At 64.3% G+C, this 114,415-nt stretch carries 103 protein-coding genes and 1 pseudogene (2 of these 104 cut by a window edge); 54 read left to right on the top strand and 50 right to left on the bottom strand.

Going from position 1 to position 114,415, the window contains the following annotated elements; translation table 11 throughout:
- Positions 1–673, bottom strand: the 5' portion of a protein-coding gene (nagB, locus tag AB7008_RS35840; protein WP_304490843.1) for a glucosamine-6-phosphate deaminase. It extends 104 nt beyond the left edge of the window; the window shows 673 of its 777 coding nt (coding positions 1–673); the start codon lies at positions 671–673; its stop codon lies off the left edge, out of view.
- On the bottom strand, positions 670–1,878 hold the full coding sequence (locus AB7008_RS35835; protein ID WP_304490842.1) for an ROK family transcriptional regulator: 1,209 nt from the start codon (positions 1,876–1,878) through the stop codon (positions 670–672). Before AB7008_RS35835 ends, nagB begins: the two co-directional genes overlap by 4 nt.
- 231 nt (positions 1,879–2,109) lie before the next feature.
- On the opposite strand from AB7008_RS35835, the gene AB7008_RS35830 reads away from it, so the two are divergent.
- The 6 genes from AB7008_RS35830 to AB7008_RS35805 all read left to right on the top strand — a co-directional run bounded on the left by AB7008_RS35830 (position 2,110) and on the right by AB7008_RS35805 (position 8,592).
- Positions 2,110–3,621, top strand: a complete 1,512-nt coding sequence (locus AB7008_RS35830; RefSeq protein WP_304490841.1) for an ABC transporter substrate-binding protein — start codon at positions 2,110–2,112, stop codon at positions 3,619–3,621.
- Between the two features lie 54 nt (positions 3,622–3,675).
- A complete protein-coding gene (locus AB7008_RS35825) occupies positions 3,676–4,617 on the top strand; it encodes an ABC transporter permease (RefSeq protein ID WP_028156810.1) in 942 nt (313 codons plus the stop codon).
- Entirely contained in the window at positions 4,614–5,486 is an 873-nt protein-coding gene (locus tag AB7008_RS35820; protein WP_304490840.1) for an ABC transporter permease, read from the top strand. Before AB7008_RS35825 ends, AB7008_RS35820 begins: the two co-directional genes overlap by 4 nt.
- 251 nt (positions 5,487–5,737) lie before the next feature.
- Positions 5,738–6,826, top strand: coding sequence for an AI-2E family transporter (locus tag AB7008_RS35815; protein WP_304490839.1), 1,089 nt, complete (start codon positions 5,738–5,740; stop codon positions 6,824–6,826).
- 169 nt (positions 6,827–6,995) lie between these two features.
- Entirely contained in the window at positions 6,996–8,108 is a 1,113-nt protein-coding gene (locus tag AB7008_RS35810) for an acetate kinase (protein ID WP_304490838.1), read from the top strand.
- A gap of 40 nt (positions 8,109–8,148) precedes the next feature.
- The gene (locus AB7008_RS35805) at positions 8,149–8,592 is read left to right on the top strand and encodes a potassium channel family protein (protein WP_441260316.1); all 444 of its coding nucleotides are present in this window, start codon (positions 8,149–8,151) and stop codon (positions 8,590–8,592) included.
- A 195-nt stretch (positions 8,593–8,787) separates the two neighbouring features.
- Here the strand turns inward: AB7008_RS35805 and AB7008_RS35800 are convergent, their stop codons facing one another.
- The gene (locus tag AB7008_RS35800; protein WP_248879118.1) at positions 8,788–9,471 is read right to left on the bottom strand and encodes a helix-turn-helix domain-containing protein; all 684 of its coding nucleotides are present in this window, start codon (positions 9,469–9,471) and stop codon (positions 8,788–8,790) included.
- 233 nt (positions 9,472–9,704) lie between these two features.
- On the opposite strand from AB7008_RS35800, the gene AB7008_RS35795 reads away from it, so the two are divergent.
- Positions 9,705–10,328 carry a response regulator transcription factor gene (locus tag AB7008_RS35795; protein WP_248879116.1) on the top strand — a complete coding sequence of 208 codons (624 nt, stop codon included), beginning with the start codon at positions 9,705–9,707 and terminating at the stop codon, positions 10,326–10,328.
- A 127-nt stretch (positions 10,329–10,455) separates the two neighbouring features.
- Complete coding sequence (locus tag AB7008_RS35790; RefSeq protein WP_441260315.1) at positions 10,456–10,872, top strand: response regulator transcription factor; 417 nt, start codon at positions 10,456–10,458, stop codon at positions 10,870–10,872.
- A gap of 14 nt (positions 10,873–10,886) precedes the next feature.
- On the opposite strand, the gene AB7008_RS35785 is transcribed toward AB7008_RS35790, so the two are convergent.
- From AB7008_RS35785 to AB7008_RS35775, 3 genes and pseudogenes are all read right to left on the bottom strand, one after another.
- Positions 10,887–11,471 (bottom strand): invasion associated locus B family protein, encoded by a 585-nt coding sequence (locus AB7008_RS35785; protein WP_441260314.1) that lies wholly within the window; start codon positions 11,469–11,471, stop codon positions 10,887–10,889.
- 22 nt (positions 11,472–11,493) lie between these two features.
- The gene (locus AB7008_RS35780) at positions 11,494–12,381 is read right to left on the bottom strand and encodes an alpha/beta hydrolase family protein (protein WP_441260313.1); all 888 of its coding nucleotides are present in this window, start codon (positions 12,379–12,381) and stop codon (positions 11,494–11,496) included.
- Between the two features lie 11 nt (positions 12,382–12,392).
- Positions 12,393–12,608: pseudogene (locus tag AB7008_RS35775) on the bottom strand (transporter); the annotation flags it as partial.
- A gap of 255 nt (positions 12,609–12,863) precedes the next feature.
- On the opposite strand from AB7008_RS35775, the gene AB7008_RS35770 reads away from it, so the two are divergent.
- The 3 genes from AB7008_RS35770 to AB7008_RS35760 all read left to right on the top strand — a co-directional run bounded on the left by AB7008_RS35770 (position 12,864) and on the right by AB7008_RS35760 (position 17,595).
- A complete protein-coding gene (locus AB7008_RS35770; RefSeq protein ID WP_441260312.1) occupies positions 12,864–12,998 on the top strand; it encodes a hypothetical protein in 135 nt (44 codons plus the stop codon).
- Positions 12,995–14,698, top strand: coding sequence for a SulP family inorganic anion transporter (locus AB7008_RS35765; protein WP_441260311.1), 1,704 nt, complete (start codon positions 12,995–12,997; stop codon positions 14,696–14,698). Before AB7008_RS35770 ends, AB7008_RS35765 begins: the two co-directional genes overlap by 4 nt.
- 143 nt (positions 14,699–14,841) lie before the next feature.
- Positions 14,842–17,595 carry a decarboxylase gene (locus AB7008_RS35760; protein WP_441260310.1) on the top strand — a complete coding sequence of 918 codons (2,754 nt, stop codon included), beginning with the start codon at positions 14,842–14,844 and terminating at the stop codon, positions 17,593–17,595.
- 1 nt (position 17,596) lies between these two features.
- Here the strand turns inward: AB7008_RS35760 and aspT (AB7008_RS35755) are convergent, their stop codons facing one another.
- Both aspT (AB7008_RS35755) and aspT (AB7008_RS35750) read right to left on the bottom strand, forming a co-directional pair.
- On the bottom strand, positions 17,597–19,288 hold the full coding sequence (gene aspT / locus AB7008_RS35755) for an aspartate-alanine antiporter (protein ID WP_441260309.1): 1,692 nt from the start codon (positions 19,286–19,288) through the stop codon (positions 17,597–17,599).
- 14 nt (positions 19,289–19,302) lie between these two features.
- Positions 19,303–20,994, bottom strand: coding sequence for an aspartate-alanine antiporter (gene aspT / locus AB7008_RS35750; protein ID WP_028156797.1), 1,692 nt, complete (start codon positions 20,992–20,994; stop codon positions 19,303–19,305).
- A gap of 332 nt (positions 20,995–21,326) precedes the next feature.
- Here aspT (AB7008_RS35750) and aspD point away from each other — a divergent pair, with 332 nt between their 5' ends.
- Together aspD and AB7008_RS35740 are read left to right on the top strand one after the other, a co-directional pair.
- Positions 21,327–22,946 (top strand): aspartate 4-decarboxylase, encoded by a 1,620-nt coding sequence (gene aspD / locus AB7008_RS35745; protein ID WP_441260308.1) that lies wholly within the window; start codon positions 21,327–21,329, stop codon positions 22,944–22,946.
- Positions 22,947–23,013: 67 nt separating this feature from the next.
- The gene (locus tag AB7008_RS35740) at positions 23,014–23,448 is read left to right on the top strand and encodes a hypothetical protein (protein WP_441260307.1); all 435 of its coding nucleotides are present in this window, start codon (positions 23,014–23,016) and stop codon (positions 23,446–23,448) included.
- Between the two features lie 54 nt (positions 23,449–23,502).
- Here AB7008_RS35740 and ppk2 read toward each other — a convergent pair whose 3' ends face one another.
- Both ppk2 and AB7008_RS35730 read right to left on the bottom strand, forming a co-directional pair.
- Positions 23,503–24,303, bottom strand: coding sequence for a polyphosphate kinase 2 (gene ppk2, locus AB7008_RS35735; protein ID WP_441260306.1), 801 nt, complete (start codon positions 24,301–24,303; stop codon positions 23,503–23,505).
- Positions 24,304–24,305: 2 nt separating this feature from the next.
- Positions 24,306–24,758: a hypothetical protein gene (locus AB7008_RS35730; RefSeq protein ID WP_028149181.1), complete on the bottom strand. Its 453-nt coding sequence runs from the start codon at positions 24,756–24,758 to the stop codon at positions 24,306–24,308.
- A gap of 174 nt (positions 24,759–24,932) precedes the next feature.
- Here AB7008_RS35730 and AB7008_RS35725 point away from each other — a divergent pair, with 174 nt between their 5' ends.
- The 6 genes from AB7008_RS35725 to AB7008_RS35700 all read left to right on the top strand — a co-directional run bounded on the left by AB7008_RS35725 (position 24,933) and on the right by AB7008_RS35700 (position 31,833).
- The gene (locus AB7008_RS35725; RefSeq protein ID WP_248883468.1) at positions 24,933–25,367 is read left to right on the top strand and encodes a hypothetical protein; all 435 of its coding nucleotides are present in this window, start codon (positions 24,933–24,935) and stop codon (positions 25,365–25,367) included.
- Complete coding sequence (locus tag AB7008_RS35720) at positions 25,360–26,592, top strand: HlyD family secretion protein (RefSeq protein WP_304490827.1); 1,233 nt, start codon at positions 25,360–25,362, stop codon at positions 26,590–26,592. The genes AB7008_RS35725 and AB7008_RS35720 overlap by 8 nt, the downstream gene beginning before the upstream one ends.
- Before the next feature lie 137 nt (positions 26,593–26,729).
- A complete protein-coding gene (locus AB7008_RS35715) occupies positions 26,730–28,619 on the top strand; it encodes a sensor histidine kinase (RefSeq protein WP_304490826.1) in 1,890 nt (629 codons plus the stop codon).
- A gap of 136 nt (positions 28,620–28,755) precedes the next feature.
- A complete protein-coding gene (locus tag AB7008_RS35710) occupies positions 28,756–30,474 on the top strand; it encodes a DUF3300 domain-containing protein (RefSeq protein ID WP_028156789.1) in 1,719 nt (572 codons plus the stop codon).
- Positions 30,471–31,385, top strand: a complete 915-nt coding sequence (locus tag AB7008_RS35705) for a DUF2950 domain-containing protein (protein ID WP_304490825.1) — start codon at positions 30,471–30,473, stop codon at positions 31,383–31,385. The genes AB7008_RS35710 and AB7008_RS35705 overlap by 4 nt, the downstream gene beginning before the upstream one ends.
- Complete coding sequence (locus tag AB7008_RS35700) at positions 31,369–31,833, top strand: hypothetical protein (protein ID WP_304490824.1); 465 nt, start codon at positions 31,369–31,371, stop codon at positions 31,831–31,833. The genes AB7008_RS35705 and AB7008_RS35700 overlap by 17 nt, the downstream gene beginning before the upstream one ends.
- Before the next feature lie 6 nt (positions 31,834–31,839).
- Here the strand turns inward: AB7008_RS35700 and AB7008_RS35695 are convergent, their stop codons facing one another.
- Positions 31,840–32,196, bottom strand: a complete 357-nt coding sequence (locus tag AB7008_RS35695; RefSeq protein ID WP_028156786.1) for a RidA family protein — start codon at positions 32,194–32,196, stop codon at positions 31,840–31,842.
- A gap of 304 nt (positions 32,197–32,500) precedes the next feature.
- On the opposite strand from AB7008_RS35695, the gene AB7008_RS35690 reads away from it, so the two are divergent.
- On the top strand, positions 32,501–34,822 hold the full coding sequence (locus AB7008_RS35690) for a molybdopterin guanine dinucleotide-containing S/N-oxide reductase (protein WP_304494732.1): 2,322 nt from the start codon (positions 32,501–32,503) through the stop codon (positions 34,820–34,822).
- A 387-nt stretch (positions 34,823–35,209) separates the two neighbouring features.
- On the opposite strand, the gene AB7008_RS35685 is transcribed toward AB7008_RS35690, so the two are convergent.
- Positions 35,210–36,187, bottom strand: a complete 978-nt coding sequence (locus AB7008_RS35685; protein WP_304490822.1) for a helix-turn-helix domain-containing protein — start codon at positions 36,185–36,187, stop codon at positions 35,210–35,212.
- Positions 36,188–36,535: 348 nt separating this feature from the next.
- Between AB7008_RS35685 and AB7008_RS35680 the strand changes: the two genes are divergently transcribed.
- A complete protein-coding gene (locus AB7008_RS35680) occupies positions 36,536–39,418 on the top strand; it encodes an ATP-binding protein (RefSeq protein WP_304490821.1) in 2,883 nt (960 codons plus the stop codon).
- Between the two features lie 6 nt (positions 39,419–39,424).
- On the opposite strand, the gene AB7008_RS35675 is transcribed toward AB7008_RS35680, so the two are convergent.
- The 7 genes from AB7008_RS35675 to AB7008_RS35645 all read right to left on the bottom strand — a co-directional run bounded on the left by AB7008_RS35675 (position 39,425) and on the right by AB7008_RS35645 (position 48,048).
- On the bottom strand, positions 39,425–40,144 hold the full coding sequence (locus tag AB7008_RS35675) for a hypothetical protein (RefSeq protein WP_304490820.1): 720 nt from the start codon (positions 40,142–40,144) through the stop codon (positions 39,425–39,427).
- A gap of 105 nt (positions 40,145–40,249) precedes the next feature.
- On the bottom strand, positions 40,250–41,293 hold the full coding sequence (locus tag AB7008_RS35670; protein WP_028156781.1) for an alpha/beta fold hydrolase: 1,044 nt from the start codon (positions 41,291–41,293) through the stop codon (positions 40,250–40,252).
- Between the two features lie 39 nt (positions 41,294–41,332).
- A complete protein-coding gene (locus AB7008_RS35665) occupies positions 41,333–42,289 on the bottom strand; it encodes an alpha/beta fold hydrolase (RefSeq protein WP_304490819.1) in 957 nt (318 codons plus the stop codon).
- A 46-nt stretch (positions 42,290–42,335) separates the two neighbouring features.
- Positions 42,336–43,316, bottom strand: coding sequence for a heme-binding protein (locus AB7008_RS35660; protein ID WP_441260305.1), 981 nt, complete (start codon positions 43,314–43,316; stop codon positions 42,336–42,338).
- A 166-nt stretch (positions 43,317–43,482) separates the two neighbouring features.
- On the bottom strand, positions 43,483–44,181 hold the full coding sequence (locus AB7008_RS35655; protein ID WP_304490818.1) for a type 1 glutamine amidotransferase domain-containing protein: 699 nt from the start codon (positions 44,179–44,181) through the stop codon (positions 43,483–43,485).
- A 197-nt stretch (positions 44,182–44,378) separates the two neighbouring features.
- Entirely contained in the window at positions 44,379–45,086 is a 708-nt protein-coding gene (locus AB7008_RS35650) for a hypothetical protein (RefSeq protein WP_369525464.1), read from the bottom strand.
- A gap of 118 nt (positions 45,087–45,204) precedes the next feature.
- Positions 45,205–48,048, bottom strand: coding sequence for an ATP-binding protein (locus AB7008_RS35645; protein WP_304490816.1), 2,844 nt, complete (start codon positions 48,046–48,048; stop codon positions 45,205–45,207).
- A 329-nt stretch (positions 48,049–48,377) separates the two neighbouring features.
- On the opposite strand from AB7008_RS35645, the gene AB7008_RS35640 reads away from it, so the two are divergent.
- The 7 genes from AB7008_RS35640 (at position 48,378) to msrA (ending at position 53,835) form a co-directional block, all read left to right on the top strand.
- On the top strand, positions 48,378–49,046 hold the full coding sequence (locus tag AB7008_RS35640) for a sensor histidine kinase (RefSeq protein ID WP_304490815.1): 669 nt from the start codon (positions 48,378–48,380) through the stop codon (positions 49,044–49,046).
- 33 nt (positions 49,047–49,079) lie between these two features.
- Positions 49,080–49,781 (top strand): VOC family protein, encoded by a 702-nt coding sequence (locus AB7008_RS35635; RefSeq protein ID WP_304490814.1) that lies wholly within the window; start codon positions 49,080–49,082, stop codon positions 49,779–49,781.
- Between the two features lie 258 nt (positions 49,782–50,039).
- Positions 50,040–51,353 carry an epoxide hydrolase family protein gene (locus AB7008_RS35630; protein ID WP_441260304.1) on the top strand — a complete coding sequence of 438 codons (1,314 nt, stop codon included), beginning with the start codon at positions 50,040–50,042 and terminating at the stop codon, positions 51,351–51,353.
- 65 nt (positions 51,354–51,418) lie between these two features.
- Positions 51,419–52,267 carry an enoyl-CoA hydratase/isomerase family protein gene (locus AB7008_RS35625; protein WP_028156773.1) on the top strand — a complete coding sequence of 283 codons (849 nt, stop codon included), beginning with the start codon at positions 51,419–51,421 and terminating at the stop codon, positions 52,265–52,267.
- Positions 52,268–52,389: 122 nt separating this feature from the next.
- Positions 52,390–52,812, top strand: a complete 423-nt coding sequence (locus AB7008_RS35620) for an OsmC family protein (protein WP_014493564.1) — start codon at positions 52,390–52,392, stop codon at positions 52,810–52,812.
- Positions 52,813–52,834: 22 nt separating this feature from the next.
- Positions 52,835–53,290, top strand: a complete 456-nt coding sequence (locus AB7008_RS35615; RefSeq protein WP_304490812.1) for a cupin domain-containing protein — start codon at positions 52,835–52,837, stop codon at positions 53,288–53,290.
- Positions 53,291–53,319: 29 nt separating this feature from the next.
- Complete coding sequence (gene msrA, locus AB7008_RS35610) at positions 53,320–53,835, top strand: peptide-methionine (S)-S-oxide reductase MsrA (RefSeq protein ID WP_304490811.1); 516 nt, start codon at positions 53,320–53,322, stop codon at positions 53,833–53,835.
- Between the two features lie 94 nt (positions 53,836–53,929).
- Here the strand turns inward: msrA and AB7008_RS35605 are convergent, their stop codons facing one another.
- On the bottom strand, positions 53,930–54,571 hold the full coding sequence (locus AB7008_RS35605) for a TetR/AcrR family transcriptional regulator (protein WP_304490810.1): 642 nt from the start codon (positions 54,569–54,571) through the stop codon (positions 53,930–53,932).
- Between the two features lie 139 nt (positions 54,572–54,710).
- Here AB7008_RS35605 and AB7008_RS35600 point away from each other — a divergent pair, with 139 nt between their 5' ends.
- From AB7008_RS35600 to AB7008_RS35590, 3 genes are all read left to right on the top strand, one after another.
- Positions 54,711–55,853, top strand: coding sequence for an HlyD family secretion protein (locus tag AB7008_RS35600; protein WP_304490809.1), 1,143 nt, complete (start codon positions 54,711–54,713; stop codon positions 55,851–55,853).
- Entirely contained in the window at positions 55,850–57,343 is a 1,494-nt protein-coding gene (locus AB7008_RS35595) for an MDR family MFS transporter (protein WP_304490808.1), read from the top strand. The genes AB7008_RS35600 and AB7008_RS35595 overlap by 4 nt, the downstream gene beginning before the upstream one ends.
- Positions 57,344–57,431: 88 nt before the next feature.
- Positions 57,432–58,370 carry an aldo/keto reductase gene (locus tag AB7008_RS35590; RefSeq protein ID WP_304490807.1) on the top strand — a complete coding sequence of 313 codons (939 nt, stop codon included), beginning with the start codon at positions 57,432–57,434 and terminating at the stop codon, positions 58,368–58,370.
- Between the two features lie 45 nt (positions 58,371–58,415).
- On the opposite strand, the gene AB7008_RS35585 is transcribed toward AB7008_RS35590, so the two are convergent.
- Complete coding sequence (locus tag AB7008_RS35585; protein ID WP_441260303.1) at positions 58,416–61,256, bottom strand: ATP-binding protein; 2,841 nt, start codon at positions 61,254–61,256, stop codon at positions 58,416–58,418.
- Between the two features lie 298 nt (positions 61,257–61,554).
- Here AB7008_RS35585 and AB7008_RS35580 point away from each other — a divergent pair, with 298 nt between their 5' ends.
- Positions 61,555–62,544, top strand: a complete 990-nt coding sequence (locus AB7008_RS35580) for a Bug family tripartite tricarboxylate transporter substrate binding protein (protein ID WP_028156764.1) — start codon at positions 61,555–61,557, stop codon at positions 62,542–62,544.
- A 6-nt stretch (positions 62,545–62,550) separates the two neighbouring features.
- Here AB7008_RS35580 and AB7008_RS35575 read toward each other — a convergent pair whose 3' ends face one another.
- Entirely contained in the window at positions 62,551–63,711 is a 1,161-nt protein-coding gene (locus AB7008_RS35575) for an MFS transporter (protein WP_441260302.1), read from the bottom strand.
- An 899-nt stretch (positions 63,712–64,610) separates the two neighbouring features.
- Here AB7008_RS35575 and AB7008_RS35570 point away from each other — a divergent pair.
- On the top strand, positions 64,611–65,021 hold the full coding sequence (locus AB7008_RS35570) for a GFA family protein (RefSeq protein ID WP_028156762.1): 411 nt from the start codon (positions 64,611–64,613) through the stop codon (positions 65,019–65,021).
- Positions 65,022–65,360: 339 nt separating this feature from the next.
- Here AB7008_RS35570 and AB7008_RS35565 read toward each other — a convergent pair whose 3' ends face one another.
- Complete coding sequence (locus tag AB7008_RS35565) at positions 65,361–66,392, bottom strand: IS110 family transposase (protein ID WP_441260301.1); 1,032 nt, start codon at positions 66,390–66,392, stop codon at positions 65,361–65,363.
- Positions 66,393–67,269: 877 nt separating this feature from the next.
- On the opposite strand from AB7008_RS35565, the gene AB7008_RS35560 reads away from it, so the two are divergent.
- The gene (locus AB7008_RS35560) at positions 67,270–68,751 is read left to right on the top strand and encodes a DUF1214 domain-containing protein (RefSeq protein ID WP_441260300.1); all 1,482 of its coding nucleotides are present in this window, start codon (positions 67,270–67,272) and stop codon (positions 68,749–68,751) included.
- Between the two features lie 91 nt (positions 68,752–68,842).
- Positions 68,843–69,409: a hypothetical protein gene (locus AB7008_RS35555; RefSeq protein WP_441260299.1), complete on the top strand. Its 567-nt coding sequence runs from the start codon at positions 68,843–68,845 to the stop codon at positions 69,407–69,409.
- Positions 69,410–69,489: 80 nt separating this feature from the next.
- Here the strand turns inward: AB7008_RS35555 and AB7008_RS35550 are convergent, their stop codons facing one another.
- On the bottom strand, positions 69,490–69,654 hold the full coding sequence (locus AB7008_RS35550) for a hypothetical protein (protein ID WP_196236532.1): 165 nt from the start codon (positions 69,652–69,654) through the stop codon (positions 69,490–69,492).
- 268 nt (positions 69,655–69,922) lie between these two features.
- Between AB7008_RS35550 and AB7008_RS35545 the strand changes: the two genes are divergently transcribed.
- Positions 69,923–70,189: a hypothetical protein gene (locus AB7008_RS35545; protein WP_304490797.1), complete on the top strand. Its 267-nt coding sequence runs from the start codon at positions 69,923–69,925 to the stop codon at positions 70,187–70,189.
- 84 nt (positions 70,190–70,273) lie between these two features.
- Here the strand turns inward: AB7008_RS35545 and AB7008_RS35540 are convergent, their stop codons facing one another.
- The 7 genes from AB7008_RS35540 to AB7008_RS35510 form a co-directional block, all read right to left on the bottom strand.
- Positions 70,274–70,423 (bottom strand): AlpA family phage regulatory protein, encoded by a 150-nt coding sequence (locus tag AB7008_RS35540; RefSeq protein WP_304490796.1) that lies wholly within the window; start codon positions 70,421–70,423, stop codon positions 70,274–70,276.
- Positions 70,424–70,682: 259 nt separating this feature from the next.
- Positions 70,683–71,915, bottom strand: a complete 1,233-nt coding sequence (locus AB7008_RS35535) for a Zn-dependent hydrolase (RefSeq protein ID WP_441260298.1) — start codon at positions 71,913–71,915, stop codon at positions 70,683–70,685.
- Complete coding sequence (locus AB7008_RS35530) at positions 71,908–72,693, bottom strand: ABC transporter ATP-binding protein (protein ID WP_014493575.1); 786 nt, start codon at positions 72,691–72,693, stop codon at positions 71,908–71,910. Before AB7008_RS35530 ends, AB7008_RS35535 begins: the two co-directional genes overlap by 8 nt.
- Positions 72,690–73,463: an ABC transporter permease gene (locus AB7008_RS35525; RefSeq protein ID WP_028156759.1), complete on the bottom strand. Its 774-nt coding sequence runs from the start codon at positions 73,461–73,463 to the stop codon at positions 72,690–72,692. Before AB7008_RS35525 ends, AB7008_RS35530 begins: the two co-directional genes overlap by 4 nt.
- A gap of 72 nt (positions 73,464–73,535) precedes the next feature.
- Entirely contained in the window at positions 73,536–74,480 is a 945-nt protein-coding gene (locus tag AB7008_RS35520) for an ABC transporter substrate-binding protein (RefSeq protein WP_041959165.1), read from the bottom strand.
- A gap of 106 nt (positions 74,481–74,586) precedes the next feature.
- Positions 74,587–75,315, bottom strand: a complete 729-nt coding sequence (gene hutC, locus AB7008_RS35515) for a histidine utilization repressor (protein WP_041958987.1) — start codon at positions 75,313–75,315, stop codon at positions 74,587–74,589.
- Positions 75,312–76,670 (bottom strand): formimidoylglutamate deiminase, encoded by a 1,359-nt coding sequence (locus AB7008_RS35510; RefSeq protein ID WP_248879056.1) that lies wholly within the window; start codon positions 76,668–76,670, stop codon positions 75,312–75,314. Before AB7008_RS35510 ends, hutC begins: the two co-directional genes overlap by 4 nt.
- An 82-nt stretch (positions 76,671–76,752) precedes the next feature.
- On the opposite strand from AB7008_RS35510, the gene hutI reads away from it, so the two are divergent.
- From hutI to hutU, 3 genes are read left to right on the top strand one after another with little or no spacing between them, the layout of a single operon-like run.
- Positions 76,753–77,967 carry an imidazolonepropionase gene (gene hutI / locus AB7008_RS35505; RefSeq protein WP_441260297.1) on the top strand — a complete coding sequence of 405 codons (1,215 nt, stop codon included), beginning with the start codon at positions 76,753–76,755 and terminating at the stop codon, positions 77,965–77,967.
- Positions 77,964–79,523, top strand: a complete 1,560-nt coding sequence (gene hutH / locus AB7008_RS35500; RefSeq protein WP_441260296.1) for a histidine ammonia-lyase — start codon at positions 77,964–77,966, stop codon at positions 79,521–79,523. Before hutI ends, hutH begins: the two co-directional genes overlap by 4 nt.
- A 13-nt stretch (positions 79,524–79,536) precedes the next feature.
- A complete protein-coding gene (hutU, locus tag AB7008_RS35495) occupies positions 79,537–81,207 on the top strand; it encodes a urocanate hydratase (protein WP_441260295.1) in 1,671 nt (556 codons plus the stop codon).
- On the opposite strand, the gene AB7008_RS35490 is transcribed toward hutU, so the two are convergent.
- Positions 81,208–81,828: a TetR/AcrR family transcriptional regulator gene (locus tag AB7008_RS35490; RefSeq protein WP_304490791.1), complete on the bottom strand. Its 621-nt coding sequence runs from the start codon at positions 81,826–81,828 to the stop codon at positions 81,208–81,210. It lies immediately after the preceding gene.
- Between the two features lie 257 nt (positions 81,829–82,085).
- Here AB7008_RS35490 and AB7008_RS35485 point away from each other — a divergent pair, with 257 nt between their 5' ends.
- From AB7008_RS35485 to AB7008_RS35450, 8 genes are read left to right on the top strand one after another with little or no spacing between them, the layout of a single operon-like run.
- Positions 82,086–82,946, top strand: coding sequence for an FAD binding domain-containing protein (locus AB7008_RS35485; protein WP_441260294.1), 861 nt, complete (start codon positions 82,086–82,088; stop codon positions 82,944–82,946).
- Positions 82,943–83,467: a (2Fe-2S)-binding protein gene (locus AB7008_RS35480; protein ID WP_304490789.1), complete on the top strand. Its 525-nt coding sequence runs from the start codon at positions 82,943–82,945 to the stop codon at positions 83,465–83,467. Before AB7008_RS35485 ends, AB7008_RS35480 begins: the two co-directional genes overlap by 4 nt.
- On the top strand, positions 83,464–85,839 hold the full coding sequence (locus tag AB7008_RS35475) for a xanthine dehydrogenase family protein molybdopterin-binding subunit (RefSeq protein ID WP_441260293.1): 2,376 nt from the start codon (positions 83,464–83,466) through the stop codon (positions 85,837–85,839). The genes AB7008_RS35480 and AB7008_RS35475 overlap by 4 nt, the downstream gene beginning before the upstream one ends.
- Positions 85,840–85,861: 22 nt before the next feature.
- Positions 85,862–87,103 (top strand): ABC transporter substrate-binding protein, encoded by a 1,242-nt coding sequence (locus AB7008_RS35470; protein WP_304490787.1) that lies wholly within the window; start codon positions 85,862–85,864, stop codon positions 87,101–87,103.
- 10 nt (positions 87,104–87,113) lie between these two features.
- Positions 87,114–87,989, top strand: coding sequence for a branched-chain amino acid ABC transporter permease (locus tag AB7008_RS35465; RefSeq protein WP_041959000.1), 876 nt, complete (start codon positions 87,114–87,116; stop codon positions 87,987–87,989).
- Positions 87,986–88,984, top strand: a complete 999-nt coding sequence (locus AB7008_RS35460) for a branched-chain amino acid ABC transporter permease (protein WP_304490786.1) — start codon at positions 87,986–87,988, stop codon at positions 88,982–88,984. Before AB7008_RS35465 ends, AB7008_RS35460 begins: the two co-directional genes overlap by 4 nt.
- Positions 88,981–89,736 (top strand): ABC transporter ATP-binding protein, encoded by a 756-nt coding sequence (locus tag AB7008_RS35455; protein WP_063981944.1) that lies wholly within the window; start codon positions 88,981–88,983, stop codon positions 89,734–89,736. The genes AB7008_RS35460 and AB7008_RS35455 overlap by 4 nt, the downstream gene beginning before the upstream one ends.
- Positions 89,729–90,448 (top strand): ABC transporter ATP-binding protein, encoded by a 720-nt coding sequence (locus AB7008_RS35450; RefSeq protein ID WP_248879047.1) that lies wholly within the window; start codon positions 89,729–89,731, stop codon positions 90,446–90,448. The genes AB7008_RS35455 and AB7008_RS35450 overlap by 8 nt, the downstream gene beginning before the upstream one ends.
- A 93-nt stretch (positions 90,449–90,541) precedes the next feature.
- On the opposite strand, the gene AB7008_RS35445 is transcribed toward AB7008_RS35450, so the two are convergent.
- The 3 genes from AB7008_RS35445 to AB7008_RS35435 all read right to left on the bottom strand — a co-directional run bounded on the left by AB7008_RS35445 (position 90,542) and on the right by AB7008_RS35435 (position 93,926).
- On the bottom strand, positions 90,542–92,551 hold the full coding sequence (locus tag AB7008_RS35445) for a putative bifunctional diguanylate cyclase/phosphodiesterase (protein ID WP_441260292.1): 2,010 nt from the start codon (positions 92,549–92,551) through the stop codon (positions 90,542–90,544).
- Positions 92,552–92,886: 335 nt separating this feature from the next.
- Positions 92,887–93,771, bottom strand: coding sequence for a BJP family subclass B3 metallo-beta-lactamase (gene blaBJP, locus AB7008_RS35440; protein ID WP_304490783.1), 885 nt, complete (start codon positions 93,769–93,771; stop codon positions 92,887–92,889).
- Positions 93,768–93,926: a hypothetical protein gene (locus tag AB7008_RS35435; RefSeq protein ID WP_160300692.1), complete on the bottom strand. Its 159-nt coding sequence runs from the start codon at positions 93,924–93,926 to the stop codon at positions 93,768–93,770. Before AB7008_RS35435 ends, blaBJP begins: the two co-directional genes overlap by 4 nt.
- A 106-nt stretch (positions 93,927–94,032) precedes the next feature.
- Between AB7008_RS35435 and AB7008_RS35430 the strand changes: the two genes are divergently transcribed.
- A complete protein-coding gene (locus tag AB7008_RS35430) occupies positions 94,033–95,349 on the top strand; it encodes an alpha/beta hydrolase (RefSeq protein WP_304490782.1) in 1,317 nt (438 codons plus the stop codon).
- Between the two features lie 19 nt (positions 95,350–95,368).
- Here AB7008_RS35430 and AB7008_RS35425 read toward each other — a convergent pair whose 3' ends face one another.
- Together AB7008_RS35425 and AB7008_RS35420 are read right to left on the bottom strand one after the other, a co-directional pair.
- Entirely contained in the window at positions 95,369–95,647 is a 279-nt protein-coding gene (locus AB7008_RS35425) for a Plug domain-containing protein (protein WP_304490781.1), read from the bottom strand.
- Positions 95,648–95,710: 63 nt separating this feature from the next.
- On the bottom strand, positions 95,711–97,081 hold the full coding sequence (locus AB7008_RS35420; RefSeq protein WP_304494240.1) for a hypothetical protein: 1,371 nt from the start codon (positions 97,079–97,081) through the stop codon (positions 95,711–95,713).
- A gap of 125 nt (positions 97,082–97,206) precedes the next feature.
- Between AB7008_RS35420 and AB7008_RS35415 the strand changes: the two genes are divergently transcribed.
- Positions 97,207–97,614, top strand: a complete 408-nt coding sequence (locus AB7008_RS35415; protein WP_441260291.1) for a hypothetical protein — start codon at positions 97,207–97,209, stop codon at positions 97,612–97,614.
- Between the two features lie 176 nt (positions 97,615–97,790).
- Positions 97,791–98,600, top strand: a complete 810-nt coding sequence (locus AB7008_RS35410) for an extracellular solute-binding protein (RefSeq protein WP_441260290.1) — start codon at positions 97,791–97,793, stop codon at positions 98,598–98,600.
- Here the strand turns inward: AB7008_RS35410 and AB7008_RS35405 are convergent.
- The 6 genes from AB7008_RS35405 to pstS all read right to left on the bottom strand — a co-directional run bounded on the left by AB7008_RS35405 (position 98,574) and on the right by pstS (position 102,444).
- Positions 98,574–99,272 (bottom strand): ABC transporter permease, encoded by a 699-nt coding sequence (locus AB7008_RS35405; protein WP_041959018.1) that lies wholly within the window; start codon positions 99,270–99,272, stop codon positions 98,574–98,576. The two genes, AB7008_RS35410 and AB7008_RS35405, sit on opposite strands and share 27 nt — an antisense overlap.
- 165 nt (positions 99,273–99,437) lie before the next feature.
- A complete protein-coding gene (locus AB7008_RS35400) occupies positions 99,438–100,142 on the bottom strand; it encodes an aquaporin (RefSeq protein WP_441260289.1) in 705 nt (234 codons plus the stop codon).
- On the bottom strand, positions 100,142–100,552 hold the full coding sequence (gene arsC / locus AB7008_RS35395) for an arsenate reductase (glutaredoxin) (RefSeq protein ID WP_304490777.1): 411 nt from the start codon (positions 100,550–100,552) through the stop codon (positions 100,142–100,144). Before arsC ends, AB7008_RS35400 begins: the two co-directional genes overlap by 1 nt.
- A gap of 17 nt (positions 100,553–100,569) precedes the next feature.
- Positions 100,570–101,049, bottom strand: a complete 480-nt coding sequence (locus tag AB7008_RS35390; protein ID WP_441260288.1) for an ArsI/CadI family heavy metal resistance metalloenzyme — start codon at positions 101,047–101,049, stop codon at positions 100,570–100,572.
- An 11-nt stretch (positions 101,050–101,060) separates the two neighbouring features.
- The gene (locus AB7008_RS35385) at positions 101,061–101,405 is read right to left on the bottom strand and encodes an ArsR/SmtB family transcription factor (RefSeq protein ID WP_304490776.1); all 345 of its coding nucleotides are present in this window, start codon (positions 101,403–101,405) and stop codon (positions 101,061–101,063) included.
- 91 nt (positions 101,406–101,496) lie between these two features.
- Positions 101,497–102,444, bottom strand: a complete 948-nt coding sequence (pstS, locus tag AB7008_RS35380) for a phosphate ABC transporter substrate-binding protein PstS (protein WP_441260287.1) — start codon at positions 102,442–102,444, stop codon at positions 101,497–101,499.
- 447 nt (positions 102,445–102,891) lie between these two features.
- Between pstS and AB7008_RS35375 the strand changes: the two genes are divergently transcribed.
- From AB7008_RS35375 to AB7008_RS35360, 4 genes are all read left to right on the top strand, one after another.
- On the top strand, positions 102,892–103,803 hold the full coding sequence (locus AB7008_RS35375) for a 3-hydroxybutyryl-CoA dehydrogenase (RefSeq protein ID WP_441260286.1): 912 nt from the start codon (positions 102,892–102,894) through the stop codon (positions 103,801–103,803).
- A 227-nt stretch (positions 103,804–104,030) separates the two neighbouring features.
- Complete coding sequence (locus AB7008_RS35370; protein WP_304490774.1) at positions 104,031–104,495, top strand: group III truncated hemoglobin; 465 nt, start codon at positions 104,031–104,033, stop codon at positions 104,493–104,495.
- A 264-nt stretch (positions 104,496–104,759) separates the two neighbouring features.
- Positions 104,760–105,413, top strand: a complete 654-nt coding sequence (locus AB7008_RS35365) for a ubiquinol-cytochrome c reductase iron-sulfur subunit (RefSeq protein ID WP_304490773.1) — start codon at positions 104,760–104,762, stop codon at positions 105,411–105,413.
- Positions 105,414–105,542: 129 nt separating this feature from the next.
- Positions 105,543–107,270, top strand: coding sequence for a methanol/ethanol family PQQ-dependent dehydrogenase (locus tag AB7008_RS35360; protein WP_014493609.1), 1,728 nt, complete (start codon positions 105,543–105,545; stop codon positions 107,268–107,270).
- Between the two features lie 260 nt (positions 107,271–107,530).
- Here AB7008_RS35360 and AB7008_RS35355 read toward each other — a convergent pair whose 3' ends face one another.
- The 7 genes from AB7008_RS35355 to xoxF5 form a co-directional block, all read right to left on the bottom strand.
- A complete protein-coding gene (locus tag AB7008_RS35355) occupies positions 107,531–107,791 on the bottom strand; it encodes a hypothetical protein (RefSeq protein WP_028151274.1) in 261 nt (86 codons plus the stop codon).
- Between the two features lie 55 nt (positions 107,792–107,846).
- Complete coding sequence (locus AB7008_RS35350; RefSeq protein WP_441260285.1) at positions 107,847–110,159, bottom strand: molybdopterin cofactor-binding domain-containing protein; 2,313 nt, start codon at positions 110,157–110,159, stop codon at positions 107,847–107,849.
- Position 110,160: 1 nt separating this feature from the next.
- A complete protein-coding gene (locus AB7008_RS35345; protein WP_014493612.1) occupies positions 110,161–110,613 on the bottom strand; it encodes a (2Fe-2S)-binding protein in 453 nt (150 codons plus the stop codon).
- A gap of 653 nt (positions 110,614–111,266) precedes the next feature.
- Entirely contained in the window at positions 111,267–111,830 is a 564-nt protein-coding gene (gene gfa / locus AB7008_RS35340; protein ID WP_014493613.1) for an S-(hydroxymethyl)glutathione synthase, read from the bottom strand.
- 33 nt (positions 111,831–111,863) lie between these two features.
- Positions 111,864–112,973 carry an S-(hydroxymethyl)glutathione dehydrogenase/class III alcohol dehydrogenase gene (locus AB7008_RS35335; protein WP_014493614.1) on the bottom strand — a complete coding sequence of 370 codons (1,110 nt, stop codon included), beginning with the start codon at positions 112,971–112,973 and terminating at the stop codon, positions 111,864–111,866.
- A gap of 57 nt (positions 112,974–113,030) precedes the next feature.
- Positions 113,031–113,552, bottom strand: a complete 522-nt coding sequence (locus AB7008_RS35330) for a c-type cytochrome, methanol metabolism-related (RefSeq protein WP_080669521.1) — start codon at positions 113,550–113,552, stop codon at positions 113,031–113,033.
- 81 nt (positions 113,553–113,633) lie between these two features.
- Positions 113,634–114,415, bottom strand: partial view of a lanthanide-dependent methanol dehydrogenase XoxF5 gene (gene xoxF5, locus AB7008_RS35325; protein WP_028156726.1) — the end only. Its footprint extends 1,030 nt past the window's final position; 782 of the gene's 1,812 nt are visible here — the last part of the coding sequence; its start codon lies off the right edge, out of view — the gene reads right to left on this strand; its stop codon occupies positions 113,634–113,636.

Raw genomic sequence — 114,415 nt, 5'->3', positions numbered from 1 at the left:
CAGGACAAGCTGCTGTGATCGGACCCTCGATCGCGGCTGCGACTGCGGCTGCTTTCTCCGGCCCCCTGGCGATAAGGAGGATGCTCCGAGCCTCCAGGATCGTTGCTATGCCCATTGTGATCGCACGTTCGGGAACCGACGCCGGATCAGGAAAATTGATGGCATTCGCGATGCGGGTGGCTTCATCGAGTCTGACCTCGCGGGTACGCGAAGCGAAATCCGAACCTGGCTCATTGAAGCCGATATGGCCGTTGGCGCCGATGCCGAGGAGCAGGAGGTCGATGCCCCCGGCCGCCGCAATCTGCGCCTCATAGCGCGCGGCCTCGGCGGCGACGTCGTCGGCCGTGCCATCGGGGATTTCTGCCCGACCGGCTTCCATATCCACATGCCCAAAGAAATGCTGCTGCATATAGGCATGGAAGCTTCCGGGCGATTGGGGGGCGACGCCCACATATTCATCGAGATTGAAGCTCGACACCGTTCGGAATGAGATGACGCCGGCGCGGGTCGCGGCGACAAGGCGGGCATAGAGCGGCGCCATTGTCGCTCCGGTCGCAAGACCGAGGGTCATCGGCCGTCGATCGTGCAGCCGCGCAATGACGAGCGTAGCTGCGCGTTCCGCGACGGCGGCGGCATTGCCGACAACCTCGATTCTCGGCGCCTGCTCCTTCATGCTGCGACATCTGCTGCCGTGAAAGGAAGAGCCAGCGGGCCCGCATCCTTGCCGATGCCAAACAGCGAGCGATGCACGAGGTCGATCGCGCTGCCGATCGCGCCGATCAGCGTAGCGCGATTGCCGAGCGCGCTGAGCTCGATACGAACAGGCTCGCGCATGCAGCGTCCCAGGTGTTCATCGATCCGGACCTTCAACTCGGGCCGCGCGCCGATGCTGCCGCCCATGATGATGATTTCCGAATCGAGGATGCTGTGCACCGCCAGGATCGCGGTCGTCAGGATCCGGCCGACCTCGTCGATCGTAACTCGTGCCGTCTCCTCGACCGCGAGCCGATCGAAGACATCGCGCACGGTACTGCCGGGTGCGCCGCCGAGCGCGATATAGCGTTCGACAATGCCGGCGCTGCCGATCGCGGTTTCCAGGGTGCCGAACCGAAGGCCGCGCGCATCGTAGGGATCGCCCCCAAGCGGCAGGTAGGCTATCTCGCCGGCCGCCCCGCGTGCGCCGCGCACGAGATAGCCGTTCGAAAAGATGCCCATGCCAATGCCGGTGCCGACTGCGATGAAGGCGAAACTGCGCGCCTTGCGGCTGTTGCCGCGCCAATGCTCCCCGATTGCGGCGAGATTGACGTCATTTTCGATGGCGACGTCGATTCCGAGCCGTTCGCGCAGCGCGGCCCTCACGTCCAGGCTATCCAGTCCGGGGATATTGGGCGCGATGACGATGCTGCCCGACGCTGGGTCGACCATCCCCGGACTTCCCATCACGCCGCCGCGCAAACGTTGCGCCGATACGGACGCACGCTGAAGCAGGGCATCCTTCATGCGATCGATCTGTGCGACCACGGCAGCGCCGCCGTCGCCGGATGTCGGTTCGATGCTCTCGGCGGCGATCTCACCGTGCAGATCGGCAAGTGCGACATGCAGTTTCGTGCCGCCAAGGTCGATACCCAACACGAAGGCGGCGTCCGGCCGGAGCGCGTAGGTGACGGCGCTTCTCCCCACGCTGCCCTGAATTTGACCGTCCTCATGGACCCAGCCGTCGCGTTCGAGATCACGCATCACTTCGGAGATGGTCTGCTTGGACAGGCCCGTGCTGCGGGCGATTTCGGCGCGCGATACCGAGCGATCGCGCAGCAGGCGCTCAACCACAAGGCGCACGGATTGCTGTCGCGCGACGGGCGATGAGGGGGCGTCTGGCATGGGCCTCAATCCAATTAGTCAATATACCGAACTAATACCTTGCATGATCTGTCGTCAAGGGGTGCAGTGCGAGGATTTTTCGCTTTAGAGAGCGTCGTATTGTAATTTAGTTCCTTGTCGCGAGATGATTTGTTCGAGACGTTTACAAATAGGTTCAGTCATGCTTGTCTTGACTCTCAAAAGCAGAGCCTTGGAAGCCTTGGGATAGGCGTGCGACGAAAGGAATTCCGTATGAAGCGGACGGGCACGGCGTTGGCGGCGATTCTGATGATCGCATCGGGTCTGGTCTCGGCGAGTGCCGCGACATTGCGGGTCGGCATTCAGGACGATCCCGATGCGCTCGACCCGGCCCTCAGCGGCACATACTCCGGCCGCTTCGTGTTTGCGGCGCTGTGCGACAAGCTTGTCGATATCTCCCCTGACCTCAAGATCGTGCCGCAGCTGGCTGAGGCATGGGAGTGGTCCGCGGACGGCAAGTCGATCACGTTCACGCTGCGCAAGAACGTCACGTTCCACGATGGCACTGCGTTCGATGCAGCGGCGGTTAAGTTCAATATCGAGCGCATGAAGACGATGCCGGATTCCAAGCGCAAGGCCGAGCTGGCGCCGGTCGCGAGCGTCGAAGCGCTTGCCGCGGACAAGGTGAAGTTCAACCTGTCGGAGCCGTTCGTGCCGCTGCTTGCCAATCTCAGCGATCGTGCCGGCATGATGGTCTCGCCCAAGGCCGCCACGGAGAAGGCCGGGGAATTTGCAGCCGCGCCGGTCTGTGCCGGTCCGTATCAATTTGCCGAGCGCAAGTCGCGCGACCTCATTCGCGTCAAGAAATATCCCGGCTACTGGGACGCTGCACGGGTCGGCTATGACGAGGTCGTCTACTACTACGTTCCCGACTCGACCGTGCGGCTGTCGCGTGTCCGGGCGGGCGATCTCGATCTCGCGGAGCGTATCGCGCCGACCGATCTCAAGACCGTGCGCGACGATCCCAACCTCGCCCTGCATTCCGGCCAGGGACTTGCCGTCTCGCATCTGATGTTCAATGTCGGCGCCGGCGCGAAGGCCGATACGCCACTCGGCAAGAACTCGACGCTGCGTCAGGCCTTTGAGCTGGCGATCGATCGCAATGTCATCAACCGCGTCGCCTTCAACGGCGAGTTCCTGGCGGATAACCAGATGATCCCGCCGTCATCTCCGTTCTACGATAGCGCGCGCAAGGCGCCGGCTCGCGATGTTGCCAAGGCAAAGGCAATGATTGCCGCTGCCGGAATGACTCGCGTGCCGGTCGAGATCCAGTACGAGAATACGGCCGGCGATTCCCGGGTCGCACAGATCATACAGTCGATGGCGGGCGAGGCCGGTTTCGACGTCAAGCTGCTGCCCATGGAAACGACCACTGCCATCGAGCGCTACATGAACGGCAATTTCGAAGCCTATATCGGCAACTGGAGCGGCCGCGCTGACCCGGACCCGACGCTGGTCGCCTTTTTCAGTTGCGCGGGCTCCCAGAACGTCAACAAGTACTGCAACAAGGATCTCGATGCGATCCTGAACCAGGCCCGCGGCGAGGCTGACGAAGCCAAGCGCAAGGCACTCTACGCCAAAGCGACGGACATTTACCTGACGGCGCTCTCGTCGATTCCCCTCCATCACCCGAACTGGTTCTTTGCGGCCCGCAAATCGGTCGGCGGTATCGTCATGGTGCCGGACGGTCTGTTGCGTCTGGTCGGTGTCAAGCCTGTAAATTGATGCGCAACTCGCGCCCGCCGATGCGCTCGCCCTGGTGAGGACCAGTCTGCCCCGATGAAGAGCTTGCTTCTGCGCCGGCTTGCCGTCCTGCTGCCGACCCTGTTGTTGGTGTCGATGATGGTGTTCGGTCTGCAGAAACTGCTGCCCGGCGATCCTGCGCTGGCGCTCGCCGGAGAAGAGCGTAATCCCGAAGTCGTTGAATATCTTCGGCAGAAGTATCGCTTCAATGATCCGATCCCGGTGCAATACGCCGTCTGGCTGAAAGCCCTGGTGCACGGTGACTTCGGCACTTCGGTACGCACCCGATTGCCGATCGGCACCATGCTGGCGGAAAAATTGCCGGTGACCGTTGAGCTCGCGATGCTGTCGATGCTGGTCGCGCTGCTCGTCGGGTTGCCGATCGGGATCTTCGCGGCGCTGGGGCGCGGGACGCCTTTCGACTACGGTGCCAGTCTGTTCGGGCTTGCCGGACTGTCGATCCCGCATTTCTGGCTGGGGATCATGCTGATCCTTCTGTTCTCGGTGAATCTCGGCTGGCTTCCGGCCGGAGGTTTCGTTCCGCCGTCCGAAAGCGTGGGAGGCAACCTGCTTTCGATGCTGATGCCCGCCTTGGTGCTCGGCACGGGCACTGCTGCGATCATGATGCGTCATGTCCGCGGCGCGATGATCGAGGCGATGAAGCAGGACTATGTGCGCACCGCCCGCGCGAAGGGCGTCCGCGAAAGCACCATCGTGCTGCGTCATGCGCTGCCGAACGCGCTGATTCCCGTCGTCACGCTGGGGACACTGCAATTTGGCGAACTGCTGGCCGGCGCGGTGTTGACGGAGCAGGTCTTTTCCATCCCGGGGTTCGGCAAGATGGTCGTCGACGGCGTGTTCAGCCGCGATTATGCCGTGGTTCAGGCGGTCGTGCTCTGCACAGCAGCCGTATTCCTCCTGATGAGCCTGATTGCCGACGTGGCCTATGTGCTGCTCAATCCGAGGCTCAGGTCATGAGCTCGATTGAGACGGTGCCGGTCGCAAGTCAGGCACGCGCCGCCGCTCCCTCGGAAATTCGTCGCCTGTTGCGCGAACCATCCGCCGTCATCGGGGCCACGATCATCCTGTTCTTCGTGGTGCTGGCGGTGTTTGCCTCTTGGATTGCGCCCTACGATCCAAACTCGCCGGACTGGATGGCGATTCGCGCGGCACCCAGTGCGGCACACTGGTTCGGCACCGACGATCTCGGTCGGGACGTGCTCTCGCGCGTGATCTTCGGCACGCAAGCCTCGCTTGCCGCCGGCATGGTCTCCGTGACGGTCGCCGTGCTGATCGGCCTCCCGTTTGGTCTCATGGCCGGCTATTTCGGCGGCCTCACCGACATGGTGATCTCGCGCCTCGCCGATGCGCTGCTCGCTTGCCCTTTTCTGGTGCTGGCGATTGCGCTAGCCGCGTTCCTGGGCCCCAGCCTGCAAAATGCGATGATTGCCATCGGCATTTCCGCCGTGCCGGTGTTCGTTCGTGTTGCGCGTGGCGAGACGCTGGTTGTCTGCACCGAGGATTACATCGCGGCGGCCCGGTCCCAAGGCCTCGGCCATCTCGCCATCCTGACCGGACAGGTGCTGCCGAACGTGCTTGCGCCGACGATCGTGCAGGCGACGCTGACCATGGCGATTGCAGTTCTCGCCGAGGCGAGCCTGGCCTTTCTGGGGCTTGGCCAGCTTCCTCCGGCCCCCTCATGGGGCGCCATGCTTGACGTTGCCAGGCAATTTCTCGGCGAGGCGCCATGGATGGCCTTCTGGCCGGGGCTCGCGATCATTGCGCTCGTCATCGGCTTCAACCTGATGGGGGACGGCCTGAATGATGCCCTCAATCCCAGGCAATAGATGGAAGACGAGCCCGTTCCGCTGAGGGGCTCCGCAGCGGGGCCTAGGGCTGTTAGATTTCAGGCGGCAGAGCAAAGCCTGTCTCGTCCGAGCGTTGCAGCGCGCAGATCCGATGACACAGGTCGATGACGTGCTCGTCGTAGACTAGCGTGTATTGACGCGAGCATTTGGCGCGCCGTTGATCTGTATCAAGCCCGCCGCGGAATAGGGGCCGCTAGGCTTCCAGCAGGAACGCTGCCCGGACACAGGCCTTGAACACGCTTCGCCAGCATCGGTCTATCGACGGAGTCATCCAGCTCGTGATCCGGCTCGGATTGCTGGCGCTGCTGATCGTGTGGACTTTCCTCATCATCCGCCCCTTCGTGCCAATCCTGGCCTGGAGTGCGGTGCTCGCGGTGGCGTTCTATCCAGTCTTCGGCTGGCTCGCCAAGCGCCTCGGGGGCCGCCCGCGCACCGCCGCTTTCATTCTTACGCTGGTTACGCTGGGCATCGTCATTGGTCCCGCGGCCTGGCTCGGCATGAGCGCAGTCGACGGGATCAGGGATCTCGCGGGCCAGATCAGCAGCGGCGATCTCAGGCTTACGGAGGCGCCCGAACAGATCAAGAGCTGGCCGCTGATCGGCACCCAGCTCTACGATCTCTGGACCCAGGCCAACAGCAATATTCGCGCGGTGCTGAGCGAGGTGATGCCGTATCTGAAACCGCTTGCCGGGCTGATGCTGTCGTTGGCCGGTGATGCCGGTGTCGGCACGCTCCAGTTCCTGCTGTCGGTATTCGTCGCCGGCTTCCTCTTTCCCTACGGTCCGCAGCTCGTCGACGCGGTGCGCGGCTTCCTGTTCCGGGTCGTACCGGAGCAGAGCGAGCATTTTCTGGAGCTCGCCGGCGCGACCATCCGCGCGGTGTCGCAGGGCATCATCGGTGTCGCAATCGTGCAGTCGCTACTGGCCGGCATCGGCTTCAAGCTCGCAGGCACCCCGAGTGCCGGCCTGCTGGCATTCCTCGTCCTGTTGCTGTCGATCGTGCAGATCGGCCCCTTCCTCGTTCTCTTCCCGGTGGTCGTCTGGATCTGGATGGACAAGGACGTGACCACGGCGGTGCTCCTGACCATCTTCCTCGGCGCCGTCGGCCTCCTCGACAACATCCTGAAACCCATCGTCATGGGGCGCGGCCTGACCACGCCGACGATCGTGATCCTGATCGGGGTGATCGGTGGAACGCTCGCGCACGGAATCATCGGCCTCTTCATCGGGCCGATCATCCTGTCGGTCGCCTGGGAACTCGCGGCGGCCTGGATCCGGAACGACCGCGCCGCTGCGCCGAAAGGGCCGGAAGCGACCTGAATCTCCGCACGCATCACCTTTGACCTAAGTCAATCCTCTCGACTCCCGATGGCCTTGATTGGGCGTAGGCAGATCTGACCTCAGGCATGTCGATGGCCCATCGAACGTTGCAGCGGGATTGCGCATTCGGGCAAACGTCCCCGGCGATGACGGCTGTCGACTGACCGCCATGGATGCGATCCTTGCCATCGATGCGAATGCAGGAGGGGTGAACTTCCAGCTCTTCTCCGTGCGAGGCGAGGGGAGGCTGGAACGGCAAATCAAGGGACGGCTTGACGGGCTCGGCAGCCATCCGCGCCTCAGGGCGAGCGGAGCGAACGGCGATCCGCTGGCGCACCGCACCTATCAGAACGACGACGTCGACGACATTCCGGCGGCATGCGCGGTGGTCGATAGCTGGCTGCGGGACGAATTGGGAATCCAACCGTTGGCCGTGGGACATCGCGTCGCGCAGGGAGGACCGGATGACGCCCGGCCGGCCCTGATCGATGACGCCGTGATGGCGCGTCTGGAACGGCTGATTGCACTCGCGCCGCTGCTTCAACCGTACAATCTTGCGCCAATCCGTATCATGCAGGCCAATCATCCGGCGCTACCGCAAGTCGCCTGCTTCGATACTGCGTTCCATCTCGGCACGGTGGTGAAGAACGGCAGCTATCCTATTGCGCATCAACTCTACGCAGGTGACGCAAGGCGTTACGGGGCTCACGGTCTTTGCTACGAGTCGATCGCTCGAGCTTTGACGCTCGAGGCCCCCGAGATTGCCGCGCGCCGCGTGATCGTTGCGTGCCTCGGCGACACCAGCTCGATGTGTGCGCTGAAGGAAGGCCGCAGCGTCGAAAGCACGAATGGATTCTATGCTCTTGGCGCATCGCCGTCGGACTATTCCGCAGGCGAAATCGATCCCGGCGACGCATTTCTGCTCACCAGTCCGCGTGACGACGGTGCAGCGGCTCGTTTTCTGCGAGCAGAACAGGCCGTCGAGCACCTCGCCTACTGCGCCGGCCTCAACGCCGGCCTGCTTGCGGCCGCGCTGGAGGGGCTTGACGCCTTTGTTTTCACCGGCGCGATCGGCCAAGGCTCGACCACGATCCGCGCGCGCATTGCCGAAAGGCTGGGCTGGCTCGGTGCTATACTGGATGCGAAGGCCAACGCCCATAACGCAAGGCTGATCTCGCGCCGCGATAGTCGCATCCCTCTCTACGTGCTCCCCTCCGACGACGAATTGACCATCGCGCGGCACACATTGGCGCTCTTGCTGAACGGGCCGTCGCCACGTTGAGGCAGCTTCCAGGAAAGCTGAAAAGGATTGGCGGCGCACGATGCTTCTTCAATTCCTCGTCGGTACGCTGGTCAGCGTGATCAATATCGGCATCCATGCGCTGGTGACCATCGTCGCCGTCGGGATCGCCCGCGGCGCGGGCTTGCGACAAACCAGGAGATCAAGAGTGCACCTGATGGGTGTCATGGTCGCGACAGCCGTGGTGTTGCAGGTCGCGCATACGCTGGAGGTTCTGGTGTGGGCTCTGATGTATGAAGTCGTTCAGGCCGCCGCACCGGGCAGTGATGCGCTCTATTTCGCCTTCGTCAACTACACCACGCTCGGCTACGGCGATATCACGCCCGTGCGCGAATGGCGCCTCATCGGCCCGTTGACGGCCATGAATGGTGTCCTGCTGTTCGGCTGGTCGGCCGCCATCCTGTTCGAGGTCTTGCGCAAGACTCTCGAGCACCTCGGCGTAACCCAGGCGTCCGGTCTCAAATGATCCTGATACCGATGGAGGCTTCGGCGAGAGCCGAGCTCACCCCAGGAAAAGGATCATGGCCGTGAACGCCACCGGCAGCGTCCCGAACAAAACGACTGCGATCCGAAATGCGGTCTCGTTCCACATCGGAAGAGGCTAGCATCGGACGGTACCGGTGTGATGTGCAGTTTGTGCCATTCGGCGGTGTCGGCCCGCTCAAGGCTGCAGGTCGAGGCTTGCAAGCTGGTGCCGATCCAGCAGCACGATCTGACGCTGGGTATTGCCGACGAAGCCGAGGGCCCCGAGCTCATGGAGCCGCGACAGCGCGCGGGATACGGTCTCCAGAGTCAGGCCGAGGTAATCGGCGATATCGCGCCGCGACATCGGCAGCGCCATGACGCCGGACGCCGTCAACCGCCCGTCCATCTCGAGCAGGAACGCCGCGACCCGCTCCAGCGAGGTCTTGCGGCCCAGCAGCAGCATGTGGTCCTCCGCATGCTGGAGGTTGTTGGTGGTCATGCTGAGGAGGTTTCTGGCGACCATCGCATCGCTTTCGGCCACCATTTCGAGGCTTTGCCGTCTGACCAGGCGCACCGTGGTGTCGACGATCGCTTCCGTGGTGAAGCGGTGCTCGTTGCCGTTCTCCAGGCCAAAAATGTCGCCGGCGAGGTGAAAGGCGCCAATCTGCCTGCGGCCGTCCGACAGCAGCTTGTAGCTTCGCACCGCACCAGATGTCACCTGATAGACATAATCGGCGGGCTCTCTCTCCCCGTAGATTTCGCTGCCCTTTTTATAGGTAAATTGGCTTAAACTGACGAGCGCATTTGAATCGCTGGTCATGCCGAGGTCACGAAGGGAGTTGGGACGCGGCGTCGAATCCGCTGTGATGCGAACGAACATAGGCCAACTCCTCAGCTCATCGCCGAATTGGTCCGTCGGACGAAAAGTCTCGCCGCTGGGAATGCGCCGCGCCGTCCCATTCCCGCCGAAGTTGATTTACGACTAAGGCGGCATTCTCATCCATTGTCCCAAGGTTCATTGTACCAAGGGACAGCGTTGAGGCCTGTTGGGAGGTTGTTGCGCGGATTGAGAAGTTGCCGGTGGTGGTTGACGAATTCAGCAAGAGGTGACGAGTGCCCGGCCTAGTTCACGTGGTGGATGACGACGATTCCTTCCGGACGGCAATCGCGCGCCGGCTGAAGCTCGCCGGTTACGACGTTGCGACCTACGCGTCGGCGCAGGATTTGTTGGATGCGGCGCCTGACGACGCGCAGCCGGGATGCATCCTGCTCGACGTGTGGATACCGGGGCTGAGCGGCCCCGACTTGCAGACCCGATTGGTCGCGTCGGGCTCGACGCTGCCAATCATATTCCTGACCGGACACGCCGACACGCCAACCACGGTGCAGGCCATCAAGGCCGGCGCGGAGGATTTCCTGACCAAGCCGGTATCCTCCGAGCAGTTGATCGCTGCGATCGAGCGCGCGATGGCGCGCCAGCACGCCGCGCAGGCGCATCGCGGAAGGCTCGAGACTTTCCGCATTCACGTCGCCTCGTTGACGCATCGCGAGCGTCAGGTGTTCGATCTCATCGTCCGCGGCAGGATCAACAAGCAGATCGCGCATGAGCTTGGAACGACCGAGCGCACCGTGAAGGCACACCGTCACCAGGTGATGGAGAAGATGCAGGTTCATTCGCTGGCGGAGCTCGTTTCGATCGCGGAACGGCTTGGAATGCTCGATACGAGCGACGATTAGCTGATTTGTCGTCACGGACAGTTCCCGCGGTGTGACTTCCCCAAGAGACAATATGAAATTCGTTGGTGCGGTGCCATGCAGGGCGACGGTTTGCCCGACACGCAAGTGGCAACCAGGCGAATTCAATATGGCCAGAGCCGCCGCAATCAGTCGTTCGGCTCGAAGGGGCACTTCCTTGTCAGAGCGTGGCTCTGTTTTTATCGTCGATGACGATCCGTCCGTCCGGACCAGCTTGAACAGGCTGCTCCGCGAGCATGGCTTTGCCGCGACGCTCTTCGACTCCGCTGGAGCCTTGCTCCATCACGGCAGCTTCGACAAGGCGATCTGCATCGTCCTCGATATCGACCTGAACGGACGGTCCGGCATCGACCTGCGCCGGCAACTGGCAGAGGAGGGCGTCACTGCGCCGGTGATCTACATCACCGGAAACGACAGCTCGGCGAACCGCGCCGCCGCAGTCGCGTCCGGATGCATTGCCTATCTGGTCAAGCCGTTCACCGCGCAGTCCCTGATCGAGTCGGTGGCGCGCGCGTCGGCTGCGTAACGCGGCACGGCCGCTCATTCATCGACATATTGCTCCAGCGTCCTGGCCGGCGCGCCCTTGTGGACGGACGCGAACTGCGCCAGCGGCACCGAGGTCGTCAATGCCAGAAGGTTTGAATCGACGACCTCGAGGGCAAGTGTCTTCCCTGACTCCATCTCCTTGATGATCGCGGGAGGCGCGACGTCGGCCGCAATGCAGGCGTTGGTCAGGCACCAGTTGTAGGGGATGCGGAGGGGGCTGCCCTGGTCGACGGTCAGCTTCGCCGGCTGTTGCAGGTACATGCCGACGGGGACGAAGAGTTGCAGCCGTGCCGAGGGAGTGCCTTCGCGCTCGATCAGGTCCACGCGTATTGCCGTCTGGCCAGTTGGAAACTTGCCGGTGATTGACGTCCGGCACAGCGTCGGCGCACCGCCTGCCTTGAAGCAGAGCTTCTGCCAGTCTCCGTAGACGATGTCCTTTGCCTCGCGCTGGCCGCGCGTCGCGACCTCGGCGGGTTTGTCGGCCTGCGCGGATTTCGGCGCGGCGATGCCGGCACATGTCGCGCTTCCGGCGACCGCGACGACCAGCAGGCCAGCGAGACAATTGCGGGGACTTGGCATGATGTGCCTCCGAGCCTGAACTCTATTTCTGCGCGTCGAGGAACTTCGCCACCAGCGGCGACCACAGCGGGATCGCGTCCGGCGAGCCGATGAAGAAATGGCCCTCGTTGCCGAAGGGCGGCATCAGATGATATTCGGCGCGGCCGCCGGCCGCCGTGAATGCTGCGTGCATGCGCTTCGACAGATCGGGACCGAAAAACGTGTCGTTCTCGATATAGATCCACAGCATCGGCACCCGCGACGTGCTGCCGAAATCCGCGGTCGCCTCGACCAGCTTGTCGGGTGCGCAATTGTTGTTCGGCTTGCCGCCGACCCGCCCGCCGCGGCCGGCGGCGAAGGTGATGATGGCCTTCACCTGTGGTGGGTTCACGCTGGACAAGGCGATGGAAGCCCAGCCTCCGGCGGACTGGCCGACCACGATCACGTCCTTTGGAATGATGCGTTTCTCGGCGGCCATGTAGTCGATGATCCAGAGATCGACCTTGGCGACTGCGAGGCCCGCATCATGGAAGTTGGGGTTCGTGCACTTTCCGACCTTGGAAAAGAATGGCCCATAGAGCGCGCGCTCGGGAATGTCGATGGCGGCGGCGCCATAACCGCTGCCGACCGGTGCGACCACGAGATAGCCGCGCTTGGCGAACCACTTTGCAGCGTCGCGGAATTCCACCAGCGGGAAGAAGCTCCGGTCGGTCGGATTGAGAGAGACGCCGTGGTTCATGATCACCAGAGGGAAAGGGCCGTCGCCGACCGGGCGCACCAGATAGGCGAACATCGGCAACGGCAGCGGCAAGGCCCAGATCTCCTCCTGGATTCGGATCTCGTCCTCAGCCCGCATTGGGGTGGAGAGCGAGGCCAGAACGAGCAGGGTGGTCGCCAGGGATCGAAGCGTTACAGCCAGAAGCGAGCGCATCGCGATCTCCCTCAGCCCGTATGCGTAGCGGCAACGACGATCGGGCCCAGCACCGTCAGCAACACGTTGCCGACCGCGTAGGGCACGGCGACACCGAGCACTGGCGTCTTGCTCTCGGCGACGTCGCACGCGCCTGTCACGGCGGCGTCGACCGTCATGGCGCCGGCGAGCGCGCCGCAGGTCACGACCGGGTTCATGCGGAGCAGGACGGCGACGATCAGCACACAGGCGGTCGTTCCGATCGAGAAGCCCCGAATCCTGATGCGGCCGAGGAGGGTGCCGATCGCAATGGCCAGCAGCAGGAAGATTTCCGGAGCGGTGGAGATGATCCACCTGACGGTTTCCATGGTCGCAATTCCCCCGGCGCTTTGGTCGATTTGATTTGCGGGGAAGGGAGATTGCTTGATCCAGATCAAGCCTTGCCGGCGGCAGGGCGCCGCCTATGCGCGCATGCAGAACCTGCGACGGCCCGCATTGTCAGCATGAGCACTCTGGATGTCGTAGCCGATGCGGCGCGCCGCGCCTTTGCCACCAAAGGCGTCCCGGATCTCGCGCTCGGCGTTCCCGTGATCGTGCTGCTGCGATGCGAGGTGCCGCATCACGAGTTGGTGCGGTGAGCGCGTCGTCCGAACGCGGATGGATCCGGTTCTTTCCGCCGGTCTCCTGGCTTGCCGGCTACCGGCGCGAATGGTTGCCCTTCGACGCCGTCGCCGGTGTGACGCTCGCCGCTTACGCCATCCCGGTCTCGCTGGCTTATGCGGCGCTCGCCGGTCTCGAGCCGCAGGTCGGTGTCTACGGCTACATGCTCGGCGGCATCGGCTACGCTCTGCTCGGGTCGTCGCGCCAGCTCGCGATCGGCCCGACCTCGGCGATCTCGCTGATGATCGCCGGCACCGTCGGCGCGTTGGCTGGCGGGGATGCGGTGCGCTACGCGCAGATCGCAAGTCTGGCGGCCTTCGCGGTGGCGGTGCTGTGCCTCATCGCGTGGCTGTTCAAGCTCAGCGTGCTCGTCCGCCTTGTCAGCGACAGCATTCTGGTTGGCTTCAAGGCTGGTGCCGGGCTCACCATCATCATGAGCCAGTTGCCGAGTCTGTTCGGGGTCGCCGGCGGCGGCCACAACTTTTTCGACCGCGCGATCAAGCTGGCAGGGCAACTTGGGCATATCGATGTCCTCGTGCTGGGGATCGGCGCAGTTGCGCTGCTGCTGCTCCTGCTTGGCGAGCGGTTCCTGCCGGGCAAACCGGTCGGCATCACGATCGTGGCGCTTGCGATCGTGGTGGCGACGCTGTTCGGCCTTCCGGCCCTCGGTGTGCCCGTCACCGGGAAGATACCTGAGGGGTTGCCGGCTCTGGCGATGCCGACCTTCGGCCTGCTGGAATTCGACGATATGTTTCCGCTTGCCGCCGGTTGCGTGCTGCTGGCCTATATCGAAGGCGTCTCGGCCGCCCGCAGCTTTGCCGCCAGGCACGGCTACCCGCTCGACGTGCGGCAGGAGTTTCTGGGTCTTGGCGCCGCGAACCTCGCGGTCGCCTTTGGCCATGGCTATCCGGTCGCAGGCGGCCTGTCGCAATCGGCCGTCAACGACAGCGCCGGCGCACGGACGCCGCTGGCGCTGGTGATTTGCTCCGTGATGTTGGGGCTTTGCCTTCTGTTCTTTACCGGTCTCTTGACCAACCTGCCCAAGGCAGTGCTCGCAGCCATCGTCTTTGCCGCGGTCTATAAGCTCGTGGACGTGCGTGCGCTGCTGCGAATGTGGCGGGTCAGCCGGATCGACTTCTACGCGGCGGCGATTGCCTTGGTATCGGTGCTGCTGCTCGGCATTCTCCAGGGCGTCCTGCTGGCAGCGATTGCGTCGATTTTCCTGCTGCTGGCGCGCGCCTCGCGGCCGAATGTCGCGTTCCTTGGCCGATTGCCCGGCAGCGGCCGCTATTCCGACAGTGCCAGGCACGAGGGCGTCGAGCCGCTGGCCGGAATCATCGCATTCCGCCCCGAAGCATCGCTGCTCTACATCAACGCCGAGACGATCCTGGAGACGGTCCTGATCGCGCTCCGGAGGTCGCCAGGCATCCGGCTGGTGGCCTGCGATCTTTCGGCGTCGCCCTACATCGATCTGGCCGGCGCGCGCATGCTGCACGAGCTCTACGACGAACTGGCCTCCCGCGAAGTCATCTTTTGCATCGTCGGCGCGCATGCGCAGCTGCGCGACCTGCTGCGCGCCGAAGGGATGGCGGAGAAAACCGACAGCGGCCAGTGGCTGCGGTCGCTCGACAGCGTCCTGGGCGACGATTCAGCCAACACCGCGCAACGAACGGTCTGACACCCGGTATTGCGCTGCAGAGGGCATCGTCCTGCCCGTCCGCCCGATCAGAATGCGTGCGACCGTTGACTTGGATCAATGGAGCGACCGGCCTCGCACTCACGATTCCGCATCACCCTTGCCTATGGGATCGGGAGAACCGCATGTCTAAAGAAGCCAAGCCCGCGCAAAAGCGCATCGATCAGTTCTTCTCCGGGCCCGGCGGACGGGCGGACAGCTGGCGCGATCTGGTGGAGGCCGCAAAGGCGTGGGTGCGTGGCGGGGATCGCGCGAAATATGATGCTGCGCTGGCCGCTCTCTCCATAACGGAGGAATTTCACGGCTATCCCGGCCTTCACCTCATGGCAGCCCTGCGGGACGCGGCCGCGGCCGGCGATGCGGCGGGCTCACTCGCCCTTGCGACGCGGATGACGCAGGCCTTGACGACGAGGTCGTTTCGCCAACATGCCGGCGACGGGAGCGCAAATGACGAGGGCAACGGTGACACCCCCGATCTGGTGCCGCAAATGTCCGGGCAGCATGGTGCGCGCCGTCCCTATTTCGAGACGCTGATCGTCACCGGCCTCTCATCCGGCAATTGGCCCGCGCTCGCCAACGAATGGCGCAAGCTGCGGCGGCCGGTCGATCCATTCGTCTATGAGCCGGTTATCGTCGGCAGCCTCGAAGATGCGTTTTGCGCGGCGATCCTGAACCCCAATCTCGCAGCCGTCGTCATCAACGAGGGCTTTGCGCTGCGCTCACGCCATGACGCGCCGGTGCTCCGTACGATGACTTCGTCGGCCGGATTGAACGACGAGTCCGATGCCTCGGCGCTGCGGCTTGCCCACGTCATCAAGCGGGTCCGTCCCGAGCTCGACCTCTATCTGATGTCCAATCGCGACGTTGAGGCGATGGCTGGAAATCCCGAGGCCGATGTCGTCCGCCGAATCTTCTATTCGGTCGAGGAGCTGCTCGAGCTGCATCTCTCGATCCTTGAGGGGGTGCAGGATCGCTACGACACGCCGTTCTTCGACAATCTGAAGAAATATGCGCAGCGTCCGATCGGGACGTTCCATGCGCTACCGATCGCGCGCGGCAAATCCGTCTTCAAGTCGGACTGGATCCGCGATATGGGCGAGTTCTACGGCCTGAACCTGTTCCTGGCCGAAAGCAGCGCGACCACCGGCGGCCTGGACAGCCTGCTGGAGCCGACCGGCAACATCAAGAAGGCGCAGGACAAGGCAGCACGCGCGCTTGGCGCCGATCGCGTCTTCTTCGTCACCAACGGCACCTCGACCTCGAACAAGATGGCGGTGCAGGCGCTGCTCGCGCCGGGTGACATCGCGATCGTCGACCGCAATTGTCACAAGTCGCATCATTACGGCATGGTGCTGGCCGGCGCGCAGCCGCTCTATGTCGAAGCCTTCCCGATGACGGAATATTCGATGTACGGCGCCGTGCCACTGAAGACCATCAAGCAGGCCTTGCTGAACGCCAAGGCCGATGGCCGGCTCGATCGCGTCAAGCTGCTGGACCTGACCAACTGCACCTTCGACGGCCACATCTACAACACCCGCCGGGTGATGGAGGAATGCCTCGCCATCAAGCCCGACCTGATCTTCCTGTGGGACGAGGCCTGGTTCGGCTTTGCGCGCTTCTCGCCGTTCCTGCGGCGGCGCACCGCGATGGGCGCCGCCAACGAGATCGAGGCTTGGATGCGCGATCCGAGATCGGTCGCAGCTTACGAAGCCCAACAAGCCACGCTCGGCAAGAATCCGTCGAACGAGGTGCTGCTCAAGACCCGGCTGATCCCCGATCCGCGCCAGATCCGCTTGCGCGTCTATCAGACCAATTCGACCCACAAGTCGATGTCGGCGATCCGTCAGGGCTCGATGCTCTCGGTCAAGGACGTCGAATTCCACACGGTCGAGCAGCAGTTCAAGGAGGCCGTCTTTACCCATGCCTCCACGAGTCCGAACCAGCAGTTGATCGCGAGCCTCGACGTCTCGCGGCGCCAGATGGAGCTGGAAGGGTATGGTCTGGTGGCCAATGCGATCGAGATCGCGCTGGCCATCCGTCACGCCGTCAACACCAATCCGCTGCTCTCGAAATATTTCCGCATCCTCGGCGCCGACGCCATGGTGCCGGCGCAATATCGCCAGAGCGGCTTCACCGATTATCTGGCTGCCGGCGCGAACTGGGCGAGCGCTCTGAAGAGCCTGGACGAGGATGAGTTCTGTCTCGATCCGACCCGCATGACACTGGTGTGCGGCACCGCGGGTTTCGACGGCACCCAGTTCAAGGGCATCCTGGCGAACGATTACAACATCCAGGTCAACAAGACCTCTCGCAATTCGGTGCTGCTGCAGTCCAACATCAACAACACCCGCAGCGACGTGGCGCATCTTGTCAGGGTTTTAGCCGAGATCGCGGGCGAGGTTGATCGCGGCCTTGCCCGAGGCGGTGCCAATGCGAAGAAGACCTTCGAGGCACGGGTGAAGAGCCTGATGACTGACGTGCCTGATCTGCCGAACTTCTCGCACTTCCACCAGAGCTTCCGAGGCGATGCCGGCGCCAAGACCAATGAAGGTGATATCCGCAGCGGATTCTACGCGGCCTACGACGCGGCGGGATGCGAATATATCAGGCTCGCCGATCCCGAGATCGATCGCCGCCTGAAGGCCGGCCCCGATCTCGTCTCCGCCAGCTTCGTGATTCCCTATCCGCCGGGCTTCCCGATCATGGTGCCGGGTCAGGTGATCACCCAGGAGACCATCGACTTCATGCGCAAGCTCGATGTGAAGGAGATCCATGGCTACGACGCCAAGGAAGGCCTGAAGCTCGTACGCGTCGAAGCGTTGGCGAAGATCGGCAAGCCGAAGCCCGGCGCGCAGCCGAAGCTGAAGGCCGCGTCATAGGTCAGGCGAAGACGACCACCATGACGGAGCCCCAGGTCGTCAACAGGATGTTGGCGACCGGGTACGCCGGCGTATAGCCCAGAACGGGGACAGGGCTGCCGGCACGCTCCTGGAGCGCGGCCATTGCGGCCGTCACCGTCTGCGATCCGGTCAATCCGCCGAGCAGGAGGATCGGGTTCATCCGCAACACGAAATGACCAAAGCAGAATCCGACGATCTGCGGCAGCAGTGTGATGGCCATGCCTCCCAACAGAAGGCCGATGCCGGCTTCACGTAAGGCCGACAGAAAGATCGGTCCTGCATGGATGCCGGTCAGCCCTACGAAAGCTGCCAGTCCGAGCGAGGTCATCAAGCTGATGGCGCCGTCGGGAATTTGTCCGAACAGCGGGTAACGTGTGCGGAGAGCCCCGACAAAAAGCCCGGCGAGCAAGGTGCCAACGCTGGTACTGAGCGAGATATTGACGCCACCGACGGAGAAACTGAGGAGAGTGCCGATGAGGCCGCCGCAGAAGATCGCAAGGCCCAACACGATGAAATCGATGCTGGTGCTCGGCGCGACGATCGCACCGATGCTCTTGGCTGCGGTCTGCACGGTCGGCTCGGGCCCGACGATCCGGAGCAGGTCGCCGCGTTGCAGGACGACGCCGGCTCCCACAGGAATCTGCTGACTCCCCCGGCTCAGCGAGCGCAGATAGAGGGTGCGGGTCCAGCTCTCTCGCGAGGCGGCTTCCAGTGTCATGCCTGCGAGCTTCGGATTGATCAGGATGACATCGGCAGAGATCAGGGGAATGTCGAGGAGTTCCCTATCCTCGACTTCTTCGGCGCGAGGGCCGATCCATTCGACGATGACCTCTCGCGGAGCGGATAGCGCGACGAGGTCGCCGGCGGCCAGAACCGTTCCGGGGTCCGCCTCCAGAAGGTGTTCTCCGCGGCGGATCCGATGAATGAACAGCCGGAAATCCGGAATGCGGGCTTCCGCGGCTGCGACCGTCACCCCGACGAGGGCGGAACGTTCATCCAATCGATAGGCGCGCAGCTCGAATTTGCGCCAGGCAGACGCCAGGCCCGGCTTGGTGCGCGTGACGCCCAATGCCTGCTCGAGCTTGAGCGCCTCCGCTGGCAGATCGATTTTCAGGAGGGCGGGTGCAATCTGAGTGACGAAGAGGATGACGCCTGCATAACCGAAGATGTAGCAGACAGCGTCCGCCACCGCGATGTGCGAGACGAAAAGCGCGCGCTGCGCCTCGGGGATGGCCAGTCCGTTGATTGCGTCGGTTGCTGTTCCCATTGCGGCGCTCTGGCTAAGTGCGCCCGACATAAGGCCCGACGCGTAGCCGGGATCGAGGCGCAAAACCTTCGCAACGGCAATGGAGGTCGCAAGTCCCGTCAAGCATACGACGATGGCGAGTAGCATCGGCTTCAGCCCGTCGCGCTTCATCGATTGCGCGAATTGCGGCCCGACCAGATAGCCGACCCCAAACAGGAACAGCAGGAAGAGGAACGACTTGGTCATGCTGGAAACGGGGACGTGCGCGAAATCCCCGACCGCCAATCCGGCGAACAACGCGCCCGTGACCGGGCCCAGGCTGAACGTACCGATCTTGAAGCTTCCGATCCAGTAGCCCGCGGCGATCACGAGGAACAGCGCGAGCTCGGGATAACGGACGAGAAACTGCTCCAGCCAAACCAGCATCGCGGGCGGCCCTGCTATGTCATCAACATGACAAGCACCATTCCCCAGATTGTCAGCAGCGTGTTTCCGACAGCGTATGTCACGGTATATCCCAGACCCGGGATCTGGCTCTTGGCGCGGTCATTGATCATGCCGAGAGAAGCTGTCGTGGTCCTCGCCCCCGAACAGCATCCGAGTACGATAGCGTCATGGAAGCGGAACACGTATTTTCCGACGTACATTGCGAGGATCAGCGGCACGGTCGTCACGCCGACGCCCCAGAGAAACAGGCCGATGCCTTGCGCCTTGAGGCCGGCCACGAAGCCCGGTCCCGACGAGATGCCGACGATCGCAATGAAGACGTTCAGGCCGACCGAGTTCATGAACCAGACGGTCGGAGAAGGAATCCGGCCGAAGGTCGGATGCACGGAGCGGAGCCAGCCGAAGAACAGGCCTGAGATCAAGGCGCCACCTGACGTGGACAGCGTCAACGGCACGCTGCCGATCTTGTAGACGATGGCGCCGATCAGCGCGCCGATCGCGATTGCGGCTCCGATGAAGGCGACGTCGGCCACATCGGTCGCGCGATCCGGGCGGCCGAGCATCTTTGTCGCGGCCGCCACATCCGGCGTGCGTCCCACGATGGTGACGATGTCGCCGCGATTGATCTTCGTGTTCGGCAGGATAGGGATATCAACGGCGATCGCACCCCGGGTGATCTTGCGGAGGAACACGCCGCGAGCGCCTGCCGTTCGCGACAGCTCCTCCAGCGTCTTTCCGTCGACGTCCTTACTGGTCACGTAGACATCGACGCCCTCGATCGGCATCGCCAGCAACTCGCGATCGTCGACCTCTTCCGCCTGCTCGCCGATCAGACTGACGAGAACGTCGCGTCGGCCGGCGACGGCGACGACGGCGCCTGCGTGAATGACGGCATCGGCGGTGGCATCCGTGATCTTGCCGTCTTGCCTGATCCGCAGGACGAACACCCGATGGTCGGGTAGCAATGCTTCTGCCTGCTGCACGGTCTTTCCAACCACCGGACCCCGCTCATTGACACGAAAAGCGCGCACATCGAACTGGTGCCAGGCCGTTCCCGGACCGCCCGTCTGCTTCTTGCCCCCGTGCTCCTCCTCATATTTCTTGCAGGCCGCCTCGAGGTCGATGCCGAGCAGTGCCGGACCAAGCAGAGCCAGGACGATCGCGGATCCGACCGTGCCGAAGATATAGGTGACCGCGTAGGCGACCGGCATGCCGTCGAGAATCTTCTTGGTCTCTTCCGGCGACAGGCCGAGCCGGTTGATGGCATCGGTCGCTAGGCCCATGGATGCCGAGATCGTCTGCGAGCCGGCATAAAGTCCGGCGGCCGAACCGACATCGTAGCCTGCAAGCTTTGCCCCAACATACGCCGCGATCAGGCAGAACACGCACACGACGGCCGCGAAGATCGCCTGTGGGACGCCGTCCTGCGCGATGCCGCGCACGAATTGCGGCCCGACGCCGTAGCCGATGGCAAACAGGAACATCAGGAAGAAGAACGGCTTGAGCGGACCCGTCACCGTGATCCCGATCTGGCCGATGATGACGGCTGCGATCAGCGTCGCGGTGACGGCACCGAGCCCGAGGCCCTTGTAGGTGAAGGAGCCGAAATAGTAGCCCAAGGCTAGGGATATGAAGATCGCGATTTCCGGATAGCTCTTGAGCGTCTGAAAGAACCAGTCGATCATGATGTCACCCCTACATGCATCGGCACGCGCCCAACTCGCTCCGCCACGTCGGATGCGAAGATCCCGATAACGAGATCTGTAGCCGTATCGATCAACATGAGGCGATGGCCCCCATCCGACATGTTGATTTATGTCAATGGCTGAGCCTTGCGGCGTTCGCGGCGAGCGTAGCTAACAACATCAGCTCGCTGCGTTGCGGAACGGCAGCGAGTCACAAGACCTTTGAGCTAGATCAAGGGTCGCCATCGGCCGCCACTCATCCTGAACGCGACGACACAGGCGCAGAGCCTGTCCGACCTCGTTCTACGGATTGCATCATTCGGGAGTGTCCTATGGCTGATATCTTGACGCTGAAGAAATTCGAGGCGCTGAGCCCGTTCGAGATCAAGGACGAGCTGATCAATCTCGCCAAGGCGACCTCGAAACGGACGCAGTCCGCCTTCCTGAACGCCGGCCGCGGCAATCCGAACTGGGTGGCCACCACGCCGCGCGAAGGCTTCTTCCTGCTCGGACAGTTCGCGATCACCGAGAGCAAGCGCGTCATGGACCACCCCGCCGGGATCGGCGGCATGCCCCAGGCCAAGGGCATTGCTGCACGCTACGAGGCCTGGCTCGCCCAGCACGCCGACATGCCGGGCGCGAGCTTCCTGTCGGAGATGCTGCCCTTTGCGGTCAAGAAGTTCGGCTTCGAGCCGGATGCCTTCGTCCACGAGCTCGTCGATTCGATCATCGGCGACAATTATCCCGTGCCTGACCGCATGCTGGTGCACAACGAAAAGATCGTGCACGAATACCTGATGTGGGCCGTGTGCGGCGAGCCACGGCCATCGGGCAAGTTCGACATCTACGCGGTCGAGGGCGGCACTGCCGCGATGTGCTACATCTTCAAATCGCTGAAGGCCAATCGCCTGCTGCTGCCGGGTGACACCATCGCGCTGGGAACGCCGATCTTCACGCCGTATATCGAGATGACGCACCTTGAGGATTACGACCTCAAGATGGTCGAGATCAAGGCGCCGCAGGAAAACCGATTCCAGTTCACGGACGAGGAAATCAAGAAGCTGGAAGACCCGAAGATCAAGGCCTTCTTCATCGTCAATCCCGCCAATCCTTCGGGAATGGGAGTGAGCCCGGAGACGATCGCGAAGCTGACGACCCTGGTCAAGACCAAGCGTCCCGATCTGATGCTCCTGACCGATGACGTCTACGGAACCTTCGTGCACGGCTTCCGCTCGCTGCTCGGCGAGCTCCCGCACAATACGATCGGCGTCTATTCCTATTCGAAATATTTCGGCTGCACGGGATGGCGGCTCGGCGCCATCGCCATTCACGAGGACAACATCTTTGACAAGATGATCGCGAAGTTGCCGGCTGCTGCGGTGAAGGCGCTCGACAAGCGTTACGGTCCCCTGACGCTGGAGCCGCGCAAGCTCAAGCTCATCGACCGCATCGTCGCCGATAGCCGGGATGTCGCGCTCAATCACACCGCCGGCCTATCGCTGCCGCAGCAGGTGATGATGAGCCTGTTCTCCCTTTCGGAGATGCTGGATGAAAAGAAGGCGTATCAAGCGGCATGCATGGAAATCGTCCACAAGCGGCTGTGGCTACTGCTTGACGGTCTCGGCCTTGCCGACAAGCTGAACCCGAATCCCAACTATGATGCGTATTACGGACTGATCGATTTTGAATTCTGGGCGCGGAAGAACATCGGCGACAAGGCCGTCGACTACCTGAAGAAGAACGTTCATCCGCTCGATCTCGCGTTTCGACTGGCCGAAGCCCACGGCATTGTGTTGTTGAACGGCGGCGGTTTCGATGCGCCCGAATGGTCGCTGCGCGTGTCGCTGGCAAACCTTCCGGATGATGTCTACGACGATATCGGACGGGGTGTTCGCAGCATTGCGCGTGGCTATCGGGACGCCTACGAGGCGGCCGAGGGCGGCTCGAAGTAACACGAACCAATGGGAGTGCCGGTCGATCCGGATCACTCCGATATCAACCCAAAGGAGAATGAACGTCATGAGGAAATCTGCCATCGCCGCCGCCTTGATCACCTCGTTCGCCGTCGCTGCCGGCTTCAGCACGCCGTCGCGTGCCGAGACCGGTCAGGTCGCCGTCGTCTTCACCAAGGGCGGCTTCATCGTCGGCGTCGGCGGCGGCGAGGGCGTTTTGGTGTTGCGGGGCAAGAAATATCCCTTCACCGTGTCAGGCATGAGCGTCGGCTTCACGATCGGAGCTTCGACGACCAGGTTCGTTGGCCGCGCCCTCAATCTGAGGGGCCCGCAGTCGATCGAAGGCTCTTACGCGGTGGGCGGCGCCGGCGGCGCCGTCGCCGCGGGGGCCGGAGCCGTGCAGTTGCAGAACGGCAATGGCGTGATCCTTCAGCTCAGCGGCCCGAGGGTCGGCGCGGAAGTGTCGGCCGCGGTTGGCGGCGTCACTATCCGGCTGAAATAGGCCCGGCAGGGCGCTCAAGCCAACGGGCTGCGCCATCGCAGCCCGTTTCGCGTTTCAGTAGCGTTCCTCGACGAACTTCAGGCCGCGCAGGCTCGCCTGGTCGTTGTAACGTCCCTTGTGGGACCGCGGCGGCAGCTTGACCTTCTCCCGCTTGACCTCCTTGTAAGGGATCGTTCTCAGAATGTGCGAGATGACGTTGAGCCGCGCTCGCCGCTTGTCGTCGGAGCGGATCAGCCGCCACGGTGCATGCTTCGTGTCGGTCGCCTCGAACATCATGTCACGCGCGCGCGAGTAATCGTACCAGCGCCCGAACGACTCGGTGTCCATCGGGCTCAGCTTCCACTGCCGCAGCGGGTCCTCGATACGCGCCTTGAAGCGGAGCTCCTGCTCCTCCATCCCGACCTCGAGCCAGAGCTTGATCAGGACGATGCCGGCGTCCACGGCGAATTTCTCGACCAGCGGACACAATTCCAGGAAGCGCTTGTGTTCGGTCGGCGAGCAGAAGCCCATGACGTACTCAACGCCGGCGCGGTTGTACCAGCTGCGGTCGAAAATCACGATCTCACCGCCGGCCGGGAATTGCTCGATATAGCGCTGCAGGAACAGCTGGGATTTCTGCCGGTCGGAAGGCGCGGGCAGGGCGCAGACACGGAACACACGCGGGCTCACCTTTTCGGTCAGCGCCTTGATGGTCCCGCCCTTGCCGGCCGCGTCGCGCCCCTCGAAGATGATGATCACCTTCAGTTTCTGGGCTCTGACCCATTCCTGAAGGTGACACAACTCGACCTGGAGTTTTTCGAGCTCCTTCTCATAGTCCTTCCGCTTCATCCGCTCCGCGGGCGCGTCCTTGGCCATGCTCAATCACCCCAGGAAATGGTCACGCCGATATCGCCGGGCACGCCGCCTGGAAAATCGATGATCTGATAGGCGATGCGATAGCCGCGCGGTTTCAGGTAATCGCTCCAGAGCTGGAAGATTTCCTTCGGAATCCCGGTCAGGGTGTTCTCCCAGCCCGCTTCCATCTGATTGATGGCGCGGCCCTTGTCGGTGCACAGCGTGTTGGGGAAGCGATAGACCTGAACCTCGGTCAAGCCGTTCCGCACCGCACGCTGGATGATCGTCGAGGCGAGCTTGATCTTCTCGTCCTCGGTCTTGCCAGAAGGCTTGCTGAGGCGTTCAATGAGGGCGTGTTTCTCGGCTTCGGCGGCGGCGGCAAGGCGCGCATATTCGTCGGCCTTCGCTGCCTCCTTGAGGGCTGCTTCCTTCCGGATCTGCGTGGCGCTGGGGATGAGATCATCGATGCCGGGCATGGCTGGCGGCTCCTGTTGTTGCGCGTCAACTTTCAGGCGAGGCTAGGAGGGGCCGTTCCAGGCCCGTTGATCCAAATCAAGCAATTGCGCCACCCGATACCGACACTGCATTCGGCGCATTCAAGTGGAAACGCGCCTGACGAGGAGAGAACGTTGAGCGATCAGCTTCATCCGATGGCCCCGCATCATCTGCCGTTCTATCTCGCGCCAGGGAGCGGGACCGACCCGCTGATGGTGGTGATGGGAATTTTCCTGATCGGCACCGTGCTCTGGGTCGGAACTCTGTATTGGAAGCTGCACAGCCTGCCTGAGCGAATGGCGCACAAGTCGCAGAAGCTGCAATTCGAATTCGTAGCCGTGCTCGGCCTGATCTCGCTCTTCACGCACATGCACATCTTCTGGATCGCGGGCCTGCTGCTGGCCATGATCGACATTCCCGACTTCGGCGGTCCGCTGCGCAGCATCGCCGATTCCGTGGAGAAGATCGCGGATGCGACGCCCGAAGACAGCGACGCGGCTACGCAGGCCAGCCCGCGACCGACAGGTGGTGACACGCCGCCTCCAGAAAAGACGGGGCCCGCGAAGGAGAAGGAGCACAGCCATGTTTGAGCTGATGTTCTGCTCGCTGCTGACGATTCTGCCCGACTATCTCTACCGCCGCTACGTGCAGGGCAAGCGCTTTGGCAAGGAGATCACCTTCTTCTCCGTCTGGTACGAGCTGCGCTGGGGCATTACCGGCTGCCTGATGCTGACGGTGTCGCTGATCACCATGATCTTCTATTTCCATCCGTCGACATCCAGCGCGACGCTTTATTTCCGCACCGTGCCGATCCTGCCCGAAGGCTCGGGGCGCGTGGCCGAGGTCAAGTTCGGATTCAGCGCGCCGGTGAAGAAGGGCGACGTGCTGTTCACGCTCGACGCCTCGAAGCAGCAGGCCGCGTTTGAGACCGCCAGGCGCAAGATTGCCGAAGTCGATGCCGCCATGCAGACGGCGCAAGCTGACGTGGTCAAGGCCGAGGCGCAGATCGGCGAAGCGAAGGCGAATTACCAGCAGGCCAAGGACGAACTCGACGTCAAGACCGAGCTGCAGCGCCGCAATCCCGGCATCGTGCCGCAGCGCGATATCGAAAAGCTCCAGGTGCTGGTCGACCAGCGCCAGTCCGGCATCGATGCCGCGACGGCCGCGCGGCAGTCGGCGGCCTTGCAGGTCTCGACCTCGCTTCCAGCGCAGAAGGCGAGTGCCGAGGCGGCGCTTGATCAGGCGCAGGTCGATCTCGACAAGACACAGGTCCGCGCCGGCGTCGACGGACGCGTCGAGCAGTTCCTCGTCCGCCCCGGCGACGTCGTCAACCAGTTGATGCGGCCGGCGGGTATCCTGATTCCGACGGAGGCCGGCCGAACGATCCTTCAGGCCGGCTTCGGTCAGATCGAGGCCCAGGTGATGAAGACCGGCATGGTGGCGGAGGCGACCTGCATCTCGAAGCCGTGGGTCATCATCCCGATGGTGATCACGACGGTGCAGGACTACATCGCCGCCGGCCAATTCCGCTCCGGCGAGCAGTTACTGGAAGCACAGAACGCCGTTCGGCCCGGCACGATCCTGGTGTTCCTGGAGCCGCTCTACAAAGGCGGCCTCGAGGGCGTGACGCCGGGCTCGAGCTGCATCGTCAACGCCTACACCAGCAATCACGAGGAGATTTCCGCCAAGGACACGCCGACCAGCCGAAAGATCGCGCTGCACGTCGTCGACGGCGTTGGCTTGGTCCATGCCTTGCTGCTGCGCATCCAGGCGTTGCTGCTGCCGATCCAGACGCTGGTGCTGAGCGGGCACTGACGTGCCAGGTCGGTTCGTTCCTCCCCGTCCTGCGTGCAGCTTGACTGCGTCCTCGGCACTGTCGAAGCAGCCCATTTGTCGCTAGAATTGTGGTCCGGAGGCGCCGGAGAGCGGTCGAGGCGAAGGGGAACGGGCGCATGACCATGGCGTCGGTCAAGCAGTGGCTGGTTGCGAACGCGCTGTTGGGCCTCTGCTTGTTGCTCGCCGCGTGCATGCTGTCCGGGCCGGCGCGAGCCGCTGAGCCCGTCTCGGCTGCGCGCAGCGAGCCAAAGCGCGTGCTGATCCTGCACTCCTTCGGCCGCGAGTTTCGCCCCTGGAGTGAATACGCGCGGAGCATCAAGGTCGAGCTCGAGCGGCAATCGCCCTGGCCGCTCGACGTCCAGGAACACGCGCTGCTCAGCGCGCGCTTCAACAATGCGGGCCCCGAAGCGCCCTTCGTCGAATATCTCGGTTCGCTCTACCATGGCCAGCCGCCCGACATTGTGCTGAGCATCGGCGCACCCGCGGCGCGGTTCGTGCAGAGATACCGTGCGAAACTCTTTCCGGAAGCGCCGGCGGTGCTGACCGTGGTCGAACAACGGCTGGTGAACCGCCTGGATCTCACCGACAATGACGTGGTCGTGTCCGTCCGCAATGATTTCGTGGCGGCGTTCGAGAACATTCTCAAGGTCTTGCCCGATATCAAAACGGTTGCCGTTGTGATCGGCGCCTCGCCCCTCGAGAAATTCTGGATTGAGGAGGTGAAGCAGGAGTTGAAACCGCTGGAAGGCCGGCTCGACCTCGTCTGGTACTCCGACCTCCCGTTTGAGGAGATCCTGAAGCGCGCATCGGCGCTTCCACCGCACACGGCGCTGTTCTGGGGGTTGATGTCGGTTGATGCTGCCGGCATTGTCCACGAGGGCGATATCGCCCTGCACAGGCTGCATGCTGTCGCGAACGCGCCGATCTTCTCGTATCAGGAGCCTTTCTTCGGCGACGCCAGCGTCGGCGGGCCCATGCACTCCGTCGCCGAAACCAGTTCGAAGACCGTCAGTGCCGCGATCCGGATCCTCGGCGGCGAGAAGCCGGCCCGCATCAAATACGAGCCGATCGGATTCGGGTCGCCGAAATACGATTGGCGGGAGATGCAGCGCTGGGGGATCGCCGAGAGCAGTCTGCCGCCGGGCAGCGAAATCCTGTTTCGTGAGCCGACCCTCTGGGATCGCCATCGCTGGCAGATGCTGCTGATCGCGGCCGTGATTTTGATACAGGCCGGTTTCATCAGCGGGCTTCTGCACGAGCGACATCGCCGTCAATTGGCCGAGATCGAGTCGCGACAGCGCCTGGCGGAACTCGCCCACGCCAATCGGTACTCGGCCGTCGGCGAGTTGACGACGTCGATTGCCCACGAGCTCAACCAGCCGCTCGGCTCCATTCTGACCAATGCCGAGACGGCGGAGCTCATGCTCAAGGCCACTGCACCCGACATCAACGAGATCCGCCAGATTCTGGCCGACATCAGGCGCGACGATCAGCGGGCGTCCGAGGTCATCCGCAGGCTTCGCAGCGTCCTGAAGAAGAGGCCGTTTGAAATCAGGGACACCGAACTGAACGACACGGTACGGGAAGCAATTGGCCTGGTGACAGCCGTCGCCGACGGGCGCCGGATCACGCTGGCTTACGCGCCGGCCGCTGCGGAGCTGAACGTCAAGGGCGACCCCGTGCAGCTGCAGCAGGTCGTTCTCAACCTGATCATCAATGCGTTGGATGCGGTCTCCGACGCGGACATGAAGAAGCGCGAAGTCAGCGTATCGACCGCGCGCGCCGGCGGCCACGCCGAGATCAGGATCGCCGATACCGGTTCGGGCATTGCGGTCGGCGACCTCGCGAAGATCTTCAATCCATTCTTCACGACCAAGCCTCAGGGCATGGGTATGGGGCTCGCAATCGTCAAGACCATCGTCGAGGCCCATCACGGCACCATAGCCGCCGAGAACCAGCCGTCGGGCGGCGCGCTGTTCACGATCAGGCTCCCGATCATCCATTAGCACCGACGTCTTGCGATCCGGCAGCGCGGCTCTCGCGCCGCAACAAGGCGGCGAAGCAGGCCTTCGTTGATCTTGATCAATAAACGGCCATGCCGCGGCCCGATCTTGGTGGCCGGAAAGTTCGATGGAGGATGGCATGTTTCGCTGCGGCAAGATTCTGATGGCGCTTGCGTTGATGCTGACGATGCCGATCACCGCAACCGCGCAGACAGCTGACAAGCCGGCGGCGCCAAGCACGCAGGCACAGCCCGCAAGTCCGCCTCCGCCGAGCGCCGAACTCCTGAAGCCCGAGCAGCTCGAGGCGCTGGTGGCGCCGATCGCGCTCTATCCCGACGAGTTGCTGGCCAATGTGCTGGCGGCGTCGACCTATCCGCTGGAAGTCGTGCAGGCCGATCGCTGGCTGAAGGAGCGCAAGACGCTGAAGGGCGATGCGCTCAAGGCCGAGGTCGACAAGCAGGCCTGGGACGACAGCGTCAAGGCGCTGGCGAGCACCCCCGATGTTCTTTCGATGATGAGCGACAAGCTCGAATGGACCCAGAAGCTCGGCGATGCCTTTCTCGCCCAGCAGCCCGACGTGATGGACGCGATCCAGCGCCTGCGCAACAAGGCCTATGACAACAAGAAGCTGGTCACCACCAAACAGCAGAAGGTCAGCGTTCAGAGTCAGGAAGGCAGGCAGGTGGTCGTCATCCAGCAGGCCGATCCCGCCGAGATGTACGTGCCCTATTACGATCCGGCGACGGTCTACGGCGCCTGGCCCTACGCGGAGTACCCGCCCTATTATTGGGGCTATCCGTCCTATATCGGCGCTGGCGTGGTTGCTGCCGGCATTGCCTTTGGCACGGCCTGGGCGATCGGGCGCTGGGGCAATTACTGGGGCGGCGGCTGCAACTGGGGCAACCGCAACGTCTACGTCAATCATCGCACCACCAACATCGCCAACGGCTGGCAGCACAATCCCGCCCATCGCGGCGGCGTGCGCTACAACAACATCAACGTCCAGCAGCGCTTCGGCAACAACAACATCAGGGCCGGCGCGTCCGACCGGATGGATTTCCGCGGCCGTGACGGCAACCAGGTGCTGCGTCCGGGCCAGGGTGCGGGAGATCGGGCGGGAGATCGCGCCGGCGACCGTGCCGGTGATCGTGGCGGTCCGGGTGACCGTGCAGGAGATCGTGCCGGTGATCGCGGTGATCGTGCCGGCAATCGCGGCGACCGGCCCGGCGGCGGCGATCGCGCTGGCGCGGGAGATCGTGCCAAGGGTGGTGGAGATCGCGCCAAGAATGCAGGCAAGAATGCAGGTAAGGGCGGCGGCGATCGTGCAAAGGCTGCCAACCGTGCCGGCGGCGGCGCTGCTGCTAATCGTGGCGGTGGCGGCAATCGCGGCGGTGCGATGAACGTCTCGTCCGGCCGTGCGGCGGCCGCAGCATCTGCGCGCGGACGCTCCAGCATGGCGAGCATGCCGCGCGGTGGTGGCGGCGGAGGCTTTGCCGGGCGCGGCGGCGGTGGCGGAATGGCCATGCATGGTGGTGGCGGCGGCTTCCGTGGTGGAGGCGGAGGAGGCCGCGGCGGTGGCGGCGGTGGCCGGCGCTCCGACATCGCGCTGAAGCATGACATCGTCCTACTCGGCCATCTCTCTAACGGCCTCGGCTATTATCGCTTCAGCTACATCGGCAGCGACAAGGCCTATGTCGGCGTGATGGCGCAGGAAGTCGAGCGGGTGATGCCTGACGCTGTGACGCGCGGCAGCGATGGTTATCTGCGCGTGTATTATGAAAAGCTTGGCCTGACATTCCGCACCTACCGCGATTGGCTCGCCGACGGCGCGAAGATTCCTGCGGAGGCGGCGCCATGATCGGCCTGAAATCGCTTCATCGTACCGTCTTACCGGGCATCATGGCGCTCGTGCTCATGGGCACGGCAAGCCAGGCACAGCAGTCCTACCCGACACCGGAGGAGGCGGCATCTGCGCTCGCTGCCGCGGCCAAGAGCGGTCCGCGCGATATCCTGAAAGTGCTCGGCAGGGCGGCGGACGACATCGTCTCATCCGGCGACGAGGTCGCCGATGCCGACATTCGCGCGCGTTTCGTCTCGATGTACGACGCCAAGCACGCGATCAAGGCAGAGGCCAACAAGAAGGCGACACTGCTGCTTGGCCCCGATGACTTCCCGTTCCCGATTCCGCTGGTCAACACCAAGGCGGGTTGGGAATTCGACACCGACGAGGGGCGGATCGAGGTGCTTCGCCGCCGCATCGGCCGCAATGAGCTCGACGCGATCCAGACCGCGCTTGCTTATGTCGACGCCCAGAACGAATATGCCGACAAGGATCGCGGCCAAGGCGCAGGCGTCTATGCGCAGCGCTTCCTCTCCACCCCCGGGAAGAAGGACGGCTTGTTCTGGCGCGATGACAACGATCCAAGTCCGCTCGGCGCGCTGGTCGCGGAGGCTTCGGCCGAAGGCTACAAGCCGGGCGAAGGGCCGGCGCCCTACCACGGCTATTACTTCCGCATCCTGAAGGGCCAGGGGCCTGACGCACCCGGCGGCGTGCTCAACTACGTGGTCAAGGACAAGATGATCGGCGGCTTCGCGCTGATCGCCTGGCCCGCCGAATACGGCAATTCCGGCGTGATGACGTTCGTGGTCAATCATGCGGGCACCGTCTACGAGAAGGATCTCGGCACGCGGACCGATTTCGTCGCGCCGCGCATGACGCTGTTCGATCCCGACCAGACCTGGAAGAAGGCCGATGCCGGAAAACCGTAGGCTGGAATGGATGCGGCGCGCGATCGCAATCGGCCTTGCGGCGCTCGCGCTCCTCCTGCTCGCGATGCCGGCCGCGCCGTCGTTCGCGCAAGCGAGCGGCCATGTCCAGGTGAGGTTCCTCAAGGCTGGCCTGCTGGTCGGAGGCGGCACCGGCAGTGGTGTGCTGAACTACCGCGGTCGGAACTATCCCTTCAAGGTCTCCGGCTTGAGCGTCGGCATCACGGCCGGCGCGACCGTCGGCAGATTTGATGGCCGGGCATCAGGCATCCGCGAGGTCGGCGACTTCGTCGGCACCTACAGCTCCGTCGGCGGCGGCTTCGCCCTCGTCGGTGGCGTCAACGGCGTCCACATGCGCAACGAAAAGGGCGTGACGATCGTATTGCAAGGCCCGAAGGCCGGAGTTGAACTCGCCTCCAACATCAGCGCGATCACGATCGCCTGGAAGTGAGCGCCTCTAGCCTGGGTACCGGGCCGCGATGGCCGTCATCTCGAGTTTGACGCCTGGACCGAGATCGGCCACGCCGATCGCAGCGCGCGCCGGCAGGTGAGCTTCCGCAAAGTGCGCCTTCCAGGCCGCATTGAACTCCGCCTTCTCCTTCAGGTTGGTCATGAAGATGGTCACCTGCAAGACGTTGGCGAGATCGGAGCCGAGCGTCTTCAACAGGCGCGCCAGCTGCCCGAGGACGTCGTTGGCCTGGCCCGACATATCGAGGCTGGTGTCCTCGGGGACGATCCCGCCGATGTAGAGCACGCCATTATGCTCGACCACTTCGTGGAGGAGTCCTTCGTAGGGCAAGACGCGCTGGATCATGATGAGACCGATACTGCTGTGGGGATGAGCGGCATATCGCACATTTCCATGTCGATGTCGTTTGAAGAGATTTCGCGACCGGGGCGTCTCGAAGGTCATTCGCCAAAGCATTGAAAATAAATAATAAATTGTCTTTAGAATCGCCGATCGTCGTGCGGTCGGACGGTCACCAAGCTGTACTTGCGCGCGGGAGCCCGGCGTTTCCGACGGCCTTGATCCCGACGACATCGGGATGCGGATCGGTATACTGCCACCGGAATCGACGCGGCAGCGGCTGGGCCCGTGCCGGAACAAGGATCAGGCGATGGACGATACGATTGGCTTTCCCGACCCCGGTCTCGACCTGTCTGACGGCTTCAAGCCCCACACCTCGCATTGGGGCGTGTTTTCCGCGCGTCAAAGCGAAGCCGGACTCGAGGTCAGGGCCTATGCGGGCGACCCCGATCCGAACGGCATCATCGGCAATTTCCCCGGCGCGCTGCGGCATCAGGCGCGCATCGCCCAGCCGGCGATCCGTCGTGGCTGGCTCGAGCGCGGACCTGGCCCGGACGATCGCCGCGGCCGCGATGAGTTCGTCTCCGTCAGTTGGGAGAAGGCGCTCGATCTGCTCGGCGACGAGCTCGGCCGCATCCGCGACACGCGCGGCCCCGGCGCCGTGTTCGGCGGCTCCTACGGCTGGTCGAGCGCGGGCCGCTTCCATCATGCCCAGAGCCAGGTGCATCGCTTCCTCAACATCGCGGTGGGCGGCTATGTGCGCTCGGTGAACACCTATTCCTCGGGCGCGTCCTCGGTGCTGCTGCCGCAGATCCTCGCGGGCTACGAGGACATCACCAAGCGCAACGTCACCTGGGAGCAGATTGCCGAGAACACCGACATCGTGCTGGCGTTCGGCGGCATGGCGCTGAAGAACTCCATGGTGGCCGGCGGCTCGATCAGCAAGCATGTCGAGCGCGGCGCCATGGAAGCCGCACGCCGGCGCGGCTGCGCGTTCATCCTGGTCAGCCCGCTGCGCGACGATCTTCCCGTCGAGGCCGGCGCCGAATGGATGACGTGCCTGCCCGGCACCGACACCGCCCTGATGCTCGGCATCGTCCACACGCTTGTGAGCGAGGGTTTGCACGACCAGGCCTTCCTCGATCGCTACACCGAAGGCTGGCCCGTGTTCCTGCGCTATCTCACTGGCGAGAGCGACGGGCAGGCCAAGCATGCCGAATGGGCCGCCGCGATTTGCGGCGTCGATGCGGAGGCGATCCGCGAGCTCGCTCGCCGCGCCGCCGGAAAGCGTGCGCTGATCACCGTTTCGCATTCGCTCCAGCGCGCCGAGCATGGCGAGCAGCCGGTGTGGATGGGCATGGTGCTCGCAGCGGCGCTCGGCCAGATCGGCCTGCCGGGCGGCGGCTATGCTTATTCGCTCGGCGCGATCGGCTATTACGGCCGCCGCCTCAACGACGTGCCGGGACCGACGCTGGGGCAGGGCCGCAACGGCGTGCGCGATTTCATTCCGGTCGCGCGCATCGCCGACATGTTGCTCAATCCCGGCACGACCTATCGCTACAATGGCGAGACGCGTACCTATCCGGACATCCGCCTCGTCTACTGGGCCGGCGGCAATCCCTTCCATCACCATCAGGACATCAACCGCTTGCGCAAGGCTTTTGCGCAGCTCGATACGTTCGTCGTGCACGAGCTCGCCTGGACTGCGACGGCGCGGCACGCGGACATCGTGCTGCCCTCGACCATGACGCTGGAGCGCGAGGACATCGGCTATTCGACCAACGATCCCCTGATGGTCGCGATGCACCAGATCGCCGAGCCCTTTGGCCTAGCGCGTGACGATTACGACATCTTTGCCGATCTCGCCGAGCGCCTGGGTGCGCGCGAACCTTTCACCGAAGGGCGCACGTCGCGGCAGTGGCTCGAACATCTGTACGAGCCGACTCGCGCCTCGCTTCAAGCGCGTGGCCTCGAGGCGCCTGATTTCGACGAATTCTGGCGGCGCGGCAGCCTGGTGGTGCCGCAACAGCCCGACGACGGCGGCCGGCTCCGCAGTTTTCGCGACGATCCGGCCAATCATCCGCTGCCTACGCCGAGCGGGCGCATCGAGATCCATTCAGCCAAGATCGCTGCGCACGGCGATGCCGATTGCCCCGGCCATCCGGTCTGGCTGGAGAAGACCGACATGCCGAAACCCGGTGCGCCGTGCTTCCTCGTCGCCAATCAGCCGGTGACGCGCCTGCACAGCCAGCTCGATTTTGGCGGCCATTCGCTCGGCGCGAAGCATCGCGGCCGCGAGGTCGCGCGCATGAATCCACGCGATGCCGATGCACGCGGTATCAGGGATGGCGACATCATCCGCCTGTTCAACGAGCGCGGCGCGTGTCTTGCCGCCGTCCACGTCACCGACGGCATCGCGGCCGGCGTCGTGCAGCTGCCGACCGGCGCCTGGTACGATCCGATGGACCCCGAGGACGACGCGCCGCTCTGCGTTCACGGCAACCCCAACGTGCTCACGCGCGACATCGGTACCTCGTCCTTCGCGCAGGGCTGCACCGGCCAGCTCACGACGGTCGAGGTGGAGAAGTTCACGGGCAATCTGCCGCCGATCCGGGCGTTCGATCCGGTGTAGGCGCGTCGTCGGGACTGCTGCGGCCGTAGTGCGAAGGCGCCAGATTACACTGCGCTCCATCCGGTCTACGCGAAATGCGCTCGCAACGACGACGTGGAGGGAGTGTGAGTCATGCTCCGCTCTCGCGCTCGTGCCGTAGCGCGTCCAGGACACGCAGAAAGAAAAGGGGCCGTCCTGTGTGGGCGCAGGGACGGCCCCCAGTGGCTCGCAGGCCCGGGAGGAAAAGGGCTCGAGCCGGCGTGAGTGGCGGGGTACTCACGCCAAAGAAAATCGCAAACCGGTCGAAGTGCAGATGGCGTGGTGCCAAGTGCCTTGATCCCAAGTCGCCTGATTCCAACTCCCTTGATTCCAGATCCCTCGATCCCAATTCACCTGCCGGCGCACGAACTACGCCGCTGCGCCAACCATCCAGTCCATGTCCGCGGCAGGGCGCCGCCGCGGAAGCGCCTCCGTAGCAGGCAGCACAGCCCTGCTGGCCAGACGCCAGCGTGCCGGTGACTCGCCGCTGATGCGCTTGAACACGGTCGAAAAATGCGCCTGCGTACTGAAGCCGACGGCAAGCGCGATCTCCGCAAGCGGCCGCTCGGTCGTCGTGAGCAAGCTCTTCGCATGCCCGACCCGATGATTGAGCAGATATTCGCGTGGACGGTAGCCGGTCGCGGCGCGGAACTGCGCCGCGAAATGCATCCTCGAGAGGCCTGCGACATTGGCGAGCTCGGACAGGCTGATACAGCGATCAAAGTGGTCGGCGATATATTGCTCGACGCGCCGCAGCCGCCATTTGGGCAAGGCATTGACTTTTGAGCGTGGCAGCTCGAGCCGGGTCAGATGCATCGCGAGGGTCTCGCCGATGCAGCGTGCGAACTGCTGGTCCGCGGTATCGCCATGCTCGGTCAGTGCCTTGGCGAGCTCGGCGGCGAGCGGGTCGCGCAGCAGGACGAGGTCGTTGAGGCCCTCGGTCGCCGGCCGCGCCGCCGAAAAATGATCGGTGGAGATATGGAAGTGCAGGAAGGCGCAGGGCGACTGGAATTGCACGCCGAGAAGCTTCGATGGCGCACTGACGTACAGCGTGCCCGCGGGCATGGTGCCGTCGAAGATGATCTGCCGGTCCCGCGTCAGCTTGACCCGGGCGGTCTTCAGCGCGATGGCGACGAAATAGCGGTCCGCCGGCGTCGTCGCTTCGTGCGACGAGATGGCCCGAGAGTCTTCCCATCGCGAAATCGTGATGTCCGCGTCCAGGCCGCGGTCGACCTTGCGCCATCCGCTTTCCTGCGCGATTGCTCGCATCCCGTGCGAAGCGTCGCGATCACACCGGCTGGCGGGAAATTCGATCCAGGCATGCGCTGCTTGCAAGTCATTGAACATCGCTCGTCCTCTCCTGGCCTCGTCGCCGCTTGCAGCGATCGGCCAACTCTCAGTGCTTTCCACGATCAGAGGATAGACGTGAGCCAGGCAAGAAGCCCGTTAGTGATGATTAGGAGGTGTTAGATTTTGTGCGAGCGCATGAAGTGTGACAGCCCGCCGCAGGACGTTTGATTTTGCACAGGTTTTCAATTATTTGCGCAGATCGGTGCGGTGTGAGGACATTGCAGAACATCGCGCGGCGATCGATGTGCCGGTATGAGGCCGGCGCGGCGCCTCGCTGGACCGCGCATCGACGGCGGGTATAGTCGCCGCGCATTTGAACGAAATGGCCGTCAAGATGAGTCAGAAGTGACCGAACCCCCGGCAGGACATGGCTCACCCGGCAATGGCGCCGGGGCGAGCCTTGATTTCAACGCAGTAGTCTCGTTCGGACCGTTTTCGCTGCGGTCGCGGTTGCTCGAGAGGGACGGAGCGCCGGTCAAGCTCGGCAGCCGGGCGATGGACATTCTGCGCCTGCTCCTCAGCCGTGCCGGCGAAGTGGTGCCGAAGAGCGAGATCCTGAGCTACGCGTGGTCCGGCCTCGCGGTCGAGGAGATCAGCCTGCGCGTCCATGTCGCGGAGCTGCGCAAGGTGCTTGGCGACGGCAAGGACGGGGCCCGCTACATCACCAACGTCCCGAGCCGCGGCTATTGCTTCGTCGCGCCTGTGCAACGTGGCGAACGCAACGTGGCGCCCGTGCCCGTATTGCGTGCGCCCGAACGAGCGGCGGCGCCGGCGGCCTTGCCACATCGGCTGGACCGGATGATCGGTCGGGACGACGTGCTGCCCGAGTTGTCGGCGCGTCTGCTGAGCGACCGCTTCGTCACGCTGCGAGGACCGGGCGGTATCGGCAAGACCACGGTCGCGACCGCACTCGCGCATGACATGTGGCAGGCATTCGAGGGCCACGTTCATTTCCTCGAATTCAGCCCACTGAAGGACGCCACGCTGGTCGCTAGCACGGTTGCCGCCGCTCTGGGCCTCGTCGTGCATCACGATGATCCCTCAGGCAGCATCGTCAATTTTCTGCGCGGACGGCGGCTGCTTCTCATCCTCGACAGCTGCGAGCACGTCATCGACGAGGTCGCGCGCCTCGCGGAAAATATCTATCGCGAGGCACCGGGCATCGCCATTCTCGCCACCAGCCGCGAGTCGCTGCTGGTGGAAGGCGAGCAGATCTTCGAGCTCGTTCCGCTGGCCGGCCCGCCGCAAGGGGCGCGCCTCAGCGCCGGCGAAGTGCTGGATTATCCGGCCGCGCAGCTGTTCATCGATCGTGCCGCGGCCGCAGGCCATCGCGGCGATATCACGGACGAGGATGCCGAGGTTCTGGCCGAGATCTGCGGCAAGCTTGACGGTATCGCGCTCGCGATCGAGCTCGCCGCCGTGCGCGTCGGCGTCTACGGATTGCGGGAGATGGCCGCGCTGCTCGACTCCAGGCTCAAGCTCGAATGGCGCGGACGGCGAACGGCGCCGCCACGGCAGCAGACGCTCGGCGCGACGCTCGACTGGAGTTTTGGCCTGATCGGCGAGAGCGAACGCACAGTGCTTCAGCGACTCGCCATCTTCGCCGGCCCCTTCACGCTCAAGGGGGCGATCGCAGTCGCCGCGGATGAGGGCGCCGCGGCCGATCGCGTCGTCGATGCGCTGGAGCAGCTCGTGGCCAAGTCGCTGGTGTCGGCGCAGCCCGATGGCGCATCGCGGCGCTATCGCCTGCTGGATGCCACGCGCGCCTATGCCATGCAGAAGCTGGTCGACGCAGGCGAAGCGGCGGCCATCGCGCGCCGTCACACGGCCTATGTTCAGCGCACGCTCGAAGCCGGCATGGCGGAGCAGGGCGGCGACCCGGCTTCGCGCCTGCAGGCGCGCGCGAGCCTGCTCGCAGATGCCCGTGCGGCGTTGGAATGGAGTTTTGCCAACCACGACGGTGCCGCCTTGCGCGTGCCGCTCGCCGGCAGCGCCGCGAGGCTGTTCGTCGAGCTGAACCTGCTGAACGAGGCGCGCATCTGGTCGGGCCGCGCGCTCGCGATGCTCGATGATGCCAACCAGGGCGGTAGATGGGAACTCGAGCTGCAGTCGACGCTCGGCCACGCCTTCATGTTCACGGAGCGCAACAGCGAGCAGGCCGAGGCCGCACTCCGGCGCGGGCTGGAGATCGCGGAAGCGCTCGACGATCACGCCAATGCATTCAGGCTGCTGTCGCGGCTGAACATGTTCTATCGCCGCACCGGCGACTACAGGCATCTCGTGCCGACCGCACTCCAGGCCGAGCGCATCGCCCGCCAGATCGGCGATACCGCGGGGATCGCAGGCAGCAAGGCGCTTCTCGGCGTGTCCTATCATCTCGCCGGCGACCAGGCCGAGGCGCAAGCCCATCTCGACGAAGGCGTGCGTGACGACGCCGCGCTGCGCGGGACGGAGCCCGGGCATTTCGCCTATTCGCGCACGCCGCAGATTCCGCTCGCGCGCGTGCTGTGGCTGCGCGGCTTTCCCGACCGCGCGCTCGATTGCGTTCGCCCGCTCGTCGGCGCCGCCGCGCCGCGCGACGTGGTGATGCATTGCATCGCGCTGTGCTGGTCATCCTCGGTTTTCGGCTGGGTCGGCGACTGGGCCGCCGTCGAGACGATGACGGGACGCCTCGCGACCCATGCGAATTTGCACGGGCTCGCGCCGTACGAAGCCGTCGCGACCGGCTTTCGCGCGCAGACCATGATCGCCCGCGGCGAACTGGCCGGCGGTGTCGATCTGCTGCGGAGCGCGCTGCCGCGCCTGCATGCGGATCGCTACGAGCTCTACGCATCCGCGTTCGCCGCCGACCTGTCGCAAGGACTGGCGGCGTTGGGACGGTTGACGGACGCGCTGCAAATCCTGCACGAGACGATCGCCCGTGTCGAGCAGGGCGGCGGAGGTTTTGACATGCCCGAGCTCCTGCGCCGGCGCGGCGACCTCGAGGCGCGGACCGGTGACCTTGGTGCAGCCGAGGCGAGCTTTGCCGCATCGCTCGCGCTGGCCGAGCAGCAGGGCGCGCTGTCCTGGCGATTGCGGACGGAGATGTCGCTCGCGGCGCTTCGGCTTCAGCAGGGCATCAAGAATCCGCACGACGATCTCGCCGCAACCTATGCGCGGTTCTCGGAAGGATTCGAGACGGCGGATTTGAAGGCAGCGCGGCTCGTGCTGGACGAGGCATCGGCCTGACAAGGCTCAGTCGAACCGGAAATCCGCGAGATCGATCGACACCATCAGCTCGTCACGCAGCGGCATCAGATCGTCGCCGCGCAGATAGATGCGCCGGCGGCTCGGGAGCTTGAAGCCGTCGACGGTGACGGGATCGGATACGTACTGAGCTGCCGGAAAATTGCCGGCGATCTCGACCCGGTAATCATGCCGCCGGATGAGCATGTCGGGTCCGAAGTAGAAATCCTGCTCGGCGCTGTGGCTCGCGATCACGGCCGGGAAGGTCGCCCGCAATCCGCGCCAGACCTCCGCGCCCTCGCGCCAGGGTGCGATCTCCCGGAGCTGGAACCCGTCCGCCGCCAGCAGGAACGGCGCAGTCATGTAGGTCCAGAGCGCATAGCCGTTGAAATAGGCGCGATGCAGCGGATCCCAATGCGTGCGCATATCGTGCCGCGCGAACGCGGCGCGCGGATTGTTGCGCTCCGCGACGATGCGGCCGTCCGCAGCCAGGATGGCGATCCGCTCCGGGCTGAAGTCGGTGCGCTGGCCGGGCTTGCCGAACGGCTCCACGGATGCCCGCTCACGATGCAACTCGATCCGCATCGTGCGCGGCGCCTGGTCCTGATCGACGCCCTTCAATATCCAGAGGTCGCCGCCCGTCACGATCGTGGCGGTGAGTCGCTCGTGGGCATTCCATCGATCGAGCCCGCCATGGGCCTCGATCGCATTCGCCAGCAGCGGAATCATCCGGCCGTTTCCTCTCGCATCGGTGGTGTCGCCCCAATAGAGATACCCCCGTGCGCAGACGATCGCCCGTTAAGCGTTGTTAAGTGCCGTTGGCAGGTCCGGCGCCTAGGCTTCGGCCATGACGTCCAGCACCGCGTCGGCAAAGGCCTTCGGCGCCTCTTGCGGCAGATTGTGGCCGATCCCGCCCTTGATGGTCCGGTGCGAATAGCGCCCGGAAAATTTCTTCGCGTAAGCGGACGGCTCAGGATGCGGCGCGCCGTTGGCGTCACCCTCCATGGTGATCGTGGGCACGGCGATCACGGGGGCTTGCGCCAATTTTGCCTCGTCGTCGGCGTATTTCGCTTCGCCTTCGGCGAGGCCCAGCCGCCAGCGATAATTGTGGATCACGATCGCCACATGGTCCGGATTGTCGAACGCCTTCGCGCTGCGATCGAAAGTGGCGTCGTCGAAATGCCATTGGGGCGAAGCGAGCTGCCAGATCAGCTTCGAGAAATCGTGGCGGTACTTGTCGTAGCCCTCGCGGCCGCGCTCGGTCGCGAAATAGAACTGGTACCACCATTGCAGCTCGGCCTTCGGCGGCAGCGGCATCTTGCCGGCCTGTTGGCTGCCGATCAGGTAGCCGCTCACCGACACCATCGCCTTGACCCGCTCCGGCCGGAGCGCAGCGATGATGTTGGCGGTGCGCGCACCCCAGTCGAAGCCGGCAATCGTCGCCTTGTCGATTCCGAGCGCGTCCATCAGGGCGACGATGTCGGCCGCGATCGCCGCCGGCTGTCCGTTCCGCATCGTCGAGTCGGAGAGGAAACGCGTGCTGCCGTAGCCGCGCAGGTAAGGCACGATCACGCGATGACCGGCCGCGGCGAGCAGCGGTGCGACATCGACGAAGGCGTAGATGTCATAGGGCCAGCCATGCAGCAGGATCACGGGCGGGCCATCCGCGGGACCCGCCTCGGCATAGCCGACGTTGAGGAGGCCGGCGTCGATCTGTTTCAAGGACGCGAACGCGGTGTTGGCGCCGGGCTTGACGATGGCAGCGGACTTGGCCGGCTTCGCCGTAGCCGTCGTGCTCAGCGCAAGCTGGGTCGCGGCGAGCGCCATCGCAGCCCTGCCGACGAAACGACGTCGTTCGTGGCTGATGTTGTCGGTCATGTGTGCCTCCTATGGTCGGTGCATCGTGCAAGTCGCCGTTCAGCCCTTGTGCCCGTCCAGACGCGCAAGGAAGTCGCGGACCAGCGTCGCGATCTCGTCGGTTGCCTCGTCGAGCGCGAAATGGCCGGCTTCAAGGATGTGGACCTCCGCATCCGGTACATCGTCGCGATAGGCCGAAGCGCCGGCGACGGCGAAGGACGGATCGTATTTGCCCCAGACCACCAGCGTCGGCGGCCGCGTCTTGCGCAGCCATTCCTGCCATTTCGGATAGGAGGCGACGTTGGTCCGGTAATCCAGGAACAGCGTAGTCTGGATCTCGGCCTCGCCGGGACGCGTCAGGAACGCGTATTCGTCGGTCCAGCTATCGGGGTCGTAGCGCTCGGGGTGCGGGCTGGAGCCGAGGTGGCGCTGGCGCGTCGCGGCCAAGGATGTGAAGTTGGCCTTGAGCGCCTCGAGCTCATGCGCCGGATCGGCCCAATATCTGCGACGCGCTTCCCAGAGCGGGCTCAAGCCTTGCTCATGCGAAACGGCATTCTGGATCATGATGGCGCGAACGCGCTCGGGATGCGCCAGTGCCATGCGGAAGCCGACCGGGCCGCCATAATCCTGCATGAACAGCACGTAGTTGGTCAGGCCGAGCTTGTTCGTCAGCTCGCCCATCACGCCGGCGATGTTGTCAAAAGTGTAGGTGAAATCGGACGGCGGCGGCGCGCTGCTGTTGCCGAAGCCGGGATAATCAGGCGCGATCAGGTGATATTTGTCGGCGAGCAGCGGCAGCAGGGGTTCCCACATCCGCGACGAGGAGGGAAAGCCGTGCAGCAGCAGTACGGTCGGCGCATCGGCTGGCCCGGCCTCGCGGTAGAAGATATTGAGACTCCCGATATCGATCGTGTGATAGCTGATCGAGCGTCGGCTCGACCGCAGATCCTGTGCCGAGGCCTGCACGGTGGTGCAGGCGAGGGCGGCTGCGAGGGCGAGGGTGGCTGGAATGTTCATGTCATCGCTCCGATGTGGGCGTGTCGCGTCGAGACGTGCCCGCGCGTCATGCGCCGGCAACCGCTCTGACGGGATTGAGCGGCACGCTGCCACTGTGATCGCTGTTGTGCGCGGCAGCTTCCGCTCGCCGGATCACATTCGTGAGCTCCGGCGTAAAGCTTTCGTCATCGTCTTCGATGTGTCCGGTCAGCCGCGCGGTGATCTCCTGGAACACCCAGCCATTGCCGTCGGGATCGCTGAACGAGGCGTAGGAGGCATAGCTCTTCCGCTGCGGATTGGGGCCGGCAGCAAGCTCGTTCGCGCCAGCATGGTGGAAGATGCCGGCGGGATCGTGGAACGGCGCGCTGATGGCGATGCCGCGGCGGCGCAGATCGTCACATGCGGTCTCGATGTCGGACACGATGAGATGGAGCCCCTTCACGGAGCCAGGGGCGGCCGTGGTGAGGTTGCCGCCGAAGATCACCGAACATCCGGAGCCGGGCGGCGTGAACTGGATCACGCGATAGCTGTCCTTGCCCCGGTAGTCGATGTCCAGCCGCCAGCCGAGATCGGCATAAAAGCGCTTGGCGCGCTCGACGTCCGAAACCGGGAGGACGACGACCTCGAGTTTCATGTCGATCGCGGCTGCCACCGCGGGTTCACGAAGCCCGGCCTCGAGGATCTCGACGTCCTGCTCGACGGTGCCGCCGCTGATGCCGACGCCGGCGACGAGCTGTCCGTCGACCTGCAACGGGGCGCCGCCGCCCATCGAGCAGAAGCGTCCGCCCGCGACTCCCATCAAGGGAAACAGGGCCTGTCCGGGCTGTACCATCGGAGAGAGTTCCGCCGTGCGAAGCCCTACCAGCGCCGACGTATAGGCCTTCCGCTCCGACAGTTCGAGCGAGAAGGTCGGCGCCCCGTTCATGCGGTGCTTGAGAATGATGTTGCCGTGAACATCGATGATGCAAACGGCGACGGGAACCTCGGCGCGTGCAGCCTCCGCCTCGATGCATTCCGCGATCGTCTTGGTGTAGGCAAGAAAATCCATGATCGTGTCCTCTTCTCCGGCTCTCGGGCCGACCTAGTGGCCGGGTTCATCTTGTCGCGTGTCATCGCTCTCCGAACGCCGGTTGGCGACGGAATTGGGTCGGTCATCGATTTGATTAAGCCGGGGCGGTGCTCATTGATAAGCACCGCTCCGATGCGAGTCTGACTTACGCGGCCGACTTCGCCTTCCTGGCCAGGGCGGCGAGCAGCGTCTGCGCGGCCGGGCCCGAGGAGTGCGGATTCTGGCCCGTGATGAGCTGGCCCGCGCTGACGACGTGTACGCCCCAGTTCGCCGTTTTCGAGAAGACCGCGCCGAGCTTCAACATCTCGTCCTCGACGAGGAACGGTACGACATGGGTCAGGCCCACGTCCTCTTCCTCGCCGTTGGTGAAGCCGGTCACTTCCTTGCCCTCGACCAAAGGCTTGCCATCGGGCGTCTTGACGTGGCGCAGCGCACCGGTCGAGTGACACACCACCGCGATGGTCTTGCCCGCGGCGAGGAAGGATTCGATCAGCTTGACCGAGTCCTTGTCTTCGGCGAGGTCCCACATCGGGCCGTGACCGCCGGGATAGAACAGCGTGTCGAAGTCTTCCTGCTTGACGCTGTCGAGGCGCACTGTCTTGTCGAGCTGGGCTTCAGCGGCAGCGTCTGCCTCGAAGCGCAGCGTCAGGTCGGTGCGGAACTCGGGCTCGTTGCTCTTGGGATCGAGGGGCGGCCGGCCGCCTTTGGGCGAAGCCAGCGTGATCTCCGCGCCGGAATCCTTGAACACGTAGTAGGGAGCGGCCAGCTCCTCGAGCCAGAACCCGGTCTTGCGTCCGGTGTTGCCGAGCTGGTCGTGGGAGGTGATAACCATAAGAACCTTCATGACGATCTCCTTGAGTGCGTTCGCTGCAATGACGCATTCCCTCGTGGTGGAGGTGCGCCGGCCTCGGTCTCGTTCGAGCACGACACTTGTTCGTTGCTCGTGAGCCCAATGTTGCACCCAAGGCCGCGTGTTAGCTCGTTATGTATTGTTAGGCGTTGAGAGCAGTGAACGGTTCCCGCTCTCGCGCGTCGCCATCGCTACTCGAACACGGCGTCGAAGATCTCGACGTCCATCAGGACAGGCCTGGCGATCACGCTTCCATCAGGCCGCAGCGTCTGCACACGCCGCAATGTCGGCACGACGATGCCGCCGAAGCTGTCATGGGCCCAGGAATAATGCGCGACCTTGTTTCCGAACAGATCGTGATCCGTCCGCCGTTGCAGGGCGTTCTCGTCGAAGTAGAAGATCTGCTCGGGCGCGAGCGTGATCAGGTTCGGCGGGAACTGCGCGCGCAGCCTACGCCACGTGTCAGCGTTTTCGCGCCACGGCGGAAGCTCCTCCGTGACGACGTCGGGATGGGCGAGCAGAAATGGGTTGGTCAGATAATTCCAGATCGCAACGCCGCAGAAGAAGACGAGGTGCAGTTCGTCCGCGAGCGCAGGAGAGCCGGTCTCGGGAAATGCAAGGCTCGGGTTATCCCAGGTGCGCAGGACCTCACCCTCGAGGCTCTCGATCGTGATCGCGTCGGGCTGAAAGCAGCCGGAGTGTTCACCCCCGGTGATGCCGGTGAAGCGGACCGACTGGGCGCGGGTCGAGCCCTCCGCCGTCACGTCCTTGAATTCGCTGGCATGTCCGGCGCTGGAGAACAACGAGCCGCCGACGGAAAGGTGGAGCGTGAATCGGTTCAAGCTATTCCAGCGGGTCATACCGCCGCTGGCATCAATTACATCGTCAAGAAGCGCCATATCCCGCCATATCCACCGTGAAGTGCCACCACCATGGCGGTGCGGATGCGGCTTGGCGTGTTAGAAGTTGTTAGGAGTTGCGAGCAGGTGCTTGGGCGGTATCCCGTTGAAGATACTGTCAATTCAGCGCGCTCAACAGCTCCCTGGCGGCCACGAGATCGCGGGTCTGGAGGCCTTCCTGGTATCGCGCGACGAGCGGGGCGAGCAGAGCGCGTGCTTCGCCCCCTTGTCCGGCCTGGCGCCAGACCCGGCCGAGGCTGATCGCCCCCCGCAGCTCCCAGCCGAGCGCGCACTGCCGGCGCGACAGATCGAGCGATTTCCGGAAGCAGCGCTCGGCCTCCGCGGTCTTTCCCGACCGGACGAGGATGTCGCCCTTGACCCGGAGCATCTCCGGCATGTCGAAGGATTCGCCATGATCTGGAATCTGCGCAATGGCCTCATTGATCGTGCGCAGGGCCTCGTCCGGCTGGTCCTCCGCCACGAGACCCTCCGCCAGCGCCGTCGCAAACACCGTCGTCATGATCCGGTGCCGCGTCGCGTACAGCGTCGCCTGGCTGCGGCGAAGATGCTCGATCCCGCCGGCGATGTCGCCGCGGCGAAGCATGAGCTCGCCCTTCTGGCCAATGCCGACGGCGTGATAGGGACCAAGGAAGTGCCGCGCCGAATGGTCGATCAGCCGCTCGATCAGGATTTCGGCATTGGCCCAGTCGCCCACCCAGAGGAACACGTAGATCGTCCAGACCAGGGAGATGCCGAGGGTGAGGGGTTGTTCCAGCAGTTCGGCCTCGCGAACGGTGTATCTCGCCGCTTCGATCGCGCGATCGGGCCGGCCGGTGAGCCAGAGGCCGCGCGCCAGCGCGACCAGCGCGACGATGCGGTCGTCATAACCGAGATGCCCGATGTTCAGCCGCTGCGAGCCGGGATTGTGTACCATCGCGCTCTCGCAGAACTGCACGGCCTTGTCCTGATTGCCGATCAGATGGTGCGCGACGCCCAGCATCCATTCCACGTTCAGCGCGGCGGCCGGATCATTCAGCTTGCGCGCAACGCTCTCGCCCTGCTCGCCGGTGCCGAGCGCGCCGTGAAAATCCCCGACCCTGGTCAGGTAGATGTGCAATCCGCGCAGCAGCCAGAGCTGCCAGTGCAGATCCTCGAGATCCCGCGCAAGCTGAAGACTGCGTGTGAACGCCGACCGGACCGCTTCGGTATTGCCCTGCGTGAACATCACGGAGACGCCGAGCGCGGCCTGCAACGTCATCTCCTGGCGGCGGTCGATCGAATTCGTATCGAGAGAGACCAGCGCCTGCTTCGTCCAGCGATAGCACTCCGTCAGCAATGTCAGTTCGAGGAAAAACTGGGCCGCCGAAGCCGCCAGATCCACGCCGATCGTCCGGTCGGCGCTATCCGCAAAGCTCCAGGTCAGCGCGGCCCTGACATTGGGCAAGTGGTCGGCATAGGGAAGGAAGCCGCCCGCGGTCTGCATGCCCGTGGATTTGAGCGCGATGTCGCGCAGGAAGTCGCGGAAATATTCGGCGTGAGCGCGCGCGACACGGGGCGCTTCGCCGTTCTCGACGAGCTTGGCGCCGACGAAGGCACGGGTGGTGTCGAGCAGACGATAGCGCAGCCGCCGCTCCGCAGGTGAGGTTGCGATCAGCGATTTGGAGAGCAGGTTCGAGATCGCCTCGACCGCCTCGGGCTCGCTGATGCCCTGGCTGAACGCAACGGCGAGCGCGGCCTCCATTGTGAATGGCCCGACGAACACCGACAAACCGCGCAGCGTCGCACTCTCGGCTGCCGGCAGCAGATCATAGCTCCAGGCGAGCGCCGCGCTCAGGGTCTGGTGCCGCGGGATCGCGGTACGGCGTCCCCGCCACAGCAGCGAGAAGCGGCTGTCCAGCAGCGAGGCGGTCCCGGCAATGCCATAGGCGTTCACGCGTCCGGCGGCGAGCTCAATCGCGAGCGCGATGCCGTCCAGTCGCCGGCATATCTCGGCGACGAGCGGTGCATCCTCCTCGCTCAGTTCGAATTCGCCCAGGCTCTCCGCAATGCGTTCCACGAAGAGCTGGCTTGCGGGATAGGCAAGGATGTCGGCGATGCCGAGCCCGTCGCGCTGGGGCGGGCAGTCCAGCGGAAACAACCGGTGGACGCGTTCGCCTTCGGTGCGAAAGGATTCGCGGCTGGTGGCGAGAATATGCAGCTCGGGCGCTTCCTGGACGATGTGCTCGGCCAGGGGCGCGAGCTCGTCGATGATGTGCTCACAGCTGTCGAAGATCAGCAGCATTCGACGGTTGCGCAGCACCGTCAGCAGGCCCGGCATCGGGTCCTCGGAATTGACGGTCAGGCCGAGCGTGGCGGCGATGGTGCTTGGAACGAGCCTGGCATCCGTCAGCGCGCCGAAATCAACGAAGTTGACCTGACCGTCGAAGGCCTGGAGCTCGCGATGCGCGACGGCGAGCGCGACGGAAGTCTTGCCAATCCCGCCGGGGCCGACAATTGTCACGAAGCGATGCTGCGCAAGCTCGGTGGAAATCCGCTCGACCGCGTCGTCTCGTCCGATCATCCTGGCGGGCGGCGGCGGGAGTATGTGAGGCGACGGGACGGCCGGGCCTGTCCGCGTCTCCGGCGATTCGGACCGGACCAGCGGGCCCGCGAAGCAATAGCCACGGCCGGGCACGTTGACGACATAGCGGGAGCCTTCGCCGGCATCCCCCAAGGCCTTGCGTAGCGTCGTGATGTGGAAGCGCAGGCTGCCTTCATCGACCGTCACGTCGGCCCAGACGCGCTTGATCAACTCACGCTTGTCGATGACCTCGCCGGCGCGCTCGACGAGAAAAATGAGGATGTCGAGTGCGCGGCCGCCGAGGTGAAGCGGAGCGCCGTCCTTCTCGAGCAGGCGCGACCTTGCGTACAGCCGGAATGGCCCGAAGGAAATCGCCGCATCCTGGTCGTTAGTGTCCACCACGCGCCAATGAATCCAGTGAAGGGGCTGTTGTCCGCATCCTGATCTAGCAGAACGAGGTCATGAGTAAACTGGTCGAAAGTGGCGAAATCGCGCGGCAAGTCAGCCGGCCGCATCGGGATGATGCGTGACAAATTTCGCTTAAACGCGAGCGGCTTGCGAAGCGATCGGGACGACCCGTCAGCGTGCTTGACCGTCGAAATGACAGTCTGGCCGCCAACTTGTGATGCCGCCGATCATAACAAAATCTTGCAACGTCTAACGAGCAAAACGCGCGCGGCGCATCCATTATAGGCTTCGAGTTAGGTCCTAGGTCCAACGGGGAGGCTATCATGTCCGCTATCGGTTTGGGGACGAACGACCATTTCGTTCGATCTCAGCACATTGCCAGCTTTGATGATCAGTCACGTGATTGGGAACTCGTACTACGGGAATCCCACCATCGGATGAAGAACACGCTGACGCTGCTGGGTGCGTCAGTCCGCCGCGACTTCTCGCGGCCGGGCACCAGGGACATGTCGGGTGTGGTGGACCGGTTCGAGCAGCGCATCGTCGCGTTCGGCAAGCTCTATCAGCTCTTGTCCGACAGCGACAGTCTGTCCGCCGTCTCCGTCGAGGCCTTCTTCGAAAACCTGTGCGAGGCGCTCTCCGAGGCAGTGCTGGAACCGGCCGGCATCCGCTGCGAGGCTGCGATCGAGAGCGGGGCGCTGCCGGCATCGCAGTGTCATCGGCTGGCGTTGATGCTGACGGAGCTGGTCACGAATGCAGCCAAACATGCCTTCCCGAACAGGAACGATGCGCTGATCCGCATCGAAATGGCCAACCGCGACGACGCCTGGCTCTGCACGGTGGCTGACAACGGCATCGGCGCGACCGGTCCGCTTCAGGGCACCGGCAGCCGCATCCTTGAAGGGCTCGCACGCAGTATCGACGCGCGGTTGCAGGGCGAGGCGGGCCAGGGCGGCACGCGCGTGACGATCGTGATGCCCGCTGCCGCTTGAAGCTCACTTCAATCGCAACTCAGGGAGTGCGACATGGCCACCACCGAAATCGACCGCGACGCCGCGGCCGGGTCTCCGAGCACATCTTCGACATCGCGTGGCGTTGATCTGAAGCTCGAGATCGTCGTCATCCCCGTGTCGGATGTCGACCGCGCCAAGGCGTTCTACACGCGCCTCGGCTGGCGATTGGACGCCGATTTTGCCTCAGCTGACGAATGGCGCGTGATCCAGTTCACGCCGCCGGGTTCGGCTTGTTCTGTGATCTTCGGCAAGAACGTTACACCGGCAGCGCCGGGTTCGGCGCGCGGGCTGTACCTGATCGTCTCCGATCTGGCCGTGGCGCGACAGGAACTGCTCGACCGCGGCATCGCAGTGAGCGCACCATTCCATGGTGCGGGCGACGTTCACGCCGGTCCGGACGAGCCGTATCTGTTCGGCAGCGTCCGGGTCAGCGGTGTTGACCCGAAGCGCGGCAGCTACAGCTCTTTTGCCTCGTTCAGTGATCCCGACGGCAATGGCTGGCTGTTCCAGGAGGTCACGACGCGACTGCCTGGACGCATTGCGGGTGACGGCACGACGTTCGCCTCAACGGCCGATCTGGCCGCAACCCTGCGACGTGCCGCTGTCGCGCATGGTGAGCACGAGAAGCGCATCGGCGGACATGACGAGAACTGGCCCGACTGGTACGCCGACTACATCGTCCGCGAGCAGGCCGGTCAACCGCTGCCCTCCTGAGTTGTAATGAACCCATCTCCCGAATTCACGGACAGGGCGCGCGCCGATTGAACTCGTCGCGCGCCGTGTCGCTTCTGCATCGCGTGTAATCGTCATCGTCGCTCGCTCTTCCATCCCGCGGACTCGCAACGGCTAACGCAGCCTAACAACCGATAACGAGCTAATTGCCAGGACCTGCGCCAATCTCTGTTCACGACGAAACGACGCGTCGATTTCGAATTCGGTTGGTGTCACCGACCAGAGCAAGGGAGATCTGCCATGACAACGCAAGCACGAGCCGACATTCTCAATCCCGACCGCCGTCAATTGCTGAGCCAGGCCGCAATGACCGCGGTTGCCGCCAGCGTGGCGAGCCTGCTGCCGCTGCGTCCGGCGAAAGCCGCTGCAAGCGGTGCGATCCGCCCGTTCCGCGTCAGCGTGCCCGAGGAAGATCTGCTTGACCTCCGCCGCCGCCTCGCAATGACCCGCTGGCCCGATCGCGAGATCGTCGCCGACCAATCGCAGGGCGTGCAGCTCACCACGCTCCAGCAGCTCGTGCGGTACTGGCAGAACGACTACGACTGGCGCAAGATGGAATCGCGGCTGAACGCCTTGCCGCAATTCGTCACCGAGATCGACGGCGTCGACATTCACTTCATTCACATCCGCTCCCGCCACGAGAACGCGCTGCCGATGGTCGTCACGCATGGCTGGCCGGGCTCGATCATCGAGCAGATGAAGATCGTCGGCCCGCTCACCGACCCCACCGCGCATGGCGCGAAGGCCACGGATGCATTCGACCTGGTGATCCCCTCGCTTCCGGGCCACGGCTTCTCCGGCAAGCCGACGGAGCTCGGCTGGGATCCCCAGCGCATAGCGCGTGCCTGGATCGTGCTGATGAAGCGCCTCGGCTACAACCGCTACGTGGCGCAGGGCGGCGATTGGGGCAATGCCGTCACCGAGCAGATGGCGGTGATCGCGCCGCCGGAGCTGCTCGGCATTCACACCAACATGCCCGCCACCGTTCCCGACGACATCGCCAAGGCGCTTCAGCCGGGCGGAACGCGGCCATCAAACCTCTCGGCCGACGAGCGCATTGCCTACGACCAGCTCGACGATTTCTACAAGCGCGGCCTCGGTTACGCGATCGAGATGTCGAACCGGCCGCAGACGCTCTATGGTCTCGTCGACTCACCGGCCGGTCTTGCATCCTGGATGCTTGATCACGACGCACGCAGTGCTGCGATGATTGCGCGGGTGTTCGACGGCAAGACCGAAGGCCTGTCGCGGGACGACGTGATCGACAACATCACGCTGTACTGGCTCACCAACACCGCGGTCTCGTCGGCGCGGCTCTACTGGGAGAACAAGCTGGTGTTCTTCGAGCCCAAGCACATCAAGATCCCGGTCGCCGTCAGCGTGTTTCCGGACGAGATCTATGCGGCGCCGCGGAGCTGGGCCGAGAAGGCCTATCCGAAGCTGATGCACTACAATCGCCTCGACAAGGGCGGCCACTTCGCAGCCTGGGAGCAGCCCGCGCTGTTCTCTGCGGAAATGCGCACCGCGTTCCGCCCGCTGCGCCAGTCGATCTGAACCGAACAAGGGACACGCGCTGCCGTGCGTTCCATTTTCGAACACACATGTCAGGAGTGCCAACAATGAGCCGCCCCGTACAGATCTTCACCACCGAGGACATTCACCTGGAGCGCCGCCTGCCGACATACTGGCGCGTCACCTTCGACATGCCGCCGGTGAACATCTTCGGTCCAAAGCACCTTCCGCTGCTCAACGACATCATCACCGCGATCGAGACCGATCCGGACGTGAAGGTGGTCGTATTCGACAGCGCCGTCGAAGGCTTCTTCATCACGCATTACGACTTCCTGGCGCCGCTGGAGGACTCTCTCGGCGTTCCGCCGGGGCCGACCGGCCTGCAGGCGCTGCCCGACATGCTGGTGCGCCTCAGCCGCGCGCCGGTCGTCTCCATTGCCTCGATCCGGGGCCGTGCGACCGGGGTCGGCAGCGAGCTCGCGCTGGCGAGCGACATGCGCTTTGCCAGCCGCGAGAAGGCGATCCTGTCGCAATGGGAGGTCGGCGCGGGACTCGTGCCCGGCGGCGGGCCGATGGCGCGGTTGCCGCGGCTGATGGGCCGAGGCCGTGCGCTCGAAGTGTTGCTCGGTGCCGACGACATCCACGGCGATCTCGCCGAGCGTTACGGCTACGTGAACCGTTCGCTGCCGGATGCGGAGCTCGTCGGCTTCGTCGAGGCGCTCGCCATGCGCATTGCGTCGTTCGACAAGGAAGCCATCGCCGAGACCAAGCGTCTCGTCGATGTTGCGAGCCTGCCGCCGGATGACGAGATCAAGCCGGAGTGGGATGCGTTCCTGGCTGCGCTCGGCCGTCCCGCCAGCCAGACTCGCATCAAGGCGCTGATGACGCGCGGCTTCCACCGCGCCGGCGATGTCGAGAACCGGCTGGGCTTCCACGTCGGACAGATCGGGAGTTGACGGAACCGCTGCGGCGCTCGGCCGGTTGGACGGGGTGACAGGCGGTCGTGCCAATGTCGCTTTCCTCCGGTACCGAGCGCCGGTGCCAAAAACCAACCTAAGAACCAACGAGGAGAATCGAGATGATCCGCAAGGCAACAGCAGTCTGGAAGGGCACCGGTCGCGATGGCACCGGCCATCTGTCAAGCGAATCCGGCGTGCTCGCCGGGACGCCCTATTCGTTCAAGACCCGCTTCGAGAACGAGAAGGGCACCAATCCCGAGGAGTTGATCGCCGCGGCCCATGCCGGCTGCTTTACCATGGCACTGGCCTTCGGTCTTCAGCTCGCCGGCTTCACGCCGGACGAGCTGTCGACGGAAGCCGCAATCACGCTCGAGCCGGAAGGCAAGGGCTTCAAGATCAGCAAGTCGGCACTGACGCTTCGCGCCAAGGTGCCGAACCTTGACGACGCAGGTTTCGCCAAGATCGCCGGCGAGGCCGAGAAGAACTGTCCGGTGTCGAAGGTGCTCAACGCCGCGATCACGCTCGACGCCAAATTGACCTGATCGAAACGCAGGGAGCACTACCATGTCTCGTCAAGATCTGCCTCGCCAGCATCAGCCGGATGAAGACAGGTTCCGAGCGATTTTGCCCGAGGACATCGCATGGCAACCGTTCCCTGCGTTCCCGCCAGGCGCGCGGCTGGCCGTGATGGTCGGCCATCCCAGCGAACCCGGACCTTACGTGGTCCGGGTGAAGGTGCCCGGGGGCACGAAACTGATGCCGCACAAGCATCCGGAGGACCGCATCTACACGGTCATGTCGGGTGTGTTCTACATCGGCCTCGGCGAGCGTTTCGATGGCGACCAGGTGAAAGCCTATCCGCCGGGCAGCGTCATCGTGCTGCCCGGCGAGACCTGGCATTTTCACTGGGCGAAGTCCGGCGAATACGTCACGCAGGTCTCCGCCATCGGGCCGCTGGGCCTCGAATATCACGATGATCACGATGACCCGCGCTTGCATCCGGCAACGGACAAGCGCTGAGTATCTCGACGAAACCAATGGAGCATCAGATGACGACAGAGCGCGCAGTTTTGGCCGGAGGCTGCTTCTGGGGCATGCAGGATCTGATCCGCAGGCAACCGGGGGTGATCTCCACCCGTGTCGGTTACACCGGCGGGCATATGAAGAACGCCACCTATCGCAATCACGAGGGCCACGCCGAGGCGATCGAGATCATCTTCAATCCCGCCAAGACGAGCTTCCGGACCATGCTGGAGTTCTTCTTCCAGATCCACGATCCGACCACGCTCAATCGCCAGGGCAATGATCGGGGCACGAGCTACCGCTCGGCAATCTTCTACACGAGTGACGAGCAGAAGAGAGTCGCCGAAGACACCATCGCCGATGTCGAAGCGTCAGGTCTCTGGCCCGACAAGGTGGTGACCGAGGTCGCGCCCGCAGCTGAGTTCTGGGAAGCCGAGCCCGAGCATCAGGATTATCTCGAGCGCTATCCCGATGGCTACACCTGCCACTTCATCCGGCCCGACTGGAAGCTGCCAAGGCGCGCGGCCGCCGTGGGAGGCTAGGCGGATTGTCGCGTACGGCCGCCGAGGCCTTTTTGACGAGGAGTGCAAATGTGCGAACTCCCCTCATCGTACGGTCACGAGCATTCCTCGCGGCTCAATGCGCCTCCGGCCGGCGTCGGCAGATCACAGTCACCGCCTTGCGGGCAATCTCCCTCAGGTCGGCGCGGCGTGCGCCGGCCCGGGCGCGGATGGCGATCGTCTGCATCGTGGCGGCGGCAAGGATCGCAAGCGCAGCCGGATCGGCCTCGCGATCCAGCTCGCCCTGGTCCTGCGCCAGGCGGAAGCGGGCCTCGAAATCGGCATCGATCGTCCGCAGTCCCGTCGCAACGCTGCTCCGGATCGCCGCATCCTCGGCGACTTCGGTCACCGCGGTACCGACCACGAAGCAGCCGCGCGCTGATCCCTTGCCGGAAAAGTAGATCGACAGCGCCGCGTCATAGGCCAGCATCAGCGCTTCTTCCAAGGGATGGTCCCCTGCGAGAGCCTCGCGCGTTGCCGCGAGGCTGATCTCCCAATAGCGCGCCAACGCCTCGAGATAGAGCGCGTGCTTGTTGCCGAACACCGCGTAGAGGCTCGGTGGACTCATGCCGGTCGCGGCCGCGACCTTGTCCAGGGACGTGCCGGAATAGCCCGTCCTCCAGAACGTTTCCGTCGCCCGCTTGAGGGCCGTCTCAGTGTCGTAGGCGGGTGGCCGTCCCCGGCGCGCCGGGCCCGCCTCGCTCTTTTTCCGTGCCATGTCGTTCGAACCTGGTTGCCATGTTCCACACGTATATTTGTATGGATCGTTATAAAAATCAATGGCCGCGCGGCTTGATCGCCGCATCGGAGTACAATATTTGTAACGATCGTTAGTAAATGAGATAAGGACGAGGACGATGGGTTTGAACTTTGCGCCAATCGCCGGCTGGCTGGGCGATCGCAGCTTCCGCGGGAGCGAGGCTGCTGCGCGGTTGTTCGGAGCGGATCTTGCCAGGCGGCTGCGCCGGCCCCTGATGCTCGCGGTGCCGGCCGCGGCTGCCGTGTTCGGCGCCTTCATGTATCTGGCGCAGGAGCAATACGTCTCGACCGACGATGCGTTCGTGCGCGCCGCGAAAGTCACCATCAACGCGCGGGTGTCCGGCCAGGCGGTCGAGATCGCCGTGCGCGACAATGAGCGTGTTCGGCAGGGCCAGGTCCTGTTTCGAATTGACCCGGAGCCCTACCAGATCGCCGTCGATCAGGCCGAAGCCCGGCTCGGCAGCGCGCGGCTCCAGATCGACTCCCTCAAGGCGACCTACCGCCAGCAGCAGGCGGAGCTGCAATCGGCGAAGGAATCGGCCTCTTTCGACGAGCGCGAGTTCGACCGCAAGAGGATGCTGGTCGCCTCCGACTTCACGCCGCGAGCGGTCTACGAGCGGGCCGAGACCGATCTCAAGGTCGCGCGCCATCGGATGACATCGATCGAACAGCAAATCGCCAATACGGTCGTCGCGCTCAACGGCGATCCCGATATCGATGTCGACCGCCATCCGACAGTCCGCGCGGCCAGGGCGCAGCTCGATCGCGCGCGGCTCGATCTCTCCTACGCCACGGTGAAAGCACCCGACGACGGTATCGTGACCAAGGTCGACGATCTCCAGATCGGCGGTTTCGTCAATGCAGGCGCGCCCACGTTCTCACTGATGTCGAGCCGGGACGTCTGGATCGAGGCGAATTTTCGCGAGACGGGCCTGACCCACATGCGGCCGGGCCAGCAGGCGACGATCGACGTCGATGCCTATCCGGATCGAAAATTCAAGGCGCATATCGTCAGCATGAGTCCCGGCACCGGGTCGGACTTCTCGATCCTGCCGCCGGAGAATGCGACCGGGAACTGGGTCAAGGTCGTGCAGCGGCTTCCGGTGCGCCTCGAGCTCGACGATCCTGATCAGACCCGGCCGCTGTTCTCCGGCATCAGCGTGACGGCGCGGGTCGACACCGGCCATCGTCGCGCCTGGCTGCATCTGCTCCAGCCTGCGCTTGCGACGGAGGTCAAATGAGCACGCCCCTCCCATCGACCGCGACCGGCGGTCATCCTGCAATCTCGGCAGCCGCCCTGATGGCGACCTACATGCAGGCCGTCAACATTTCGATCCCGAACGCCGCGCTGCCGCACATCCAGGCGACGCTCTCGATGGCCAATGACGAGGTCGGCTGGGTGTTCTCCTCGTATATCGCCGCAAGCGCCGTGACCATGTCGATCACGCAATGGCTCGCGGGACGCTACGGCCGCAAGGCGGTCTATCAGACAGCCCTTGCCGTCTTCACGCTTGGTCTTGTCCTCGACACGCTGGCGACGACGTCGATCCAGTTCGTGCTGGCGCGGATTCTCCAGGGCGCGGCAAGCGGACCACTTGCGCCGCTCTCATTGGCAATTCTGCTGGAGGCGACGCCGGCGGCGCGACAAGCACGCATGGGCCTGGGATTGACGGTCTGCTCGCTGCTTGGCATCAGCACCGGCCCCGCTCTTGGTGGCTGGCTCAGCGAATATTGCGCCTGGCCGTCGATCTTCTATGTCAGCCTGCCCATGACGGCCTTCATCGCCCTGACGATGGCCCTGTTGCTGGGCGAGAAGCGGGCAGAGCGGAGCCAGCCCTTCGACGTCTTCGGCCTGACGACCTTCTCCGCCGGCATGATCGGGCTGCAGATGCTGCTGGATCGCGGCGAGCGCCTCGAATGGTTCGCCTCAACGGAGATCTGGGTCGAAGCGATCGCTTCGGTCCTGGGCTTCTATCTCTTCATCGTGCACGTTCTGACCAAGAAGGAGCAATTTCTCCGCACAGCGCTGTTCAAGGATCGCAATCTCGTCCTCTCGACGGTGATCTCCTTCGCGCTCGGCTTCGTCCTGCTGCCGACATTGGCGTTGACGTCCCCGATGCTGGAGGAGTTGCTCAACTACCCTGTCGATACCACCGGCTACATGAGCATTCCACGCGGCGTGGCGCTGGTGGGCGCGCTGGTGCTGACGAGCCTGGTTCCGGGACAGGTCGACTACCGGCCGTTCCTCATGGGGGGCATGGCGCTGGTGGTCTATGCCAACTGGCTGATGCTCGGTTATTCGCCGGCGATGGATTGGCGGCCGGTCGTCGAAGCAGGCTTCCTCCAGGGCGCTGGTCTCGGCATGTTGTTGCCGGCGCTGGTGAGGGCCGCGTTCGGAACGCTCGACCCGAAGCTTCGCCCTGAAGGCAGTGCGCTGATCAACCTGTCGCGCCTTTATGGCAGCACCATCGGCATCGCGGTGGTCCAGCTCTTCTTCTATGCCAACACCCAGGCCGTGCATATCGCGCTCGCCAAGCATCTCACGCCTTATCGGGTCGCGGCGAATGTCGCGGGCCCGATCGGGAAGCCGGGCCTTGCCGCCCTCAACGGCATGGTCACGCGCCAGGCGGCCACGGTCGCGGTCATCGATCAGTTCGAGATCCTGATGTTCGCCATGCTCGTCGTGATCCCGCTGGTGTTCTTTCTTCGTAGGCCACGTCCCGTCGGCTAACGCCGGAGAGCCGTGAAATGACGTTGTGTCCGCAACCCCGATCGCTTCGTCCGCACCGCGCGGCTAGCAGTCAACAAGGAGTATCACCATGACGACCTCCGATTCACTTCGTTACACGAGGATTCCCACGCATGAGGCCGTGACGATTCCCGCAGTCGGATTTGGCACGCTCATTCCTGACCCGCTCGTGACCAGGCAGGCCACCAGGGCTGCATTGGAGGCCGGATTTCGACATCTCGATTGTGCCGAGCGCTATCGCAACGAAGCGGCCGTCGGCGACGCGCTACAGGACGCGTTCAGCGCGGGCACGCTTCGTCGCCAGGACCTGTTCGTCACGACGAAGCTATGGAACACCAATCATCGGCCGGAACGGGTCAAGCCCGCCTTCGACGCCAGTCGCCGGCGGCTGCAACTCGACGAGATCGACTGCTACATCATCCATACCCCCTTCGCCTTTCAACCCGGCGATGACCAGGACCCGAGGGATGCGAGCGGCCATGTGATCTACGATTCAGGCGTGACGCTGGCGGAGACATGGGGGGCGCTGGAGCGCCTCGTTGACGAGGGGCACTGCAAGTCGATCGGCTTGTCGGACATCACCTTGGAGAAGCTGCGCGAGATCGTCGAGGTCGCGCGGATCAGGCCTGCCATGGTGCAGGTCGAATCGCATCCTTACCTGCCCGAATGGGAGCTGCTCGACTTCTGTCGGGAGCATGGAATTGTCCTGCAGGCGTTTGCCGCGCTCGGACACGCCATGAAGCCGAACCTCCTAGCTGACCCCGTGATCACTGCCATCGCGGAACGCCTGCACAAGACGCCGGCTCAAGTCGCCCTGGCCTGGGCCGTCCAGCGCGGCTCGGCTTTCCTGACGACCTCGACCAATCCTCGGCGTATCGAGGAGAACCTCGATATTTCGACGCTGCCTGAAGACGCCATGCGGGAGATGCGGGATCACATCACGACGAATGTCCGGTTCAACACAGTGGTCGAGACCGGCGTGCCCGGATTCATTCCGCGGGCAGGATGAAGCGCGCGGCGCGGTGCGAAAGCGGAAGGCCTTCGGCCGGCCCCGTCAAGTCCGGAGCTGCGCGATCAAATCGCGCGCGCTGCGGATATCGGCGATGCCGGCGCCCTCGCTGAACGGCCCGCATGCACGTTCGAGGATTGCCAGGGCGTCGGCATTCTGGCCGGCTCCGATCATGAACCGCGCGAGGCTGATCGCTCCGCGCAGCTCCCAGAACCGCGCGCCCTGCTGGTTGGCAATGTCCATGGCCTCGCGAAAGCGCGCCTCGGCGTCCCCCGCGTGCCGCGGGCTCTTGAGCAACAACTCGCCCTTGATGCGGATCAGTTCCGGCAGATACCACAGCTCCTGCCGGTCGTTGCAGCGGGTCAGGACGTCCTCGATCACGTCGAGGCCACGGTCGACCTGGTGGGCCTCGCCGGAACACGCGGCGAGTTCGCCGAGCAGCGGAAGAAAGCGCGGCAGGAAACGCGCATCGCCGGCGCGATTGAGCTCTTCGCGCAGCAGCGGCAGGCCGGTCGCGACGTTGCCACGCCTTACGACGACCGCCGCGTTGAAGGCCCGTGCCCACAGGCCCCACAGCCGGATGGCGTGGCGCTCGGTGTGTTCGAGCAACTCGGCGCCGTGGCGCTCCGCGGCCTCGAAATCGCCGGACCAGAAGGCGATCGGGCAGGCGGCTTGCCCCAGCACGCTACAGAAAGTCAGCGCGTGGCCATTGGCGCGGCCTTCCTCGATGTTTCGGTCGGCGAGCGCCTGAGCCTGATCGGCGAGGCCCTGAAGCCACAGGATGCGGGCCCGGAAATATTGCGTTGATATCCTGAGGTCGAGCGGGAAGATCTTCGGCTTCTCCGCCAGCACATGCAGCGACGCGTTCACGCGCTCGATGCGGAGCCGTGCGTCGTTCTGATCGCCGAGATAATGCAGCGCCACCGCCATCAGCCGGTCGCCCAGCATGAGGTCGGTCCTGTCCGACGAGTTCGCCGCTGCATTCGCAAACCGGTCGGCGAGCGCGCGGGCCTTGCCGAACTGTCCGTTGTTGAACTGGTCGATGCACAAGCCCCAGAGCGCGCGCAGCCGGAAGTCCTTGTCGTCGAGCCTGTCAGCCAGCTCCAGGGTCGTCTCGAGGATCGGACGCGCCTCGCGGGCGCGGCCCTCGCCATACATCAGCGACCAACCGAGCGCCGACAGGAGTTGCATGCGAATGCGATCGTCGCCGCCACTGTCGCCGAGCGCGGTGAGCGCCGTCTTGGCGCGCTCGCGGCATTCGGAGAACAGGGACAGGCGGACCCACAGCGTGACGGCAGCCGCCGTCAGTGCGATCCCGAGTGCAGCGTCGCCGTCGGGCCCGAAGGCCCAGTTCAATGCGGCGCGCACATTGTCCAGCTCCGCGCCATAGATGCTCAGCCATTCCGGCAGCGGCGTCGATGTATCGGCCTCCGCGCGCTCGAAGAATTCGCGAAAATGCTCTGCATGACGCCGCGCGAACTGACTGGTCTCGCCGAGCTCGTTCAGCTTTCCATGCGCATAGGTGCGTGTGGTGTCGAGCAGGCGATAGCGCAGCGTTCGCGAGCCGGATGGCGAGATCAGCGATTTGGTGACGAGGCTGTCGATCGCCTCCAGCGTTTCGGACGCGCCGAGGCCGTCGCCGGCGGCCACCGCGGCAGCCGCCTCCGGCGCGAAGGGCCCGGCAAAGACCGACAGGCGTCGCAGCGTGGCACTCTCGGCGGGAGGTAGCAGGTCGTAGCTCCAGTCGAGCGCCGCGGCGAGCGTCTGATGTCGTGGCACGGCGGTGCGCCGACCCCGCCATTGCAACGAGAAGCGGCTGTCGAGCAGCGACGCCGTGCCGGCAATGCCATACGCATTGACACGGCCGGCCGCGAGCTCGATCGCAAGCGCAATGCCGTCGAGGCGCCGGCAAATGCTCGCGACGAGCGGCGCTTCTTCCGCACTGAGCTGGAACGGACCCGAGCTCTGCGCAATGCGCTCGACGAAGAGCTGGGCCGCGGGGTAAGCGAGGACCTCGGCGACATCAAGGTCCTCGCGCTCCGGCGGGCAATCCAGCGGGAACAGGCGGAAAATCCGTTCGCCGTCGCTCCGGAACGATTCGCGGCTGGTTGCGAGAACGCGAAGCTGCGGTGCGTCGCGAACGATGCGCTCGACGATCGGTGCCAACGCATCCAGCACATGCTCGCAGCTGTCGAAGATCAGCAGGGCTGGGCCGGTCTTCAGAAATGTCAGCAGGGCCGGCGTCGGATCCTCCGCGCTGATCGTCAGTCCCAGTGCGGAGGCGATGGTGGTCGCGATGTGGCTGGCGTCCCTCAGCGGACCGAAGTCGACGAAAAATACGCGCCCGCCGAAATCCGCCGATCTGCGATGCCCGACGGTGACGGCGACGGCGGTCTTGCCGATGCCGCCGGGGCCGACCACCGTCATGAAGCGATGCAACGAAAGCCCGTTCGATATCTTCTCGACGATCTCCTCCCGTCCGACCATTTTCGAGAGCGGCGAGGGAAGGGAGCGGGGAGGTGCGATGTTCACGGCGGGCTGGGCGGCCGGCGGGGCCGCCTGAGCGAGCGAGGCGACAAAGCAGTAGCCGCGGCCGGGCACATTGACGACATAACGGGCCGACTTGCCGGTATCGCCCAGCGCCTTGCGCAGTGCTGCGACGTGGAAGCGCAGGCTGCCCTCGTCGACATTGACGTCGGCCCAGATGCGCTTGACCAGCTCTCTCTTGTCGATGACTTCACCGGGGCGCTCGGCGAGGAAGATCAGAATATCGAGCGCGCGGCCGCCGACGTGAAGCGGCGAGCCCTCCTTCTCCAAGAGCCGCGACTTCGGAAATAGTCGAAATGGCCCAAAAGAAATGGCCGAGTCTTCGGTACGATCTGGCACGCGCCATTGCCCCCGCAACGGGAGTCAAAAGGTATTACTTTTTGGTCTATCAGAACGAGGCGTACAGTAAACTGGCCGAAAGCAGTGGGCAGAGCTGGTAGCCCTGCGCGCATGGCTTCGATCGATCTGTCCGGCGAAATAACCCTTAAGAAGTAAAGGGTTATGCTGGCATGACAAGGCGATGACCCCGGGCCTCTTACCCGGATGGCGCATTGACGGCGGTAGCAGATTGCTGCGATTGGGTGGTTCGGGAGCCGGTCCCGCCTCGACAGTGACTACCGACTTCCGGAATTCGAACATGGCTTCCTTCTCGCGGCGACGATTCGTCCATGCGCTATCGGGCGCAGCGGCGCTGGCGGCCATCCCGCGCAGCGGACAAACCACTGATTATCCGTCTCGTCCGATTCGCCTCGTGCTTCCGTATGGAGCCGGCGGAGCAGGGGACCAGATCGGACGTCCCTGGGTGGACAAGATGTCGTCGCTGCTTGGGCCGACCTTCGTGGAATATATCGGCGGTGCGGGCGGCGCGATCGGGGCTGCGACGGTCGCGCGCGAGGAGCCCGACGGCTATTCGCTGCTGCTCGGCAACGGCAGCACGCAGGTCATCATTCCCCTGACTTCGAAAAATCCCGGCTATTCCGTCGACGATTTTCGCGCCATCTATCGCCTGATCAGCACTTCGCTGGTTTTCGCGGTCCATCCGTCGGTGCCTGCCGCTAACCTGCGCGAGTTGATTGCTCACGCGAGAGCCAACCCGGGAAAGCTGTCCTATGGCACGCCCGGCATCGGGACTGGAAATCATCTCGTTGGCGAATCCTTCAAGCAGCAGGCAGGCGCGCTGGACATCGTCCACGTGCCGTATCGGGGCATTTCGCAGGCGACCAACGACCTCGCCGGTGGCCAGATCTCGCTTGTCATCGGCGTCATGTCGGACCAACTGAAGCAACTGGGCGAGGCCGGGAAGGTCAGGCTGCTGGCGGTCACCAGCGAAAAGCGGCTGAGCGGCGCGCCGGAGATTCCGACCGCTGTCGAATCCGGCATGCCGGATCTTCGCTATGAGGGGTGGTTCGGCATCTTTGCGCCCAGGCACACCGACGATGCGATCATCGACCGGATTGCGCAGGCAACGCGCGTCGCGATGGCCGATCCTGCGCTTCAGGCAGGCTACCGTGCGCAGGGCATCGAGCCGGACAGCGATTCGAGCCCCGAGAAATTCCAGCGCATTGTCGATACGACGACGGCAAGCCTGGCGCCGGTGATCAAGTCGATCGGGCTGAGCAATTTGTGAGGTCGCTCAGGCCTCGACGCGCGATGTCTGGCGGCCCTCCGCCGTGACGATGCGCGCCGACAGCGCGACGAGACACATCAGCGCGGCCAGCAGCCAGAACGCTGTCGGCAATCCGCCAAGCCGTGCGACGAAGCCGACACCGGCGGGACCGATGAGGATGCCCGCGTAGCCGGCAGTCGTGATGGCGGCGACGGCGAGCCCCGTGGGCATCACGGTCTGCCTGGCCGCCCGGCGGAACAGCACCGGCACGAGGTTCGATGCACCGAGGCCGATCAGCAGGAAGCCGCCGATCGCGACCGCCGCTACGGGCGCCCTGAGCAGGACTACGAAGCCCGCGATCGCAATGATGCTGCCCCAGAACAATGTCGTGCGATCCCCGATGCGTGCGACGACGGCGTCGCCGCCGAGCCGTCCCGCGGTCATCGCGATCGAGAACACGATGTAGCCGATCCCGCCTTGCGCTTCCGAGACGAGGCCCGCGCCGATGACGAGCAGCGCGCCCCAATCGAGCATCGCGCCCTCGACGAGGAAAGTGATGGCGCCGAGCAGCGCCAGCAGGAGCACGGAGCCATGCGGCAGCACGAAGAGCGGTCCGTCCTGCACCTGCACCGAACGAAGCAGGCGCGGCCAGGCCGCCAGCATCGCGACCAGCATCAGCACGGAGCAGATCAGCGTGCAGGCGAGCGCGCCGAGTTGCAACGAGAGCAGCGCAGTCATCAAGGCGGATCCCGCGAAGCCGCCGATGCTGAACAGCGCGTGGAAGCCGGACATCAGCGGGCGGGCCGCGTCGCGCTCCACCTCGACCGCATGAATGTTCATGGCGACGTCGATGGAGCCGAGTGGGGCGCCGAAAGCGAACAGGGCCAGCGCCAGGGTTGCCGGCGAGCTTGCGATCGCCAGCAGGGGCAGCACCAGCGCCAGACCAAGCCCGCCCGCAATGATGATCGGCTTGCTGCCGTAGCGCGCACTCATGACGCCGGTCAGAAGCATCGCGACGACCGAGCCGATGCCGAGGCTGAGCAGGAGCAATCCAAGAACGCCGTCATCGACGCCGAGCCGCGTCTTTGCGAACGGCACCAGCGGCGCCCAGCATGCGATGCCGAAGCCCGCGACGAGAAAGGCGAGCCGCGTCGCGAGGCGCGTTGCCGGCCGGTCGGCGGAATGCATGGGAACTCCGGGGAAGCAGGGGCGGGGCGATCGACAAGCCCCGAGATTGCCGCGCCTTTATGTCCGAGGCGTGCTCGAATTGTCGCAGACTGTGCTCAAGAACGGCGCGACGTCAACCGGGGTTCCGAAGCGTGTCGCGTTCGGGACGATATTCGCGAGCGCTCCGTCGGGGCCCGGCGGTCGGGCAAAACACCGGGTCATTCCGAGCTGGCCGGTGTCAAGCCGCGCCTGCAAGAATATTCCACTTTACCGAAATTCGGAAATGACGTATGTGTCGTCCATCCCGGCTCACCAAGAGGGGCGATCATGTGTCGTCACGATACGCGAGCCGGGCTTGCGGTGGACGCGGCAGCGTCGGGCGCGAGAGGCTAGGGCAGGGCGGATTGCTCTCCGTGAGCCCAAGACTTCGTGCCGGATGAACGGCGCTGCTAGGCTTCGTCTCGTCTGCAAGTTTCCGGCTCCGTCGACAGGGCTGGAAAAACTGCGGCGAAATGGCGGGCCGTGCGTACGGCAAAACCGTGTGGTCCTTGCTGCAAGCGCTTTTTCCGACCTGTTGAAATCGACGTAACCTACTGAAATTAAAAGAATTATTTGGCGTCTGCGAGACGAGCGGAAGGTCCGCCCGAAACTGTTAGGCCCTAATAGGGCCTAGTCTCACAGGATGGGCTGGTGCGACCTTGGCCGGGCGCGCCCTTAGCCGTAGTCCGGTCGCGTTCTACGGCCTTCCTGCGGTCCTGCTGATGCGCTGGCGCGGCCTCGCGGAGTGGCTGGGCGCGCTGTAGTGCCTTCCTGCGGCGTGCCGCAGCAAAATGACGCGATTGGACCAACTCAAATCTTGGCGAAACCGATGTAGATTGCTTGCGCCATCTTGGTGCCCTCCTGCTCAAGGACGGTGACAAATGCAGCGCACTGCCACCTGCACATGCGGACAGCTATCGATCACCTTGAAGGGCAATCCCTTCCGTGTGCACTGCTGCAACTGCACGGAATGCCATAGGTTGACAGGCAGCGCTTTCAGCACGGGCGCGTACTTCGATGATGAGCAGATCAGCTCGATTTCAGGCGAGCACAGGGCCTACACTCGAAGCGGGGACTTCGGACGGAAAATCACCTCCCACTTCTGCCCCACCTGTGGTGTGACGGTCTTTTGGAACGCAGAGTTATTAGCCGGCAAAACCGGCGTCTCTGTGGGCTGTTTTGATGATCTGCAGGAGTTTCCGCGCCCCGCCATGGCTGCTTGGTGTCGCAGCAAGTTTCCGTGGATCGAGTTCGCGCCCGAAATACCGCAATCTCAACAGCAGACAAGCTAATCTGAGCGGTGGTGTCGCTGATAGCCGAACAAAGCGGGCATTATCAGTTTGACCGGTCATGTCTGCTAAGGGCCATGTGTGGACGGCTCCGGGTTGGCAAGAAGAATCTTCACTTTTGCAGCATTGGTCGGAGCAGCCATGTGTTCGGCCTGTTAGCGCGGTTCACGTGACCGCTGGCCATAATGCCCTCCGCGGATCAGGTCCCGGTCAATAGCACGCATTCGACGATGCTGTGGCCCAAGTGGGTTGTCCTGATCGCCGGATCGACCCGGCGCTGCATTAGTGCTGTTCGCCCTTCCAACCGTTACGTCACACCCGGATGACCGGCTGTGAACTCGTTCACGCCCTAAGAGCGGCGGGTTCCTTGTAGCGTTCGCTCCTGGCCATCATCGCCCATGCCATCCTGGCGAGCTTATTGGCGAGTGCGATCGCAGCGACCTTGGTGGGTCGTTGCGCCAACAACGAGGTGAGCCAGGGCCGATGGCCCGTGCCATGGATCTTGGCATAGCGGATCACGGCGAGCGCGCCAGCTGTAAACAGGCTGCGCAAATAGCGGTCGCCTTGCTTGCTGATACTGCCAAGCTTGTCCTTGCCACCGCTCGAGTTTTGCTTCGGTACGAGCCCAACCCAGGCCGAGAAGTCTCGTCCCGATCGGAAGGCGTTGGCATCGGCAACGCTCGCGACCAGCGCTGTTGCCAGCGCCGGCCCGACGCCCGGGATAGCGTCCAGCCGTTTGCTCGTCGCACTTGATCGATGCCAGGCGATGATGCGTCGGTCGAACTCTAGGATTTGGACCTTCAGCGCCCGCAATTGGCTGCCGAGAGCCGCAAGACACGCGCGGGCCGCCTCTGGGAGCCGGCGATCAGCTGTATCGGCCACGACTTCGAGCAACTGCTCGACACCCCTGCGCCCGACGGGGGCGACAATCCCGAACTCGGCAAGATAGGCGCGGATTGAATTGATGACGGCAGTCTGCTGGCGGATGAACAGATGGCGCGCTCGATGAAGCATCAGGCAGCTCTGTTGCTCGACCGTCTTGGTCGGCACGAACCGCATGTTGGGTCTCGTGACCGCTTCGCAAATGGCCTCCGCGTCCGTGGTGTCGTTCTTCTGCCGTTTGACGTAGGGCTTCACATAAGCCGGAGGCATCAATCGCACCGTATGCCCTAGCGCCTGCAGCTCGCGGGACCAGTGGTGCGATGACGCGCAAGCTTCAATCCCCACCAAACATGGCGGCAGCTCCTCGAAAAATGCCAGGACGTGCCGGCGCCTCAACCGACGGCGTATGACCACCTGGCCGGCTGCATCAACGCCATGCACTTGAAAGACCGACTTCGCGATATCCAAGCCGATTGTCGAAATTGACTGCATAGGATGCTCCTCCGAATCGTGGGAGCCTCAAAACGGCGCCCACTCCTTGGCGCTCTCGCGCCGGTGGAGGAGCCGTCCACAGCATCAGAAGCAGAAGCGGCGTTCTGAAAAGTGAGCGACGCGGGGTCGCACTCCCTTTGTCACGCGCGCCCTGGCGCTGGGCTGACTTATGCGGCTCCTATGAGCTCATCTCCTTATCTAGCTCGATTTCATATCCGGCGAGAAACATATTGAGCGCTTAGCGGCCATCGAAGCCCGTTGCTCGCGGCATCGCTGCCGCCCCATCCATGAGCCGAGAGAGAGCTATGTCATTGGCGCTGCCCTGGGTATGGGTGCTCGTGACGGCGATTGGTCCGTTGATAATGTGCTCGACGGCGAGAAGCGCCAAGTGGCGGTCTCCCGCGCCCAAGTACACCCCGACTGCCTCGCGGACAATCTGGCGGCGCTAGGTCGCTACTACAACGGCGCTCTACCCATGGGCCATTGTTACGCGGCAGCGCTTCCAAACCCATAGGGTGAGATGTCGGATGCGAGCGCTGGCGATCCCCAACGGTGATCGGTCGTCAGGATCCTTTTGAGGGCGTGAGGAACTGCGGGGACCGCGCGACCGCGACCATCGCGGCTATCTGGTGCGAGAAAATCCGTGGTTGCAGTTGCAGGGGAAGCGGCGCGTCCTACTCAATGTCTCGATGTCCGCTTTGCCCCGATAGCGACCAAGGTCCGCGCAGCGCATCGAAATCACGCGATGTGCCGGAACCCGACATTCAGAAAGCGCCTACGTTGATCCACGTCAAAGAATGAGCGGTCGCAGCGCCTCTACCTTGCCGGGCATTCCGCTTACTTCGTGTGATCAGATGTATCCTCTCTGGAGGTAGCAATGAAAATATCTCGCCGACAGGCAACGATTGGTGGCGTAACCCTGCTTGCGGGTACGTCGATGGGTACGTCGGCGCAGGCACAACGGGATGAGCCGCTGAAACGCACCGTTGAAGACGTGAAAGAGCAAGAGAAGGTCCGTAGCGCCGATGGCCTAACACCCAAGGAATTGGCTAGCAGGACCGTGTATCGCCGCGCCGTGGACGCCGTGATCTGGGGTCTTCCGCTCGTCGGCGAGGACACCGTGAAGCAAGCCGCTTTCCGCGATGGCAAGGCAGACTACGATGACATCGTTTGGTGGCCTAAGGGTGGTGGTTGGAAGAACCAGTCGCCGACCCCCAACGTCAACACTCGTTACATGTACTTCTTCATCAACACCAAGCAGAACGGTCCGACAGTGGTGGAACTGCCGCCAGCCGTCCCCGGAGCCAGCTTCTACGGCACCATCGAAGACGCTCGGTATGTGCCGCTCATCGACATTGGCTTTGAGGGCAAGGGTGGGAAATACCTCGTGCTGCCGCCTGACTACGACGGCAACGTGCCTGACGGCTACACCCCAGTGCGTCCCGCGACCTATAACACCATGACGCTGCTGCGCTCCATTCTGGCGTCCCTCTCCGAAAAAGATGAGCAGGCGGGTAACGAACTGGTAAAGCAGGTCAGGCTTTACCCTCTGTCGAAGGCGGACAATCCGCCCGCACAGCGCCTCCTCGACATGACCGAGGTCATGTATAACGGCTTGGTGAAGTATGACGAAACCTTCTTCACAAGCCTCGCTCGTATGCTGAACGAAGAGACGGTGCAGCCCCGCGACCTCCAAATGATGGGCATGCTCCTGCCGCTCGGCATCGAGAGGGGCAAGGAGTTCAAGCCCGACGCTGCGACCGTGGCCCAGTTGAAAGCGGCGGCAGCGGAAGCGCACGCTTGGCTAATGGACAAGGCTGCGACGGATGTAACTCCGTGGTGGCCTGATAGTCAGTGGTGCGTCCCCAGCCCACCAATTACCGTGCCGACCGAATTCAAGTGGGAGACGCCGAACTATTTTGGTGTAGATGCGCGAGCCATCGCTCTTTCGCAGTATTTCTGCCCGACGGCAAAACTCGGCACCGGCAGTTTCTACTTCGCCAGCTTTCACGATAGGTACGGCAAACCGTTGGAGGGTGCGAGCGACTACCGACTGCACGTTCCAGCAAACGTGCCCGTGCGCGAGTTCTGGTCTGCAACCGTCTACAGTCTGAAAACGTCGAGTTTCTTTCTCAACGCGACGCGCCTCACACTCGGTTCGCTCGACAAGGAATTGCGCAAGAACGCCGACGGAACAGTGGACATCTACTTTGGCCCGAAGCCCCCAGCGGGACAGGCGGCCAATTGGCTGTACACCCAACCGGGAGAGAAATGGTTTCCGTGGTTCCGGGTGTATGGCCCAGAGAAGGCGATTTTTGACAAGAGCTGGAGACTGCCGGACATTGAAATGATCGGCTGACCGTCGGGCTCACAAGTAGCAGATAATCTGCCTGGAGCCCGCGGAAAGCGGAAGTGCGCTATCCTGCCGTGACGCAACAGGACCGCGCACGATGCCTGAGACCGTTGCCGTTGATCAACCACTCGCGAACGTCAGTGCGTCCGCACTGGCGCAGCACCTTGATTGCAGCCGCACCTTCATCGGCAAGCGCGAAGCCGACGGCGTGATCGAGCGCCAGGGTGACGGCTTCCCGCTGGACCAGAGCCGGGTGGCCTACATCCAACACCTGCGGCGTGAGCGGCGGCAATCGCCACGCAGTAACGCTGACGCTGATCACGTCAAGCTCAAGACCGAGATGCTGCAACTGCGGCTGACGGAGAAGCGGCGCGAACTGGTGCGGCGGGCAGATGTTGATGCGCTCATCGAGGGAATTGCCGGTGCCACCCTGACCGCACTGTCGAGCCTACCTGGCGCGGTGTCCGCCGCGCGGCGATCTTGCGATCCATCGCAGCATCGGGCGGGTCATGTTCGAGGGTTCGTGCCGAGATCGCTTGCATCTGTCAGGAGATGGCCAACAAGTGCGGCGAGCCGCCACTCGATGAACAGTACGGATGATGCTGGCGCAGATCTGTCTTCCTCTCCGCCTCAGGCCCACGTGGAAGGTGTAAACGAAGCCTGAGTATCGATGCGGTGACCGCGGCGCTTCGGGATCGGCCGGGCCGGGGAAGCCGCGGTAAGCCCGCTCGTCACTGTTCCCGCTCACTGCGACCAATCGTTATAGAGCGTGATGCCGATCATGATCAGCGAGCCGATTGCGACCGCCGCCGGGCAGATAAACGGCAACTCCTCCAGCACGCCGACAACGACTGTCCGAACGCGGAGAGATCTCTTCACATGCGCGAAGCGCCACCCTGCTACACCCATCCGACTTCTCCGTTTGGCCCCCAGCAGCACCCTTCAGCACCAAGTGATCTTCGGCTATCGCCCATTCGGATGTATCCCTAAATCAAGGTGAAGGAACTCTTGCTAATCCGTTAGTGACGTGCGTTGCCGAGGCAGGCTAGGGAGGAATGAGCAAGCAAATCTTGCCCGTCGTGACCAGCCACGCGGGTTTGATTGGACATCGCGCACACCGTGGCCGTTGATGTGATCTCTGATGATGCGCCGTTCGCATGACTGGGAATATTGCACCATGTGGAACTGGATGATGCTAGGGCTAGAAAGCAATCGCGTGATCGGACTGCGGATCGCGAAGCTAATGCGCGGCGGCAAAGCGGCTCAACGTGAAGCCCAGCGCATGGTGAGTGAAAAAATGCTTGCGGCGACGAAGGCCGGTACCAGCCTGATGGCTGGGGCCTCGGCCGACAAGATTGTTGAGCAATATCGAAGAAAGGTGGCGGCAAACGCCAAACGGCTTAGTCGCACACGAACACGTGGCGGCAAACGAAAATCACGCTGAAACTTCGGCTGCGGATCCCTTGCTCTGCTGCTTGAGCGCCTACAGCCGGTAGGCTTCATCCTCATAGGGATCAGTCCCGCTGGACTAGACTTCGCGCCGCCGCCCTTTGCCCCGAGCCCGATGCGGATTGAATTCATCGACCGCGTTCTGCCATGCTACGATCTCATCTTCAAACCAGACGCGGCGGTTCGGGCTGATATAGGTCGATTTGGGGAAGCGGCCCGAGGTCAGCACCCGGCCTTCCCTGCGCCCTCTTGGCTTCGAGGGTGGAGTGACCAGGCAAAGCTCGGGCGAAATGCGCTGCGAGGATGCAAAGGTGTGTCTGCAGCATTCGCAATCATCGCCCGCCTTGTGCGCACTTGCGCACTGGGGCGGACGATCCAGCATGCCGGAGGCGGGCGAGGTTGAGCGTTGCGCTTCGACATGCCGTGCCGATCACGAAGGGCAAGTACGACATCGTCCAGGAGTCCAGATGCACCGGCGGCACATCGTTCTAACCACCCAGGAGCCGCCGGCAGGCATCGACGAAGACCTGCGCGCCGGTGACGATGTCGGCGTCGGCGGTGTTTTCAGTCCAGTGATGGCTGATGCCGCCGATCGACGGCACGAACAGCATCGCTGCGGGCATGACGGTCGCGAGCATCTGCGCGTCGTGGCCGGCGCCGCTGGGCATGCGAATGGATCGTCCGCCGGCAAGGGCCTTGCTCGCGGCTTCGATGGCGTCCTGGAAGCCGGCGTTCATCATCGCGGGCGCGCCGGTGCGAATCTTCTCCACGGTGACGGTGCAAGGGCCCTTCGCATTGGCCTCTTCCGCCATGGTGCGCAGCAGCTCTTCCAGCCGCGCGATGACCGCCGGATTGTCGTCGCGGATCTGGAACAGCATCTCGGCGCCGCCGGGAATGATGCTCGGCGCGCCCGGATCGAGCGTGATGCGGCCGGTGGTCCAGACCGTGCGGGGACCGCATGCAGTCGGGAAACGTTCGTCGATCGCCACGCAGAAGTTCGCCAGCGCGAGGCCCGCATCCTTGCGCACGGCCATGCGGGTGGTGCCGGCGTGATTTTGCTCGCCGGTGAAACAGATGCGATACTGCCAGATGCCGACGATGGAGGTGACGACGCCGATCGCGAGCTTGTCGCTCTCGAGCGTGTCGCCCTGCTCGATATGCGCCTCCAGATATCCAACGTGTCGTTTCGGTTCGACGGCAACGCGGGCGCGTCCGGTGAGACCCATGTCGGCGAGCGCATCGCGCATGGGCCGCCCGTTGGTGCGGTCACGTGCGGCGTCGATTTCGGCCTCTGTAACTTGCCCGACGTAGGAGCGCGAGCCGAGGAAGCTGCCGAAATGTCCTTCCTCGTCGCACCAGGCGGCAACTTCGACCGCGCCCTTCACGGACGGATCGGCATTGAGCACGCGGGCCGCTTCGAGCGCGTAGATGACGCCGAGCGGGCCATCGAGCCAGCCGGCGTAGTTCTGGCTTTCCAGATGCGATCCTGCCAGCAGCTTCGGCCCCGGCTTCGCGCTGGTGCCGAACACATTGCCGATCCCGTCGATCGCGGCGCTAAGGCCGGCGTCGGGCAGCTTCTGCACCAGCCAGTCGAGTGACTGCTTGTGCGGCTCGGAGAAGGTCGGCTTGTGCACGCCGGTCTTGTAGGCGCCGATGGCGCGGAGCGCATTGAGATCGGCGAGAACGCGTTGCCCATCGGCACGCGGCTTGGTGTCAGGCATGTTCGGCAACCTTCAGCGCCTCGGTGCGGATCTCCTCGACCAGCCGTTCCTTCAGCTGGACGAATTCGGGCGTGGTCTTGATCTTGTACGAGCGCGGATGCGGCAGGTCTACATTGATCTCGGCCTTGATGCGGCCGGGGCGCGCGCTCATCACGATGACGCGACTGCCGAGGAAGATGGCCTCCTCGATGTCGTGGGTGACGAACAGCACGGTCTTCTGGTCGCGCTCCCAGATTCCGAGCAGCATTTCCTGCATCAAGGCGCGGGTCTGGTTGTCGAGCGCGCCGAAGGGCTCGTCGAGCAGCAGGATCTTTGGATCGTTGGCGAGCGCGCGGGCGATCGCGGTGCGCTGCTGCATGCCGCCGGAGAGCTGCTTCGGCCAGTGGTTCTCGAAGCCGGACAGCCCGACCTGGCGGATCAAGGCATCGGCGATCTTGTTCCGCTCCGCCTCGGGCACGCCGCGCTCGCGCAGGCCGAAGGCGATGTTCTCGCGCACGCTCAGCCAGGGAAACAGCGTGTAGGACTGGAACACCATGCCGCGATCGGCACCGGGGCCGGTGACCTCGCGCCCGTCGAGCGTGACGCGTCCGCTGGTCGGCCGGTCGAGACCGGCGACGATGCGAAGCAGCGTGGACTTGCCGCAGCCGGAGGGGCCGAGGATGGTGACGAAGTCGTTGTTGCCGATGGTGAGATCGGTCGGCTCCAGCGCCCTCGTCGGCGCGTTGCCGTGGCGCGCGGGGAAGGTTCGCGAGACCTGTTCGATCTTCAGCGTGGTCATGCGAGCCTCCACGGGAACAGCCAGGCGTTGAACGCCTTGAACATGAAGTCCGAGAGGAGACCGATCAGCCCGATCACGATGATGCCGAAGATGATCTGGCCGGTGTTGAGCAATGCCTGGCTGTCGGTGATCATGTGGCCGATGCCCGAGGACGAGCCGATCAGCTCGGCGACGATGACGTAGGTCCAGGCCCAGCCCAGCACCAGCCGCAGGATTTCCGCGATCTCAGGCGCGGAGGAGGGCAGCAGCACGCGGCGGATGATGCCGCGGTCGCTGGCCCCGAGCGTATAGGCCGCCTCGACCAGATCGCGCCGCGTGGTGCCCACGGTTACGGCGATCATCAGGATGATCTGGAACACCGAGCCGATGAAGATGACGAGCAGCTTCTGCAATTCGCCGATGCCGGCCCACAGGATCAGCAGCGGGATAAAGGCCGAGGCAGGCAAATAGCGAGCAAAGGAGACGAATGGTTCGAGGAACGCTTCGACCGGCTTGTAGGCGCCCATCAGCACGCCGAGCGGAACCGCGATGATCGCGGCGAGCGCGAAGCCGCCGACGACGCGCCAGATCGTCATGCCGATGTCGAACAGGAAGCCCTGCTTGGCGAGCAGGTCATAGCCTTCCTGCATCATGGTCAGCGGGTTGGCGAGAAAGGTCTTCGACACATGGCCGCCGAGCGTTGCCCACGACCAGAGGGCGACGAACAGCACGAAGAACGCGAGGCCGTAAGCCACGCGCTGCTTCGATGTCACGGGATCCAGGGGACGCATCAACGATCTATCCGGGCGGTGAACGAGTTTTCCGGCCCCGCCGCGAGACGGGGCCGGCAGCTCCTGAAGGGTTTACTTGATGTAGCTCGCGTCGAAGAGGTCCTCGACCTTCGGCGCGGCCTTGATGATGCCGATCTCGAGCAGAAGGTCGGCGGCGTCCTTGTTGAAGGTCAGGAAATCGCCGGCAAAGAACTTCTGGTTCGCGGCCTTGTCCTGCCAGCGCAGATATTTGGCCGAATTGCCGAACGCCTCGCCGGTCTGCTTCACGTCGGCACCCATGATCTCATAGGCCTTGGCCTGGTCCTTGGCGATCATGTCGAGCGCCTCGAAATAGCTGTCGGCGAGCGCCTTGGCAGCCTTCGGGTTCTCGGTGAGGAACTTCGGCGTGCAGCCAAATGTGTCCATGACCATCGGGTAGTCGAGCGTGGTCGCGATGATCTTGCCCTTGTCGGGCGCAGCCCGAACCGTCGACAGATACGGCTCATAGGTCATCGCGGCATCGTTCTGGCCGGAGACGAAGGCCTGCGCGGCGGCCGCGGGCTCGAGGTTCACGACGGTGACGTCCTTCACCGAGAGCCCGTTCTTCTTCAGCATCCAGGCCAGCGCGAAATAGGGCGAGGTGCCGGGCGCGGAAGCCGCGACGGTCTTGCCCTTGAGGTCCTTGATCGATGCGAGATCGTTGCGCACGGCCATGCCGTCGGCACCATAGCTCTTGTCGAGCTGGAAGATCTGCTTGGTCGCAACGCCGTTGGCGTTCCAGGAGATCCACGTCTCGACCGTCGTGGCAGCGCACTGGACGTCGCCGGAGGCGATCGCGAGGTGGCGGTCCTTCTGCGGGATCTTCTTGATCGTCACGTCAAGACCGTTCTTCTTGAAGATGCCGGCCTCCTTCGCCAGCGTGAGCGGCGCGAAGCCGGTCCATCCGGAGATGCCGATGCCGACCTTGACGTCGTCGGCGAGCACGGGAGTGGAGGCCGCGAGGGCAATGATTGTCGCAAATACCTTTGAACTACGCATGATTGTCGTCCTCTTGCCGATCGATGGTTTGACGTCCTGTTGATCATTGCCGGCCCATATGGACCGTTGCCCGAAGCGTTGCACGATTTGTGCCGACATCGTTCTCTCAGCCTCCCTTGAATCGGGCGACAAGGCGGTGAGAGTCACCGGGATAGAGCAGGCGCACTGCGGTGATGGTGCGCGCGCTGCGCCAGGTATAGCGGTCGATCACGAGGCAAGGCGCGCCGACGGCGATGTCGAGCGCTTCCGCCGTGCGATCGTCCGCAACGATGGCGCTGATCGTATGTTCGGCTTCCGTCCATGGGACATGATGAAGCAGCCACGAGCCGGGCGGCTCGCGCGAGAAATCCGCGGTCGCTGCATCCGGCACGGACGACAGATCGATCAGTCTGTCCTCGACGGCAAACGGCACCTTGTCGGCGCTGTGCCGGCAGGTGATCGCAACCACCTTTCCGGCCTTCTTGACACCAAGACGCTCGCGGTCGGCGGCGGTCGCCGCGCGCAGCTTGCGCCCGATCAGCTCGTAGCCGTAGCCGCGGCCAAGCGCGGTGATCTCGGCGCGAATGTCTGCGATCTTCAGCACCGCCGACAGATGCTGCGGCCGGCGTACGAAGGAGCCGGCGCGCCGCCGCCGTTCGATCAGGTCTGCCTGCGCGAGCTCCGACAGCGCCTTGTTCACCGTCATGCGCGAGCAGCCGTAACGTGCGACCAGTTCGTGCTCGAACGGGATGCGATGCCCGGGCGGCCACTCGCCGGTCAGGATGCGCTTCTCGATATCGGCGCGGATGCGCTTGTAGAGCGTCGGCTGGTCGGAGGCATCGGTGGCTAGGCTCATGCGACGAGCCTCCGCACCGCCGCGTTGAAACGTTCGCGCGCGGTCTGTCGCAGTCTGTGTCGTCCGCCTTCGACGACCTTTTGGCCGCCGGCCCAGACGCAATCGATCGCGCCGGTCCCTCCGGCAAAAATCCAACCGTCGATGGCGGCGTCGCGCAAACGTCCCGCGAGTGACGGATGTGCGGTGTCGAGTGTGACGATGTCGGCGCGTGCGCCGGGCTCGAGGCCAACCGTCGCTTGTGCCAGCGCTTGCGCACCGCCGGCGAGTGTATGATCGAACAGCGTACGTCCCGTCGAGCGGCCTGCGCCGCCGGAGAGCACGTTGCGCTCGCGATGCTTGAGACGCTGGCCATATTCGAGCTGACGCAGCTCGTCGGCTGCGCCGACCAGCACGTTGGAGTCGGTGCCCACACCGAACGCGCCGCCGGCGTCGACGAATTCGCGCGCCGGAAAAATGCCGTCGCCGAGGCTCGCTTCCGTGATGGGGCAGAGACCCGCCACCGCACCGGTCCTGGCGAATGCGGTTACTTCCGCATCCGTCGTGTGGGTCGCGTGGATGAGGCACCAGCGTTTATCGACGGGCGCGTGCTCCAGCAGCCATTGCACCGGCCGTCGTCCCGACCACGCCAGGCAATCCTCGACCTCTTTCACCTGCTCGGCGGCATGGATGTGCACAGGCCCGCCATCCGCAAGCGGAATGATCGCCGCGAGCTCGCCCGGCGTCACCGCGCGCAGGCTGTGCGGCGCGATGCCGATATTGGCGCCCGGCAATCTGCTGATCGCCTTGCGCGATGCAGCCATCAGCGCGGCGAACTGATCGACCGAGCAGATGAAGCGGCGCTGGCCTTCGTGCGGGGCTGCGCCTCCGAAAGAGCCATGCGCATAAAAACTCGGCAGCAGGGTCAGCGCAATGCCGGATGCTTCGGCGGCCTGCGCAATGCGGGCAGCCATTTCCGCGAGGTCGGCATAGGGCGAGCCGTCGCGGTCGTGGTGGAGGTAGTGGAATTCGCCGACACGGGTAAAGCCCTGTTCGAGCATCTCGACATAAAGCAGCGTCGCAACGGCAGCGACGTCGTCCGGCGTCATCGCCAGCGCGAAGCGATACATCGTGTCGCGCCAGGTCCAGAACGTATCGGTGCTATCGCCGCGCAGCTCGGCCAGCCCCGCCATGCCGCGCTGGAATGCGTGACTGTGCAGGCTCGCCAACCCCGGAAGCGCAATTCCATGACGCTTGTCGCCGGCTGCCGGCGCCACGCCCGGCGTCACCTCGGCGATCGCGCCGGCGGTGATCACCATCTGCACGTCATTGGCCCAGCCCGAGGGCAGGAGCGCGGAGGCGAAATGCAGTCGGGTCATGATTACACGCCGGCTGGACAGAACCGCCCCACGATTATATGTCTAGACATATAAGTCAAGCATCCCACGAAGGGACCATTGCATGGCAGAGCGCTTCGACCGGATCTGGCACAACGCCCGGCTCGCCACGATGCGGGCCGACCGTCCCGATCTCGGCGAGATCGAGCATGGCGTGATCGCCACGCGCGGCGGTCATATCGTCTATGCGGGCGCAGCGGCGGATTTCCCAGGTGATGCGGACGCGATCAAGCGGATCGACTGTGAGGGGCGCTGGATCACGCCCGGCCTCGTCGATTGCCATACCCATCTCGTCTACGGCGGCAACCGCGCGCACGAATTCGAGCTGCGCTTGAAGGGCGCAAGCTACGAGGAAATCGCGCGCGCCGGTGGCGGCATTGTCTCGACAGTCGCCGCGACCCGCAAGGCGAGCGAGGCCGAGCTCGTTGCAAGCGCGCTGCTGCGGCTCGATGCGCTGATCGGCGAGGGCGTCACCACCATCGAGATCAAGTCCGGTTACGGCCTCGATACCGAAACCGAGATGCGTCAGCTCTCAGCGGCGCGCATCCTCGGCCGCCAGCGGCCGGTTGCGATCCGCACCTCCTTTCTCGGGGCGCATGCGCTGCCTGTGGAGGCCGGCGGTGACAAGGATCGCTACATCGATCTCGTGTGTCATGAGATGCTGCCGGCTGTCGCAAAGGCCGGTCTTGCCGATGCCGTCGATGCCTTCATGGAAGGTATCGCGTTCTCGACCGCGCAGACCGCGCGGGTGTTCGAGACGGCAAGGGGGCTTGGGCTGTCGGTCAAGCTCCATGCCGACCAGTTGTCGAACCTCGGCGGCGCTGCGCTCGCCGCAAAATTCTCGGCGCTCTCCGCCGATCACCTCGAGCATACCGACGAGGCCGGCGCCGCCGCAATGGCGAAGGCCGGAACTGTCGCCGTGCTGCTGCCCGGCGCCTTCTATTTCATTCGCGAGACGCAGAAGCCGCCGGTCGAGGCGTTCCGCAGGCACGGCGTCCACATGGCGCTCGCGACCGACTGCAATCCCGGCAGCTCGCCGCTGACATCGCTCCTGCTCACGATGAACATGGGCGCGACGCTGTTCCGGATGACGGTGGCCGAATGCCTCGCTGGTGTCACCCGTGAAGGCGCGCGGGCGCTCGGCGTTCTCAATGAGACCGGCACGCTGGAAGCAGGGAAGTGGTGCGATCTCGCGATCTGGGACATCGAGCGCCCCGCCGAGCTCGTCTACCGCATCGGCTTCAATCCGCTGCATCGCCGGGTGTGGAGGGGTCAGTGACGGAACAGGGCGAGGCGATCGTCGTCAAGCCGGGAACGGTCAGCCTCGATGATCTCGCGCGCGTGCTCAAAGGCGCCGCTGTCGTGCTTGATCCGTCATTCTGGCCGCGCGTCGAGGCGGCGGCGGAGATCGTCGCAAAGGCCGCACACGCGGCCGCGCCGGTCTACGGCATCAATACCGGGTTTGGAAAATTGGCCTCGAAGCGCATTCCGCCCGACCAGACTGCGCTGCTCCAGCGCAATCTCATCGTCTCGCATTGCTGCGGCGTCGGCCCGGACACGCCGGAGCCGATCGTACGGCTTATGATGGCGCTGAAGATCGTCTCGCTCGGCCGCGGCGCCTCCGGCGTGCGTCGCGAGGTGATCGAGCAGTTGCAGGCCATGCTGGCGCAGGACGTCTATCCTCTGGTGCCGCAGCAGGGCTCGGTCGGCGCCTCCGGCGATCTTGCGCCGCTCGCGCACATGACGGCGGTGATGATCGGCGAGGGGCAGGCGATCGTCGATGGCAAGACTGTCTCCGGCCGTGAGGCACTCGCTGTCGCCGGTCTCGCGCCGCTGACGCTCGGTCCCAAGGAGGGACTCGCCCTGATCAACGGGACGCAGTTCTCGACCGCCTACGCCGTCTCCGGCGTGCTGCGCGCGTTTCGCCTGGCTCGCGCCGCGCTCGTCACCGGCGCGCTGTCGGTCGATGCGGCAATGGCCTCGACGGCGCCGTTCCGCCCCGAGATTCAGGCGTTGCGCGGTCACGCAGGACAGATCGCTGCAGCCGCGACGCTGACCGCGTTGCTCGACGGCAGCGATATCAGGTTGTCGCATCTCGAAGGTGACGAGCGCGTGCAGGATCCCTATTGCCTGCGTTGCCAGCCGCAGGTCGCGGGCGCGGCGCTCGACCTGATCACGCAAGCCGCCCGCACCCTGATCGTCGAAGCCAATGCCGTCACCGACAATCCGCTCGTCCTGGTCGAGACCGGCGAGATCGTCTCCGGCGGCAATTTCCACGCCGAGCCGGTCGCCTTTGCCGCCGATACGATCGCGCTGGCGCTGTCGGAGATCGGCGCGATCAGCGAGCGGCGGATCGCGACGCTGGTCGATCCCGCGCTCAATTTCGGTCTGCCGCCGTTTCTGACGCCTGATCCCGGCATCAATTCCGGCTTCATGATCGCCGAGGTCACGGCCGCCGCGCTCTACGCCGAGAACAAGCAGCGTGCGGCTGCCTGTTCGATCGACTCGACCCCGACCAGCGCCAACCAGGAAGACCATGTCTCGATGGCTGCGCACGCCGCGCGTCGCCTCTCGGACATGGCCGATAATCTCGCCGCCATCCTTGGCATCGAGCTCCTGGTCGCCGCACAAGGCATCACGCTGCGTGCGCCGCATGCGACCAGCGCGCCACTCGCAGCCGTCATTGCTGCGCTTCGCGAGCATGTGCCCGCGCTCGCCGCCGACCGCTACATGGCCGGCGATCTCGCCAAGGCGGCCGCGCTGATCGAAGCCGATGCGCTACCGGCCGTGGCGATCGCGGCGCTTCCAACCGATTCGTTCCCTAGACTTGACTAAAGAGGTGCTCCGCATGAACCGCCGACTGGACAATGACCGCACCATCCGCGCCCCCCGCGGCAGCGACATCAGCGCCAAGAGCTGGCTGACGGAAGCGCCCCTGCGCATGCTGATGAACAATCTCGATCCTGATGTCGCGGAGCGTCCGAGCGAGCTCGTCGTCTATGGCGGCATTGGCCGCGCCGCGCGCGACTGGGAGAGCTTTGACCGCATCACGGCGGCCTTGCGCAAGCTCCAGAGTGACGAGACGCTGCTGGTCCAGTCCGGCAAGCCGGTCGGTGTCTTCCGCACCCATGCCGACGCGCCGCGTGTCCTGATCGCGAACTCCAACATCGTGCCGCATTGGGCGACGCTCGACCATTTCAACGAGCTCGATCGCAAGGGCCTGATGATGTACGGCCAGATGACGGCCGGCTCCTGGATCTATATCGGCAGCCAGGGCATCGTGCAGGGCACCTATGAGACCTTCGTCGAGGTCGGCCGCCGCCATTACGGCGGCAGCCTCGCGGGAAGATGGATTCTCACCGCCGGCCTTGGCGGCATGGGCGGCGCACAGCCGCTGGCAGCGACCATGGCGGGCGCCTCGATGCTCGCGGTCGAGTGCCAGCCGAGCCGCATCGAGATGCGACTGCGCACTGGTTATCTCGATCGGCGGGCCGCGACGCTCGACGAGGCGCTTGCGATCATGGAAGATGCCGCGAAGACGAAGAAGGCGGTTTCGGTCGGCCTGCTCGGCAACGCCGCGGAGATTTTCCCCGAGCTGGTGCGTCGCGGTGTCAAACCCGACATCGTCACCGACCAGACCAGCGCGCATGATCCGATCAACGGCTACTTGCCGAAGGGCTGGACGCTCGCCGATTGGGAAACCAAGCGCGCCTCCGATCCGAAGGCGGTGGAGCGTGCGTCGAAGACGTCGATGGTCGAGCACGTCCAGGCCATGCTGGATTTCCATGCGCAGGGCATTCCGACGCTCGACTACGGCAACAACATCCGCCAGATGGCGCAGGACATGGGCCTGAAGAATGCCTTCGATTTCCCGGGCTTCGTTCCCGCCTATATCCGTCCCTTGTTCTGCCGCGGCGTCGGGCCGTTCCGCTGGGCTGCGCTGTCGGGCGATCCCGAGGACATCTTCAAGACCGACGCCAAGGTCAAGGAGCTGATGCCCGACGACAAGCATCTGCACAATTGGCTCGACATGGCGAAGGAGCGCATCAAGTTCCAAGGCCTGCCGGCGCGGATCTGCTGGGTCGGCCTCGGCGACCGAGATCGCCTGGGCCTAGCCTTCAACGAGATGGTGGCACGCGGCGAATTGAAGGCGCCGATCGTGATCGGCCGCGATCATCTCGACAGCGGCTCGGTGGCGAGCCCCAACCGCGAGACCGAGGCGATGAAGGACGGATCGGATGCGGTGTCCGACTGGCCGCTGCTCAACGCGCTGCTCAACTGCGCCAGCGGCGCGACTTGGGTCTCGCTGCACCATGGCGGCGGCGTCGGCATCGGCTACTCGCAGCATGCGGGCATGGTGATCGTCGCCGACGGCACGCCGGAGGCCGCGAAGCGCATTGAGCGTGTGCTGTGGAATGATCCCGCCAGCGGCGTCATGCGCCACGCCGATGCGGGCTATGAGACTGCGATCGAATGTGCCCGTGACAAGGGCCTCGATCTGCCAAGCCTTGCGAAGTAACTAGCCGCTCACCAGCAGCCTCGGCATCGTCATCTTCGCGCCGTCCATGAAGGTCTGGACGGCGTCGCGGACGATCGCGTCGAGATCGGGCGGGATCGGCGTCTCGTAGATGAACTTGCGGATGGCGAGATAGAAGATGCGGCCGTGCAGGCCCCAGAACAGCTCGGTCTCCCGTTCGCTGAGCGGATGGGATTTCGCGTCGGGCAGCTTCAGATCGTGGCGCAACTCGGCCGCCGCGGGCTCGATGATCTCGCGCCTGACGATATCGAGATAGCGGCCGGTGATGCCGAACGACTTCATGCCGGAGAAGACGAAGATCCGCACCCAATTGTACTCGAACACGCGCTCGACATAGTCGAGATAGAAGCGCGTCAGCCGCGCCTCCAGCGACAGCGAGCGGTCGCGGATCATCGGCCCCCAATCCGGCGACCAGCGGCTGAGATAGACCTCCTGGTAGACCCGCTCGATCAGCGCCTCCTTGCTCGGGAAGTGGCGATAGATCGCCGAATGCGTGATGCCCATGCGCTTTGCGAGTTCGCGGGTCTGGCCTTCGAAGCCGTGCTCGGCGAAGAAGCGGATCGCCTCGTCCACGATCGCACGCTCGCGGTCGGCCGCACGCATGTTGCGGCGCTTTGGCGCGGACTTGCTGCCTGTGTCCGTTCGCTTCCGGACCGGTCGCTTCGCTGGTTTCTGCGCTTTTCGGGCCATTTCGTCGATGAATCGCAATCTCAGGCTGCCTTCTTAGCCCATAGGTGCATTTGTGACCAAATGGTCATTTCCTGTTGACCGCCTCCCGGCGGCATGTCAGGATTTTGAGACCAGATGGTTACAAATCTGGCATCCCGGCTGATGAGCCGACGGATCTCGAGGAAACGGCGGTGAAGGCGAGGGCTTTCAGCTATTTTCGTGCTGCGACGATCGACCAGGCGCTGGATGCTCATGCCCGTGCCGGCGATGACGCGCGCTTCATTGCCGGGGGCCAGAGCCTCGTGCCGGCGCTGTCGCTGCGGCTGCAGGCGCCGCGGCTCCTGATCGACATCACCCATATAGGCGAGCTGCGCGGCGTCCGGCGCGAGGGCGGTTACTTGCGCATCGGTGCGCTGACCCGTCACTGCGAGATGCTGAGTGAGCCGCTGATCGCCGAGTTCGCGCCGCTGCTGCATGCGGTTGCCCCCTTCGTCGCCCATCCCGCGATCCGAAATCGCGGCACCTTCGGCGGAAGCATTGCTCTCGCCGATCCCGCCTCCGAATTCCCCGCGATGACCCTGGCGCTCGATGCCGAGATCGAGATCGCCGGTTCTTCCGGCAGCCGGCGCGTCAAGGCGGACGACTTCTTCGTCGAGCTGTTCGAGACCGCGTTGCAGCCCGGTGAGCTGATCACCGCGATCTACGTCCCGCTGTTCAGGGCCGATCAGCGTTTTGCATTCGACGAGCTGGCGCGCCGGCGCGGGGACTATGCTCTGGTCGGATGCGGCATGCTTGCGACTTTCACAGCCGAACGCATCGACGATATCCGCATTTCCTTCTTCTCGGTCGGCAATACACCGACGCGGGTGAAGGGCGCTGAGGCAACCCTGATCGGCTCGGACCTGGATCCTGAACGTGTCGCCGCCGCACAAGCTGCGCTCGAAGGCGATCTTGCGCCGCCTGACAGCGACGAGGTGCCGCCGGCGATGCGGCTGCATCTCGCCCGCGTGCTGCTCGGCCGCCTGCTCGGACGTCTGGGTGAGGGCGCATGAGCGGTTTTGACGAAACCCTTCTGGACGACGCGGACGAGACGGTGCGGGTCCGCTTCGTCGTCAATGGCCGCAAGGTCGCCTGCGAGGTGGCGCCGCGCGAGACGCTGGTCGATTGCCTGCGCAACGCGCTCGAGCTGACGGGCACGCATGCCGGCTGCGAGATGGGCGCATGCGGGGCCTGCCTGGTGCAGCTCGACGGCTGCGCCGTGCATTCCTGCCTGATGTTTGCGGTGCAGGCTGACGGCGCGAAGATCGACACCATTGAGGGCCTCACCGAGAGCGGCGTGATCGCCGATCTCCAGGCCGAGTTCCATCGCCGAAACGCGCTGCAATGCGGCTTCTGCACGCCGGGCATGCTGGTGAATGCCCACGAACTGCTCTCGCAGGTCGCGCAGCCGAGCCGTGAGGACATCCGCGACGCGCTGTCGGGCAACTATTGCCGCTGCACCGGCTATGAGGCGATCGTGGACGCCATCGACGCGGTGGCCAAAGCACGCCGCGAAGGCGGGGGCGCGACATGACCGCACCGCTGACCTCGCTCGACCGACCGAATTCCTATATCGGCCGCTCCGTGCCGCGGCCGAACGCCAAGCGGCTGCTTGCCGGGCGCGGGCGCTATGTCAGCGACTTTCGCCTGCCGCGCATGCTCCATGCCGCCTTCCTGCGCAGTCCGCATGCGCACGCGAAGATCGTCGCCATCAATACCGAGCAAGCGCGCGCACTCGAAGGGGTGCATCTCGTTGCCACCGGCGAGGATCTCGCAAAGATCTGCACGCCGTGGACCGGCACGCTCGATCACTTCAAGGGCATGACGTCGGCTCCGCAATTGCCATTGCCGCTCGACCGCGTGGTCTGGGCCGGGCAGGCTGTGGTGGCCGTCGTCGCCGAGAGCCGGGCGATTGCGGAAGATGCGCTGGAGCTGATCGAGATCGATTATCAGGACCTCCCTGTCGTCGTCGATATCGACAGTGCACGAGAGGTTGGTGGCCCGCTGGTCAATCCGGGCACCGCAAATAACACCTGTTTCCGGGCCCAGCTCGACAATGGTGCCGTTGACGACGCCTTTGCGCATGCCGCGCACGTGGTGGAAGAAGAGTTCTCCTTCGGCCGCCACACCGCGGTGACGCTGGAGCCGCGCGCCATCGTTGCGGACTACGATCCCGCCGCTGGCGCACTCACCGTGCATCACGCGACGCAGACGCCCTACCAGTTCCAGGATCTCTATTCGCATCACTACGGTATCCCCGAGGCGCGCGTTCGCGTGATCGCGAGCGACATCGGCGGCTCCTTCGGGATGAAGCTGCATGTCTATCACGAGGACATGGCGGTGGTCGGTCTCTCGATTCTGCTCGGCCGTCCCGTCAAATACGTCGCCGACCGGATCGAGTCCTTCGTCTCCGACATCCACGCCCGCGATCATCGCGTCCGCGCCCGCATGGCACTCGATGCGAAGGGCGAGATCCTGGCGATGGACGTGCTGGACCTGACTGCGATCGGCGCGTTCTCGACCTATCCGCGCACCAGCGTGGTCGAAGGCAACCAGGTGATCCGCCTGATCGGCGCGCCCTATCGTTTCAAGAACTATCGGGCCACACTGGAGGTGATCTTCCAGAACAAGGTGCAGACCAGCCAGTATCGCGCCGTTGGCCATCCCATCGCCTGCGCCGTCACCGAGCGGCTGGTCGACATGGCCGCGGCCAAGGTTGGCCTCGATCCCTTCGCCATCCGCGCGCGGAACGTTATCGCCGATGATGCCTATCCGCAGACCTCGCCGACCGGCTATCGCTTCGAGGCGCTGTCGCATCAGGCGTGCCTGAAGCGCCTGCACGAGATGATGGGTTATGAGGCGTTGCGCGCCGAGCAGGTCGACTTGCGCAAGCGCGGCGTCTATCGCGGCATCGGCATTGCGGCCTTCGTCGAGATCACCAATCCCAGCCCGGCCTTCTACGGCGTCGGCGGCGCGCGCATCTCGTCGCAGGACGGCGCGATCCTCAGCCTGACGCCGTCGGGCGAGGTCCGCTGCCTGATCTCGGTCACCGAGCAGGGGCAGGGCACCGAGGCGATCATCAGCCAGATCGTGGCCGATCAGCTCGGCCTCGCGCAGGAGCACGTCAAGGTCATTACGGGAGATACCGAGGTGACGCCGCATGGCGGCGCGACCTGGGCCTGCCGCGGCGCCGGCATCGGCGGCGAGACCGCGCTGCAGGCCACGCGCGTGCTCAAGCGCAATATTCTGGAGATTGCCGCGCTCATTCTTCAGGAGCAGCCCTCGGCACTCGACATCATCGATGGCGAGGTCGTCGACGCCGTGACCCGGAACCAACGGTTGCCGATCTCCGAGATCGCGCGGATCGCCTATTTCCGCTCCGACACTTTGCCGCCCGGCACACAGGCGCAGCTCACCGTTAGTCATCACTTCGCCCCGCAGGGCTATCCGTTCGCCTTCACCAACGGCATCCAGGGCTGTTCGCTGGAGGTCGATGTCGAGACCGGCTTCATCAAAGTGCTGAAGCACTTCATCGTCGAGGATTGCGGGCGCGTCATCAATCCGATGCTGGTGGACGAGCAGCTTCGCGGCGGCATCGTCCAGGGGCTCGGCGCGGCGCTGTTCGAGGAATGCCGCTACAGCGAGACAGGTCAGCTCATGAACGGCTCGCTCGCCGACTACCTCGTTCCGATGCCGATGGAGATGCCCGACATCGTTATCGGCCATGTCGAGACGCCGACCGCCGACACCGTGCTTGGAGCCAAGGGGGTTGGCGAGGCCGGCACGGCGGCGGCATCCGCCTGCGTTCTCAACGCCGTCAACGACGCGCTCGCGCCGTTCGGCGCCACGATCAATTCGATTCCGATCACGCCCATAAAAGTCCTGAAAGCCCTGAAACGTTTCTAAAAAAAGACAGTTGGAGGAAATCATGCCCAAATCCGGTTCGACCTCGACAATATCCCGCCGCACTGCGCTCGCCGGCCTCTCCGCCGGCGCCGCGCTGCTCGCCATGCCGCGGCTCGGCCGCGCCGCGGACGAGACGATTCGCATTGGCTTCCCGACGCCGCTGACCGGACCGTTCGCCGCTGAGGCGCGCGATCAGGTCAAATGCGCCGAGCTCGCCGTCAAGCTCGTCAACGACAAGGGCGGCATCGGCGGCCGCAAGGTCGAGCTCCTGGTGCGTGACGACAAGCTCAATGCCGGTGAGGCCGCGACCCGGACGCTGGAGCTGATCGAGAAGGACAAGGTCCACGCCGTGGTCGGTGCGCTCTCCAGCGCCGTGCAGCTCGCCGTCAACGAGGTCACCCGCGCCCGCGGTGTGATCTACGTGTCGATCAGCCAGTCCGACACGATCAACGAGGCCAAGGACTTCAGTAAATATACCTTCCATGAGGCGCTGAACCCGCACATGACGACCGCTGCCGTGGCGCGGCAGACCCTGAAGAAGGGCATGAAGGTCGCTCATCTCGTCGCGGACTATGCCTACGGCCACGAGATGCTGCGCGGCTTCAAGCGTGCGCAGACGGCGATCGGCGCGGACAATGTCGGCGAGATCCTGCATCCGTTCGGAGCGGCCGACTATTCCACCTTCATGCCGCGCCTGATGTCGATGCGGGCGGACGTGCTCTGCATCTCCAATTTCGGCCGCGACCAGGCCAACGCGATCAAGCAGGCGGTGGATTTCGGCGTCAAGCAGCAGATGAAGATCGTAGTGCCCGTCATCCTGCACAACCAGCGCCTCGCGGTCGGCCCTGACGTGTTCGAGGGCGTGGTCGGCGGCGCCAATTATTATTGGGGGCTGGAGCCGCAGAGCAAATCGGCGGCCAGCTTCAACGCGGCATTCAAGGCTGCCAATGGCGGTGCTATCCCGACCGACTACGGCGCCTACGGCTATTCCGGCGTCGGTTCGCTGCTGGCGGCCATGCAGGCCGCCGGAGGCACCGACACCGACAAGGTCATCGATGCCCTCGAGAAGCTGCAATATGACCTGACCAAGGGCCCGCAGCACTACCGCAAATGCGACCATCAGTCGGTGCAGTCGGTGCTGGTGCTGGAGTCCAAGAAGAAGTCCGCGATGGCGAACGACAACGATCTGTTCGCCATTCTCGCCAACGATTCCGGCTCCGACGATATGCTGCGCAGCTGCAGCGAACTCGGCCACGCGACCTAAGCCATAGCAGATGGACCTGTCGCTGATCATCATGCAGCTTCTTTCCGGGATCGCCCTTGGGGCGGTCCTGGTGATCACTGCGCTTGGACTGACCATCGTGTTCGGCATGCTCGGGGTGGTCAATTTTGCTCACGGCGCGCTGTTCATGATCGGGGCCTATGCGGGGCTGTATCTGGCATCGCTCACCGGCAGTTTCTGGTGGGGATTGTTGCTCGCTCCCATCTTGATCGGCGCGTTCGGCATGCTGATCGAGTTCGTCCTGATCCGCAGGCTCTATGGACGCTCGATCGACGATCCGCTGCTGCTCACCTTCGGCCTCAGCTACATCCTGGTCGAGGGCGTGCGCATCGTGTTCGGTAGCGACGGCATTCCGTTTCCGACCCCGCCGCAGCTGATTGGCGTGCTCGATCTCGGCATCGGCTTCTTCCCGCGCTACCGCCTGTTCGTTATCGCGCTGGTGGCGGTGGTGCTGCTGGTGCTCTGGCTGACGCTGGAGAAGACCCGCATCGGCCTCATTGTGCGCGCGGGCGCCCGCGATCCCACCATCATGCAGGTGCTCGGCGTCGATATCGGCCGGGTCTGGCTCGCGATTTTTGGCCTTGGCGTCGGACTTGCCGCGCTGGGTGGTGTGCTCGCGGGTCCCATGCGCAGCGTCAATCCGGAGATGGGCTCGCTGGTACTGGCGGAGGCCTTCGTGGTGACCGTGATCGGCGGGCTCGGCTCGATCGTCGGCGCGGTCGTCGCCGGCCTCATGGTCGGCATCTCCATCAGCCTGGTGGCGCTGTTTGCGCCTGAAATGGCGACCATCGTCATGTTCGCGCTGATGGCGATTGTGCTGCTGATCCGCCCGCAAGGCCTGTTCGGCGTGAGAGGGAGGACCGCGTGACGTCACCATCGAGCGGCGAAGCGGTCGCCAAGCCCTCGTCCAGCGGGCTCGGCTGGATTCTCGAGCAGCGCGTCCTGCTCTCCATCGCGGTGCTTGCCGTGCTGCCATGGCTGCTGCCGTCCCAGGCGCTGGCCGTCAACGTCCTGATCTACGGCGTCGTGGTGATGGGCTACAATCTGCTGTTCGGCTACACCGGGCTGCTATCGTTCGGGCAGGCGGCGTTCTTCGGCGCGGGCGCCTACTTCACCGGCATTGCGATCGGCCGCTACGGTGTGCCCTGGTTCGCCGCGGTGCCGATCGCCGTCCTCCTGAGCACCGGCCTTGCCGCAGCAATCGGCATCGTCTCGACGCGCACCCGCGGCATCTATTTTTCCATGGTGACGCTGGCGCTGGCCCAGCTCGTCTACTACGTCGCGCTGCAGGCCTCGTCCTTTACGGGCGGCGAGAACGGCCTGCGCGGCTTCACCGTCGACCGTATCAGCCTGTTCGGCTTCCCCGTCAATTTCCTCGACCCCGTCAACAAATACTACGTGCTGATGGCCTTCGCGGCGCTCGCGATGTGGTTCCAGTCGCGGATCCTGAACTCGCCGTTCGGCGCCGTCATCGAGGCCATCCGCGAAAACGAGCAGCGGGCGCGGGCGTGCGGCTATGACGTCGAGCGCAGCAAGCTGATCGTGTTCATGCTGTCGGGTGCGATCTCCTCGCTTGGCGGCTGCATGCTGGCGCTGCACCTGTCGATCGTGCCGCTCGACCTTCTGCACTACCAGACATCGGGCATGATCGTGATGATGGTGCTGCTCGGCGGCGCGCGCAGCTTCTTCGGGCCCTTCGTCGGGGCTGCGAGCTTCCTGATCCTGGAGGATGTCATCTCGCTTTGGACGCCGCATTGGCAGATTTTCGTCGGCGCGATCTTCGTGCTGTTCGTGCTGTTCCTGCCCAAGGGGATCTGGGGAACGCTGCTCGACACGCTCGGCATCGGAAAGGCGCGGCCATGAGCGGTGAACTGCTTCGCGTCGAGGGAGTCGGAAAGCGTTTCGGCGGCTTCGTCGCGCTCGAAGACATTACCGTGTCCTTTGCGGCGGGACAGCTCACCTCGATCATCGGGCCGAACGGTGCCGGCAAGAGCACCTTCTTCAACATCCTCTCGGGCGCGCTGCCCCCGACGTCGGGCACGCTGCACTTCAGGGGACGCGAGCTGAACGGCCTGCCGCAACACCGCTTCGTGCATCAGGGCATCTCGCGCTCCTACCAGATCACGAACATCTTTCCGGACTTGTCCGTGCACGAGAATGTGCGCGTGGCGGCGCAGGCGCTGACCGTGAGCTACGACATCTGGCGCAACCGTGCCCGGCTGACGGAGCTGAACGCGCGCGCGGACGCGGCGCTTGAGGCGGTCGGACTGCTCGGCAAGCGCGCTGAATTGGCCAAATTCCTCTCGCACGGCCAGCAGCGTGCGCTGGAGATCGCGATCGCGCTGGTCTCCGAGCCCGAACTGCTCCTGCTCGACGAGCCCACCGCCGGCATGGGGCCGGAAGAGACCAAGGACATGGTGGCGCTGCTCGAACGGCTCGCGGAGAAGCGCACGGTGCTGCTGGTCGAGCACAAGATGAAGATGGTGCTCGGCCTGTCCAAGCGTGTCGTGGTGCTGCATCACGGCCGTCTGCTGGCGGACGGCGCGCCCGACGAGATCAGGAGCAACCCGGAAGTCCGACGGGTTTACCTCGGACAGAGTGAAGGCTATGGCTGAGACCGCGCTGCTCGAAATCGATGATCTCCACGCCTGGTATGGCGCAAGCCATATCCTGCACGGCATTTCCCTGCACGTGAAGGAAGGCGAGGTGGTCGCTCTCGTGGGCCGCAACGGCGCCGGCAAGACCACCACGCTGCGGGCGATGATGGGTCTGATGCCGAAAGCGACCGGCCGCGTGCGCTTTGCGGACAAGGAACTGCTGCCGCTCCGCGCTCATCAGCGATTCCATCTCGGTTTGGCCTATGTGCCGGAGGACCGCCGCATCGTTCCCGGGCTCTCCGTGCGCGAGAACTTGCGCCTCGGCCTGGTCGCGGCCGGAAGCGAGATCGAGGAGCGCGCCGCGATCGACGAGATCGCCGAAACCTTTCCGCGCCTGAAGGAACGCCTCGATCAGGAGGGCGTCACGCTTTCGGGCGGCGAGCAACAGATGCTCGCGATCGCCCGCGCGCTGATCGCAAAGCCCAAGATGATCCTGCTCGACGAGCCCTCGGAAGGCATCATGCCCGTCCTGGTCGAGGAGATGGGCGTGCTGTTCCGCCGCCTGCGCGACGAGGGCAAGACACTGCTGCTGGTCGAGCAGAACGTCGAATGGGCCCTGCGGCTGGCCGACCGCGCGGTGATCATCGACCAGGGCGAGGTCGTGCATCAAAGCAGCGCTGCGGCACTGCTGGCGGACAAGGACATCCAGGAGCGCTACTGCGCGGTGTGACGGCTGCGGAGGGCGTTTCGACGTATGTGAAGCGGACGATTGACAGGCAGCAGTTTAATTTAACAGCGCTACGCGTGCGGAGAGATCTGGCCTTCAGGCCACGACCTTGGCGCCGGCGTCGCCGAGACGCTGGCGTTCCTTTGCGAGATAGTCGCCGATCGCATCGCCCGACATCGGCTTTGCAAAGTAGTAGCCCTGGATGAAGTCGCATCCCAGGCGGCGCAGGCTGTCGAGCTGGGCGCGGGTTTCGACGCCCTCGGCGACGCAGGCGATCTCCATGTCGTCGCACAGGCCGGCGAGAGACTTGATGATCTTGTGACTCACCGGATTTTCGTTGATGTCGGCGACGAAGCTGCGGTCGATCTTGATCTTGTCGAGCGGCAGCCGATGCACGTGGCTCAGCGAGGAATAGCCAGTGCCGAAATCGTCCAGTGAAATGCCGCAGCCCATGGCCTTCAGCGTCGCGATCGACTGTTGCGCGCGCACGAAGTCGAAGGTGACGGCAGTCTCGGTGATCTCGAAGTCGATCCGGTGCGGCGGCAACCCGCTCTTCTCAATGATCGAGATCAGCGGCAAAATGCCCTCGGCTGCGCAGACATCGTGAGCGGAGAGGTTGAATGACAGGCGGATGTGGTCGGGCCAGGTCCTTGCCGTCGCGAGCGCGCGGACCAGCAGCGCCTGCGTCAGCGGCCGGATCAAGCCGATGCGCTCCGCGGCCGGAATGAAGTCGGCCGGCGAGACCAGGCCGAGGCGGGAGTTGTGCCAGCGCGCGAGGACTTCGAAGCCGGCGGTGTGCTCGCTCATGGCGTCCACGATCGGCTGGAACACCAGGTCCATCTCGGTGCCGAAATCGGCGGTGCGGAGCAAGTTCTCGATGACGCCTCGGCTGCGGATCTCGGCCTCGAGCTCGCTCGAGAAGATCACGGTGCGGCCGCGCAGATGGCGCTTGGCGTGATAGAGCGAGTAGTCGGCGCATTCATAGAGCGCTTCGGCGCTGGTCGCCGAGCTCGGGAACAGTGCGAATCCGATCGAGCAGGACAGGCCGGTATGGGCGGTGTCGAGCTGGTAGGGCAGCTTGACCTGTTCGCCGATGCGTTGGCCGAGCCGCATCAGATCGTCATCTTCAGGATCGCCGCACACCACGAGGCCGAACTCGTCGCCCCCGAGCCGGGCAAATTCCACCCGCTGCGGGCCGAAGCCCTCGCAGACTTCGCGGATGCGGCGCCCGGCTTCGATCAGGACGCGATCGCCGACCGAGTGGCCGTAATTGTCGTTGATCGGCTTGAAGCCGTCGAGGTCGATGATCCCCACCGCGACGCGAACGCGCCTGCGCTCGGCGTCGGTGAAGGCGCTCGACAGCTCGGCGAAGAAGCGGCGGCGGTTCGGCAGCTCGGTGAGGGAATCGAGATTGGCGAGGCGGAAGTTCTCGTCCGAGAGCGCTTGTGTCGCCGACTGCTGCGCCAGCAGCGATTTGCGGCTGGAGACGAGATCGGCGAAGTCGCGATAGTAGATGAAGAGCACCGTCACCATCGCGCCGGAGACGAGAAGGTTGTTGACCGCGATTGCCTTCAGCGTCGGTTCGCCGGTGGCCCAGAAGAACAGCACATAGGGAACGTCGACGACGAGCGTCACGATCAACGCCGCGGAACGCAGATGCATCAGCGAAAAGATGCAGCCGATCACGGTCACCGCCATGTAGAAGGCGACCTGGCCCTTGGCGAAGGCATCGCCGTAGGGGTACAGCGCAAAGGACCATGCGGTGAAGCCGGCGCCGATCGGCAATGTCATCCAGTTGGTGGCGCGCAGATTGCGCAGGATATCGGCATCGCTCCGCACGAGGTGCCGTTGGCGCAGCCACCAGAAGGTGCGCAGCGCCGCGAGCACGGTGAGCACGCTCGGCACGATCATCGTCAGCCAGTCCGGCGCCACGTTGACATAGGTATAGGCGACGGCGATCGTGTTGCTCATCAGGATGAAATAGAGCAACGGGATCTGCTTGGAGAAGGCGTCGAACTGCGCGCGCGTCAGGTCCGGGTTGTCGGCCGGCACGCGAAACAGCCGCATCGCGGCGGCGAGCTGAGACTTCAAATTGACGACAGGCATTGCAATACGCGCCCCGGATCCCTTCAAAACGGCGGCGATCTTGCACGACGGGGGTAAAGGTCGCGTTAGGTGGGGCTGCGCGAAAAGCCAGCGCAGGTTGCGCGCAGCCACGGGATGTTCCAGCCGCGTGCATGGGTGAGACCGCATTAAGGATATCCGCGGCCGAGGCGCGTGTCTCAGGCACGCCTCGCCCGCGGCCACCCGCAGCTACGATCTGCTAACCATGGGAGATCTTGGCTTTTCACGTCGGCGACGGCGCATGGCTGCGCGGTTAGCCGACGCGCGCGCTTCACCTCTCCCCGCGGGAGGAGAGGTGAAGAGAGGGCAAGCGGCCGTTATTTCTTCTCCAATGCCGCGGTCTGCTTGGCGAGTTGCTTGTCGAAATCCTCCGACAGGCTGGTTGCGTAGGTTGCGAGCTCGCCCGGCTTCACGAACGGGTTCGGTGCGCCGTCCTGCATCTCCGCACGCTTGGCCTGCATGCCATAGACTTCCGGATGCGGTCCGAGCAGCACGTCGATCTTCATTGCCTTGGCCTTGGCGAAGGTCGCGCGGTAATCATCAACGATGCCGGCATAGGTCGGCTGGCCGACCAGTCGGTTCAGCGCCACCGTGCCGCTGCAGAAGAACAGCACCTCGCGGTCCTGGCCACCGTCCTTGACGGTCATCTCCCAGCTCGTGCAGCCCGGCGAGTGGCCGGGCGTTGCATGCGCCGTCAGCGTGGTGTCGCCGAGCGTGACCTTGTCGCCTTCCTTCACCGTGCGGTCGACCTTCACCGCGGGGAAGGTGAGGTCCTCGTTCTTCTCGTCGCCTGGATAGTAGCCGCCTTCGAGCAGCGGCTTGTCGCGCTCACCGGCAACGAGCTGTGCGCCGGTCTCCTTCTTGATCTCCGCGAAGCCGCCGGTGTGGTCGAGATGCGCATGCGTGTTGAGGATGATCTTGATGTCGGCGACCTTGAGGCCGAGCTTCGCGATGTTGTCCTCGATCATGCCGGTCGACTGGGGCATCGCGGTGTCCATCAGGATCAGGCCCTGCGATGTCTTGATGACATAGACGGCAATGCCGTCGGTTCCGACATAATAGATGTTGCCGATGAGCTGGAACGGATCGAATGGCGCCGTCCATTTCTGCATGACCGCTGCCAGAAAATCCTTGATGGTCTGCGCCTGTGCGCCGGTTGCGAGGAACGCCAGCGCACACAGCGCGGCCGCGAGCTTCTTCATAGGTTGCCTCCCGAAGTGTTCTTGTTCGTTTTGACCGTGCGCGCCTGTTGCGCGGCACGGCCGGCGCGCAAGCTACGTCGTGCGAGCTGCGGCAGCAACGGCCTCGAGAATTCATGGGCATGCACGGAATAGCGGTCGCCGTTCGGTTTGAGCATGGCGGCTATCGCCGGAATGCGGCCGCTTGCTGTTTGACCGCACGCAGGCGGCCCGCCATACTTTGCGTCAAGGCGAGCCAAAGACTTGTCGGCACCGGGAGCTGAAATGACCAATTCATTCGCCGTCCTCGCGGGGACGCTGATTTCCCTCGTCTCCTTCACTTCAATTGCGCTGTCGCAGCCGGCCTGCGTCACCCAGAACATGGCCGTGCCGCCAGGGGCCAACACCACCGACAAGGCGGCACCGTTCTTCATCGACACGACGGGCCTCGATTTCAAGACGGCGCCGCCGACGCGTGATCCCTCGAACCCCAACTATCCGCGCGCGACCGAGCTGCCCGACGGAACGCTGCCGCCGCCGGGCGCCGAGGGCAATTTCATCATCGGGCCCACCCACAATCCAGCGCCGGAGACGATTGCGAAGGAGGGCGTACCACGCGGCACGACAAAATCCTTCACGCTGACGTCGAAGGAGAGCACGATCTACAATCCCGGCCTGATCCGCGACGACGTCGCCGGCTGTACCAATTCCTCGATCATGACGACCGTCACCGCGCCGGATGACAAGTCGCACATGATCGTCACCACCAGCCATCCTGGAATCTGGTCGCGCACGATCGACGTCTACGTGCCGGCGCAATATGTGCGCGGCACCGAGGCGCCGTTCATCGTGGTCGGCGACGGCGGCTCCAACGCCTACAAGGACCTCGCCACGACGCTCGATAATCTGATTGCGCAGCGTCGCGTGCCGCCGATGATCGCGATCCAGATCGGCAATGGCGGCCAGGATGCGCAGGGCAGCCAGCGCGGCCGCGAATATGACGCGGTGTCAGGCGCGTATGCGCAATTCGTCGAACGCGAGGTGCTGCCGCTGGTCGAAAAGAACGCCGACGTCAAGCTGACCGGAAATCCGGACGGGCGCGCGACCATGGGGCTGAGCTCGAGCGGGGCTGCGGCCTTCACCATGGCGTGGTTCTATCCTGATCTCTATCACCGCGTGCTGGCCTTCTCGCCGACGATGGTCAACCAGCAATGGCCGCACGATCCGTCGCTGCGTGGCGGCGCCTGGGAGTATCACAGCGCTTGGACGGGGCCGGCCGGTCCCAACCTCATATCAAAGGCCGGCGTGCTCACGCCGGCCGAGCCGCCCGGCGTCCCGCTGATCGTCGCCGCACCGACGAAGCCGATCCGCTTCTGGTTCTTCGGCGGCGACCAGGACCTGTTCTATCCGAACCCCACCATTCCCGACGGCATGCACGACTGGACCCTGTCGAACGCGCTGATGGCGAAGGTGCTGGCGGAGAAGGGCTACCACTACCAGTTCCTGTTCGTGCGCAACGCCAAGCACGTCGACCGGCCGACGATCGCACAAACGCTGCCGTCGGCGCTGGAGTGGGTCTGGAAGGGCTATCCGGTCCCCTGAAGGCGAAGCCGCGCGAAGTCTAGCGCCCGATCCCGATCGTCACGCCGGCGGTCGAGCGCATGGCGTCCCGGAGGGTCGTCGCGTTCATGTCGTCGAGGATCTGACGCGTCAGCACGGTGGTCTGGCCCGGCGTGTTGAGGATCGTCTGGCCGCGCGAGGTCGAGAGCCGGTCGGCCTTGTAGGGCGCGGCCGGATCGGTGGCGGGCACATGGTGCGAGCGTTTGCCGGACGCCGCAAAGGCCCCTTGCGAGATGCAGAGGGCGGCGATCGCGACCAGGCGCAATGATCTTGCTGGCATGCGGCCTCCCATGTCCAGGGCGTCAGCCTAGCATATGGCGGGCATGGTCGCAGAGGACAAGGGTCAGGCGAGAGCGGCCTGGCGCTCCCGTACCGGTTCGCGGGTGCGGTCGGCGTTACGCGGCTCGGCGAGCCGGGTAAAGCTGCGCTGACCCGCCGACGGGGGCGCCTCGACGACGACGCCCTCGCAGACGATCTGCCCGCCCAGCATCCTGAATTCGAGCTTGTCGTAACGTGGCATGGTCTCGCCGGGCGCGGGCGGTAGCAGCTCGACGCGGCCCTGGATGTTCAGCGTGGCATCGCCGGCGCCGTGAAGCCGCGGATTCCACATCCTGATCCCGGTCTCCGTCCAGCGCTGACGGATCAACGTGGCGCGGTCGACGGGTTCCACGACCTTTGCGCGCGTCTTCGGCGCGCTGGGGATCACCGGCGCGGGAGACTCGAGGGCCGGCTCCGTCGCGACATGCGTGACGACGCTTGCTGTGTCGGCAGAGAAATCCTCCGCGGCGATCGGTGCGACCGGGGCGGGATCGTTAACCGGGACCGGCTCGATCTCCATTGCGACGACAGGGAAGGCAGCGCTGTCGATGCCGCTCTCAGAGACCTCCTCCGCCGAGACGTCGCTGTCTTCAAGCGCGACGCACGGGCCCTCCACGACAGCCGGCTCAGCATCAGCGACGTCAGAGGAGGTGTCATCGTTGACGGTGAGAACGGGGGCATCAACCGGAGCGATCTCGATGTCGATAGACGAGACCAGCGTCTCCTCTGCGACGACGAGCTCCACCTCGGTCGGGTGCTCGGGAGATGGATCGCTGCAGATGACTGGCTCGGAAACGTCGGCCTGCCGGCTCTCGGCCTCGACAGGCGATAGCCGGACCTCTTCAACGATGACGGGTTCAGCGTTCACCGGGAGTTTCGCGGGCAGGTCGCTGCCGACGAGCTTGGGTGCAACGACCGGCTCGCTCTCGATCTCGACAACGGGGACCGGTGTCTCTTCTACGACGACAGGTGCGACGCTGGTCTCAGGCTCCGCGGGCGGATCGCTGCTGTCGAGCTCAGGAGCATCAACGGCCGCGCTCTCCACCTCGACTGACGAGACCGAAACCTCTTCGACGACGACCGACTCGACCTCTGTCGGCGCTTCCAAGGATGAATTATCGGCGACGCTGATATCAGTTGGCGCTGCGGACGGGCTCTCCGGGATGACAGAGATAGCGGCGCCCTCTTCGGCGACCGGAGCCGCAACGGCGATCTCGCTGTCACTGCGCTGCGGGCTCGTGCTGATGCTGTCGGGAGCCGGAACAGCTTCTGCGATGTCGGCAACGGTTGCGGGCGAATCGCTTGCCGCGATCGGCGCGACATCGATGCTGCCGCCGTGAGGCAAGGGCCTGAGCCGGGTGAACGCCCATTTCACCGCGGGAATGCGGCGCAGCAACGATATCAGTCTCGAAAGCACAGGGAGTTGTCCAAGAGATACTCGGCGTGAGGCAATCGCTGATTCGCCAGCAATGCAAAAAACTGCCCCGGCCGTCACATCGATGTCAATGTAGGTGGGACCAATTGCAGAACATCCGTGCGCCCACCGCGCGGGAAAGGGCAACGCGACTGCCGTGTCGGATGCGACAATGCACCACCGCCGGGTTGCGGGCGGTCGCGCCTAGGATGGGCGGGACAGCAACGCAAAGCACGCGCATGTCCGATCCTCCCGACGACAGGATCGTTCCGATCCGCTCGTTGCAAGGCGCCCGGCTCGACGAGCGCTTTGACGCAACGCTTGCGGACCTCGAGGCGCGCCGCGATGAACTCGTGCAAATCATCTCGCGTCTCACCGACGGCTTGAGCGTGATCGATCAGGCCGCCGCTGGCGGATCAGCCCAGTCGGCGCGCGATCTGCTCGATCTGCTGGCCACGGCCAAAGCCCAGCTGAACGAGGTGACGGCCATCATCGAAAGGCTGCGGTCGTCCTGAAGCTCCGACGACAAGCTTTGGGTTGCCTGGCAAGAGCAGTGGATGAAGGAGCCGGACCCGCAGGGCCGCAACGTCATGCGGTACTGCCCCGGCCGCTGATCCTGCGCCGAACGTCGGACTTCCCTGCGTCATCCTTCCCGCATAAGTTCAAATGTCTGGGGAGTGAGGACAACGCAATGAGAAAGCTTGCCGCCATCGCAGCGGCTCTGGTCTGGTCGACATGCACATTCGCGCAGGATCGCACCATCACCGTGGCCTCGACGACGTCGACGGAACAGTCGGGCCTGTTTGGTTACCTGCTGCCGTTATTCTCGAAGGCGGAGGGCATCGAGGTGAAGGTCGTTGCCGTCGGCACCGGCCAAGCCCTCGATATCGGGCGGCGCGGCGATGCCGACGTGGTGTTCGTCCATGACAGGCCGGCGGAGGACAAGTTCATGTCCGAGGGGCAGGGCGTGAAGCGCTTCGACGTGATGTACAATGACTTCATCATTGTCGGTCCGAAGAGCGATCCAGCAAGGATCGCCGGCGGCAAGGACGTCGCGGATGCGCTGCGCAAGATCGCGGCGGCGAAGGCGCCATTCATCTCGCGCGGCGACAAGTCCGGCACGCATGCGGCGGAGCTGAGATTGTGGAAGGAGGCGGGCGTCGATATCGGCGTCGGCAAGGACAGCTGGTATCGCGAGATCGGGCAGGGCATGGGCCCTGCGCTGAACATGGCCTCGTCGTCGAACGCCTATCTTCTGTCGGACCGCGGCACCTGGCTTTCGTTCAAGAACCGGGGCGAGCTTGCCGTCCTGACCGAGGGCGACAAGCGGCTGTTCAACCAGTATGGCGTCATGCTGGTGAAGCCGGCCAAGCATGCGAACGTGAAGGCGAAGGACGGACAGGCCTTCATCGACTGGCTGGTTTCGCCGAAGGGGCAGGATGCGATCGCCGGCTACAAGGTCGGCGGCGAGCAGCTATTTTTCCCCAACGCGTCCCACTAGCAGGAAGGCGACGGTCGACACGGCCACGCTGAGCGCGAGCAGGATCAGCCCGAGCCCGAGTGCCAGCGGCAGGTCGCCCTTGCTCGTCTCCAGTGCGATCGCCGTCGTCATCGTGCGCGTGAAGCCGCGGATGTTGCCACCGACGATGATGATGGCGCCGACCTCGGCGATCGCGCGTCCGAAAGCCGCGAGAAAGGCCGTCAGCAGCGATGTTCGGCCGAGCGCGAACAGCAGGCCGATGCTACGCAGCGTCGATAGTCCGTCGATCCGCGCGAGGTCGCCATACTCGGCCCAAAGCAGGCTCGCCGGGCGGTGCACCAACGCGACCACGATCGGGGTCGCGAGCAGGGTCTGCGCGATCACCATCGCGGTCGGCGTGAATAACAGTCCGGCCGCTCCAAGCGGGCCGGACCGCGACAGCAGAAGATAGAGCGCAAGCCCGACCACGACCGGCGGAAGGCCGAGCAGCGCATTGGTCAGCACGATGACGACCTGCCGTCCGCGAAATCGGGTGATCGCGAGCAGCGCCCCGAACGGCGCGCCGATCAGCAGCGCAACGATGCCGGCGGTCAGGCTGACACGCACCGACAGCGCGACGATGCCGAGCAGTTCGGCATCGGCCTCGCCGATCAGCGTGAGCGCGGCGCCGATGGATTGCGCGAAATCGTTCATCCGGCGGGACGCTGCGGCGTCGGGCAGAATGCCTCCGGTTCGTCGATGTCGTGGCCGCGCAATCGCTTCACGAACTGGTCCCTGCGAGTCTTGTTCAACGACAGAATACCGGGCAGGAGCGATTTGAAAACGCGATTCATCCCAAAAATGAACGTGGGTGCGGCGTTATGCAGGCTTCCGGGACGTGATCTGGGCCGTGCTTCGCTCTTCGGTGGCTCCGCCCCAAAGCCAGCGCCCGAGCAGAACGGCAAGACCGGCCCCGATGAATTGAGCGGCGATGAAAGCCGGGATGTCGTGCGGGGCGATACCCGCGAAGGTATCGGACAGCGAGCGGGCGATGGTGACCGCGGGGTTTGCGAATGACGTGGACGACGTGAACCAGTACGCCGAGGTGATATAGAGGCCGACGGCATAGGGAACGGCGGTGGGTGTCCGACAGCCGACGCCAAGGATCGTCGCCAGCAGGCCAAACGTGGCCACCGCCTCGGCAAGCCATTGTCCGGCACCGGTGCGTTCTGTGAGCGAGAGCTGCAGGACCGGGAGCTCGAACATCATGTGCGCGATCCCGACGCCTGCGATCGCACCGGCGATCTGAGCGACGAGGTAGGCGGCAGCGTCGGTCCATCCGGTTTCGCCGCGCAAGGTGAATGCCAGCGTCACGACCGGATTCAAATGCGCTCCCGATATCGGAGCGAACATCAGGATCAGCACCACGAGGATCGCCCCCGTGGCGATGGTGTTGCACAGCAGCGCCATCGCGACGTTTCCGCCGGAGAGCTTCTGGGCCATGATCCCCGAGCCGACGACGGTGGCAAGCAGGAACGCCGTCCCAAGCCACTCTGCGAAGGCGCGCCGTGCAAGGCCCGGCATCAGGCGCCGCGGTCCAGCCGCACGCGCTCGCCGTCCTCTTTGACGAATTCGCCTTGCTGTGCCGGCAGCAGATCGAGCACGCGTTCGGAGGGCCGGCAAAGCCTGACGCCTTCCGGCGTCACCACGATCGGCCGGTTGATCAGGATCGGATGTGCCAGCATCGCGTCGAGCAGTTGCTCGTCGGTCAGCGCCGGGTTGTCGAGCCCGAGCTCCGCATAGGGCGCGGCCTTTTCGCGAACCGCCTCGCGCACCGAGATACCCATGCGCGCGATGAGCTGCCGCAGCAGCGCCCGCGATGGCGGTGTCTTCAGATATTCGATGACGTGCGGCTCGATGCCGGCATTCCGGATCATCGCCAGCGTGTTGCGCGACGTGCCGCACTCGGGATTGTGGTAGATGATCGCGTCCATGACGGTAGTCCTCGTGCTCAGCTGCAGGCCCGCGAGGCGGTTGGCGTCACCTGCGGCGCACAGCAGGCCGACTGGGTCTCCTGCTTCTCGTGAGCGACTCGCGCCCGGTTCTCGCCGCTGCCGTCGCCGTAATCGGTGCTCTCGCCCGAAGTGTAAAAGGTCTCCCAGGCGATGCCGGCGGGATCGTCGATCCAGGATTTCTCCGACTTGGCATAGCAGCAGGTGGTCTGCCCCTGCTCGATGACGTTGCCGCCGGCCTGGCGCAGCCGCGCATAAACCTCTTGCAGTTCCTCGCCGGTCTCGACCTGGATGCCGAGATGGTCGAGGCCGGCCGCGCGGCCACGCGTCGAGATCGCGAAATTCATGCGGGGGTCGTCGAGCATCCACTTGGCATAGTCGGATTTCACGACCGATGGCTGGCTGGCGAACAAGGCCGAGTAGAACCCGATCGCGTGGGGAATATCCTCGACGGACACGTGAACGTGCAGGCGCTTCATGGTCTGTCCTCTCAGGCTGGTACTTTGCCGCGCTTTCGCGCGGGTTTCGCAGGATTGGCCGGAGCGCAGGATGTCCCGCCGCAGCAATTCTCGGTCAGGAAACCGACGAGCGCGTTCATGGTCTCGAACCGCGCCGCATAGATCATCGAGCGGCCCTCGCGCCGGACCGTTGCAAGTCCCGCCATCCTCAGCCGGTCGAAGTGAAAGGTCAGCGTGTTGGGGGCGATATCAAGCGTCTCGGCGATCGTGCCGGCGGACATGCCGTCCGGGCCGGCCTGCACCAGCAGGCGGAAGACGTCGAGGCGGTTGTCCTGTGCAAGCGCGGCGAGCGCCGCGACGGCGTCTGTCTTTTCCATATTTCAACGATTATGGAAATAATAAGCGGATGTCAATCGAGATCGAGGCTGTTCGCTCCCGATCTCGGGATGATGGTCGGACCTCCGCGCCTCAGCGCTTGGCGTTGGCCGATGCCGAGACCGCGGGCGCTACCTCAAGGCTCTGTTGCCAGTAGCGCTCGATCTGGTCGACCAGGGCGGCCGGCAGCGGCACGTAATTGAGCGTCTCGGCCTGCGTCTTTCCGTTCTCCAGCGACCAGCGCATGAAGTCGATGGCCGCTACCGATCGTTCCTCGGATTTCGGCGCCTTCGGCATCAGCACGAAGGTCGTGGCCGTGATGGGGTAGGCGTCTTCGCCGGGCGCATTGGTCAGCACGAGATGGAAATCCTTCTCCGCCTTCCAGTCCGCGCTCGAGGCCGCCGCCTGGAACGATGCGGCGTCGGGGACGACGAAATTGCCGGCGCTGTTCTGCACGACGCCAAACGAGATTCTATCCAGCCGTTGCAGCGCGTAAGTGTATTCGAGATAGCCGATCGAGCCGGCAACGAGGCTGACGAGCGAGGCGACGCCGTCATTGCCCTTGCCGCCGAGACCAAGCGGCCATTCGACCGTGGTGCCTTCGCCCACGCTCGTCTTCCACTGCGGGCTGACCTTGGAGAGGTAGTTAGACCAGTTGAACGTCGTCCCGGATCCGTCGGTGCGATGAACCACCGTGATCGCAGTGCTCGGCAGCCTGATATCGGGGTTGATCGCGCGAATGGCCGGATCGTTCCATGATCTCAGCTTGCCGAGATAGATGTCGGCGAGCATCTGGCCGGTGAAGCGGATCTGGCCGGGCTTGACCCCATCGATATTGACGACCGGCACGACGCCCCCGATCACGATCGGGAATTGCATCAGGCCGAGCCTGTTTAGCTCCCTGGGATCAAGCGGCATGTCGCTTGCGCCGAAGTCGACGGCCTCTTTCTTGATCAGGCCGACGCCGATGCTCGAGCCGACCGCTTGATAGCTGACGGTGTTGCCGGTCTTCGTCTTGTATGCGTCGATCCATTTCGCCATTACGGGCGAAACGAAGGTTGAGCCGGCTCTTTGGTCTCGGCTGCCAGGCCTTGCGTGGCGACGAGCAGAGCGGTGAGGATGATGGGAAGTGCAGTATGTTTTGTCATGTGCGCGACGCTAACAGGTGGGGCACGAGGCTGATGTGGGTTATGTCACAATAGCGTCGCGAAGCATTCGCACTGGCCATTGCGCATCAACTACACCATACCGTTAGCGAGCACCGCATCGTCCGATTGATGTAGATCAAGATGGTCCGAACCGGCCGGGCTCAGCCGTCCCTCGCTGCAAAGCGCCGGGGGTCGAGCACGTGCGAATTCGGGAAAACCGCCTGCTAGACTGCCAAATCATGCCCTTTCGCGACCGAAAGGCGGCTTTATTCCCGCCTTGGATGCTTTAAGGAGGGGACAGGATCAGGTCGCACCCGCCCGGCGGCGGTGCTAGACCCTGATGCAGGAACAATGGGGCCGGGCCGTCTGGCACGCCCGCAAGGATGAAGGATACGAGGCAATGATCAACACGGTTGGCATCATCGGGGCAGGGACCATGGGGAACGGCATCGCGCAGATCTGTGCCGCGGCCGGGCTCTCGGTCGTGATGGTCGACATCTCCGATGCGGCGGTGAACCGCGGGCTGTCGACCGTCGGCGGCAGCCTCGAGCGTCTGGTCAAGAAGGAGAAGATGTCCGCGGCCGATCGCGACGCGACTCTCAAGCGCATCACCGGCACCACCGACCGCGCGAAGCTCGCCGATTGCGACCTCGTCATCGAGGCCGCGACCGAGAACGAGGAGCTCAAGGTCAAGATCCTGAAGGACCTCTGCGCCACGCTGTCGCCGCGCACGCTGCTCGCGACCAACACCTCCTCGATCTCGATCACGAAGCTTGCCGCCGCAACCGATCGCCCCGATCGTTTCATCGGCATGCACTTCTTCAACCCGGTGCCGGTGATGGCGCTGCTGGAACTCATCCGCGGCCTGCAGACCTCCGACGACACCCACGCCAAGGCGCTGGATTTCGCCAAGCGGGTCGGCAAGGTGGCGATCACGGCCAAGAACAGCCCCGGCTTCGCGGTCAACCGCATCCTGTGCCCGATGATCAACGAGGCGATCTTTGCGCTCCAGGAAGGGATCGCGACCGCCGAGGAGATCGATGCCGGCATGAAGCTCGGCTGCAACCATCCGATCGGGCCGCTGGCGCTCGCCGATCTCGTCGGGCTCGACACCATGCTTTCGGTGATGGAGGTCTTCTATAAGGGCTTCAACGACCCCAAATACCGTCCGGCCCCCTTGCTCAAGGAAATGGTCGACGCCGGCCATCTCGGCCGCAAGACCGGGCAGGGCTTCTACACTTACGGTGCCTGATCCCGTATTGCGCTGCGACAAAGACGGTCGCGGCGCTTCGGCCCATCATGGATGGCGCCCTTCCTTCTCCCCTTGGGGAGAAGGTGGCGCGAAGCGCCGGATGAGGGGTTGGTTCCGCAAACTCAAATGATTGATGAGTGCGTGGAGAGAACCCCTCACCCGTCTCGCCGCTTTGCGGCGAGCCACCCTCTCCCACAAGGGGAGAGGGGAAGAAATGGACGAAGGACATGTCGGATCGATTGAAGGCCGAGCGCGAGGCGGCGGCCGCGCGGCGGAACCTGCTGACCCAGGATGCGATCGAGCGCACCGGGATCACCGAGGAGATGATCGGGGAGCTCGTCACCCGCTTCTACGGACGCGTGCGCGAGGATGCGCTGCTGGGGCCGGTCTTTGCGATCGTGCAGAATTGGGACGAGCATCTCGCCAAGCTCAGGGAATTCTGGTCGTCGGTCGTGCTGATGAGCGGTCGCTATCATGGTTCGCCGATGCGGGCCCATGTGCCGCTCAGCCTGATCGGCGATCATTTCGACCGCTGGCTCGATCTGTTCGAGCAGACCGCGCGCGAGGTCTGTCCGCCGCCGGCGGCCGCGCTCTTCATCGACAAGGCGCGTCGCATCGCCGACAGTTTTGAGATGGCGTCGGCGACCATCGCCGGCCGTATCGCCGCGCCGCGTCACGTGCTCCGGTCCTGACGACAGCAAATCTGCCTGTAAAACGTGCAGTTGTGTCGCTTCGAGGTTGTGCTGCGCGGCCAATAACGCGTTGCACCAATTCCGGTATCATCGGTCTGATCTGCAAAATCATCATGCCGATCGCGCGACGCGACGTTGCAATTGCAAATATGCGCTGGAACGCATTCATTTGCGTTCAACCAAAGCGAGCAAAGACATATTGATGCGCTGCGGCGCCAATTCTCCGCCTTTTTTTCGGCAGAGTTCCAGCGCCTGCTAACGTGCATGTCGCGCGCATCATTCAACACCACTCCCTCATCGTCCGAGAGCACCGCGGAACCTGACGTCGACGCGGGCGCAGAACAGACGCGGCGAACGCTGCTGCTTGGCGCGCTCGCCACGACCGCCTGCCTCGGTTGTTCCACGCAGGCGCGCGCGGGCGAGGATCCGCCAGGCTCCGATGAACGTCCGCAGAAGGGTGATCTCCTCGTCTTCTCCGAAGGCGACCAGGAGGGAAAGCTCATCACCGCGGCCGATCTCCCGGCCGGTGGACCGCCGGTCCATGCGTGGCCGAAGGATCCCAACACGTCGGTGGTGCGCAGCGCCTCGCGCCTCAACGAAATCCTGATCATCAGACTCGATCCTGCCGAGCTCGACGAGAAGACCCGCGCGCGTGCCGTCGACGGCATCCTGGCCTATTCGGCGATCTGCTCGCATGCCGGCTGTCCCGTCACCGCCTGGGTCAAGAGCGATGTGGGCGACAAGGATGTGTTCAAGTGCATGTGTCACAACTCCGAATACGATCCCCGCGAGGGCGCGCAGGTCGTGTTCGGGCCGGCGCCGCGGCGGCTTGCCGCGCTGCCGCTCGCGCTCGCTGACGGTTCGCTCAGCGTCGCCGGCAACTTCATCGGAAAGGTAGGTGGCGTGCAGCCAGGATGATGGACGGTGCGGGTTATGCCCGCGTCACGAGAGGCCGCATCCGCCGAGGGGCGGACGACGGGACGAACGACAAGAATTCAAAGCAAGAATTCAAACGGATGAAAAAGGGGAACGTCCATGAAAACTTCCATGACCAGGAAGCAATGGTTACTGTCCGGCTTCGTCGCCTTCACGTGTCTTGCCTCGACCGCCGCCGGCGCCGGCCCGATCGAGAATTATTCTCCCGTCACCGCGCAGCGGCTGGAAAATCCGGAGCCCAGCAACTGGATGCTCTATCGGCGCACCTATGACGGGCAGGGTTATAGCCCGCTCGATCAGATCAACACCTCGAACGTCAAGAATCTCACGCCGGTCTGGACGTTCGCCACCGGCGTGGTCGAAGGCCACGAGGCGCCGCCGATCGTCAACAACGGCGTGATGTTCGTGGCGACCCCGATGGGCCAGGTGATCGCGCTGAACGCGAAGACCGGCGACGAGTACTGGCGCTACAAGCGGCAGCTCCCCGACGATCTGTTCCAGTTGCATCCGACCAGCCGTGGTGTCGGCCTCTGGGAGGACAAGCTCTATCTCGCCACCACCGACGACCATGTCGTGGCACTCGACGCCAAGACCGGCAAGGTGGTGTGGGACACCAAGGTGCAGGATTACAAGAAGGGCCAGTACATGACCCTGATGCCGCTGATCATCGACGGCAAGGTCATCGTCGGCGGCTCCGGCGGCGAGTTCGGCGTGCGCGGCTATGTCGCCGCCTACGATGCCAAGGACGGCAAGGAGCTGTGGCGGACCTACACCATTCCGGGCGAAGGCGAGCCCGGTCACGACACCTGGCAGGGCGACGACTGGAAGAACGGCGGCGGCTCGGCCTGGATGACCGGCAATTACGACAAGGAGACCAAGACGATCTATTGGGGCGTCGGCAACGCAGCGCCGTGGCCCGGCGAGATGCACCCCGGCGACAATCTCTACACCTCGTCGGTGCTCGCGCTCGATCCCAGCAACGGCAAGATCAAGACCTATCACCAGTATCACCAGAACGATTCCTGGGACTGGGACGAGGTCGAAGCGCCGATGCTGATCGACCTGCAACGCAATGGGCGCAACATCAAGAGCCTGGTCCATCCCGGCCGTGACGCGATCTTCTGGGTGCTGGAGCGCACGCCGACCAAGATCAACTATGTCGCCGGCTGGCCGTTCGTCTCCACCGACGTCTGGAAGGGCATCGATGCCGAGAGTGGACGGCCGATCGTCGATCCCGATCACAAGCCGACCGTCGGCAAGCGCGTCGAGTTCTGTCCGTCGCTGTGGGGCGGCAAGGACTGGCCGTCGGCGGCCTACAGCCAGAAGACAGGCCTCGTCTACGTACCCGCCAACGAGAATTTCTGCGGCGGCTTTACCGGCGAGAAGCTTCCGCTCAAGCCCGGCGAGCTCTGGCTCGGCACCAAGCCGGAAGACATCGGCCTGAAGACCAAGCCTGGCGCCGATCATTTCGGCGAGCTCCAGGCCTGGGATCCCGTCACCGGCAAGAAGGTGTGGCAGCACAATTTCCCGAAGTCGCAGTTGTTCGGCTCGGTGACGGCGACCGCGGGCGATCTCGTCTTCGTCGGCGGCACCAACGACCGCAACTTCCGTGCCTTCAATGCCAAGACCGGCGAGCTGCTGTGGGAGCAGAAGACCAATTCCGGCATCATGGGCATGCCGTCGTCCTATGAAATCGACGGCACGCAATACATCGCGATCCAGTCCGGATGGGGCGTCGACGCGCAGCGCATCCAGGATGCGCTCGCGACCAACAATATCGGCATCGAATCCAATGTGCCGCAGGGCGGCGTGATCTGGGTGTTCGCGCTGAAGAAATAAGCTCCGCGGGCGCATCGAAGGAAGCGGAGCGTCAGGGGGCAAATGCGGCGGACGGCAACGTCCGCCGCATTTTGCGTGTGCGGTGCTCGCGCCACGAACTCGTCATGCCCGGGCTTGTCCCGCATGCGCGGCCGAAGTCGCTTCCGCGAGGCGAAGGCCCGGGCATCCACGTTCTTCGTGCCGCGGCAGAGGTCGTGGATGGCCGGGACAAGCCCGGCCATGACGGCGAGCGGCGGTTTGTGGGCGCAGGCGTTGGACCGCTACTTCCCCTGCCGATCCACCTTGTCCTTTTCCTTCTGGTTCATCTCCTGAACCTTCGGATCGGAGCTGGTCTGCCCGGTGGTCTGCGTGGTCGAAGGCGGCGGAGCGCCGGCGTTGGGAAGCGAGTTTTGCTCCGGCGCGGTGGGGCGCGTGGCGGTGGTCGGCGGGGTGGTGTTGCTTTGGGCGAACGCAGCCGTGGTCGTCATGAAAAAGGCGCCCGACAGCAACGAGACTGCGAGCGCCTTTGAGATGTTGGTCATCGATCTGCTCCTGTCAGATCGATGGAAACGGCGCGAGGCCGCTCAATGTTCCGCCTTAGGCCTCCAATTGCTTGCCGAGCGGAAGGCTGCGGATACGCTTTCCGGTCGCGGCGAAGATCGCGTTCATCAGCGCGGGCGCGAACGGCGGGACACCGGGCTCGCCGACGCCGCTCGGCGGCGTGTCCGGTCCGGGCGGGACGATGTAGACGTTGGTTACAAGAGGAGATTCATCCATCCTGAGGACCTGGAAGTCGTCGAAGTTCTTCTGCTCCACCTTGCCGTCCTTGAAGGTGATCGCGCCGTATTTGGCGACGCTCAGCCCCATGATCGCCGCGCCCTCCATCTGCGAGGCGATGCGCTCGGGATTGACATAGGTGCCGCAGTCGATCGCGGTGTCGACCCGGGGCACCGTCAGCTTGCCCTTCTCGTCGACGGCCACCTCGACGATGGTCGCGATGTAGCTGACGAAGCTGCGGTGCACGGCAATGCCGAGGCCGTGGCCTTTCGGCACCTGACGGCCCCATTCGCCCTTCTCGGCGACCAGCTCGACCACCTTGCGCAGGCGCGCGGTGTCGATCGGGTAGCTGTCATAGGGCTCGCCGTAGTTCCACATGTCCTTCACCGCCGGCTTGACGATGCGAGGACTGCCGATCAGCGCGAGCAGCGTCTCCTTCGGGTCGCGCCCGGTCGCCTGCGCGATCTCGCCGACCATCGACTGCACCGCAAAGGCCCGTGGGATGTTGGAGACCGAACGGAACCAGCCGATACGGGTGAACGCCGCGGCTTCCGGGTTCTCACAGGAGATGTTGGCGATCTCGAACGGCATGTCGACGAGGCCCATGCCGAGCTCGAAGGGTGCCTGGTGGTTTGCGCCCGCGGCGAAGGTCGAGGCGATTGTCGGGGCCACGCTGCGGTGGCGCCAGGCGATCACCTTGCCGTTCTTGTCGAGCCCCGCCTCGATCCGCTCGACCGAGACGGTGTGCAGGAAGTCGTGACGGACGTCGTCCTCGCGCGTCCATTGCACCTTCACCGGCGCGCCGAGCTCCTTCGACAGCAGTGCGGCCTCGAGTGCGAAGTCGCATTTCGACTTGCGGCCGAAACCGCCGCCGAGCAGCGTGACGTTCACCGTGACGTTGTCCTCGGGAATGCCGAGCGTCTTGGCGACGTCCTCGCGGGTGCCGCCGGGACTCTGCACCGGCGCCCAGATCTCCGCCTTGTCGCCCTTGACGTCGGCGACCGCCACCGGCGGCTCCATGCTGACATGGGCGAGGTGCGGCAGATAGTATTCGCCGACGACGACCTTGTCGGCGCCTTTCAGCGCAGCGTCTGCGTCACCCTCCTGGCGTACGACGAGGCCCGGTTTGCGCGAGGCTTCCTCGAGCTCCTTGCGATAGGCGACAGAGTCGTATTTGCCGTTGGCGCCGTCGTCCCAGGTCAGCTTCAGCGCGTCGCGGCCCTTGATCGCCGCGCCGGTGTTGCGCGCGATCACCGCAACGCCGCCGAGCGGCTGGAATTTCGACGGCCACGGCCAGCCGCGCACCTGCATCACCTTCTCTACGCCGGGGACCTTCAGCGCGGCGTCCGGATCGAATGAGGCCAGCTTGCCGCCGGTCACCGGCGGGCGTGCGATGACGGCATATTTCATGCCTGGTAGTCGCACGTCGGCTCCGTAGCGCGCCTTGCCGGTGGTGATGTCGTGGAGATCGACGATGCCGATCTCGCCCTTGCCGAGATAACGGAAGTCCTTAGGGTCCTTCAGCTTGAGGCCTTCGATGCTCGGCACCGATTGCTTGGCTGCGTCCGCGGCGAGCTCGCCGAAGCCGAGCTTGCGGCCGCTGGCACTATGGACGACCTCGTGGTTGACGGCCTTGACCTCGGTCGCCGGAACGCCCCAGCGCTTGGCCGCGGCCTGCTCCAGCATGGTGCGGGCGGAGGCGCCGATCTGGCGCATCGGGATCAGATAATGCCGCGTGCTGCGGGAGCCGTCGGTGTCCTGGTTGCCGAACTTGACCTCGTCGCCATGGGCCTGCTGCACCTTCACCCTGGACCAGTCGGCTTCCATCTCCTCGGCGACGATCAGCGGCAGGCTGGTGCGCACGCCGGTGCCCATTTCGGCACGATGGGCGAGGATGGTGACGGTGCCGTCGGGCGCAACGGCAACGAAGACGCGCGGATCGACCACGACGCCGTGCGGCATCTTGCCGGCGCCGGTCTCATAGGCAAACGCCTGGCGCGACATCACGGGAGCGGCGAGCACGAAGCCACCGGTGATGCCGAGCCCCTTCAGGATGCTGCGGCGTGAGACCTTCTCGACCTTGAGGTTCTTTTCGAAGCCACGGAGCTTCGTCGGGTTCTCGATGAAATTCATGTCACACTCCCGTCGATGCGAGATGGACTGCGTTCTCGATGCGCTGGTAGCAGCCGCAGCGGCAGATGTTGCCGGCCATCGCTTCGCGGATCTGGTCGTGTGACGGCTTGGGATTCTCCATCAGCAGCGCGGCGGCCTGCATGATCTGGCCAGCCTGGCAGAAGCCGCATTGGGGCACGTTGACCTGGCGCCAGGCCTTCTGGACGGGGTGGTCGCCGTTCGGATGCAGGCCTTCGATGGTGGTCACCTCGCGCCCGGCGACGTCGTTGATCGACGTGATGCAGGAGCGCACGGCCTCCTTGTCGACGATGACGGTGCAGGCGCCGCACAAGGCCTGGCCGCAGCCAAACTTGGTGCCGGTCAGCCCGGCCTCGTCACGCAGAAACCAGAGTAGCGGGAGATCCGGGTCGCCGTCCCAGCTCTGTTCCTGGCCGTTGATCTTCACCTTGATCATGATGGTCCCTCGCTCTTCATAAGCATGTCGATTTCAACATTGCCGACACAGGTCGGCGCACTGCCCGTTTCGTCGTGTCGCCGCATCCCTGCCTGGTCTCCTGCGCGGGCAGATCCCGGCAGCAAGCAGGAATGCGAATCGTGATGTCCGGATGTGCTCGATACCTCCCGTCTTATTCTTGATTGATTGAATTCGCGCGGCATCGTGACGACGCGATCGTAGCAGAGACCGCGCCGGCCCGGCGTTCACAGCCGGGTGTTCTTGACGGGAAAGGATTGCAACGAAGGTTTGTCAAAAGCAGGGCGCGACATCACGCCGCTGCGCCTGCGAAATGTGCACCACGAAAAAAAGCTTCGTCCGGCAGAGACTGCGCGGACGAAGCAGGATGCCTCAGTCGAGGGAGGGAGAAGCGCAGAGGCGCGGACTTCGAGGGGGAAGTGGGCGGCACTGCGCAGTCATTCAGAGACCAGGACTGAGGAGCTCATCTGAGGAGCTCTTGGCCCTCGCATCTTGTGTCGTGCGAAGCGGAAGCATCGCAGCGATTTGGTCGCGGCCGGACCGTCCGGCCCGCTGGCGATGGTCGGGGCCAGCGAGCGGACGGGCACGGCGAAGGTCTGGCGGCTCTGTTCAGGCGGCCTTGTCAAGCAGCCTTGTCAGGCGGCCTTGGCTTTCGCGACGTGGGTCGCGATCGCATCCATCAGCGCCGGCGACAGGCAGTCATAGGGCTCGAGCCCGATTTCCTTCAGCCGCGAGCGGATGCCTGCCATCTGTTCCGGCTTCACGCCGGATTCGATCACGGAGGAGACGAAGGCGGCGAATTGCGGCGCCTGCGAGCCCTGCTCCTGGAACAGCTCGGGATGGATGAAATCGAGGCCGTAGAACGGGTGGCCCTTGTTCTCGATGCGGCCGTACATGTGCGTGCCGCAGGCCTTGCAGGCGTAGCGCTGGATCACCGCCGAGGGATCGACGATCTGGAGCTTGTCGCCGTTCTCGGTCACGCTGACGTTCTGGCGCGGCACCACGGCGACCACCGAGAAGTTCGCGCCTTGCGGCTTCCAGCACTTGGTGCAGCCGCAGGCGTGGTTGTGGGCGACGTCGCCCTTCACCGCGACCTTGACCGGGTGGTCCGTGCATTTGCAGACCAGCGTGCCGCCGGCAAAGTTGCCGCTGCCCTGTTTGACGCCGTTATCGATCGAGGGATGGAGTGCAACAGTCATGGGTCGATCCTCCTTGGGTGTGACGCTTTCGAGCTAGAACACGACGACTGAACGGATGGATTTGCCCTCGTGCATGAGGTCAAAACCCTTGTTGATCTCCTCGAGCTTGAGCACGTGGGTGATCATCGGATCGATCTGGATCTTTCCGTTCATGTACCAGTCGACGATCTTGGGCACGTCGGTGCGGCCGCGTGCGCCGCCGAAGGCCGTGCCGCGCCAGTTACGCCCGGTGACGAGCTGGAACGGGCGGGTGGCGATCTCCTTGCCGGATTCGGCAACGCCGATGATGATCGAGGTGCCCCAGCCGCGATGGCAGGCTTCCAGCGCCTGGCGCATCACGGTGGTATTACCGGTGCAATCGAAGGTGTAGTCGGCGCCACCGTCGGTCAGGTTGACCAGATGCGCGACGATGTCGCCGGTGATCTTCTTGGGGTTGACGAACTCGGTCATGCCGAACCGGCGGCCCCAATCCTCCTTGGAGTCGTTGATGTCGACCCCGATGATCTTGTCGGCGCCGGCCATCTTGGCGCCCTGGATCACGTTGAGGCCGATGCCGCCGAGGCCGAACACGACCACGTTGGAGCCGGGCGTGACCTTCGCGGTGTTGACGACGGCGCCGACGCCGGTGGTGACGCCGCAGCCGATGTAGCAGCTCTTGTCGAACGGCGCGTCCTCGCGGATCTTGGCGACGGCGATCTCCGGCAGCACGGTGAAGTTCGAGAAGGTCGAGCAGCCCATGTAGTGGTAGACCGGCTTGCCCTTGTAGGAGAAGCGGCTGGTGCCGTCGGGCATCACGCCCTTGCCCTGCGTCGCGCGGATCGCGGTGCAGAGATTGGTCTTCTGGCTCAGGCAGCTTTTGCACTGCCGGCACTCCGGCGTGTAGAGCGGGATGACGTGGTCGCCCGGTTTCACCGAGGTCACGCCCGGTCCGATCTCGCGGATGATACCGGCGCCCTCATGACCCAGGATCGACGGGAAGATTCCTTCGCTGTCGAAGCCGTCGAGCGTGTAGGCGTCGGTATGGCAGATGCCCGTCGCCTTGATCTCGACCAGGACTTCGCCGGCCTTCGGTCCTTCCAGATCGACTTCGACGATCTCGAGTGGTTTCTTGGCTTCGAAAGCAACGGCGGCACGTGTCTTCATCGTAAACTCCTCAAATTCTCGCAGGACGCCACGAGGTGGTATCGGTCCTGGTAACCTTCATTTCTTGCCCATGCAGGCGTCTTCCGCCTTGGTGTAGGTCTCGTTCTTCTCCTCCTTCTTGGAGGGACGTTGACGGCCCCACGCCTCGTCGGAGCGGGCGCGCAGATAGACGTAGAGATCGTCCATGTAGCAGGCGACGTTCGGGTTGTCGCCGAAGGCAGGCATGACATTCTCCTGCGCGGTCGAAATGTTCTTGCGACCGGAGGCGACGACGCCGAGGAAGTCGCCATAGCTCATGGTCTTGACCGAATCCTTCAACGACGGTGCGTAGGTGGATCCCATGCCGTCGGGGCCATGGCAGACGTGGCAGTCGGAGTGATAGCGGCGATATCCGGAATAGGTGAACCAGTCCACGGTGCCGTCAGCCGAAATCTTGTAGGTCGGGTTTCCTTCCTTATCGAGCCACTTTCCGTCGTCTTCCTTCTTGACGGCGGCCGGGTCGCCCGGACCGTCCGCAACGGCAATTCCTCCCGAAGTCACGAAGATGGTCGCAGCGATGACAAAGCAGATTTTACGCAAGAGATGATCCTCGAAGGCATCAGGTGGAGACGAGCCGGCGCGTGGAGTTGATCCACGCGCCGGAGCGACACGAAGGGTGGGCTAGTTCGCCGCGGGCAGCGAGAACACGGTCAGCGTACCGCCGAGTGCCGTGTAGTTGCTGAGAGCCGCGTAGCCACCGACTGCGCCGAGACCGGCGGTCGGATCGGTCAGACCAGCTGCCAGACCGATACCGGCCCAGCCGCCCACGCCGGAGAGCACTGCGACATACTGCTTGCCGCCGTTCTCATAGGTCGTGACGTTGCCGATGATGCCGGAGGGAGTCTTGAACTTGTAGAGCTCCTTGCCGGACTTGGCGTCGACCGCCTTCAGGTAGCCTTCGAGCGTGCCGTAGAAAACCACGCCGCCGGCGGTTGCGAGCGCACCCGACCAGACCGAGAACTGCTCCTTGTTCGACCAGACGATCTTGCCGGTCTTGCCGTCCCAGGCGATGAAATTACCCATGTGGGTCTCGCCCGCCGGCGGATACATCGAGAGCGTCGCACCCACATAGGGCTGGCCCGCGGTGTAGCTCACCTTGAACGGCTCGTAGTCCATGCAGACGTGGTTGGTCGGAACGTAGAACAGCTGCGTGTCCGGCGAGTAGGCTGCGGGCTGCTCGTCCTTGGTACCGAGCGCGGCCGGGCAGATGCCCTTCACGTTGTGGTCTTCGCCGGCCTTGTCGGTCGACGCTGCGTCAAGCACCTTCGGACGGCCATAGGTCGCCGAGTTCTTGTCCATGTCGACGCCGGAAGTCCAGTTCACCTTCGGATCGTACTTTTCGGCGACCAGCAGTTCGCCGTTCTCACGGTCCATCGTGTAGGCGAGGCCGTTACGGTCGAAAT

The sequence above is a fragment of the Bradyrhizobium sp. 521_C7_N1_3 genome (assembly GCF_052075975.1).
Classification (GTDB): Bacteria; Pseudomonadota; Alphaproteobacteria; order Rhizobiales; family Xanthobacteraceae; genus Bradyrhizobium; species Bradyrhizobium japonicum.
Note: the sequence above shows the minus strand (reverse complement) of the source record. Positions and strands in the feature narration are given on the sequence as shown.

Bases quoted from the DNA above. Each gene is read 5' to 3' on its own strand.
- AB7008_RS35835 (WP_304490842.1), bottom strand. From the start codon at position 1,878: ATGCCAGACGCCCCCTCATCGCCCGTCGCGCGACAGCAATCCGTGCGC.
- AB7008_RS35830 (WP_304490841.1), top strand. From the start codon at position 2,110: ATGAAGCGGACGGGCACGGCGTTGGCGGCGATTCTGATGATCGCATCG.
- AB7008_RS35825 (WP_028156810.1), top strand. From the start codon at position 3,676: ATGAAGAGCTTGCTTCTGCGCCGGCTTGCCGTCCTGCTGCCGACCCTG.
- AB7008_RS35820 (WP_304490840.1), top strand. From the start codon at position 4,614: ATGAGCTCGATTGAGACGGTGCCGGTCGCAAGTCAGGCACGCGCCGCC.
- AB7008_RS35810 (WP_304490838.1), top strand. From the start codon at position 6,996: ATGGATGCGATCCTTGCCATCGATGCGAATGCAGGAGGGGTGAACTTC.
- AB7008_RS35805 (WP_441260316.1), top strand. From the start codon at position 8,149: ATGCTTCTTCAATTCCTCGTCGGTACGCTGGTCAGCGTGATCAATATC.
- AB7008_RS35800 (WP_248879118.1), bottom strand. From the start codon at position 9,471: ATGTTCGTTCGCATCACAGCGGATTCGACGCCGCGTCCCAACTCCCTT.
- AB7008_RS35790 (WP_441260315.1), top strand. From the start codon at position 10,456: ATGGCCAGAGCCGCCGCAATCAGTCGTTCGGCTCGAAGGGGCACTTCC.
- AB7008_RS35785 (WP_441260314.1), bottom strand. From the start codon at position 11,471: ATGCCAAGTCCCCGCAATTGTCTCGCTGGCCTGCTGGTCGTCGCGGTC.
- AB7008_RS35780 (WP_441260313.1), bottom strand. From the start codon at position 12,381: ATGCGCTCGCTTCTGGCTGTAACGCTTCGATCCCTGGCGACCACCCTG.
- AB7008_RS35770 (WP_441260312.1), top strand. From the start codon at position 12,864: ATGAGCACTCTGGATGTCGTAGCCGATGCGGCGCGCCGCGCCTTTGCC.
- AB7008_RS35760 (WP_441260310.1), top strand. From the start codon at position 14,842: ATGTCTAAAGAAGCCAAGCCCGCGCAAAAGCGCATCGATCAGTTCTTC.
- aspT (WP_441260309.1), bottom strand. From the start codon at position 19,288: ATGCTGGTTTGGCTGGAGCAGTTTCTCGTCCGTTATCCCGAGCTCGCG.
- aspT (WP_028156797.1), bottom strand. From the start codon at position 20,994: ATGATCGACTGGTTCTTTCAGACGCTCAAGAGCTATCCGGAAATCGCG.
- aspD (WP_441260308.1), top strand. From the start codon at position 21,327: ATGGCTGATATCTTGACGCTGAAGAAATTCGAGGCGCTGAGCCCGTTC.
- AB7008_RS35740 (WP_441260307.1), top strand. From the start codon at position 23,014: ATGAGGAAATCTGCCATCGCCGCCGCCTTGATCACCTCGTTCGCCGTC.
- ppk2 (WP_441260306.1), bottom strand. From the start codon at position 24,303: ATGGCCAAGGACGCGCCCGCGGAGCGGATGAAGCGGAAGGACTATGAG.
- AB7008_RS35730 (WP_028149181.1), bottom strand. From the start codon at position 24,758: ATGCCCGGCATCGATGATCTCATCCCCAGCGCCACGCAGATCCGGAAG.
- AB7008_RS35725 (WP_248883468.1), top strand. From the start codon at position 24,933: ATGGCCCCGCATCATCTGCCGTTCTATCTCGCGCCAGGGAGCGGGACC.
- AB7008_RS35720 (WP_304490827.1), top strand. From the start codon at position 25,360: ATGTTTGAGCTGATGTTCTGCTCGCTGCTGACGATTCTGCCCGACTAT.
- AB7008_RS35715 (WP_304490826.1), top strand. From the start codon at position 26,730: ATGACCATGGCGTCGGTCAAGCAGTGGCTGGTTGCGAACGCGCTGTTG.
- AB7008_RS35710 (WP_028156789.1), top strand. From the start codon at position 28,756: ATGTTTCGCTGCGGCAAGATTCTGATGGCGCTTGCGTTGATGCTGACG.
- AB7008_RS35705 (WP_304490825.1), top strand. From the start codon at position 30,471: ATGATCGGCCTGAAATCGCTTCATCGTACCGTCTTACCGGGCATCATG.
- AB7008_RS35700 (WP_304490824.1), top strand. From the start codon at position 31,369: ATGCCGGAAAACCGTAGGCTGGAATGGATGCGGCGCGCGATCGCAATC.
- AB7008_RS35695 (WP_028156786.1), bottom strand. From the start codon at position 32,196: ATGATCCAGCGCGTCTTGCCCTACGAAGGACTCCTCCACGAAGTGGTC.
- AB7008_RS35690 (WP_304494732.1), top strand. From the start codon at position 32,501: ATGGACGATACGATTGGCTTTCCCGACCCCGGTCTCGACCTGTCTGAC.
- AB7008_RS35685 (WP_304490822.1), bottom strand. From the start codon at position 36,187: ATGTTCAATGACTTGCAAGCAGCGCATGCCTGGATCGAATTTCCCGCC.
- AB7008_RS35675 (WP_304490820.1), bottom strand. From the start codon at position 40,144: ATGATTCCGCTGCTGGCGAATGCGATCGAGGCCCATGGCGGGCTCGAT.
- AB7008_RS35670 (WP_028156781.1), bottom strand. From the start codon at position 41,293: ATGACCGACAACATCAGCCACGAACGACGTCGTTTCGTCGGCAGGGCT.
- AB7008_RS35665 (WP_304490819.1), bottom strand. From the start codon at position 42,289: ATGAACATTCCAGCCACCCTCGCCCTCGCAGCCGCCCTCGCCTGCACC.
- AB7008_RS35660 (WP_441260305.1), bottom strand. From the start codon at position 43,316: ATGGATTTTCTTGCCTACACCAAGACGATCGCGGAATGCATCGAGGCG.
- AB7008_RS35655 (WP_304490818.1), bottom strand. From the start codon at position 44,181: ATGAAGGTTCTTATGGTTATCACCTCCCACGACCAGCTCGGCAACACC.
- AB7008_RS35650 (WP_369525464.1), bottom strand. From the start codon at position 45,086: ATGGCGCTTCTTGACGATGTAATTGATGCCAGCGGCGGTATGACCCGC.
- AB7008_RS35640 (WP_304490815.1), top strand. From the start codon at position 48,378: ATGTCCGCTATCGGTTTGGGGACGAACGACCATTTCGTTCGATCTCAG.
- AB7008_RS35635 (WP_304490814.1), top strand. From the start codon at position 49,080: ATGGCCACCACCGAAATCGACCGCGACGCCGCGGCCGGGTCTCCGAGC.
- AB7008_RS35630 (WP_441260304.1), top strand. From the start codon at position 50,040: ATGACAACGCAAGCACGAGCCGACATTCTCAATCCCGACCGCCGTCAA.
- AB7008_RS35625 (WP_028156773.1), top strand. From the start codon at position 51,419: ATGAGCCGCCCCGTACAGATCTTCACCACCGAGGACATTCACCTGGAG.
- AB7008_RS35620 (WP_014493564.1), top strand. From the start codon at position 52,390: ATGATCCGCAAGGCAACAGCAGTCTGGAAGGGCACCGGTCGCGATGGC.
- AB7008_RS35615 (WP_304490812.1), top strand. From the start codon at position 52,835: ATGTCTCGTCAAGATCTGCCTCGCCAGCATCAGCCGGATGAAGACAGG.
- msrA (WP_304490811.1), top strand. From the start codon at position 53,320: ATGACGACAGAGCGCGCAGTTTTGGCCGGAGGCTGCTTCTGGGGCATG.
- AB7008_RS35605 (WP_304490810.1), bottom strand. From the start codon at position 54,571: ATGGCACGGAAAAAGAGCGAGGCGGGCCCGGCGCGCCGGGGACGGCCA.
- AB7008_RS35600 (WP_304490809.1), top strand. From the start codon at position 54,711: ATGGGTTTGAACTTTGCGCCAATCGCCGGCTGGCTGGGCGATCGCAGC.
- AB7008_RS35595 (WP_304490808.1), top strand. From the start codon at position 55,850: ATGAGCACGCCCCTCCCATCGACCGCGACCGGCGGTCATCCTGCAATC.
- AB7008_RS35590 (WP_304490807.1), top strand. From the start codon at position 57,432: ATGACGACCTCCGATTCACTTCGTTACACGAGGATTCCCACGCATGAG.
- AB7008_RS35580 (WP_028156764.1), top strand. From the start codon at position 61,555: ATGGCTTCCTTCTCGCGGCGACGATTCGTCCATGCGCTATCGGGCGCA.
- AB7008_RS35575 (WP_441260302.1), bottom strand. From the start codon at position 63,711: ATGCATTCCGCCGACCGGCCGGCAACGCGCCTCGCGACGCGGCTCGCC.
- AB7008_RS35570 (WP_028156762.1), top strand. From the start codon at position 64,611: ATGCAGCGCACTGCCACCTGCACATGCGGACAGCTATCGATCACCTTG.
- AB7008_RS35565 (WP_441260301.1), bottom strand. From the start codon at position 66,392: ATGCAGTCAATTTCGACAATCGGCTTGGATATCGCGAAGTCGGTCTTT.
- AB7008_RS35560 (WP_441260300.1), top strand. From the start codon at position 67,270: ATGAAAATATCTCGCCGACAGGCAACGATTGGTGGCGTAACCCTGCTT.
- AB7008_RS35555 (WP_441260299.1), top strand. From the start codon at position 68,843: ATGCCTGAGACCGTTGCCGTTGATCAACCACTCGCGAACGTCAGTGCG.
- AB7008_RS35550 (WP_196236532.1), bottom strand. From the start codon at position 69,654: ATGGGTGTAGCAGGGTGGCGCTTCGCGCATGTGAAGAGATCTCTCCGC.
- AB7008_RS35545 (WP_304490797.1), top strand. From the start codon at position 69,923: ATGTGGAACTGGATGATGCTAGGGCTAGAAAGCAATCGCGTGATCGGA.
- AB7008_RS35535 (WP_441260298.1), bottom strand. From the start codon at position 71,915: ATGCCTGACACCAAGCCGCGTGCCGATGGGCAACGCGTTCTCGCCGAT.
- AB7008_RS35530 (WP_014493575.1), bottom strand. From the start codon at position 72,693: ATGACCACGCTGAAGATCGAACAGGTCTCGCGAACCTTCCCCGCGCGC.
- AB7008_RS35525 (WP_028156759.1), bottom strand. From the start codon at position 73,463: ATGCGTCCCCTGGATCCCGTGACATCGAAGCAGCGCGTGGCTTACGGC.
- AB7008_RS35520 (WP_041959165.1), bottom strand. From the start codon at position 74,480: ATGCGTAGTTCAAAGGTATTTGCGACAATCATTGCCCTCGCGGCCTCC.
- hutC (WP_041958987.1), bottom strand. From the start codon at position 75,315: ATGAGCCTAGCCACCGATGCCTCCGACCAGCCGACGCTCTACAAGCGC.
- AB7008_RS35510 (WP_248879056.1), bottom strand. From the start codon at position 76,670: ATGACCCGACTGCATTTCGCCTCCGCGCTCCTGCCCTCGGGCTGGGCC.
- hutI (WP_441260297.1), top strand. From the start codon at position 76,753: ATGGCAGAGCGCTTCGACCGGATCTGGCACAACGCCCGGCTCGCCACG.
- hutU (WP_441260295.1), top strand. From the start codon at position 79,537: ATGAACCGCCGACTGGACAATGACCGCACCATCCGCGCCCCCCGCGGC.
- AB7008_RS35490 (WP_304490791.1), bottom strand. From the start codon at position 81,828: ATGCGTGCGGCCGACCGCGAGCGTGCGATCGTGGACGAGGCGATCCGC.
- AB7008_RS35480 (WP_304490789.1), top strand. From the start codon at position 82,943: ATGAGCGGTTTTGACGAAACCCTTCTGGACGACGCGGACGAGACGGTG.
- AB7008_RS35475 (WP_441260293.1), top strand. From the start codon at position 83,464: ATGACCGCACCGCTGACCTCGCTCGACCGACCGAATTCCTATATCGGC.
- AB7008_RS35470 (WP_304490787.1), top strand. From the start codon at position 85,862: ATGCCCAAATCCGGTTCGACCTCGACAATATCCCGCCGCACTGCGCTC.
- AB7008_RS35465 (WP_041959000.1), top strand. From the start codon at position 87,114: ATGGACCTGTCGCTGATCATCATGCAGCTTCTTTCCGGGATCGCCCTT.
- AB7008_RS35455 (WP_063981944.1), top strand. From the start codon at position 88,981: ATGAGCGGTGAACTGCTTCGCGTCGAGGGAGTCGGAAAGCGTTTCGGC.
- AB7008_RS35450 (WP_248879047.1), top strand. From the start codon at position 89,729: ATGGCTGAGACCGCGCTGCTCGAAATCGATGATCTCCACGCCTGGTAT.
- AB7008_RS35445 (WP_441260292.1), bottom strand. From the start codon at position 92,551: ATGCCTGTCGTCAATTTGAAGTCTCAGCTCGCCGCCGCGATGCGGCTG.
- blaBJP (WP_304490783.1), bottom strand. From the start codon at position 93,771: ATGAAGAAGCTCGCGGCCGCGCTGTGTGCGCTGGCGTTCCTCGCAACC.
- AB7008_RS35435 (WP_160300692.1), bottom strand. From the start codon at position 93,926: ATGCTCAAACCGAACGGCGACCGCTATTCCGTGCATGCCCATGAATTC.
- AB7008_RS35430 (WP_304490782.1), top strand. From the start codon at position 94,033: ATGACCAATTCATTCGCCGTCCTCGCGGGGACGCTGATTTCCCTCGTC.
- AB7008_RS35425 (WP_304490781.1), bottom strand. From the start codon at position 95,647: ATGCCAGCAAGATCATTGCGCCTGGTCGCGATCGCCGCCCTCTGCATC.
- AB7008_RS35410 (WP_441260290.1), top strand. From the start codon at position 97,791: ATGAGAAAGCTTGCCGCCATCGCAGCGGCTCTGGTCTGGTCGACATGC.
- AB7008_RS35405 (WP_041959018.1), bottom strand. From the start codon at position 99,272: ATGAACGATTTCGCGCAATCCATCGGCGCCGCGCTCACGCTGATCGGC.
- AB7008_RS35400 (WP_441260289.1), bottom strand. From the start codon at position 100,142: ATGCCGGGCCTTGCACGGCGCGCCTTCGCAGAGTGGCTTGGGACGGCG.
- arsC (WP_304490777.1), bottom strand. From the start codon at position 100,552: ATGGACGCGATCATCTACCACAATCCCGAGTGCGGCACGTCGCGCAAC.
- AB7008_RS35390 (WP_441260288.1), bottom strand. From the start codon at position 101,049: ATGAAGCGCCTGCACGTTCACGTGTCCGTCGAGGATATTCCCCACGCG.
- AB7008_RS35385 (WP_304490776.1), bottom strand. From the start codon at position 101,405: ATGGAAAAGACAGACGCCGTCGCGGCGCTCGCCGCGCTTGCACAGGAC.
- pstS (WP_441260287.1), bottom strand. From the start codon at position 102,444: ATGGCGAAATGGATCGACGCATACAAGACGAAGACCGGCAACACCGTC.
- AB7008_RS35375 (WP_441260286.1), top strand. From the start codon at position 102,892: ATGCAGGAACAATGGGGCCGGGCCGTCTGGCACGCCCGCAAGGATGAA.
- AB7008_RS35370 (WP_304490774.1), top strand. From the start codon at position 104,031: ATGTCGGATCGATTGAAGGCCGAGCGCGAGGCGGCGGCCGCGCGGCGG.
- AB7008_RS35365 (WP_304490773.1), top strand. From the start codon at position 104,760: ATGTCGCGCGCATCATTCAACACCACTCCCTCATCGTCCGAGAGCACC.
- AB7008_RS35360 (WP_014493609.1), top strand. From the start codon at position 105,543: ATGACCAGGAAGCAATGGTTACTGTCCGGCTTCGTCGCCTTCACGTGT.
- AB7008_RS35355 (WP_028151274.1), bottom strand. From the start codon at position 107,791: ATGACCAACATCTCAAAGGCGCTCGCAGTCTCGTTGCTGTCGGGCGCC.
- AB7008_RS35350 (WP_441260285.1), bottom strand. From the start codon at position 110,159: ATGAATTTCATCGAGAACCCGACGAAGCTCCGTGGCTTCGAAAAGAAC.
- AB7008_RS35345 (WP_014493612.1), bottom strand. From the start codon at position 110,613: ATGATCAAGGTGAAGATCAACGGCCAGGAACAGAGCTGGGACGGCGAC.
- gfa (WP_014493613.1), bottom strand. From the start codon at position 111,830: ATGACTGTTGCACTCCATCCCTCGATCGATAACGGCGTCAAACAGGGC.
- AB7008_RS35335 (WP_014493614.1), bottom strand. From the start codon at position 112,973: ATGAAGACACGTGCCGCCGTTGCTTTCGAAGCCAAGAAACCACTCGAG.